At 41.0% G+C, this 81121-nt stretch carries 67 protein-coding genes, 1 other RNA gene and 1 pseudogene; 26 read left to right on the forward strand and 43 right to left on the reverse strand.

Annotated features, from left to right (window positions below):
- Positions 1-224 precede the first annotated feature (224 nt).
- The 3 genes from GNF10_RS00275 to GNF10_RS00285 are packed head-to-tail and all read right to left on the reverse strand — an operon-like array spanning position 225 to position 2951.
- Positions 225-971 (reverse strand): NUDIX domain-containing protein, encoded by a 747-nt coding sequence (locus GNF10_RS00275; protein WP_012411955.1) that lies wholly within the window; start codon positions 969-971, stop codon positions 225-227.
- Positions 932-1531, reverse strand: coding sequence for a nicotinate-nucleotide adenylyltransferase (locus tag GNF10_RS00280; protein ID WP_185579958.1), 600 nt, complete (start codon positions 1529-1531; stop codon positions 932-934). The genes GNF10_RS00275 and GNF10_RS00280 overlap by 40 nt, the downstream gene beginning before the upstream one ends.
- A 4-nt stretch (positions 1532-1535) precedes the next feature.
- On the reverse strand, positions 1536-2951 hold the full coding sequence (locus tag GNF10_RS00285; protein ID WP_185579951.1) for a nicotinate phosphoribosyltransferase: 1416 nt from the start codon (positions 2949-2951) through the stop codon (positions 1536-1538).
- A 448-nt stretch (positions 2952-3399) separates the two neighbouring features.
- Between GNF10_RS00285 and GNF10_RS00290 the strand changes: the two genes are divergently transcribed.
- On the forward strand, positions 3400-3552 hold the full coding sequence (locus tag GNF10_RS00290; RefSeq protein WP_185587929.1) for a hypothetical protein: 153 nt from the start codon (positions 3400-3402) through the stop codon (positions 3550-3552).
- A 613-nt stretch (positions 3553-4165) separates the two neighbouring features.
- Positions 4166-4840, forward strand: a complete 675-nt coding sequence (locus tag GNF10_RS00295) for a PEP-CTERM sorting domain-containing protein (RefSeq protein WP_185584401.1) — start codon at positions 4166-4168, stop codon at positions 4838-4840.
- An 81-nt stretch (positions 4841-4921) separates the two neighbouring features.
- Here GNF10_RS00295 and GNF10_RS00300 read toward each other — a convergent pair whose 3' ends face one another.
- From GNF10_RS00300 to GNF10_RS00330, 7 genes are all read right to left on the reverse strand, one after another.
- Positions 4922-6439, reverse strand: a complete 1518-nt coding sequence (locus GNF10_RS00300) for a trehalase family glycosidase (RefSeq protein ID WP_185584399.1) — start codon at positions 6437-6439, stop codon at positions 4922-4924.
- Positions 6440-6842: 403 nt separating this feature from the next.
- The gene (treY, locus tag GNF10_RS00305) at positions 6843-9641 is read right to left on the reverse strand and encodes a malto-oligosyltrehalose synthase (protein WP_185584397.1); all 2799 of its coding nucleotides are present in this window, start codon (positions 9639-9641) and stop codon (positions 6843-6845) included.
- A 487-nt stretch (positions 9642-10128) separates the two neighbouring features.
- Positions 10129-11976, reverse strand: a complete 1848-nt coding sequence (gene treZ / locus GNF10_RS00310; RefSeq protein WP_185584404.1) for a malto-oligosyltrehalose trehalohydrolase — start codon at positions 11974-11976, stop codon at positions 10129-10131.
- A gap of 250 nt (positions 11977-12226) precedes the next feature.
- Positions 12227-12421, reverse strand: a complete 195-nt coding sequence (locus GNF10_RS00315) for a hypothetical protein (protein WP_185584395.1) — start codon at positions 12419-12421, stop codon at positions 12227-12229.
- Positions 12399-12806, reverse strand: a complete 408-nt coding sequence (locus GNF10_RS00320; RefSeq protein ID WP_185584403.1) for a thiol-disulfide oxidoreductase DCC family protein — start codon at positions 12804-12806, stop codon at positions 12399-12401. Before GNF10_RS00320 ends, GNF10_RS00315 begins: the two co-directional genes overlap by 23 nt.
- Positions 12807-12882: 76 nt before the next feature.
- Complete coding sequence (locus tag GNF10_RS00325; protein WP_185584393.1) at positions 12883-13488, reverse strand: Uma2 family endonuclease; 606 nt, start codon at positions 13486-13488, stop codon at positions 12883-12885.
- A complete protein-coding gene (locus GNF10_RS00330) occupies positions 13469-13756 on the reverse strand; it encodes a hypothetical protein (RefSeq protein ID WP_185584391.1) in 288 nt (95 codons plus the stop codon). The genes GNF10_RS00325 and GNF10_RS00330 overlap by 20 nt, the downstream gene beginning before the upstream one ends.
- Positions 13757-13885: 129 nt before the next feature.
- Between GNF10_RS00330 and GNF10_RS00335 the strand changes: the two genes are divergently transcribed.
- The 5 genes from GNF10_RS00335 (at position 13886) to GNF10_RS00355 (ending at position 18748) form a co-directional block, all read left to right on the forward strand.
- Complete coding sequence (locus tag GNF10_RS00335; protein WP_185584390.1) at positions 13886-14938, forward strand: aldo/keto reductase; 1053 nt, start codon at positions 13886-13888, stop codon at positions 14936-14938.
- A 183-nt stretch (positions 14939-15121) separates the two neighbouring features.
- Complete coding sequence (dps, locus tag GNF10_RS00340; RefSeq protein WP_185584388.1) at positions 15122-15694, forward strand: DNA starvation/stationary phase protection protein Dps; 573 nt, start codon at positions 15122-15124, stop codon at positions 15692-15694.
- Positions 15695-16064: 370 nt separating this feature from the next.
- Complete coding sequence (locus GNF10_RS00345; protein ID WP_012411944.1) at positions 16065-16781, forward strand: pirin family protein; 717 nt, start codon at positions 16065-16067, stop codon at positions 16779-16781.
- Positions 16782-17166: 385 nt separating this feature from the next.
- Positions 17167-17871 carry a mobilization protein gene (locus GNF10_RS00350; RefSeq protein ID WP_185584386.1) on the forward strand — a complete coding sequence of 235 codons (705 nt, stop codon included), beginning with the start codon at positions 17167-17169 and terminating at the stop codon, positions 17869-17871.
- A 154-nt stretch (positions 17872-18025) separates the two neighbouring features.
- Positions 18026-18748 carry a class I SAM-dependent methyltransferase gene (locus GNF10_RS00355; RefSeq protein WP_185584384.1) on the forward strand — a complete coding sequence of 241 codons (723 nt, stop codon included), beginning with the start codon at positions 18026-18028 and terminating at the stop codon, positions 18746-18748.
- Positions 18749-18829: 81 nt separating this feature from the next.
- Here the strand turns inward: GNF10_RS00355 and GNF10_RS00360 are convergent, their stop codons facing one another.
- From GNF10_RS00360 to GNF10_RS00370, 3 genes are all read right to left on the reverse strand, one after another.
- Positions 18830-19387 (reverse strand): DUF202 domain-containing protein, encoded by a 558-nt coding sequence (locus GNF10_RS00360; protein WP_311774091.1) that lies wholly within the window; start codon positions 19385-19387, stop codon positions 18830-18832.
- Positions 19388-19621: 234 nt separating this feature from the next.
- A complete protein-coding gene (locus GNF10_RS00365; RefSeq protein ID WP_185581803.1) occupies positions 19622-20284 on the reverse strand; it encodes a hypothetical protein in 663 nt (220 codons plus the stop codon).
- Between the two features lie 79 nt (positions 20285-20363).
- On the reverse strand, positions 20364-21074 hold the full coding sequence (locus GNF10_RS00370; protein WP_185581802.1) for a cadmium resistance transporter: 711 nt from the start codon (positions 21072-21074) through the stop codon (positions 20364-20366).
- Positions 21075-21281: 207 nt separating this feature from the next.
- On the opposite strand from GNF10_RS00370, the gene GNF10_RS00375 reads away from it, so the two are divergent.
- Positions 21282-22274 carry a LysR substrate-binding domain-containing protein gene (locus GNF10_RS00375; protein ID WP_185607099.1) on the forward strand — a complete coding sequence of 331 codons (993 nt, stop codon included), beginning with the start codon at positions 21282-21284 and terminating at the stop codon, positions 22272-22274.
- A gap of 352 nt (positions 22275-22626) precedes the next feature.
- Positions 22627-22761 carry a hypothetical protein gene (locus GNF10_RS38235; protein ID WP_260446269.1) on the forward strand — a complete coding sequence of 45 codons (135 nt, stop codon included), beginning with the start codon at positions 22627-22629 and terminating at the stop codon, positions 22759-22761.
- Between the two features lie 34 nt (positions 22762-22795).
- Here the strand turns inward: GNF10_RS38235 and GNF10_RS00380 are convergent, their stop codons facing one another.
- The 4 genes from GNF10_RS00380 to GNF10_RS00395 all read right to left on the reverse strand — a co-directional run bounded on the left by GNF10_RS00380 (position 22796) and on the right by GNF10_RS00395 (position 26733).
- On the reverse strand, positions 22796-23164 hold the full coding sequence (locus GNF10_RS00380) for a pentapeptide repeat-containing protein (protein ID WP_185581800.1): 369 nt from the start codon (positions 23162-23164) through the stop codon (positions 22796-22798).
- Positions 23165-23761: 597 nt separating this feature from the next.
- Positions 23762-24292, reverse strand: coding sequence for a hypothetical protein (locus GNF10_RS00385; RefSeq protein ID WP_185581630.1), 531 nt, complete (start codon positions 24290-24292; stop codon positions 23762-23764).
- 290 nt (positions 24293-24582) lie between these two features.
- Positions 24583-25179, reverse strand: a complete 597-nt coding sequence (locus GNF10_RS00390; protein ID WP_185581629.1) for a hypothetical protein — start codon at positions 25177-25179, stop codon at positions 24583-24585.
- 201 nt (positions 25180-25380) lie between these two features.
- Positions 25381-26733: an OB-fold nucleic acid binding domain-containing protein gene (locus tag GNF10_RS00395; protein WP_185581628.1), complete on the reverse strand. Its 1353-nt coding sequence runs from the start codon at positions 26731-26733 to the stop codon at positions 25381-25383.
- Positions 26734-27151: 418 nt separating this feature from the next.
- Between GNF10_RS00395 and GNF10_RS00400 the strand changes: the two genes are divergently transcribed.
- Positions 27152-28075 carry an SGNH/GDSL hydrolase family protein gene (locus GNF10_RS00400; protein ID WP_221643704.1) on the forward strand — a complete coding sequence of 308 codons (924 nt, stop codon included), beginning with the start codon at positions 27152-27154 and terminating at the stop codon, positions 28073-28075.
- A 244-nt stretch (positions 28076-28319) separates the two neighbouring features.
- Here GNF10_RS00400 and GNF10_RS00405 read toward each other — a convergent pair whose 3' ends face one another.
- From GNF10_RS00405 to GNF10_RS00420, 4 genes are all read right to left on the reverse strand, one after another.
- On the reverse strand, positions 28320-29423 hold the full coding sequence (locus GNF10_RS00405) for a response regulator (RefSeq protein ID WP_185607100.1): 1104 nt from the start codon (positions 29421-29423) through the stop codon (positions 28320-28322).
- A 1382-nt stretch (positions 29424-30805) separates the two neighbouring features.
- A complete protein-coding gene (locus tag GNF10_RS00410; protein WP_185580409.1) occupies positions 30806-31297 on the reverse strand; it encodes a hypothetical protein in 492 nt (163 codons plus the stop codon).
- Between the two features lie 270 nt (positions 31298-31567).
- The gene (locus GNF10_RS00415; protein ID WP_185580410.1) at positions 31568-34153 is read right to left on the reverse strand and encodes an adenylate/guanylate cyclase domain-containing protein; all 2586 of its coding nucleotides are present in this window, start codon (positions 34151-34153) and stop codon (positions 31568-31570) included.
- Between the two features lie 327 nt (positions 34154-34480).
- Positions 34481-41566 (reverse strand): AAA family ATPase, encoded by a 7086-nt coding sequence (locus tag GNF10_RS00420; RefSeq protein ID WP_185592178.1) that lies wholly within the window; start codon positions 41564-41566, stop codon positions 34481-34483.
- A 181-nt stretch (positions 41567-41747) separates the two neighbouring features.
- Here GNF10_RS00420 and GNF10_RS00425 point away from each other — a divergent pair, with 181 nt between their 5' ends.
- The 3 genes from GNF10_RS00425 to pstS all read left to right on the forward strand — a co-directional run bounded on the left by GNF10_RS00425 (position 41748) and on the right by pstS (position 45128).
- A complete protein-coding gene (locus GNF10_RS00425) occupies positions 41748-42488 on the forward strand; it encodes a cytochrome c biogenesis protein CcdA (protein WP_185586639.1) in 741 nt (246 codons plus the stop codon).
- 29 nt (positions 42489-42517) lie between these two features.
- Positions 42518-43915, forward strand: coding sequence for a cytochrome c biogenesis protein (locus GNF10_RS00430; RefSeq protein WP_185586640.1), 1398 nt, complete (start codon positions 42518-42520; stop codon positions 43913-43915).
- 118 nt (positions 43916-44033) lie between these two features.
- A complete protein-coding gene (gene pstS, locus GNF10_RS00435) occupies positions 44034-45128 on the forward strand; it encodes a phosphate ABC transporter substrate-binding protein PstS (RefSeq protein WP_185586641.1) in 1095 nt (364 codons plus the stop codon).
- 171 nt (positions 45129-45299) lie between these two features.
- Here pstS and queF read toward each other — a convergent pair whose 3' ends face one another.
- The 5 genes from queF to GNF10_RS00460 all read right to left on the reverse strand — a co-directional run bounded on the left by queF (position 45300) and on the right by GNF10_RS00460 (position 47156).
- Positions 45300-45698, reverse strand: a complete 399-nt coding sequence (queF, locus tag GNF10_RS00440; protein ID WP_185586642.1) for a preQ(1) synthase — start codon at positions 45696-45698, stop codon at positions 45300-45302.
- 89 nt (positions 45699-45787) lie between these two features.
- Positions 45788-46186 carry a hypothetical protein gene (locus GNF10_RS00445; RefSeq protein WP_094330725.1) on the reverse strand — a complete coding sequence of 133 codons (399 nt, stop codon included), beginning with the start codon at positions 46184-46186 and terminating at the stop codon, positions 45788-45790.
- A gap of 160 nt (positions 46187-46346) precedes the next feature.
- The gene (locus tag GNF10_RS00450; protein WP_114085360.1) at positions 46347-46730 is read right to left on the reverse strand and encodes a phasin family protein; all 384 of its coding nucleotides are present in this window, start codon (positions 46728-46730) and stop codon (positions 46347-46349) included.
- Between the two features lie 25 nt (positions 46731-46755).
- An RNA gene (ffs, locus tag GNF10_RS00455) (signal recognition particle sRNA small type) lies at positions 46756-46852 on the reverse strand.
- A 37-nt stretch (positions 46853-46889) separates the two neighbouring features.
- Positions 46890-47156 carry a YciI family protein gene (locus tag GNF10_RS00460; RefSeq protein WP_012412163.1) on the reverse strand — a complete coding sequence of 89 codons (267 nt, stop codon included), beginning with the start codon at positions 47154-47156 and terminating at the stop codon, positions 46890-46892.
- Positions 47157-47393: 237 nt separating this feature from the next.
- Between GNF10_RS00460 and pip the strand changes: the two genes are divergently transcribed.
- The gene (gene pip, locus GNF10_RS00465; RefSeq protein ID WP_185586643.1) at positions 47394-48332 is read left to right on the forward strand and encodes a prolyl aminopeptidase; all 939 of its coding nucleotides are present in this window, start codon (positions 47394-47396) and stop codon (positions 48330-48332) included.
- A 180-nt stretch (positions 48333-48512) separates the two neighbouring features.
- Here pip and GNF10_RS00470 read toward each other — a convergent pair whose 3' ends face one another.
- Together GNF10_RS00470 and GNF10_RS00475 are read right to left on the reverse strand one after the other, a co-directional pair.
- Positions 48513-48962: an NUDIX hydrolase gene (locus tag GNF10_RS00470; RefSeq protein WP_185586644.1), complete on the reverse strand. Its 450-nt coding sequence runs from the start codon at positions 48960-48962 to the stop codon at positions 48513-48515.
- Between the two features lie 687 nt (positions 48963-49649).
- Positions 49650-50615: an RsmB/NOP family class I SAM-dependent RNA methyltransferase gene (locus tag GNF10_RS00475; protein WP_185586645.1), complete on the reverse strand. Its 966-nt coding sequence runs from the start codon at positions 50613-50615 to the stop codon at positions 49650-49652.
- 228 nt (positions 50616-50843) lie between these two features.
- Between GNF10_RS00475 and GNF10_RS00480 the strand changes: the two genes are divergently transcribed.
- The 3 genes from GNF10_RS00480 to GNF10_RS00490 all read left to right on the forward strand — a co-directional run bounded on the left by GNF10_RS00480 (position 50844) and on the right by GNF10_RS00490 (position 54989).
- Positions 50844-52262 carry a DUF2157 domain-containing protein gene (locus tag GNF10_RS00480; protein WP_185586646.1) on the forward strand — a complete coding sequence of 473 codons (1419 nt, stop codon included), beginning with the start codon at positions 50844-50846 and terminating at the stop codon, positions 52260-52262.
- A gap of 157 nt (positions 52263-52419) precedes the next feature.
- A complete protein-coding gene (locus GNF10_RS00485; RefSeq protein WP_185586647.1) occupies positions 52420-53142 on the forward strand; it encodes a GDYXXLXY domain-containing protein in 723 nt (240 codons plus the stop codon).
- 497 nt (positions 53143-53639) lie between these two features.
- Complete coding sequence (locus GNF10_RS00490) at positions 53640-54989, forward strand: calcium-binding protein (protein ID WP_185586079.1); 1350 nt, start codon at positions 53640-53642, stop codon at positions 54987-54989.
- A 289-nt stretch (positions 54990-55278) separates the two neighbouring features.
- On the opposite strand, the gene GNF10_RS00495 is transcribed toward GNF10_RS00490, so the two are convergent.
- The gene (locus tag GNF10_RS00495; protein ID WP_041566493.1) at positions 55279-55695 is read right to left on the reverse strand and encodes a universal stress protein; all 417 of its coding nucleotides are present in this window, start codon (positions 55693-55695) and stop codon (positions 55279-55281) included.
- A gap of 89 nt (positions 55696-55784) precedes the next feature.
- Between GNF10_RS00495 and pgk the strand changes: the two genes are divergently transcribed.
- The gene (gene pgk, locus GNF10_RS00500) at positions 55785-56987 is read left to right on the forward strand and encodes a phosphoglycerate kinase (protein WP_185586080.1); all 1203 of its coding nucleotides are present in this window, start codon (positions 55785-55787) and stop codon (positions 56985-56987) included.
- A gap of 126 nt (positions 56988-57113) precedes the next feature.
- Positions 57114-57731: an NUDIX hydrolase gene (locus tag GNF10_RS00505; RefSeq protein ID WP_185586093.1), complete on the forward strand. Its 618-nt coding sequence runs from the start codon at positions 57114-57116 to the stop codon at positions 57729-57731.
- 19 nt (positions 57732-57750) lie between these two features.
- Here the strand turns inward: GNF10_RS00505 and GNF10_RS00510 are convergent, their stop codons facing one another.
- On the reverse strand, positions 57751-59064 hold the full coding sequence (locus GNF10_RS00510) for an ABC transporter ATP-binding protein (RefSeq protein ID WP_185586081.1): 1314 nt from the start codon (positions 59062-59064) through the stop codon (positions 57751-57753).
- A 167-nt stretch (positions 59065-59231) separates the two neighbouring features.
- Here GNF10_RS00510 and GNF10_RS00515 point away from each other — a divergent pair, with 167 nt between their 5' ends.
- The 4 genes from GNF10_RS00515 (at position 59232) to GNF10_RS00535 (ending at position 62903) form a co-directional block, all read left to right on the forward strand.
- On the forward strand, positions 59232-60488 hold the full coding sequence (locus tag GNF10_RS00515; protein ID WP_185586082.1) for an FAD-dependent oxidoreductase: 1257 nt from the start codon (positions 59232-59234) through the stop codon (positions 60486-60488).
- A 272-nt stretch (positions 60489-60760) separates the two neighbouring features.
- Positions 60761-61333, forward strand: coding sequence for a single-stranded DNA-binding protein (locus GNF10_RS00525; RefSeq protein WP_185586083.1), 573 nt, complete (start codon positions 60761-60763; stop codon positions 61331-61333).
- A gap of 354 nt (positions 61334-61687) precedes the next feature.
- On the forward strand, positions 61688-61990 hold the full coding sequence (locus tag GNF10_RS00530; RefSeq protein ID WP_185586084.1) for a hypothetical protein: 303 nt from the start codon (positions 61688-61690) through the stop codon (positions 61988-61990).
- Positions 61944-62903, forward strand: a complete 960-nt coding sequence (locus GNF10_RS00535; protein WP_185586085.1) for a formylglycine-generating enzyme family protein — start codon at positions 61944-61946, stop codon at positions 62901-62903. The genes GNF10_RS00530 and GNF10_RS00535 overlap by 47 nt, the downstream gene beginning before the upstream one ends.
- A gap of 9 nt (positions 62904-62912) precedes the next feature.
- On the opposite strand, the gene GNF10_RS00540 is transcribed toward GNF10_RS00535, so the two are convergent.
- The 3 genes from GNF10_RS00540 to GNF10_RS00550 form a co-directional block, all read right to left on the reverse strand.
- Positions 62913-65486: an AAA domain-containing protein gene (locus GNF10_RS00540; RefSeq protein ID WP_185586086.1), complete on the reverse strand. Its 2574-nt coding sequence runs from the start codon at positions 65484-65486 to the stop codon at positions 62913-62915.
- A gap of 102 nt (positions 65487-65588) precedes the next feature.
- On the reverse strand, positions 65589-66554 hold the full coding sequence (locus GNF10_RS00545; protein WP_185586087.1) for a caspase family protein: 966 nt from the start codon (positions 66552-66554) through the stop codon (positions 65589-65591).
- Between the two features lie 58 nt (positions 66555-66612).
- A complete protein-coding gene (locus GNF10_RS00550) occupies positions 66613-67269 on the reverse strand; it encodes a nuclease-related domain-containing protein (RefSeq protein ID WP_185586088.1) in 657 nt (218 codons plus the stop codon).
- A gap of 247 nt (positions 67270-67516) precedes the next feature.
- Here GNF10_RS00550 and GNF10_RS00555 point away from each other — a divergent pair, with 247 nt between their 5' ends.
- Complete coding sequence (locus GNF10_RS00555; RefSeq protein WP_185586089.1) at positions 67517-69403, forward strand: ABC transporter ATP-binding protein; 1887 nt, start codon at positions 67517-67519, stop codon at positions 69401-69403.
- A gap of 63 nt (positions 69404-69466) precedes the next feature.
- Here the strand turns inward: GNF10_RS00555 and ureG are convergent, their stop codons facing one another.
- From ureG to ureE, 3 genes are all read right to left on the reverse strand, one after another.
- A complete protein-coding gene (gene ureG, locus GNF10_RS00560; protein WP_185586090.1) occupies positions 69467-70063 on the reverse strand; it encodes an urease accessory protein UreG in 597 nt (198 codons plus the stop codon).
- A 100-nt stretch (positions 70064-70163) separates the two neighbouring features.
- Positions 70164-70856: an urease accessory protein UreF gene (locus GNF10_RS00565; protein WP_185586091.1), complete on the reverse strand. Its 693-nt coding sequence runs from the start codon at positions 70854-70856 to the stop codon at positions 70164-70166.
- Complete coding sequence (gene ureE / locus GNF10_RS00570) at positions 70831-71277, reverse strand: urease accessory protein UreE (protein WP_185586092.1); 447 nt, start codon at positions 71275-71277, stop codon at positions 70831-70833. The genes GNF10_RS00565 and ureE overlap by 26 nt, the downstream gene beginning before the upstream one ends.
- 116 nt (positions 71278-71393) lie before the next feature.
- On the opposite strand from ureE, the pseudogene GNF10_RS00575 reads away from it, so the two are divergent.
- Positions 71394-71743: pseudogene (locus GNF10_RS00575) on the forward strand (Uma2 family endonuclease).
- A 28-nt stretch (positions 71744-71771) separates the two neighbouring features.
- Here the strand turns inward: GNF10_RS00575 and GNF10_RS00580 are convergent.
- From GNF10_RS00580 to GNF10_RS00600, 5 genes are all read right to left on the reverse strand, one after another.
- The gene (locus GNF10_RS00580; RefSeq protein WP_012412370.1) at positions 71772-72275 is read right to left on the reverse strand and encodes a hypothetical protein; all 504 of its coding nucleotides are present in this window, start codon (positions 72273-72275) and stop codon (positions 71772-71774) included.
- Positions 72276-72368: 93 nt separating this feature from the next.
- Complete coding sequence (locus GNF10_RS00585) at positions 72369-72749, reverse strand: DUF1304 domain-containing protein (protein ID WP_185585680.1); 381 nt, start codon at positions 72747-72749, stop codon at positions 72369-72371.
- Between the two features lie 75 nt (positions 72750-72824).
- Positions 72825-73229, reverse strand: a complete 405-nt coding sequence (locus tag GNF10_RS00590) for a hypothetical protein (protein ID WP_185585681.1) — start codon at positions 73227-73229, stop codon at positions 72825-72827.
- A 133-nt stretch (positions 73230-73362) separates the two neighbouring features.
- Positions 73363-73743, reverse strand: a complete 381-nt coding sequence (locus GNF10_RS00595) for a hypothetical protein (RefSeq protein ID WP_185585682.1) — start codon at positions 73741-73743, stop codon at positions 73363-73365.
- Between the two features lie 25 nt (positions 73744-73768).
- Positions 73769-74641 (reverse strand): hypothetical protein, encoded by an 873-nt coding sequence (locus GNF10_RS00600; RefSeq protein ID WP_185585683.1) that lies wholly within the window; start codon positions 74639-74641, stop codon positions 73769-73771.
- A 227-nt stretch (positions 74642-74868) separates the two neighbouring features.
- Here GNF10_RS00600 and GNF10_RS00605 point away from each other — a divergent pair, with 227 nt between their 5' ends.
- Positions 74869-78393 (forward strand): NB-ARC domain-containing protein, encoded by a 3525-nt coding sequence (locus tag GNF10_RS00605; RefSeq protein WP_185585684.1) that lies wholly within the window; start codon positions 74869-74871, stop codon positions 78391-78393.
- 237 nt (positions 78394-78630) lie between these two features.
- On the opposite strand, the gene GNF10_RS00610 is transcribed toward GNF10_RS00605, so the two are convergent.
- Positions 78631-80424 (reverse strand): ATP-binding protein, encoded by a 1794-nt coding sequence (locus GNF10_RS00610; RefSeq protein ID WP_260445829.1) that lies wholly within the window; start codon positions 80422-80424, stop codon positions 78631-78633.
- Between the two features lie 34 nt (positions 80425-80458).
- Positions 80459-81121: sensor histidine kinase KdpD (locus GNF10_RS00615; protein WP_260446270.1), on the reverse strand; the 663-nt coding region annotated here is incomplete at its 5' end.

Raw genomic sequence — 81121 nt, forward strand, 5'->3', positions numbered from 1 at the left:
ACCCCACCCTAACCCTTCCCTTTCCAAGGGGAGGGAACTAGATTTTCTTGTTTCCCCCCTTGGAAAGGGGGGATTAAGGGGGGTAATTAGACTTGTGTATACACCGTAGCCGACGCAAAGAGACGAGCAAAAAGCTGAATTAATTTTTCGTTGCTCCTCCCTTTCCGTTTCGGAAAGGGAGGCTGGGAGGGAGAGGTTCATCGAACTTACGTTCAAGTGATTGGTTAAATAAACACCAAGGGTTTATCTTTTAAGGGAGCAAAAGCTTCCGCGTCAAACTTATACAAACTAGCCGGACGACCAGCACCCCGTGATACCTTAATTCCGGTATCGCATAAAAAACCTAACTTGAGTAGACGCGCCCGGAAATTAGAATAATCGGAAAAGTTATCACCTAAAACTGTGGCGTATAACTGATATAAATCATTCAAGGTGAACATTTCTGGCAAGACTTCAAAAGCAACTGGGCTATACTCTAATTTATTTCGCAATCGCCTGTGTCCATAAGCCAAAATTTCATTATGGTCAAAAGCTAATTGCGGCACTTGTTTTACTGGATACCAAGCTATGCCAGTCATGCGATCGGCAATCAATTCGGCTTCTTCAAATCGCACTAGGGCAAAGTAACTAACTGATAGATAACGCACACCATAACTATCAGTTGCTTCCCGTGGATCGCGATTCGGCCCGCCAAATGTATAGAGTTGTTCTAAATAGAGATTGTTGACCTTAATTTTCTCCGCCATAATGCGATAGGCGGCATCTTCTAAAGACTCTCCGGGACGCACTAAAGTACCGGGAAGACTCCAATGATTTAGAAATGGTTCTTGCTGTCGCATTACTAGTAGAACTAACAGCCGATTTTGTACAGTATCTACAGAAAAAATTACATTATCAACACCAACCTTGAAATCGGCCAAAGGTTGTTGGTTTAACGGAGTTGGTATCTTTTTTTGTGAACGTCCTGGCATTCGTACAAATGCTCTCGATTAATATAGGCAACTACAGGGGCTGTGAGGGCTTGAGAATCTCCATGTTCGCGGTACGCTGTTGAGGAAACATCTAGACCGATCAGACTAGCGATCGCAATTTTCCCTCCCAGCTTTTGTACTACCTCTGAACTAGACTCATCTATTACATATCCGGGTCGCGGTACAATAAGCAGTTGCACTTGCTGTAACAAATCTTCAATGCGATACCAACGTGGTAGCTGACTCAGTAAATCTGAACCAATAATCAACGTCAATTCAGCGTCTTCACCCCAAGTAAGCTTGGCTTTTTCTACTGTTTCCAGCGTTCTGAAGCTACTTAATTCTTGTTCCAAAGCAATATTATGCCTTGGCGCGTCTATATCCGCAATCAACAGTCGCAACATTGCCGCCCGATGTTCTAAGGGTGTTTGATGAGACTTAAAAGGATTATCCGCCGCCCAAACCGCTACCCAATCATAACGCTCAGACAACCAACTCAGAATTTTTTGATGTCCCGCAGTTGGCGGATCGGCACTAGTACCAAACAAAGCAACTCTCATCATCTTACTTTGCGTCCTTTGCGTCCTTGGCGGTTCGTTTCTTAGTTTCTTCAGTCAACACCCGTAACCCTTCAGAAATCTCCACTTCTACAGCCACCGGACGATCCAAAAGCCGTGTCTGTTGTGGCAAACTAGCAACTGAGGCGGCGGTACGTTGACGAATTATTGCCAAAGACTCTAACGGTTGCACCCGTTGACCCTCCTGCACTACCAATTGCAACAAAGGTTCTTCATCCAGAAGACTTTCACCTAAGAGTCCCAACCTATCTGCTTTTACCTTACCTCCTGTATACGAGCGAAAAATCTGCTTGCGCCCTGGATAAGTAACTTTACCACTTGACTGCTTCATCACTGGGATGCCATCAATTTCTACAAGTTTATAGACTCCATTTACAGGCGAACCTGTAACTAGTCGCGTTCCCAGTCCGTAACCATCAATTTGCGCCCCAGCAGCTTTTAATCTGGCAATTTCCCACTCATCCAAGTCGCCACTGGCAAAAATTGGCACACCGGGAAGGAGCGATCGCACCTGTTTTGATAAGGTAACTAAATCTCCTGAGTCCAATCTCACTCCTGTCAATTGCATTTCCCCAGAATTTACCTTTTCGGCCAAGCGCTGGGCAGCAGCAACGGTATCGTAAGTATCAATCAACAAGGGCGCACCCGGAAAATATCGATGAAATGCACTAAAGGCTTGTTCTTCAGTGCCTTCTATTGCTGACAATGCCATCACCAGGGCGTGCGCCATCGTACCACTTGGCTGTTGTCCCAGTTGTAGCGCTGCTAACACATTGGAGGTGGAATCTAACCCACCCGCCAAAGCCGCCCGCGCCGCCCACAAAGACCCTTGCGGGCTAAATGCTCGTCTTGTGCCAAATTCTAAAAGTGTTGCTGATTCCCCCGCTATATCCCGCAACCTTGCTGCTTTTGTGGCAATTAAAGTTTGGTAATTAATCGTATTCAGCAGGTAAGTTTCTACTAGTTGCGCTTGCCAAAGTGGTGCTTCCACCCGTAACAATGGTTGATTGGCAAATACAGCCGTCCCTTCTGGTACTGCCCAAACATCACCAGTAAATTTTCCCTCGGCTAAAAGTGACCAAAAGCGATCGTTTGCATGAGCAAAAATTCCCGTTGCCTGTAATGCCGCAATTTGCGCGGAACTAAAGCGAATTTTGGCTAAATATTCTAATGCCTGCGTTAGCCCCATTGCAATTAAATAACCAAAACCCTCTGGCAATCGTCTGACTGACAACTCAAAGCTGGCCCGTCGTTGTTCTATACCTTCGCCTGTGTAACAAGCTGCCATCGTCAATTGATAAAGATCGGTCAGCAAGCTATAGTCATCAGCCGAGAGGTTTAGTTCCTGGTTCTGCTGGCTTTGCTGTTTATATACATAGTCCAAATCTGGCAAAGTTGTCATGCAAGAGATTCCTTACAAGCTGCTTCTTTTATTTATGGTAATATTTACCATAAATAATGTCAACTACCATTAAGGATATTTCAGGCATTGCCCTGTAACAGTAGGTTTGCAGGTAAGTTTATACTAGCTTTATAGAATACTTAATATTTTTTAATAGTAAAATCTAGCAATAATGTTTATTTGACGGGTGGCTAATGAAAGATAATAATATCCTTCTAAGGCAAGTTTGTTTGCTAACCTCTTTCCCAGAGTGGATTTAAAGAAATAGATAAGTTTCAATTACAATAAAAGAGAAACCTTTGGCTTTTTCACAAGCTAAAGTATTGCGAAGTTATCTGAATAAAGATTGCAAATATTCTCAATATATTGAGAATGGAACCGATTAAAAATATTAGGATTAAAGTATAAGTAGCACAATTAAAGCAACTCGAAAGAGAAGTCAAATATTATGGCTATTTCCCAAATCATTGCGAACATAACTCAGTATATCTCTGAAGCTGCGATGCGGATTTTTGGCCCTACAGATGATGCTTATCCTGTTATTGGCATACAACCTTTTACAGGTGAGCCTTATGATAAAGGTACAGCCGATACTTGGTAGGTGCTATACGACGAGTCAAAGTTTAGTATTTAGAATACAGATAAAAGCAATTATCGAGGGATGTAGAACACCAGTTAGTAACCTGCAATAGTTGAGATTGAGGGTTTAAAACAAAGTTAGCAAATCTCAAGCTGTATCAACTTTTTTGCCTCCGTATTACGCACAGATATTGGTTAGGAGATTGCGTACCTTTGCTGAATCCTTATAACGTTTATTTGTGAAGTTGCAATAATATATAAAACCCCTTGTAGTTTCTCCTGATTAAAGGCAAACTACAGGGGGTTTTATAACGTGCATCTCCATACATAATTAGTATTACGTAGAAAAATTACAATTACAACGTCTCTAATTATTGAATTGCAAGAAAAATGATCAAGAAAGTCTTCCGCCAACGATTGCTGCGTTACTCTTTTTTTAAAGAAATGATGAAATGAGATTTTAATTTGTCAGTATATTTTCTAAGAATTCTATCGTTATTTTTTACTCGTCATGGCTACTTTATATAGCAAGAGTAATCAATAAAATTTTGATAAAGACTAGTCAATAAATCTACCTTTTTATAAAAAAAAGAATTAGTTTAGTGTTCGCACCGGCACAAAGTTATTTATTTGACATGAAAGCTACTACCATTATTTCTCTGTTTTTAACTGGGATTGGAGCTACTGTTATTGCAACCTCTGCACCAGCTTCGGCTACCACTTTTGGTTTTAACAATATTACAGGTGGAGATACTGTTGGTGATGCTTTTGCTCCCAATTTCTCATTTAATGTAACTGACTATGGAAGTGGTAAAGTTTTATTCAAATTTTTAAATAATGCATCTTCAGAGCAAGCTTTGAAACAGGTTGCTTTTAGCGTTGATAGTTCTGTATCGGGTATTTTGTCTAACATAGCGGTAAATGTAGGCAATTCCGGTACAGTTGACTTTGAATTAAGTAGTCAAAATTTGTCGCAAAGTAACAATATTTCTGGATGGGATGGTACAACCTTCGGTGCAGATACAAAAGGTGGTAACGGCAACGCAGTTCAATCTAGAGAATCTTTAGGTATTACATTCACTGGTAACTATAATGCTGTTCTTGCAGCCATAAATGCTGGTACGTTGCAGGTAGGTATCCATGTGGGCAGTCTTCCAAGGGGTGCTAGTGACAGCTATGTTAGTACCCCTCCCAGCCAATCAGTTCCTGAACCATCTACTTTGTTTGGAGTAGGTTTGGTTTTTGGACTTGCTAGTTTGTCAAAAGCCAATAATGGTAAAAAGTGGAAACAAAAGCAATTCAATGCTTAATTATCAGTTTTGTTTTGTCTTTTATTAGTTTCTGAAAAGTGAGTCAGAACGGGGCGTGAGATTTTTCTCACGCCTTTTTCTTTAAACTTTTTTCCCACGGGCTGCTAAGAGTTCTAAAATAACTCCGTTTGTCCAGCCGAAGCCAACTTCATTAGAACTATATCCAAAGGAGATTTCGTCGGAGACGTTGGCAGAACAGCGTTCAACATCATATTTTTCAACGAGGGTGTTGTGACGCTCGAATTCTTTAATTACCATTGCTAAAAATTTGTTGGCAATCCGATCGCCTTCTGTATGAAACCCATAGCGGTGAAGTCCTTGCACAGCAATTAATGTCAGTGGTGCCCAACCAAAAGGTGCATCCCACTGGTTTCCGGTGACATGAGTACTGGTAAGAATTCCGCCTGGGGCTTCAAACAAAGACAGATTTTCTACGACGCGCTGGGCTTGGGCTTGAGAAGCAATTCCCAGCCATAGGGGATAAAATGTGGTGGCAAATTCGTAGCAGCGGCGTTTTCCACTCTGGAAGTGATAGTCGCAATAGAGTCCTCGTTCTTCATTCCAGAGAAATTGATCGATCCGATCACGCCGATATTCGCCGCGATCGCGCCATTGTTTTTCTAGTTGTTCGTTCCCCAAAATAGCGTTAATTTGCGCCAAATCTTGTTCTACTTGATACAGCAAACTGTTGAGGCACACAGGAGCGTAGTGGAGGATATCAGCACTGAAGGGGCCAAATCGGTTGGTGATATCAAAACCGGACTCGCGCATGGTGCGATCGGCCTTGTAAAATAGGTGGGTCAGTTTATCATTTTCGCGATCGTAGTAAAGATTAACGTCGTAATCTTCAATCTCAAAAGTTTGGTAATATTCTTTGACGCGATCGTAGTGGCTTTTTCCTTCCTCATCTCGCTCGGAAAACACGACTTCTGGCGCGGGGCCTTCGCCAAAGGCATAAAATCTGGATAAGCCGGTTCCGGGATTCAAGTGGGGCGGTACTACCCAGTAATAGTAAAATTGTTCTAAAAGCGGTACGGTTGTCCTCAACCACTCTTCATCCTGGGTGTGCTGGAATAGTGCCAAAACCATCATGCTGAGGACAGGGGGTTGCGATCGCGAGAGCATATAAGTCCGGTTGGCATTGAGGATAGTGCCGTAATGCTTTACCTGGTACAATAATTGGTCTACCTGGCTTTGCGCTAGATCCCATTCTTCATCGTGCAAAAGTCCCAGTAATATAAAGTAGCTGTCCCAGCCATACATTTCGTTAAATCGACCACCTGGTACGACATAAGGCCCTGGTAGGTATAGTAAGCCATGCTCTTTAATCGCTTCCACTTCTGACGGCAAAGTGCGAATTTGTAGCTGTTGCATATCTTTGGGATATAGCGATCGCTCTAACACACGCTGAATGGTGGGACAATCTTCTAAGGGGGAAATGTAGACGATCCAGGGAGTATCGGTTTTATGGTCTAATTTGGTATCTTTGGCGGATTGTAATAAGTGTTCGTGCGATCGCGTTAAGGTTTTCCACGTTTTTTTGATATGGAAGCGCACTTTGTTTATCTGCGTGGTACTAAGTTGTGGGGGAGTGGTCATAATTTAATTTGGCGGGGTGTTGAGGAGTTTTGGAGGAATTTTTTTAACGCAGAGGGACGCGGAGTTTTTACGGTATCTGGAAAACGTCTCTCCTAGAAGCAGAGAGACTTTGAATTTTCCCCCTTCCCGTGTCCTACGGTGTAAACACAAGTCTTTTAAAGTTGTCCCACAAGCTTTTGATCCCCCCAACCCCCCTTAAAAAGGGGGGCAAAAACCTCTTTCAAAGTCCTCCTTTTTAAGGAGGATTTAGGAGGATCTAGGACAAAAACCTCTTTCTTTCAAAGTCCTCCTTTTTAAGGAGGATCTACATTTTGTAGAAAATGTGTCTACACCTTAGCTTCCCTTGTCGGGAAGGGAGTTAGGGAGTTAGATTTTTTATGGGCCTGTCAAGCGTAAAACAGATTCACTCAGCAGTACTAGCTAACAAAGCAACTGGAAAATGGGCAAAGGCAGATCCGATAGATAGGGTTTCTGTAGCCTGTAAAGGTTGCTGAGTGAGAACGTTTGTCCAAGTGAGAGGAGTTCCAGGGGGTAATAACAGGTGCGTATCTTGCCAAACTGACTCGCCCAGGGGGTTGTTTCCTGGCTGGATGAGGCTGGTTAAAAAGCGAGGTGCGATCGCGATCGCTGTTTGATTTCCTTCTCGTCGTGCAAAGGCGATAATGTGATTGGCGTAGGTTCCCTGAACTTCTAAGGGCAGATAGTCGCCATCCTGGAATAATGAGACATAGTTTGTTCTGGCTTTGAGTAATTGAGCCGTTAAAAACAGTTTGATTCTGCCGTCGGTTTTGTCGTTTAGCAACTCCTGAATTAGTCCGAGAATATCTGTTTTGGCTTGCTCACGGATGGCGTTTAAGTAAGTACGCCGTTGTTCAAAATCCACGGGACGGCGATTATCTGGATCGACTAGGCTGAGTTCCCAAAGTTCTGTTCCTTGGTATAAATCGGGTACGCCGGGTGCGGTAATCTTCAGCAGAGTTTGGGAAAGGGAATTGAAGATACCATACTCTGCAATTCGGTGCTGAAAGGGACGAAAGGCTTCTAGAAATTCTTTCGAGATGGAAGGGTCTAGTACCTTTTCAATGAAGGAAGTACAGGCTTCTTCATACTCGCTATCAGGTCGCAACCATGCTGTATGCACTTTCGCTTCTCTAATTGCCTTAATTATATAGTCTTTCACCCGTTCCACGAAGGATGCGTGTTCCTGTTCCGCAAAGGGAAACGCCCCTACAAGGGTTTGATAGAGAAAATACTCATCGTTGCGATCGGGCATAGCAAACCCGTGGCGATGACTGCGACTTCCTCGATTAATAGCACTCCAGGTATTTACCTGCTGATCCCATTCATCAGGGATTTCTGACAATACATTCAATCTAGCCCTCACATCTTCGCCGCGTTTGGTGTCGTGGGTGGCTGTGGTGTTCATTGTGTGAGGCCAAGTTGCTTGGTGCTGTTTGTTAAAGGCATGAAATTTGGCTAAATCGATACCGAAATGACCCGGATTTCCCCCGACTTCATTTAGCGACAGCAAGCGATTGTAAACATATAATGTGGTGTCTTCTACACCTTTGGCCATTAGTGGCCCACTGTATTGCTGCATCCGCAAGACAAAATATATCCACTGTTCGCGTTCTGTTTGAGTCAGAGAATTATCAAAATCTAGCACCATTAACTTTTCAATAAAGGTCAGTTCATGCTGCAATAGGGGCGTTTGTTCTTTGGCTTGGCGAATTACTTCTTGAATGGTAGTGCGATCGCTATCCCCAATTCCATCTGGTGTAATATATGTACGGTAAATCGGGAACAGGGTTAAAACTTCTGCGATCGCTCTTTTCAAGCCATTCAGTGTAAAGTCATTGCCATAGCGGTATTTGCTGGAAATGTTTTTTAACAAAAGAGCCAAATTGTCAATATCACCCGCTAAATTCTTTTCTAATATCAGATGCTTTTTATCCTTCACTACCGATGAATAATCTACTCTGGAACCAATAAAGTTTTGATAAATTTTATCGAAGGATGATTCATTTTCAGTTTGACAAAATACGCCATTTACATAGTTAAGGAAGTCATATCCTGATGTACCTTCAATTTCCCAGTTTTCCGGCAGGTCTTCTGTGAGTTCTAAAATCTTCTCGACCGTAATATAAACATCTCCCGTCTTTTCTCGGAGCCTTTGTAGATACTGGATTGGGTTATAGAGTCCATCAATATGATCGATGCGTAAACCTGTAAACTTGCCCTCTTCAACTAGCTTGTTAATTAGGCTATGAGTATTATTAAAAACTCGCACTTCTTCAACTTTAACGGAAATCAGTTCGTTGACAGTGAAGAAACGGCGGTAGTTCATTTCTTCCGCCCCAACTTTCCAGAAGGCGAGACGGTAAAATTGGTCATTTAGTAATTCATCTAGCAAGTTAAAGCTTTCTGAATTCCCTGGTTCTCCGTTGAAGGTTTGGATATTTTCGTCAATGAACTCGCGGATGGCATCGTTTGTGGTGTAGAGTTCCCAAACTAATCCTTTAATAAATGCAATTTGGTCTTGTCGCTGTTTTCCTGCAACTTCTGAGGGCACACTTTTGAGAATATACAAAATACCCAATAGCTTAATAAAATCGGGGTGATTGCGTCCGAGTGTGCGTGTGAGTTTGCCCAGATTATGGGTGATAAATTTTGTGTAAGATTCTAATCTTAACGGCAGTTTTAAGCTGTAATAGTTTACGGTTAAACCGTTTTGCTCGTATTGTAGTTGAATGTGTCCGTTTTCTAGGGATGCACCGTAGAAATCTCCCAGTAGAGGAGCAAGAATTCGCTCTTGGCGATCGCCAAAGGGAGCATTCCAAGAAAGGTCGAAGTAGTCTGTATAGCTAGAATCTGGGCCATGTTCCAATACATCCATCAAGTAATCGTTTTCGCTGCTATAGGCCATGTGGTTGGGCACTATATCTTGTAACCAACCCATACCAAGGGATTGGACTTCGCTAACTAAGGCATCAAAGGATTCATTAGTTCCCAGTTCTGGGTTAAGTTGAGTGGCATCGACTATATCGTAACCGTGGGTACTCCCGGAGCGGGCTTTGAAAATGGGGGAGGCATATAAATCAGAAATACCCAAATCTGCTAGATAAGCTGCGATCGCTTTAGCGTTGTCAAAGCCAAACTGGGGTGTAAACTGAATTCGATAAGTTGCGGTAGGAATTCGCATGAGTTTGTTGTAATAAAAGATGGGGGATATGGTTCGGTTAACGTGTTTGTCTCTGGAAGATCCCCCCAACCCCCCTTAAAAAGGGGGGCTTCTTCTAATCTTTACCCCCTTTTTAAGGGGGTCGCCGCAGGCGGGGGGATCTTATCTGAAATTTATTGACAGGTGGGGGAATTTGAACCTTTTTGCTTGAACGTTGAGCCTTTTTACTCGGACGTTGAACCTTTTTGCTTGAACGTTGAGCCTTTTTACTTGAACGTTGAGCCTTTTTACTCGGACGTTGAACCTTTTTGCTTGAACGTTGAACCTTTTTACTCGAACGTTGAACCTTTTTACTCGAACGTTGAACCTTTTTACTCGAACGTTGAACCTTTTTACTCGAACGTTGAACTTTTTTACTCAAAGGTTGAGCCTTTTTACTCGAACGTTGAACCTTTTTACTCAAACGTTGAGGTTATGAGGCTGAAACTTGAAGTTTTAACGCTCCCCGTCATCCTTTTTCATACAGTACTAAACTCGTAGGTTGTAATTTCACTTCTTTTCCCGCAGACAGATGTTCATCTGCTTCAGAACCAGGCCCAGACCATGAGGTATCAGCAGAGTCTAACAATTTATTAACATTATGCTGAATTGGTAGAGCCGCTGTGACTGGAGACGAATTAAAATTCATCACAAATATTAGTTCACTTGATTCGCACCAACGACGCACAATAACTAACTGCTTGTCTTCATCGCTAGTCGCTTCGATGGAATTGCGGTCTTGATTTAAAAGTGCTGAATGCGTCTTGCGTAAATTAATTAACTGACGATACCAATCCCACAGAACTTTGTGATTACCTTCATGACGTAATTGCCAATTGAGTTTAGACTTTAGGAAAGTTTCTGCCGATTCGGGATCTGGGGGATCATCTGCGAAGTGAAATGCTTCAAATTCTTCTTTGCGTCCGGCTCGAACTGCTTGAATTAAATCGGGATCGGAGTGACTGACAAAATAAATGAAGGGTGCAGTTTCGCCGTATTCTTCTCCCATGAACAACAAGGGTAAATTAGGCGATAGCAACACAGCGCCAGCAGCTAATTTTAATCCCTCAAAAGAGATCCTCTGGGTGAGGCGTTCTCCTTTCATTTGGTTGCCGATTTGATCGTGATTCTGAATACAAATTGTAAATTGTGATAGGGGGCGATCGCGGCAAGATACGCCATGAAATCGCTTGCGGTGTGGTGCGTACTTCCAATCGTAGACAAAAGTATCTTCATAAGCTTTTGCCAACTGAGCAGTTTGCCCAAAATCTTGATAATATCCTTGGCGATCGCCTGTCAAGAGTGCGTGCAATGAATGGTGAAAATCATCACTCCATTGGGCATCGATTCCATATCCACCCAATTCTCGCGGACGAATGATTTGCGGATTATTCAAGTCACTTTCGGCAATTAAATGGCGTTTCCATTTTTGTCCTTGTTGTGAAAAATGATGAACTGCTTCCGCCAGTTCCCAAAGAAAATGCTTCGCCCCCAAGTCGTAAATTGCTTGAATGGCATCCAGGCGTAATGCATCAATGTGGAACTCGCGCAACCAGTACAGGGCATTTTCAATAAAATAATTTCGCACACCCTGACTATGGGCATCATCGAAATTCAGCGCTTCGCCCCAAGGTGTTTTATAGGTTTTAGTAAAGTAGGGCGCGAACTGACTCATATAGTTGCCTTCTGGCCCAAAGTGGTTATAGACCACATCCAACACCACAGCGATATTATGTTGGTGGCAAGCATTTACGAGTTGCTTTAGTTCGGCTGGGCTACCATAAGAATTTTGAACTGCATAAGGGTAAACGCCATCATAGCCCCAGTTGCGATATGCCAGAGACGCTTCAACATGGGTGTCTCCCGGAAACTGGGAAATGGGCATGATTTCAATAACATTAATTCCCAGTTCCCTGAGTTCTGGTAGACGAGAAATAATCGCGGTGAAAGTTCCTTCAGGTGTGAAAGTACCAACATGGAGTTCGTAAAAAATCATCGACTCCACAGGAATACCAGTCCACCCTTCATCAGTCCACTCAAACTGATGATCGACAATTTGAGACGGGCCATGCACTCCTTCCGGTTGATACTGCGACGCGGGATCGGCAAAAGCGTCTTGACCATTCAAAACATACCGATAAAGCGTGCCTGGATACACATCATTTACTTTCGCGTGCCAGTACCCCTCAGACTGAGGCTTGAGGGGAATAACCTGCTCCTGTGGTGTCAAAGTTTTTACAGTGACGCTATCTAATAGCGGCGACCAAACTGTAAATTCACATTCTCCATTACCCAAGTAGTTAGCACCAATTCTCACGCAGTATCCCTCCCGACAGTATGTTGTGCCAAATTGTGGTGTGATGGCGTACCCGCTCGCTGTAGGCGATCGCATGTCATTGATTGCACAATGTTTACAAACACGCCAGATAGCATAATGGTTCGTCTACCAGACTTTTTGCTAGCACCTGGAGGCGGATTTTTTACAGAATGAATTCTGTCCAATGATAAATTTAGTTGCGAAGGAGGCAGGGCAATTACGGTTCAGTTAAGGTTTTTTGATGAAAATTTTAGATTGCAAAACCGCGATGAATTATCACAAAACCGAGATGAATCATCACAAAGACGCGATAAATCATCACAAAACCGAGATGAATCATCACAAAACCGAGATGAATCATCACAAAACCGAGATGAATCATCACAAAGACGCGATAAATCGCGTCTTTTGCTTGCCGTGGTTTAAATTGGTTTGCAGCTACCATCAACACAGTATGCCGACTCATAAGTATTAGAACGCTTACCAAATATGGTGTAGCGATTATCGCGGATTTGTTCGTAAAAGCGATCGCCTGCCCATTTCATCCCCGGTAAGGCTCGATAAGCGTCTACAAATACACTTCCTGCTGGCAATAACCGCCCAATTTCTTCTGCGGCGTTGCTACCTTGCCAACGTCTCTGAGGATCGTTAGCATCAATTAAAATCACCCCCTGTTCACAGTCTTGGGCTGTGATTCCCCACTGTAAAAGTGTCTGCTCATCTTGCATAGGACTGTAGCGAAATAGCTTTCCCTTGTCTAAGGTTTCTAGCGATCGCACTAAAGTAACGCAGAGATTACAATTTCCGTCGTAGATTACGTAGTAGTTCATAAAAATCATTATTCTAGCGTAGAAAACTGTAGCGATCGCTCTAGCCTCAGTAAGAGCCAAAACAAAATTTAAGTTGTTAAATAGGCATGATATCGTCAAGTTTAAGTTGTAAATTTGGCAATAGTTCAGAATAAATAGTATCTCCTAAATGATATTGTTGTTGCAGGTAAACACCGTTAACTAACTGACAAACGGTAAAGGTGGGTTGTTTAGGATTGCCGATGAATTGCAAGCCACCCAAGCCACGAAAGTCAACAATCCAGTATTCTGGGATATTAAGAAAAGCGTATTCTTCAACTTTTCTGGCATAATCATCTTGCCAATTAGTACTAACAACTTCAGCAACAAGTTTGATTGTGCTGCCGTTACAAATAATAGGTTCTTTTGACCATAGCGGTTCTTTACTAAGTTCAGCTTTATCTAAAACAATTACATCAGGACGCAGTGCTGTGGCTTCAGCAGCAGGTGGTTTAATCAGACAGGTTTTTGGGATTAGCCAGTTAAAATTAGAATTAAAAATTTCGACATAGATTCTACCAGCAATACTACCTGCAACAGCTTCGTGTAGTCCTGTCGGTTCCATATCTCTTAGTTGTCCATCAATTAGTTCGTAGCGTGTATTATCACCATATTGGGCTATAAATTCTTCAAAAGTCAGTAGTTTAGGTGAAGTGTAGGTCATTATGTCTTATTTTGACTTGACTTAGGCTTATTGTAGCGGCCACCGTTGCAAAGTACATCGCATTCACAATGCAGGCTAGCGCATTCATAATGCAAGCAATCGCATTCACAAGGCAGGCTAGTGCATTCATAATGTAAGCGATCGCATTCACAAAGCGGGCTAGTGCATTCACAATGCAAGCGATCGCATTCACAAGGCAGGCTAGCGCATTCATAATGCAAGCGATCGCTCTTGCTTCGCTAAAGTAAGTTAGCGCAAAAAAACCCAAGTATATTATGAAACGTAAAGAGGCTTAAAGCCCTTACTAATGACCAATGACAAAGGACAAATGATAACCTTTGTTATCATGCTTTTGGAATGGTATTCGCATTGTTTTTTCGTTAAAGAGAAAATATTCATGAGATACAAACTCTTAGGCAAAAGCGGATTAAGAGTCTCTGAACTCTCCTTGGGAACCATGACCTTTGGTGAAGATTGGGGTTGGGGTGCATCTGCTGACGAAAGTCGTAAAATCTTTGACACTTATGTAGAAGCAGGGGGAAATTTCATTGACACCGCCAACGGTTATACCGATGGTAGCAGTGAAAAAATTGTCGGTGAGTTAATCGCAAAAGAACGGGAACGCTTTGTAGTGGCGACAAAATATTCCTTTCCCTTGCAGATGAATAACAAAAAGGGCGACCCTAACGCCAGTGGAAACCATCGCAAGAACTTAATCCAGTCTTTGGAAGGTAGTCTGAAACGGCTGAATACCGATTACATTGATTTATTTTGGTTGCACGCTTGGGATTTCACAACACCGATTGAAGAAGTATTGCGATCGCTTGATGATGTAGTTCGTCAAGGTAAAGTACTTTACATTGGCATTTCTGATACACCCGCTTGGATCGTTTCTCAAGCAAATACCATTGCCCAGTTCCAAGGATGGACGCAGTTTGTGGCGCTGCAAATTGAGTATAGTTTAATTCAGCGAACACCAGAGCGTGATTTGCTACCGATGGCTAAAGCTTTTGATTTGGCGGTGACACCTTGGTCGCCCTTGGGTGGTGGTGTGCTAACAGGTAAGTATAATCAGCCTCCTCAAGCAGGCGATGAACAAGGGCGACTAACAAATCCAGGCTTAGGAAGTATTTCAGAACGGAATTTAGCGATCGCTCAAGTTGTTAGTGAAGTTGCAGCAGAAATTGGCCACACACCCTCACAAGTAGCATTAGCTTGGTTACTAGCTCAAAGTGGTGTGATTATTCCCATAATTGGGGCACGTAAATTAACGCAGTTTCAAGATAACTTAGCTTCTTTAGATGTCAGTCTTTCGCCACAACATCTGCAACGCTTAGATGAAGTTAGCAAAATTGAACTGGGTTTTCCCCATGACTTTTTGCAAAATGATGTAATTCGCGATCGGCTTTTCGGTGGCACATTTAATACCATAGAAAACCATCGCATCTAAATGTCATTTTTAACTTCACTTTTTCCCAGTTAAAATTCTCAATCCAAAATCTAAAATTTCAAATTGTATAAGCTATAAACAGTAACACATTCAGGCATTAATACAATCCATCGTCAGAGAGTTTCGCACAGCCAGCCAGTATCTGTAAAGTTAGATTTAAAAGGCATTAACAACGTAAGACCCATGAGCGACAACAGTATTGCATCACGTTTGTACCCTACCCGGATTGACATTCCCGCAAAAGCGAGAGTTCAAATAGTGGTACTTCTCAACCAAACCTTAGCAGCTACTTCGGATTTAAAAACCCAAGCAAAGCAAGCGCATTGGAATGTTAAAGGAACTGACTTCTATCAGCTACATCTATTATTTGATGAACTTGCTGGGGAATTGGAAGGATACATCGATTTAGTAGCTGAACGCGTCACAGCTTTAGGCGGATACGCTTTCGGAACAGCCCGCGCCGCAGCTAGTAATTCAATTCTGCCAGAATATCCCTTAGATATTTTGGATGGTAAAGATCATGTGACAGCCTTAGCAGATCGCTTTGCACTCTACGCGAAACATATTAGAGAAGCGATCGCAAAAACTGATGAATTAGGTGATGCTGATACCGCCGATCTTTACACCGAAATTTCTCGTACCATTGACAAACGACTCTGGTTCTTAGAAGCTCATCTACAAATAGCAGAAATCAAAGAAGAGAATGGTAACGCTGGTACTACTAAAACTCAAAAGATTCCTGCTGCTGTAAAATAAGCACTTCTGAGAAAAGTAGTCTTTCTTAAATCTAATAGTATCCTTTTGGTAAGTACGTCACTTTTAAGTGCGTACTTTTCATTTATATGTATTTACCTTACTATTGAAATAGTTCAAAACGAAGTCAAGAAATTCACCAATATCTTCAACAAGCGATCTATCAAAATTCATACTTAAACTGGAAGAAGTTATTAGGTGATTGAAAAAGTATGCTAATTTCATTTTGATTTCAAATGCCAATTTTAGATTTTTCCTGCAATCTAAAATCGTTCACTGAGCGATCGCGTAGCGTTCTGCAAGAAAGTCTAAAATCTAAAATCCAAAATTGAGTCGTTCCTAACTAAATACTCATTTACAAAGAGGTAAATTTATGTCTCAAAATACAATTACCCACTTAATTCACGATCGCAATGCCCGTGGTCATGCGAAAATGGGCTGGCTCGATAGCTATCACACATTTTCCTTCGGTAGTTTTTACGATCCCAACCGTATGGGATTTCGCTCTCTGCGCGTGATTAACGACGATCGCATCGCCCCCGGTGCAGGATTCCCTACCCATAGTCATCGTGACATGGAAATCCTCACTTATGTCTTAGAAGGTGCTGTAGAGCATAAAGACAGCTTGGGGACTGGCTCGGTAATTCGCCCCGGTGATGCCCAAATTATGAGCGCTGGAACTGGAATCAGCCACAGTGAATTTAATCCTTCACCAACTGAACCACTACACTTACTGCAAATCTGGATTCTTCCCGATCGAGAAGGAATAACGCCAAGATATGAACAAAAAGCTTTTCCTTTGGAAGAAAAGCGCGGTAAACTCCGCTTAATTGCCTCTAAAGATGGACGCGATGGTGCTGTGACAATTCACCAAGATGTTGAGTTGTACACATCTGTTTTAGAGTCAGGCGATGTTGTTAATTATCAAGTCAAAAGCGATCGCTATGCCTGGTTACAAGTAGCCCAAGGTATAGTCGATTTAAATGGAGAAGAACTCAGAGCCGGCGATGGTGTGCAAATCAATGGCGAAGAACAGCTAGAAATTAGCACCAACATCGGTGGCGAAATCTTGCTTTTCGATTTGGGTTAATCTTAAATCTGTTTGCTGAAAAGCTAGCTTGTAGGGTGGGCATTGCAATGCTCACCCTACTATGATTTGTTAGAGAAAAATTTGTCGATTGAGGCGCGGATTTGCCATTGCATTGGGAATCCTTAATTAGGGATAGGTCAAAACTATTGTGAAAGTTTTGACCTACCCCTTTTATAGTAAAAATGTACTATTATTTTTAGTGTTACAGCAATGCAATCTCTTCAGATGGTTAGTGTATCAGATTTGCAAGCATTATTAAAACTATATCCAAATCACGGTTATACTTTCTCATAAAACCACCAAAACAACTAGGCGGCAACGGCCAAAAAGTTCTTATTTTGGGAAAGATGTATCAGGCTTTAATAAGTTATTAGAGGTGGCTGTAATGCCGACGATTCATTTTGTGGATGGTGAAAAAGGCGGGGTAGGAAAATCTCTCTTTGCCAGGACAATGATTCAGTATTGTCTGGATAAGAGAATCCCATTTGTACCAGTGGAGACAGATAGATCAAATCCAGATGTGGCAGGGGTGTATAAGGAAATATGTAAGTATGCCGTGTTTAGTGAGAACGAACGACAGGCAAATAAGGCAGATAGAATATTTGAGTGGGCCATAGAGAGACCAGTAATTGTGAATTTAGCCGCACAATCGCATAGAGCAGTGCAAGGGTGGGTTGAATCTAATCAATTACTTGAACTAGGAAGTTCGCAGGGCGTGATGTTTTGTAAATGGTTTGTATCGACAGGAGGATACGACAGCATCAACCTGTTTACTCAGTCAGTGAATACTTACGGCGAAAAAATCCCTCATATTCTGGTGAGGAATTTGGGGCTGTGTGATGATTGGGAGCATCTAGAGTCAGACTCCAACTTTCAGAACACAGTAAATAAATATCAGATAAAAGTTATAGATTTTCCGAAGTTAGCATACAGAGAAAGAAACATAATTGACCAAAATCGCCTGACTTTTGCAGAGGCTAGAGAGTATAAAGAATTTGGAGTAATTGGAAAACAGAGAGTAGTGAATTTTCTGAAGCTTGCTTATGGCGCTTTTGAGAAAGTAGGTATCTGGTATGAAAAAGTTGAATAGGAGTCATTGGTCATTACTCATTGGTACTAATGACCAATGACTTAGGACAAACCCCAGCAGGAGATTCGATGGGTATGCGATGGCGTACCCGCCCACCGGAGGCGATCGCAAAGTGAATTTGACTACAATTCTTAGAAAGAGTAGCAAAAATCTAATGTCCAAAAAGTCTGATTCGCAGTTCCAAAATCTCTTTACTTCAGCCAAATCAAGCAACTGGGACGAAAGATTAGGCCAAATAGCCTATCGTTTTAACCGAGAGTATCAACGTGAAACCTTTGAACTTCCAACCGAAGTCCAGGCGATGCCGATATTCCGTGAGTGGATTGGAGGTAGTTTTGCCGGGAGAATTGCTTCCCCTTTTTGGGAAATTGCTCAACCTCAAAAAAACCAGCACTGTTTAGATATTGGCTGTGGTATCAGCTTTTTAATCTATCCTTGGCGGGATTGGCAAGCATTTTTTCATGGGCAAGAAATTAGTAATGTGGCACGCGATACCCTTAACTCTCGTGGGCCGCAGTTGAATTCTAAGCTGTTCAAAGGTGTTGAGTTGGGAGCAGCCCATCAGTTAAACTATTCACCAGAGCAGTTTGACCTAGCGATCGCAACAGGATTTAGCTGCTATTTTCCACTCGAATACTGGAATGCAGTACTCGCAGAAGTTAAGCGAGTGTTAAAACCAGGTGGACATTTTGTGTTTGACATCCTTAACCCAGAACAGCCTTTAGCAGAAGATTGGGCAGTTTTAGAAACCTATTTGGGGGCTGAGGTGTTTTTAGAGCCTCTAGCTGAGTGGGAAAAAACCATTAAGGCCGCTGGTGCTAAAGTAGTAACCAAAAAATTAGGAGAATTATTCCAATTGTATAAGGTGCGATTTTGAAAAAACTGAGTGCGAAAGTACTAAGTACTCTTCTTTTTACTCAGCACGGGCTAAACGCCCCGCTACCGCTAACAGCACTCATCACTCAGGGATAACTGGACTCATTGGATCTAAAGAAGTTGTAAAAACAAAATAGATTACTCCAGTGCCGAGAATCATTACAGCGAGACTGAACAGCAATACCCATCTGTCTGTCGGTTCATAAGTATCTTCTTCGATATCACGACGGACAGCGAAATAGTGACTGGTTGAGAGCCACACTGTAATCAAACCCACCAGCGAAAAGACTAAACCTAACTTCCAGCCGTTGCCGGGACGGGGTACTAAAGGTACATGGAAGGCACGCAAACGCACAATTACAACACCAAAACCTAAAAGAGCAATCCCTGTCCGCATCCAAGCCAGGTAGGTACGCTCATTTGCCAAGTGATCTCGGATTCGAGAAGGATTGAGTCGTCCTGGCTTTTTTTTATCTTTATCTTCTTCTGTGGATTTCAATTTTAACTGCATCAATAACACCCTTATCCCCAAAGCGGCTCTTATCAAAAAAATGCGGAGGTAGTAGGAAATCTCTTTCCAGATGACTTGCAGCCAGCACAATAGTTGCGCTACTGAAATATATCTATTGTGATTGTACATATTTTTTCAAAATATATTTTAATGCAGATATAAAAATAAAACAAGCCTGACTGAATAATTTAGAATTCGTAATTGATGGTGCAGAGTAGTTATAAGTAATAAGATGTTATAAAAAACAGCCAAGAATCAGAGAGATTTTTTAACCAGTCTTAAGTCAGGTTTTTTCTCTAATTTTGGCTGTCACCCTGTTGAAATTGAGAACAATGATTCAAAAATAGACTATGCAGTTAGATTTCAAGACTTCTTAATAGGTGCATTAGGAACTCGTGTATCTATGATAGCCTGCGATATATCTGGGATAAACCAGTTAGCCTTATTGCTGTTAAGAACTTTCACAGTCGGAACATTTAATTCAATCGCACCAGTATCTGGATTGCTCTTAATCACCAACTGAGTTCCATCAAGGATTTTCAGAGCCGCAGGCCCTGTCAATTCTTCACCTTGCCCATTCGGACTAGAAGTGAAGTTTGCTACCTTGATATCATTCGGTAGATAGATGCCATCACAATCCCAGTTATCTCTAGTGGACTGACCATTAGCTAGAAAATACAAACCATTGTCGTATATGGCATCTTCATTGTCATCATCATTTGGTCTTTTACCGTATACTGCTATGGTATTACCTGTTTGGTTTTCGCATTTACCCCAGTTAATTCCCGTCTCTAAAGCATATTTTTGCAGTGTTAATTCCTCAGTTCTCTTTTGAATTTCTTCTGGTGTCAGACCTTCAACTTGAGTTTGGGCATCTTTTGTTTGAGACAGTTCGTTAAGAGCTTTAGTGACTTCGATATAATCAGGGTTTTTGCTAAATTTTGGTCTATCAGCAAAAGAAGGTTGAGCGAAGGCTAGATTAGCGAAAATAATTAAGGCAATTAGCAGAGATTTCCAGACTTTCATGTTTTGATTCCTGTTGATGGGGAAGATATTTTGTAGTTTTAAATTAATTTTCGTAAGAAAATTCATGATGCACATCTTTCTAGATACTTAACTTTTCTTGTTCTTCACTCGAAGATTGAGTATTGAAACCTAAGATTAATGAGAATATATAACTAGAAACTACAGATAAAAGAGTCCAGGTAACGTTTTCTGTGACAATAAACACGCCCAAACCAATTAAGATACAAGGTACAAAAGTGTTGCCATTTTCAGTTAAAAAATGTGCGATCGCAGGCAAGTAGGTCAACTTGTAAGCGGTATAACACCATACACCTACTAGCGAAAAGAATACACTGAGTATAATTAACAGACTATCTAATTCCGAATTGGCAAACAGAGGCACATAGACGCTGATATTATCACTACCATTGGCAAAGGCGATCGCAGCAACGTTGCAAGTTTGGGGAGAGAAAAAGCTCCTAACTATAGAGGGACAAGATGGCTCGGTTTCTTCTGCACCTTGCTCTGGTGAATCCTCTTCGCGTTTTAGTAAACCACTCACACCAATGATTATTGGCATTAAACCAAGTAGTCTAATCCAGTCCTGCGGTATAATTAGTCCACCGAAAAACCCAGGAAGGCTAGCAACTATCAATGCAGCAAAGCCAAGATACTGACCAGCAAGGATGTGACGACTGCGGAACGTTTTATTTATTTGTGAAAAAAGCAACGTCAGAATCACAATATCATCGATGTTGGTTGCAGTGAATGCCGTGATCCCTGTGGTAATTGCAGTTACTAAACCGCTCATTTTTGGAAGTCCTTATTTTGATGCTTGGCAATTGGGCATTAATCATTGGGCATTTACAAAGGACAAATGACTAATGACAAATGACTAAGTAAAAAGCTTTGATTTATACTTTAGTGAAACTAACCGATAGAATCAAATGCTTTTGTTTGTCAAAATGATAAATGAAAGTGATTAAATCTTTGACACCAAGTTGTAGGGATACCATAAATGGCAGGAATGACCCTTGAGCAGCTAAAAATCTTTCTGGCTGTGGCGCAGCACTTACACTTTACTCGCGCAGCAGAAGAGCTTTATATTACACAACCTGCCGTCAGTGCAGCAATCCACAACTTAGAGCAAGAATATGGTGTGAAACTATTCCATCGGATTGGTCGCCATATCGAGATTGCTGAGGCGGGTAAATTACTGCAAGTGGAAGCGCAAAAAATTCTCGATCAAGTTTCCTTGACTGAAAGAGGATTGCGAGAATTGAACAATCTGCAACGGGGTGAATTGAAATTAGGGTCAAGTCTGACAATTGGTAACTACTGGCTACCAAGTAAGATTAGTGAGTTTAAGAGCCGATATCCCGGTATTCAGATTAACTGTAGCCTTGCCAATACAGAAGAGATTTGTTTAGGAACAGCCACAGGACAGTTTGATTTAGGTTTGGTAGAAGGAGATGTGAAGCCAGCGCTCCAGAGTACTCTAGAGTATGAAATAGTGGGGAGCGATCGCTTACAAATAGTCGTAGGTCAAAAACACCCTTGGTTTGAGTGGGGAGAAATTGACTTAAGCCAGTTGACTAAAACCCCTTGGGTGATGCGCGAACCAGGTTCTGGAACCCAGCAAAGGTTTGAGGAAGCCTTAAAAAATTGGGAAATCAATCTCAGTGAACTGGATGTAATTTTAGTATTCAACAGTGGAGAGATGACAAAAGCAGCGATCGAAGATGGTGTCGGTGCGATCGGAATTTCTGAGTTGATGGTAAAAAAAGAAATACAACTGGGAACTCTACGAGCAATTCGAGTCATTGATAATAGAGACGTTAACGTTGCGATGCCTACGGCTGGCTACACCTACGCAGAAATAGTTCGACCTTTTTTCAAACTCAAGCATCGTCAGCGTTTTCAAACTGCTCTTTCCAAAGTCTTTGAACAAATGTTGATCTCATCCATGTCAGATGGCTCACATCAACATATATCAACATCACTTATTTGAAATAACATCATTTCCACTGCTCATCTAGTAATATCAAATCCTTTTGTATCGCAATTATTCCTCTTTCCTTTCCCTCTGCGCTCTCAGCGTCTCTGCGGTTTTTAAGCATTCAGATGCTAATTGCTTTACAAAACTGTCCCTCTCTGAGCCGGAGCTACGGTGTACACACATCTCTCTACAAAACCAAAATGTAATAGATCCTCCTAAATCCTCCGAGAAATTGGAGGACTCTTCTTTTTTAAGGGAGTTGGGAGGAGCAAAAGCTTGTGGGGCAAATATTAAAGACTTTAAAACCTCATCTATGTTGAAATCGAGAGTTTTTTAAAAGATATATTTATGTAGGTTGGGTGGAGTGAAACGCAACCCAACATTACCACCAAATTTTATGTTGGGTTACGCTAAAGCTTCACCCAACCTACAAAACTACGCTTCTCAAGGTAGGCGAAGTTTATGTCACCGTAGCCGACGCAGAGAGGGACAGACTTGAACGAAAGTTCAGAGCAGGGAGAGGTTGACAGAACTCATACCTTCCGCATATTTCTACTAACGGGGTCAAAACCTCTAGAAAACCGAGTGCTTTCATCGTAGTAAGCGCCAGTCAGATTCGCTCCATATAACTTGGCATAGTTGAGTTTGGCTCCCCGCAGATTGGCTTCATTCAGTTTGACACCGCTCAAATTAGCTCTAGTCAAATTCGCTTTTGCTAAGTTAGCTCTACTCAAATCTGCTCCCCAGAGTTTAGCTTTAGCTAGGTTAGCTCCACTCAAGTCAGATCCCCATAGATTTATTCCAGGCAAATAGGCTCCAATCAGCCTGTTCCTACTCAAGTTGACGGCTGGAAAATATCTTTCCCCTGCGGCAAAACGCCTTTTTAATTCCTCTATATTCACGATCGCCACCCAACAAGAATCAAATTTATATCTCTAATATATAAGGTGCTTCTATTGTAACGGCCATAATAGAGGTTGTTTATTTAATATCTGCAATTCCTCCGATTTACTCGAATGCACATATCTAATATGGCAATCCGCTTTGATTTCTATTCGCGCAGCGTGGCGTAGCCATAATTATTTGTGTAGGAGGAAATAGGCAATAGGCAAGAAGCATCTTTCAGTTTTACTAAATGTTTCCAGAAATCAAATATGAGTTCTATAGAACAATTTATAGTAATTTATTCCTTTTAATATTCGGCTATGCGATTATTATATTGCTGCAATTAATAGATTTATCGTAATAAGTTAAAAAGAGGGATTTAGAGAGATATAGGACTTTTGATACCGATAAGAGGATGTTTTAAAAATCCTCTCAGAGCAAGCCTCTCTTTTTAGCTGAAAAACACTTAATTCACATAATCGAATTAAATCAAACTCTGTGGGATTGGCAACATGAGCGCCCCAATTATGCAAGTTACATACAGCAGTTTTCATATATTTGAACCACACCCGTCGTAGGGGCGCAAGTCCTTGCGCCCCTACCGCGTGGTCTATTTACTTAACTGGGATAATTTCAAACTCGAAAGTACTTATCAAACGATCATCAATATAAACTTCTATCCTATGCTTACCAACCGGATCGCCAGGAGTAATCGTCCAAAAATTCTCAATTACACCCTCTGGAGCCGACTGTGTACGCCGTGTCACAGATGTCATTCCGTCTGGTGACATTGAGAAGTCTTCACCGCTATCTGTACCCCAAGTTTCTGGAGGTTTTGGTAAACGCAATACTTCGCGCCATTTTACTTCACCTTGGTAGTCTTTGAGTTTAATCCGCCATCCGTAGGCGTTTCCCGGCTGAAGTGGTACTCTTGTTGTCTGAAAAATGGTAACGTTACCTTTGGAGTCAACTCTCTTCAGCCCAAACTCAGTGTTACTGACAGTAATCTTTTTCAGACTTGTTGGTGTAGGAAATAGTTTGGCATCTTGTGCTACACCAGAGGTAGCGGCGATTGGCTCAGAATATATAACCCCAGATATTAGCCAAGAGGAAGCTAGCACAGCAGTAGCAGCCCAAATTCTCATTAGTATGGTTTTCCTGTCAGACTTTTGGTACTTATTCAAGTAATCTGACACGTTTTCCGGGCTATGGTTGCTGATGATTGGACAAAGGTGAAATTGCTCTTAGCTATCTGGCAAATTGAATCGATAAGTAGTCGGACAAAAATATTTATAGTCATTGTGAGCCTTCGCTTCTCTTTGCAATTACATTGGGGAATTAATTCTGTCTGACTACTTAGCTTATGCGATTTAACACTTATACAGCTAAAATCCAATGGGATTCTTGTTTTACATCTTGCCTCTTCAGTCAAGACTTAACCTTTTAAATTAACCTTCCCCTCAAATTTTGGCGCATCTTGATGAGATAAAAATCTTTCACTAGTGTGATAACTTCTTCGCCATTTTTCGAGCTGATCTATAGATATTGATTTAGATGTGACGTTCACACCATTTCCTCGCCAAGCAACTTCTGGATCTGTTGTGAAAACCCCACACTCTAATTGTTCTAGCCTCATATTCCAATATTCACTAAACCTACCTTTTAAAGTAATAACTTGCTCAAATACCTTATTTCTGTGTTTATTTCTTCTTTTTCTTTCTGTAGCTCCTGTTGCTTCCGTATCAATAAACTTAGTTTCAATTAAATACAGACTACCTTTAAAAGTTAGGTAGACAAAATCACACTTTCCTAAATCTGTATAATCTGAAATTGGAGATTTTTCAAATAGCAGCAATTCAGCGCATGAGGGAAACAACTCTTTAATATTCAGAAATAAATAAGCTTGCAGTAGAAGTTCCTTATCATAAGGAAATAAGATCACTCCTTCAAAAAACTTTTGAATGTCCTCGTGAGTTTGGGGTTGAATCCTTTTACAGTATGAAACAAATTTATGTAGCTCATTTACGCTCATCAAGTTTTAACTCCTTCCCCCGGTCGCAGCCTTAAGGGTATTAGCATAAAAAGATACCACTCCCTCAAGGAAATTATCATCCGCATAAGTAACTAAAAAAACGCTTTTAACCCTGAATACTTAAGGCAATTTACTGTTGACAGTTCATAAAACTAATTTTTCAGGTGCTTTTCAGTATTAGTAGATTTTTCACTTCTGGTATTAGCTACCAGTGAGCGATTTGATATGAGCAGGAAAACTAGCATTTTGCAAAGCTTGGACGGTTATTCTTGAATCTTGTACGGAAAATTGCCAACCCAAGCGAACAAGTTTCCGAGAATTTTCAGTTTGGATAATTCCAATCACTGGCATTTTTGCCTTTTCTTTATCTACTGAATGTTCTTGCAAAATCGTTTTCAAGAGATGTAGTTTTTCCATATCACCTGCTTGCTGGGGATTTAACTCTACCATTACCATTTGTACTGTTTCCACTGGCTCTGCATCTTCAAGAATAAATTGAGTTTGCTCGTCGCGTCGGTCTACTTTCCCCCAAATAATCAATCTTGTGTCAACTTGAAGTAAGGAACTAATGCGTTCATAAGTTTTAGGAAAAACTACAGCTTCTGATTGTGTGGTTAGGTCTTCTATTTGCAAAATGGCCATCTGATCGCCTTTTTTTGTAACCACTTTTTTGACGTTATTTAACATCACAACTGCACAAAGCCTTGTGTCTTCCCTTTGCTCTCCTAATTGCGAAAGGTTAATTGGAGTTAAAAGTGGTGCTATTTGCCTTAAGGATTTCAGTGGATGGTCTGATACATAAAAACCTAATAATTCTTTCTCCATCTGCAACTTTTTCTGTGGGGGTAAATCTGTCACAGGTTTAGATTTAGGAGCAGTTTCAAAGGCATTATTTGCTCTTTTATTCTGAGTAGAAGAAAATCCATCGCCTAATAAGTCAAAGAGATTCCCTTGTCCACTGGCTCTGTCTTTAGCGCGAGATTGTGCCCAATCATACACTAATTCTGAGTCGTTAATTAACTGTTGGCGGTTGGATTCAATTTTGTCAAAGGCTCCACAGTAAATCAGCGATTCCAGAGTCCGACGGTTAACAGCACGTAAATCCACGCGATCGCAAAAATCAGCGAGAGATTTAAACTCTCCTGTCTCATTTCTCGCCTCTAAAATACAGGCGATCGCATTCTGTCCCACGTTACGCACCGCCGAAAAGCCAAACAGAATCTTTCCCAATGTCGGCGTAAAATCAACGCCAGAACGATTAATATCTGGCGGATCTATGGAAATCCCCATATTTGTACAGTTAGTAATATATCTCTGTACCTTATCGGTATCGCCACTGTTAGCCGTTAACAGGGCTGCCATATATTCCAATGGATAATTAGCTTTTAAATATGCTGTCTGATAAGTTACATAAGCATAGGCGGTCGAATGGGATTTATTGAAACAATTAGAAGCTATGAAGCCATTTTTGAGTGCAAAATTATGGTCACGCTCAACTCCAATGTCATAGACATTTTGTTTGCCTAAATATTTACGTGTGGCTATTTTGATCATCCTACCTTACCCCCGAAAAAAAATTTGCGAAATTAATTAATTGATAAAATGATAAAGATTGTAGTCATAGTAATACTGGTAATATAAAATTATATCACTAGAAAACACTGCTATACTCTTACACAAAAGTAGACAAAGTTTGACAAACTATTAGGTAAACAGTTAATAGCCATGTAATTGCTGTTTTTAAAGCTTATAAACAGATTCCAATACATATTAATCCCCTTAATTCAGATGCTAGGAGAGTGCATGAAATCAGGGGAGCAAAGAAAGTTTTGCCTTCTATACCTCACCCCTGTGCCTCTTTCCAATGCCGAATGTGTCAGTTAGTATCGTTGAGAAGCAACACGGTATTAAAGGGTGTGGGTAGGTGAAAGTGGCGCTGATCGTAATTTTGGCGGTGGTTCTAGGATTGTTTATGATAGTCGAGATCGGACTGCGATCGCTCTTTGGCTTTGGTAATCCCCTAACTTACATTGGTGATGAGCAGATTGGCTATTTATTGGCTCCTAACCAGCGTACCCGTCGTTTTGGTAATCGCATTGAAATTAATGAGTATTCTATGCGAGGTAGTGCGATCAATAAAACACCCGCGCCTTCTACGCTGCGAGTTTTACTGTTAGGGGATTCTATTGCGAATGGTGGTTGGTGGACAGATCAGACTAATACAATATCGGCGATCATGATGCGTTCTTTAGCTTCATCCACTCATCGTAATTATCAGGAAGTGGAGGTGCTGAATGCTTCAGCTAACTCTTGGGGGCCAAGGAACGAGTTAGCTTATTTAGAGAAATTTAGCAATTTCAACGCCCAAGCAGTAGTGTTATTAATTAATACCGATGATTTGTTTGCTACTCCTCCCACTTCTTTACCGGTAGGACGCGATCGCAACTATCCCGATAGTAAGCCTCCACTAGCGTTAGCGGAAGTGTGGCAACGTTATATCGTCAAGCAGAAGCCAATTCCTGAAATGAAAGCGGTGCAAAATGAAGCAGGCGATCGCGTGGGGATTAATTTGGAAGCGATCGGCAAAATTCAAGCCCTGACTCGCCAAAGCAACAGCCAATTTTTACTAGTTATGACTCCCTTACTGCGAGAAATTGCTGAACCAGGCCCCCGCGATTACGAAATTAAAGCCCGCCAACGCTTGAGCGATTATACTAAAGCCCAACAAATTAACTATATAGACTTTTTACCGATATTCAATTCAATTACCAGCCCGCAAGCTTTGTATCACGACCACATTCACCTCAACTTACAAGGTAATAAAATTGTCAGTGAAGTTATGGAGCGATCGCTTTTAGAAATACTAAGGCAGATACCAATTACTCAGACCTCCTAAAGTCGTCAATTCTACCAGAAAATATTCGTATTGAGTGATTTCCCACTCATGAAAATTAATTTATATAGCTTGTTTAGTACTCATTATCTTAATAGAGTGGTAATTCTTATAGTTGAAATAATTATTAATTTAAATTAAATCAGACAATCTTCTACAACTTGAACACTAGCCATCCAAATAATACTTAACCTTAAATCTCAAAAAAATATATTGATTAAGTGCAGTTATTTATTATATTAAAAAATTAAATAATATGTTTAAAGATTACTTTTAGTAAATCTCCTTGTGTAAAAGGTTTAGTTAAATAGCCTGATGCTTTGACCATCTTAGCTTTAGCTCTATCTATAAATCCTACTTTTTCTGACACCATAATCACAGGTGTATTTTTAAAATGTGAGTGTTTACGCAGCAAAGAGCAGAGTTCATATCCGTCTACATTAGGCATCGAAATATCCAACAAAATGATGTCGGGTTTTGTGTGAACAATCTGCATTAAAGCTTTTAAAGAATCAGTGACTCCCACAACACAAAAGGTTTGCTCATCTAAATAACTTTGAATAGTATTCAATACCGTAGGGCTGTCATCAATACAAAAGATGGTGTAAATTTTTTTGTCAACCGGAGGTTCGGTAATTCGCTGACCCCTATGTTCATTAGTATTAATAGAGTAAACTGGTGGTCTATAGCCGTTTGTTCTAAAAGAGTTTGGTCTACTTTTGTTCTTAGATTTTAGCTCATTGATTTTGAACAATTCTGAGGGGTGTGATTGAGAAGTTGGCGAAGTTTGACGATTGGCTGCTTCTCTAGGAGAGGCTACGCCAACGCTTTGGGGCGTTTGACATCGTTCAACCAGTAAGCGGAGATTCAGATGACAAAACTTTGGCATGTCATCTAGAAAGCTTTCAGGAATAAATTCATAACTCCCCTCTTCTAAGTTCAGAAATGACTCCAGAACTTCTAGCGCCAATTGCTCTATCAGTATCGCCGCTTGAAAGGGACTGATATATTTCTGATTAACTAACCAACAAATAGCCAAATAATCTGGGTTTGGTATTGCCTGATTTTCAATTCCAGTTTCAAATATCGCCCGTAACTGCTCGTGAATTTCACGAGGGAGAGTAGAAATTTGCTGACTCAAGCGTTGCAAATTTCTGTAAAGTGGCTCAAACATTTTCTCTGAGTAGCAGGCATAAATTAGTTTACCTTCATCTACATATATTGACCAAGAGCCTGATGCGCTAAACACCTGCAAACAACCAGTAACAGACTTACCAGTGATTTTTTTCAACAAAGATAAAGGCTGGAGCTTTTGAAAAAATCTGTATCTATTAATCGGAAGTGTCTTCATTGGGATAGCTCTGGAATAAAATTAACATTGCAGGCGAAATTAGTGAATTACCTTTTCGGAATTCACTGCGACTTGGTTGGAAGCACTATCAGATAAATATAGCGGTCACATTTGAGTTAGTACAGAGATTCCACACCCCCCAACTCTTAATTAACCAATCTCTGTTAAGCTAGAAAGCACGAATTACAACTAAACCAATCCATATTATTGCCCAATAGCAAAATGGCCCGACTGGTTGCCAGGATATAGTATTTCAAAAACTAGATTGGTTTTCTGTATCTTTTGCTAATCTAGCCAATCTAACAGTAACTCAAGTGCAACAGATAGACTATTGGCTCTCGCCCATCAGTCACAAAAGTATCATTGTTATCCGTATTTAGTAACCTAAAATTGCAGATACTTTAGTTCTCTTAGAAAAGTTTTTTTTGCTCCTCATACTTAAGTCTCAAGCAATCAAAATCTCCAGTGCTGTAGACGAAAAAGCTCCTCTAGCAAGCCTTTTATGGATTTAATAGCAATGTTTTGGTTGCCATAACTAAAGTTTTCAGGTACTTTTGCTAGAAGTTTATTCTTGAGGGAAACTTCATCAAGAGAAAAAGTATTATTAAAAACTAAGCATTCAAAAAGCCCAATATCTTACTTAGGTCTTGAGCTTGTAGAGCAACTCTTAGTGTTGGGACTGGGCAAAACTATCAATTGCACAACAAGAATGGGAAACCTCCGACCAAGGATGAGTTAGCTGGCAATTGTCGCCCTAATGGTGTGTGGTGAGATGCACAGGCGACCAAACCAGCAGAAGGGAATCTCTTCATAAGTACTGGAAACGGGTTCTAATGTTGTTTGGGGCGAAATATTCACCCGGCACAATTTGAAGTGACAAATTCAAGAACTTACAGCGAAATTCTTGATTAGTAGTACATACCTGCAAAATAGCTATTTCCTAGCTAGATGGTAGATAACAAGTAACGTACTCACTAAAATTTAGATTACTATAATTTTCAAAAAAAGTTAGAAGAAATATCTAAACTTTATGATCAATCACTAAAGTAACCATGAAAACTAATTAATATTATCTTTCAGTATTTTTTTGATCTAATATCCGGGAAGGTTGAAAATGTACAGTAAAAGATACTTTTGCCTGCTTATTTAATTACACTTAATAGATAAATGAATCATTTTATAATAGCAATTTAACTGAAGAATCTCAAGCTTTAAAAGTCACAAATATAAATACAAAATTGCTTGCGTAGGCGTAGCCCGTCTTAAATATTGCATTCATTAACCCATAAAGTATATGTAGCAAAAAGACGCAAAGAATTTCTTTGCGTCTTTAGTGTGAGATTTATAAGTAGATATTCTCACCGTTATAATTCTCCATCTACTTAAACTTGCTCCCGCCAGCACCAGCTTAAAAGCGTGCCACCAGCCACCAACTTAACTACTTCCAGTACCCAATAACTACCGTGTAGTAAATTCATTGTCGATGGAATAGCAGATGCTGCTTCAAATAGGTTTAGCTGAACTCCTATGGCGCACATTTGTGGAGTCAAGAAATAGGTGTCAAGCACAGCTATAGTTAGCAGCAGCCCAGATAAAATAATACTGCCAATGCGCCAGTGATATTGGGTTTTACCCAAAGCTAATGCCCCTGTCAATACTACAGCAGCAGATAATAATTCCATCCGATTGAAGTTCCAAAAAATCGTATAGCCCGCTGTTGTAAAACCAGCTTGACTCATCATGCCAGAAAGATAAAGGCTAGGCATAATTACCCAGTCTAAAACTAAACTAGCACTGAGCCAAAAGCCCAAAGTCAATATTATAGCGGTTTGCCAAATTGGTCGTTTGAATTCAAGGCTAGAAATAGCAGTCATAAAATAATTGCGTGTGTTGTATTTCTTAGTTTCTAACTTCACCAGCAGTTTGACAAGAAATATCAACTAACCTTTACAAAGTGACTTATCTTAATTGATTCTTAATCCAACCCCAAGATTTTTTAAACTTAATTGAGAAATATTAAGATATTTTAAAAAATAATTTAAGTAGATTTTGCTTCTTAATAAATACTCAATTTTTCTTGAGTTTCCAGCCTCTGGCTGGAAATGAGAAAGATGATAATTAGTGGTTCGATTTAGCAATGTCACTTATTTCTCTTGAAATGTCCAGACACCTTCATCCCAATCTGACTCTGTTGGAGGTGATTGTAACCAATGCTGACAACGTAGAAGATGCAACATAGCAGCTTTGTCTTGGTTGTCTGCTGCTAAGACTAGGGCAAATTCAGCCCTAGCACGGTTAAAATCGCGTTTGAGATAATACTCGCGTCCTTTGTGATAATGCTCAATCACTTGCAATTTTTCGCTTTCAATCGGGTTGGAACGTAAACCCAGTAATTCATATATAGCTACTGGCTCATTTCTGCCTTTGACACGAATGTAATCTAGTTCCCTAGCCCAAATATTATCTTGGCAGGGTTTAAAAGTGTTATGGCTAATAATAATGTCGCAACCATATTGTTTGCTGACACTTTCTAATCGAGAGCCAAGATTAACGCCATCACCAATGGCGGTAAATTCCATCCGTTTACTAGAGCCAATATTCCCACTAATTACGGTATCTGAGTTGATACCAATGCCGATTTTAATTCTGGGCTTATCATCTACATAGCGACGTTGATTAAATTCGTGCAGGCGAACGCGCATTTCTAAAGATGTTTGCACTGCCATCCAAGCGTGTTCTTCTAATGCCAGAGGAGAACCAAACACAGCCATGATTGCATCGCCGATGTATTTGTCAAGCGTGCCTTTATGTTTAAAGACTGCCTCCACCATTGATTCAAAATATTCATTGAGCATACTTACCACTTCTTCTGCTTCCAAGTTTTCTGTCAAAGTGGTGTAGCCGCGAATATCGGAAAATAAAATCGAAACTTCTTTGCGATCGCCTCCAAGTTTAGCATCATCTAATTTCAGCAGTTCTTCCGCTAATTCCTGGGTCATGTAGCGGTACATCGTACTCTTGAGCCGCTTTTCATCACTGATGTCTTCCATCACCACTAACGCCCCCCGGACTTGCTCGTTGTCGCTGGCATCGGCAATTGTGTTAATGGATAAATTAATACTGTGCTGTTGTGTACCAGTTGTTATGAGTGTGCGATCGGGGTAATATTGCTGACGACCTTTTAAGTCAACCGCATGTAAAGCATCTTGGTACCACTTGCTAAAGTCACCTTCTTTGATACCAATGACATCATTAACTAATTTACCTTCTAAACGTTCATCTACTCCCAGCCCTAGCAAACGTTGGGCGCTTTCATTAGCGGCGATAATTAAGCCAGTTTTATCAGTGGAAACCACTCCATTGGAAAGACTACGCAGAATATCTCGTTGCATTTGTTCTTGTTGCTTGACTGTGGCAAACAACTGGGCATTTTGCAGCGCTACTCCGGCTTGAATATTAAAAGCTTCCATAAATTCTTCATCGTTGCGGTCAAAGCTAGCTTGGAAGCAGTCGGGAGCTTTGGGCCAATCAGCTGGATTATAAGCGGGAAAATCACCAGTTTTCTTCTTATTTACGAGCTGGGTAACACCAATCAGTTGTTGATCGGCGTTAAATACTGGCATACAAAGTAAGCTACAAGTGCGATAGCCATTTTGCTGATCGAGTTGTTTGGCTGTATCAGAGTCAGGATGGTGGTACAAATCAAAGGCAATATTCAGTTTCTTGCCAGAAACCGCTACTATACCCGCAAAGCCTTTGCCTACAGGGACTCGCAACTCTTTAGTTGAACCATCATCTTGGGTAATTTTCGTCCATAATTGATGGCGATCATGGTCTATTAACCATAGTGTACTGCGATCGGCATTCATCAGTTCCTTGGCTTCGTCCATCACCCGCTTCAGGGTGTCTTCTAAGTCGAGACTGCTTTGAGAGAGGGACTTGATCGCCTTCATTAGAGCCGCCACTGCTCTTTGTTTTTGGGTAGCGACATAAAAAGAGCGGGAGGATTCTAAAATTAGGCGAATTGAAGGGGCAAATTCTTGAAATAATTGTTCGTCACAAGAGAGAAAACCTTTGGTATCAACGCGCTCGGCAAGGGGAGCGGCGTGATTATTGCCAGATTTTAATTTATTCAGTAATTGTACTACTGCAACTAACTGCCCATGTTCATTTAACAGTGGCAAAGCCAACATGGTGTAGGTGCGGTAGCCAGTTCTTTTTTCTTGTTCTTGGGCAAAATGCGATCGCGGATCGTTATAAAAATCAAAGGGAATATTGATAACTTGTTTGAAAGTAGCGACTTCCCCAGCAATGCCTTTATTGGCGGGGATACGAATTTCTAAAGAGCGATCGCCTTCCCCCTCAGCTAAAATCGACCAGAGTTCTTGTTTTTCTTCATCCAATAAAAATATCGTTGTCCGGTCTGCTCCCAGTAATTCCCCGGTTTTCAGGGTAATCGAATGCAACATTTCTTGCAGAAGAGTTTCAAACCCCTGAGAATCCAGCATTGATAGGGTTTGATGGACAATCTGTAATTTTTGCTCGACATCCTGAACGACCTGCTTAAAAGTATCCTGAGTCAGGGGAGCAAGAAACGTAGAAAAATTTCCTTTCCTTGTGGCAAGAGCGCCCACAGGAGCAGAATTTGTTTGTAATTCGAGGTTTTCTTGGTTGTGAACACCAATAATCAAATCGGTGGTTTCCCCATAACTTCCTTGATACACTGACATAACTGGTATTTTATATAGCAGGATGAGATTTTAGATTTAAGAATGCGATGAAATTTATGTAAGTTGTGCTAAAAACAACAATGCCTTGATATTATCCATAGTTTAATCGCTTGTTTAGCTAGCGTCATCCTGTGAATAAGGGTGGAAATTGATTACTAACAGCCATATCTGACCAAAACCCTTTCCCACTGACGGATAGAGATGATAAATAGAGGGTCAGACCCCTCTGATTTAACCGATAAAACAATGCTATCCGTATCTCTTAGTGAGCAGATCCAGTCTTCTCTCCGAGATGCTACGCAAACAAAGTAGGGCTAGTACCGATGACTACAAACTTTTAATTAATGATCCGATCGCCTTTACCAATTCTTCTGGATCTACAGGTTTGGAAATATGTTGTTGAAATCCAGCAGTGATCGCTTGCTGATAATCCATCTCTCCAGCATAGGCAGTTAAAGCGATCGCGGGAATTGTCCCACCTTTCTCTGGTTTTAGACTCCTGATCTGTCGCATCAGCATATAACCATCCATTTCTGGCATCCCAATATCGCTAATAATCAAATTTGGCTGGGATTGACTCAGTGCAGTTAAAGCTGCAATGCCTGAGGCTACAGCTGTCACCGTTGCCCCATATTGCTCCAGCATGAAAGGTAAGAATTCTCGCATATCTGCATCATCATCGACCACAAGAATCTTTAAGTCAGATAAAGGTAAGGACTGATCTGGCAGCAGTGAGGAGGTATTTATTTTATCTTTGATTCCTTTACTTTCATCCTGTAAACATGGAAGTCTAACAGTGAAAGTTGCTCCTTTTTCTTCGCCCAGGCTTTCTACTTGCACAGTTCCCCCATGAAGTTCAACAAGATGCCGGACGATCGCTAATCCTAAACCTAAACCGCCAAATTTCCGGGTTGTGGCCCCATCTGCTTGACGGAAATAATCAAAGACGAATGGTAAGAACTCAGGTGCAATCCCTTTCCCTGTGTCAGTTACGCAGATTTGTACCTGTGAGCCAACCTGCCCTAATTTAATTTTTACCTGTCCTCCACTAGGAGTAAACTTAATGGCATTGGAAAGAATATTCCAAATGACTTGTTGTAATCGATTGCCATCACCTAGAACTGTACCGGCACCAGATTCAAAAATTGTCTGAATCTCAATGGATTTAGCCTGTGCTGATAAACGCACTGTTTCGATCGCAGCTTCAATGACTGATATCAAATTAATCGGGCCGAAGTTGAGGTTAAGTTTACCCTGAAGGATGCGGGAAACATCAAGCAAATCTTCAATTAATTGGGTTTGTAATTTGGCATTGCGCTCAATAGTTTCGAGGGCGCGATCGCTTGTTGCTTGGTCAAGTTTGCGACTCCGCATCAGCTTTGTCCAACCCAGAATCGGGTTAAGCGGGGTTCTTAATTCATGGGATAGCACAGCTAAAAATTCATCTTTGATGCGGTTTGCTGATTCTGCGGCGTTTCGCGCCGTTCGTTCGGCTTCGTAAAGGTGGGCGCGAGCGATCGCTTGGGCGCATTGTTGAGCAACAGCCAAGAGAAAGGCTTGATCTTCTCCACTAAGTTCTTGAAGTTGAATAAATCCTAAAGTGATACCTCCAACTGCCGAACCCTCTACCATTAATGGAATAGAAATCCAGGCATCAATGTCATATTGGTCATAAGCTTCAGCTAGATGAGGGTAACGAGCTATTCTATTTTGTCTTGATTCAGCCCAAGCAGGTTGTCCAGTCCGCACAGCTTCGGCTAAAGGCGAAGGTGAATCAATAGGAAAATACCGCCAAGCGTCTACCAAATCTTGCTTATAGCCAACCGCCCGCACAATTTCTAGTTCAGTCTTGTTTTCATTCAGCAAGGCGACGAGGGCTGAACTGGCTTTTAAGGCAGCCATGCTTTGCTCTACAATGACTTCAGATACTTGGGCTGGTGTCAGCGATTCTGAAAGGGCAGCCGTGATGGATTGGAGACGGGCAATGCGCTCTAGGGCTTGCTCTGCGGTTTTTTGTGCTTGCTGTGCTTCTTGGTAAAGGCGGGCATTATCAATGGCGATCGCTGCTCGATGGGCAATATCTTCAGCTAGTGACAAGTCAGATGTGCTGTAACGACGTTCTGATTCTGCTGTAAAAAAGGAAATTGCACCAAAAATTCTTTCACGTGCCATCAAGGGCAATATTATACAGGACTTTAAACCAATTTCACGTATAATTCTTAGATGTTCTGCATCTTGGATGCCTTTTGCTAATAGTGCATCTGAGATTTCAGTTACCATTTCAGCAATTCCTGTACGCAGTACTTTTGGCACGCCTCCCGGTTCATCCAACTTTCTCGGATAACGCTGATGAAGTTCCCAACCGAGTTTAACTTTCTCTGGATCTCGGTGAGCAACTGCTACCCGATTGATTGATTGGTTCTCTTGCAGCAGATCAACACTGCACCAATCGGCGAAGTAAGGCACAACTAAGTTTGCCACACTTGCTAGCGTGCTTTCGTAATCGAGGGAAGAAGCGAGGGTTGCACTGACTTGAGCCAAAAATGCTGCTCGTTGCTGATCTGCTTCTGCTTCTAAACGGGCGGTTTGCTCTTGAATTAGTTGGATACGTTCGGCTTCAGCTTGTTTGCTATCTGTGATATCAAGCACAACACCACTCATGTGTATGGCTTTACCTGCTTCGTTGAAAAAGGCTTTTCCCCGGCAGGCTAGGTAGCGGATACTGCCGTCATCCCAAATAATTCGATATTCTAAATTATGCTCTACGCCCTCATTAATTGCTCGACTCAACGATTGAGCCAGCAATGGGCTATCATCTGGATGCAGACGAGCTAAAATTGCTTCAGAAGTTGCAACAAAAGTTTTAGGTGTTAACCCAAATAATTGATAAATTTGCTCATCCCAGTCAAACAAATCATTGACGATATCCCAACACCAAACACCAATTTTGCCAGATTTCAATGCCAGGTTAAGCTGTTCTTGGCTTTTTTCTAGACCTTGATAAAGACGAGCATTTTCTAGAGAAATAGCAATTTGAACTGTCAAAATATCTAGTACGGAAAGCTTTTCCTGTGTAAAGGCGCTGGGGATAAGATTATTTTCTAAATATAAAATACCAAGTAATTTTGACTGACGCGCGATCGGTAAACAAAGTACTGATTTGGGTTGTTTTTGGATTACATACTCATCTCCAGAAAACATATTTTGCTCAGTAGCATTCTGCAAAATCACTGTTTCTTGAGTTCGCTGAACATAATTGAGCATTGATTGTGGAATAACTTGTGAAATTTCGCCATCAAATACGGGTCGAGAAACATTGAGTTTTTCAGCCTGAAAATTAACCTTAGCTTCTACTTCTATGACCAATTTTTGCTCATTTTCAAGCAATAAATAACCGATTTCTGCTCCTGCTTGCTCGATGACAATTTGCATTAATGTCTTCAACAACCGCGAAAAAATAATTTCACTAGATATGCTTTGAGAGGCTTTAACTACTGATAAAAAGTCTAAATTCTCGCCTGTGGTAATAAATGTTCCGTTAGAAGTAAGCTGTGGTTGTGGCAATAACTGAGGATAGAATTCTTCTAAGTGCTTAACTTTAGCAGATGCCTCCCAGCGCAGATATGAATTTTTCGCTTCTTGCAAGTAGGTTTTGGCAATTAAATCAAACTCTCGCTCCAAGTAAAACTTAGCGCCTAGCTCATTAGCCAAAGCTTCATATTGCACAAATGCCTGCTCACGAGCTGAAGCAATTGATTGATCATACAAGCGCATTGCTTCTAAGTCTCTACCTTGAATTCTAGCTATTTCAGCAGCTACTAATTGAGACTTGTGTAAGAAGTTTTCAGGGCAGTGGTAAGCCCAGTATTGCAATTGTTGCTGATGGGATTCTAGAGTTAGCAAAAACTGTTCTTGCTCTATAAAAGATACTGTTGGATAAAGAGCCGTTAAAGTCAGTGAGTAATATAAAATATAATCTGTTTCAATGGGTAATGCCAGTGTTATAACGGGAAGTTGGGATAATTTTAATACATAATTTAGTGCTTCTGCATACTGTCTATATGTAAAAAAGATAATTAATTTGATAATGTGATAAAAAATAATTCCACTAACAAAACCTGCATCGGTAATAATAGATAAAGCGTAGGATTCATCAAATTCATCATTACTTAGAGTCAAAGTGTGGTGAGTCAGTCCGCGCAGATTCATCAGCAACATCTGCTGTAGTCTGATTGTCTGATAGACAGCCTCATGTTTAGACTGGCGGGCGAATACAATGTATTTATCTAAAGATTTATATGTATCTGAAAGCGGAGAGCCTAATTGGATAATTTGCCACGAGCCTTGATAACCGTTGTAGTTTGCCATTGTCACATCGCCTGCTTCCACACAGCCAATAAATCCCCGTTCTAAAAAGGGAATATCGGTAGCAATATGATTACGCCAAACGTTAATATGACTTCCATGAATGTGTAGAACAACTCCTCTAAGTTTCAAGTCGTGAAACTTTTCATTCAATTGAATTGTCATTTCAGAAAATGCGTAGCCTGTAGGAATATCATGGAAGATAGAAACCAATAACATGGCATACATACTGTAAGCGAAACAGGAATCTTCCGTATTCCCAAACTTGAGTGAGTAGTTAACTGCTTTCAGTACGACTAAAGGAAAGAGATGAGGTCTACCAAGATAAGTAGGTGGGCCCAAAGTCGTCAACAGACTAATTACTGTTTTAATATTGGGGTCTTCGATTACTAAAGCATTAATTAAATCAGAGACTTGTCTGTTATCTAGATTAGTTGATATCTGGTTTCTTTCAATTGCGATCGCAGCTTGCACTTCCTCGTTTGAATCAGGGAATTTCACCCCAAAAAGTTTTAAAGCTTCTAATCCCAATGTCAGCGCCTCTTCATATCTACCCGCAACTTGATAGAGTCTGATTTGCAGCATGTAAATATTAGATTTTTCTACATGAGATTCTGCTTTGAGCAATAGTAACTCAAATAATTGTTCTGCTTGTTCTAAATTTCCGGTTAAAAATTCACACTCAGCTAGTTCTCTAAATAAAGTAAATGTTTGTTCATATTGTTCTATCCAGGCATTTTCAGCTAAAAGATTCATAGCAACGCTAAATAGTCTTTTAGCAGGAGTGTAAGCTGTAGATGCTTTTGCTTTCTTCGCAGCGATTAAATTCAATCTTACCAATTCATCTTTTTCTGTCTGGTCAATAATTAGATTAACCGCGAGATTTAGTTGATTGACTAAATCAAAAATTTGCTCGTTTACTTGTTCATGACTAGAATTTTTCAGCAAAAGTCGCCCAATCGTCAGATGAACTACCGACTTTGATTCATCAGCAATTAAGGAGTATGCAGCTTGTTGAACTCGGTCATGATAAAAACGATAGTTTCTACCAGTAGTTTCATCTGACTCTATGGGGATAATTAATCCTCTTAAAATTGCTTCAACAAGGGCATTTGCTGTTTCTTGAATAGATTGTTCACCAACGATCGCTAAAACTTCTAGATCAAAGCGATTACCAATACAGGAGGCTAATTTAAGCACTTCTTGAGTTGCGGCTGGTAGCTTTTGCATCCGCCCAATCATCAAGCTGACAATATTATCTGTAATACCTAGGGCTTCAATCTGAGCTAGATCCCATTGCCAAATCCGATATTGGGGGTCGAAATTTAGCAGATTTTCTTGATGCAGTGTTTTCAGAAATTCATTGACAAAGAAAGGATTACCATCAGTTTTTTGGATAATCAATTGAGCAAGAGGTTCTACTCGTTCTGCTGAACTATACAATGTATCAGCAATCAATTGATTTACATAAACAAGATTTAAGGGAGTAAGAATAATTTCAGTTTTTCTTACTCCCTGCTGGCAAATCTTCTCAATCATTAAACTAAAGGGATGCACAACATCTACTTCATTATCTCGATAGGCTAAAATAAAGCAGAGATAATGGATACTAGACCCAGTAATGACGGTTTGAATTAAATTTAAAGTAGCACTGTCTGCCCACTGCATATCATCTAAAAAAACAGTGAGGGGATGCTCCTTTTGCGAAAATACGCTGATAAAATTCTGAAACACTAAATTAAATCGATTTTGAGATTCAGCAGGCCCCAACTCTGGTATAGGTGGCTGTTCGCCAACGATTAATTCAACTTCTGGAATTACATCGGCGATTAATCTACCATTGTTCCCTAATGCTGCTTGTATTCGCTTTTTCCAATTGGCAAGTTGATCTTCAGGCTCCGTTAAAATTTGTCTAACAAGTGTTTGAAAAGCTTGAATAATAGTGGAATAAGGAATATCTCGTTTATACTGATCGAATTTACCAGAAATAAAAACTCCACGTTCTCGTACAATCGGCTTATGAATCTCCTTAACTAAAGAAGATTTACCAATTCCAGCATAGCCAGAGACGAGGACAATTTCTGGTTTTCCTTGGCTAACAACTCGCTCAAATACTTGTAGAAGCTTGGCAATTTCTTGTTCTCTCCCATACAATTTCTGGGGAATTTGAAAGCGTTCTGAGATATCTTGCTCACCCAAAGAAAAGGATTGAATTTCTCCGGTCGTCTCCAATTGTTTTAAGCATTGTTCCAGATCAAATTGCAAACCTAAAGCGCTTTGATATCTCTGTTCTGCAACCTTTGACAACAATTTGATAATGATGTCACAGAGCATAAGGGGAATATCAGAATTGAGCTTTTTTGGAGATGGGGGAGATTTGGCAATATGACAATGCACCCACTCTAATGGGTCTTTGCCTTGAAATGGTAGCTGACCTGTGAGCATCTCATAAAAGGTGACTCCCAGTGAATACAAATCGCTACGATGGTCAATTCCTCGATTCATCCGCCCGGTTTGTTCAGGTGACAAATAAGGTAAACTGCCTTCAATGCGACTGGAACTGCTAACTATTTGCTGCTGATATGGAATAAAAGTAGCAATTCCAAAATCGGCAATTTTAACCTGACTGGTTTCGAGGTTAACTAAGATATTTTGTGGCTTAATATCCTTGTGGACAATGTTATGAGTGTGAATTTGTGCGAGTTTGCTGGTGATTTCAATCGCAATTTTTAAGAACGAAACAGGTTCTTGAAATTGGTCTAGTAACTGATCGAGCGATCGCGCCTCAAAATCCTCCATAATCAAATAAGGGATTCCCTGGTGTATCTCTAAGGCGTATACCTTGACTGCAGCGGCGATATTTAACCTTTGAGCGATCGCATACTCATGTTTGAGTTGTTCAATATTATTGGGTGTACACTGTTCTTTCCGTAGCCCTTTGATAATTACCGGACACTGGTCTTTAACCTTGATTCCACGGTATATGACTGCTTTTACCCCTGCTTTTAACAAAGTGACAATTTTAAATCCGGGTAATGCAATCATCATGCTAAATGCTCCAGCCGTGCTTCTTCCGAGATAATTCGAGCTTAATTGTATTTTAGATACATTTCTTTGGGCAGATGAAATTTAGATGATATCAGGTTCAGACAATCACTTCTGCTGACTCTATAGACAAAAATAAGCTACAATTCAAGCAGAGTAAGCATTTCCCGCCCAGAAACTCCCCATGTTTGATAACCTGCAAACCCAAATTTACCAATTAGAACAATTTGCCAACAGCCTCGTTTCTAACCAACTGGCACACCTTAGCGTGGTCAGTGTTGGTATCATCTTTGCGGCTGGCTTGCTCACCAGTCTTACACCCTGTATGCTTTCTATGCTGCCAATTACCATTGGTTACATCGGCGGTTATGAAGCCAAAAACCGCTTGCAAGCAGCTGCCCAATCAACTTGGTTTGCTTTAGGATTAGCAACTACATTAGCAGGGATGGGTATAATAGCAGCTTTGGTAGGAAAAGTCTATGGACAAGTGGGAATTGGTTTGCCGATTATCGTCAGCATTATCGCCATTCTCATGGGGCTGAACTTACTAGAAGCCCTACCTCTACAATTTCCATCTTTGGGCGAAACGAATTGGATTTCGCAAGATTTACCTATAGGATTGCGTTCTTATTTACTGGGGCTGACTTTTGGCTTAGTTGCATCTCCTTGTAGCACGCCTGTTTTAGCCAGTTTACTGGGTTGGATTGCCAATACTCAAGATTTAATTTTAGGCGCTGTTTTGCTACTTTCTTACACAGCTGGTTATGTAGCACCATTGATTTTGGCGGGTACTTTTACAGCTTCAATTAAAAAATTACTAGAATTGCGTCGCTGGTCTGGTTGGATTAACCCAGTTAGCGGGGCGCTATTGGTAGGATTCGGTGTGTTTTCCTTAATTTCTCGGATTCCCCTTGGCAGTTTTTAATATCAATACTTTGTTAGATTTTACACGTAATGACTTTAGAAGATTCAGCGTCCAAAGAATTAAAATGGTGGGCAATACCTGGCAAGTTCTTACGGCAAGAGCTTTTGCCCGTACTGACTAACTTACGACTAGCGATCGCACTACTACTATTGATTGCAATCTTTAGTTCCACCGGTACTGTAATTGAGCAAGGTCAGTCACCCGCATTTTATCAGAGTAACTACCCAGAACATCCAGCTTTATTTGGTTTCTTAACTTGGAAGGTAATTCAGGTAGTTGGGTTAGACCATGTATATCGTACCTGGTGGTTTCTGGCATTATTGATTTTATTTGGCACTAGCTTAACTGCTTGTTCTTTTACCCGTCAGTTACCAGCTTTAAAAGCTGCCCAGCGCTGGAAATATTACGAAGAACCACGGCAATTTCAAAAACTAGCTTTAAGTGCAGAACTAGATAATGGTTCTCTAAATTCTCTCAGCCAACTATTACAGAAACGCCGCTATAAAATTTTTCCAGATCAAGAAAAAGAAAATATCCTCTATGCCCGTAAGGGAATAGTCGGACGCATTGGCCCAATTATTGTTCATATTGGCATCGTAGCTATTCTAATAGGGGGAATTTGGGGGGCGATGACTGGATTTATGGCACAGGAAATGATTGCCAGTGGCGATACATTTCAAGTCACAAATATTGTCGATGCTGGCCCATTAGCAGCCCAAGTCTCGAAAGATTGGTCTGTGCGCGTCAATCGTTTTTGGATTGACTACACTCCATCTGGCGGCATCGATCAATTTTATTCCGATATGTCTGTCTTAAATAAGCAGGGAGAGGAAGTTGACCATAAGAAGATTTTTGTCAACGAGCCTCTGCGCTATCGGGGTATAACCTTCTACCAAACTGATTGGGGAATTGCAGGTGTTCGCGTCCAATTTAACAACAGCCCGATTTTTCAATTACCAATGGCGCTATTGAACACTAAAGGACAAGGGCGTATTTGGGGTACGTGGGTTCCTACTAAACCTGATTTGAGTGAGGGTGTTTCTTTACTAGCCAAAGACTTGCAAGGGATGGTATTAATTTATGATCCCAAGGGTAAATTAGTTGATACTGTCCGCGCTGGGATGTCAACCGAAGTCAATGGCGTGAAGTTGAAAATTCTGGATGTTATTGGCAGCACTGGCTTACAAATTAAAGCCGATCCAGGTATACCAATTGTTTACTCAGGATTTGGTTTACTAATGTTGGGTGTGGTGATGAGTTACTTTTCTCATTCACAAATATGGGCATTACAAAAAGGCGATCTCTTATATGTTGGTGGCAAAACTAACCGCGCCCAAGTTGCTTTTGAACAAGAGGTTTTAGAAATTTTAGATCGGCTTAGTTCAGAGCCAAAAATTGAGGAAAAAGAGACGGCTATTGAAGTTTAAATGCAAAGGTACGCATAGCATAACTGAAAACTTTGCGTACCTTTGTATTTCAAATGTATTTTCCTCGTTTTACAATTAATTACACCTACACAGCTACAGATTGGAAAATTATTAAGCATTGGAACTAAAGTTTTGTATATCTGCTCAACTTCAATCTAAACGACGGGTTTGCCTACTACCTGTAATCGCTATATTGTTGAGTATCGCTTCTTGTACTACCGATAATAAAAAAATCAAGCACGTTTCTCTCGTTGGTGCTGGGGCAAGTTTTCCTGCGCCTTTGTATGAACGCTGGCTTTCAGATTACAACCAGCAAAATCCCAATGTGGAAATTAACTATCAAGCTATAGGAAGCAGCGCTGGAGTGCAACAGCTGGTTGAAGGTACTGTAGACTTTGCAGCTAGTGATGTGGGAATTACAAATGAACAAGCAGCTAAGATAAAAAGGGGAGTGATTGCTTTACCCATGACTGCTGGTTCCATAGTGCTAGCTTACAATCTCGCGCCCGCCCCCCAGTCACCTCCAGTCAATCTGCCAAATGGTTTAAAGCTATCACGCCAAGTTTATGTAGATATCTTTCTCGGAAAAATTACGAATTGGAATCATCCGAGAATAGCTGTAGCTAACCCAGGCGTAAATTTGCCCAATCTACCGATTCAGGTTGTACACCGCACTGATGGTAGTGGAACTACAAGTGTATTGACGCAACATCTAAGTGCTATAAGTCCAGAATGGAACAGCAAAGTTGCAGCAGGTAAAGCTGTGGCATGGCCAGTGGGAATTGGTGGAAAGGGTAACGAAGGTGTTACTGCCTTAGTTCAACAGATCCCAGGAGCTATTGGCTATGTAGAATACGTCTACGCCAAACAAAATAAACTTCCTGTGGCTGCTTTGGAAAATAAATTTGGTAACTATATTACGCCGACACCAGAATCTGTAGCTCAAACCTTAGAGTCAGTGAAGTTACCCGCCGATAACTTGATTGCTTTTATCAACGATCCTACAGGTTCCCGGTCTTATCCCATCGTTACTTACAGCTGGTTCTTAACTTATCAGCAATATCCAAACCGAGTCAAAGGTGAAGCGCTAAAAAAATTTATTGATTGGGCTTTGATTGAGGGGCAAAAATCCAGTTTGGAACTCGGATATATTCCTTTATCTAAAAAAGTTGTGCTTCAAGTACAATCTGCTGCAAACAGAATTGCAAAATAACTGCTTAATCAACCTGAGTAAAAATGTTCGTGTTCACTACAAACCAAAATTTGCGTTGCTGATTGTGGTATGAAAAATAATTTTGCGTAATTTCAGAATCCTTGTAGAGCTGTTGCATTGCAACGTCTCTACATTCAGATTCATATCCCCATTCAGCAATACCCAAAGTTTTTATGATGGGTATTTGTGATGACGCACTTCAATCACAGTATGTACATTCCCACGAGGCGTAAAATCTGCTTTCACAGTGGCTTCTAACGGCTCACAAGCAGCTACAAAATCATCCAAAATTTGGTTGGCGGATTCTTCGTGGGAAATATAGCGATCGCGGTAACTGTTAATGTAAAGTTTAAGCGCCTTCAATTCTACTACCCGTTCATCAGGTATATATGTGACGTAAATTGTCGCAAAGTCAGGATAGCCGGAAAACGGACATTTACAAGTAAATTCCGGCAAAGTAATATTAATGTCATATCGTCTCCCCACACGCGGGTTTGGAAAGGTAATTAATTTACCTTCCGCAATATCGCGTTCACCATACTTCATTTCAGGGAATTTGTCAGTTGTCATTTGTCATTTGTCATTGGTTATTTTACTTATCTTTACGTCTTTTAATTAATTTTGTACAGACAAAGATTTTTCGCGTATCTACTCCCCCCTCAATACTCTTCCTTCTCCCAGTCTGGACAATTCTCATCTTCACAACCGTGGGGATGCATGGCACAAACTAATAAATTACCACTATAAACTTGACCGTGGTAATGAGTACAACCGATGCAGGCAGGATTTTTTTCGGCCGTAGGTTCAACTGAATAAGGAAAACCTGGATCTACATCTGCTACCATGTCTTCCAGTTCCCAGTAAGCCTCCAACATTGGTTCAGCTAAATCCTGTAAATACTGATCGACTTCAGTAACAATATTAGGGACTTGCTCAGTAATTTCTTCCGTTAACTCAAAAAAAGCGTCAACCATTTCACTCATTCCCAGGAAGAAACGCTCTACTTCATCAGCCACTGTTTCAACGATTTCTGCTAAATCCTTTTGCCACTGTTCCATAAACTTGACACCTTTGCAGGCTATAAACAGGACGCTTTGTGTTATCTGGGTGGAAGCACTAGAATATACACTAGGCAATGTATCTTATCAAGTTTCTATATCAAGTGCCATGTCAAAGTGCCACTTATTACCAGTTATATCGACTAAAAAATACTTTTTATTAATCGCGTTGCAATCGTTTTAACTCGTTTTGCAGGTCTAGCACTTCTTGACGCAATTTATCCACATTCTCATCACTTGATCCCTCTTTCACCGTTGGTTCTTCATCTTCCTCTAAAATTTCAATCCGGCGAGGTTCCGAAGGAGGTGTTTTCTCGGAGGTTTCAGCAGATGGTTGGGCTTGTTGGGCTTGCTTCATCATTTCTTCAACAAAGCGGCGGGCTTCTTCTGTGTTCATTTCGCCCTTTGCCACCATTTCATCTGCCAGTTTTTGGACTTGCGATCGCACTTGGGCTAATTTCCCCCCTGCTTTCTCACCTGCGTAAGAAGCTAATCCAACACCGAGGTAAAAAGCTTTTTGAACAATATCTCCAAAACCAGCCATTGTTGCTGACCGCTCCTAAAAATAGGGCGACCCGGAGACTACGCCTATTACAAGCCTCCCGTGTTGCTGCTACCTTCCGGTTCTGACAAGATTTGGGTGTTGCAATCGCATAGATCCAGGTCTTCTAAAAGCATAACATGAAAAACAAGTAAGTGTGTGTTATTCCATAACAATTCGCCATTCGTAAAGTTGATAGTTGACGCAGCCGTGTTTTACCAACGGGTCATCAGCGACAATTGCTTCTGCTTCCTCCTTAGAGGCTGCCTCAAACAGCAACATTCCGCCTCTTTGTTCTGCCCAATAGCCTGTTCGTGCTTTGTGTCCTTTAGCAATCAGGTCTTGGATGTAGGCTTTGTGAGCAGGTACATATTGGTCAAAGGTAGGTTTATCGACTTTCCCTTCTTCAATTTTGACAAACCACGGCATTTACTTGCGACCTCTCATAATAATTTTGGATTTTGGATTGGGAATAATCAAAGCTCCTGAGCAAATCAAGATATTTTTAGGAGTAGCCCTTTCAAGGTGACTCGTAAAATATCTTAATTTTTCTCAGCGCTGCGCCAGTTGCTACCCCGTAGGGGTACAAGTCGGAGAACCGCAAGGGCGCACTGGCTTCTCTGTAACTCTGCGGTTTATGACAACATTACTGATAAAATTTCTAAAATGCGAGAACTTTACCCAGCGATCGAGCCTTACCGAGAAGGTAGTTTACAGGTTTCCGGCTTACATACCATTCATTTTGAAGAGTCAGGAAACCCCCAAGGTCAACCCATCGTTTTACTGCATGGTGGGCCTGGTGGTGGATGTCCACCTTTTTATCGGCAATATTTCCACCCAGAAAAATGGCGGATAGTGATGTTTGACCAGCGTGGTTGTGGTCAAAGTACGCCCCATGCTGAATTACGAGAAAATACCACTTGGGATTTAGTCAGTGATATCGAAAAACTACGCCAACATTTAGGTATAGAAAAGTGGGCGGTTTTCGGTGGTAGCTGGGGTAGTACTTTATCATTAGCCTACAGCCAAACCCATCCTTCTCGCTGCACGGCATTAATTCTCCGTGGTATTTTCATGCTGAGGCAAAAAGAGTTGCGATGGTTTTACCAAGAGGGTGCTAGCTATATTTTTCCTGATGCTTGGGAAGCTTATGTCGAACCAATTGCGATCGCAGAACGTGATGATATGATCGCAGCATATTACAAACGCTTGACTAGTCCCGATTTAGAAATTCAATTAGCAGCGGCGCGTGCTTGGTCAATTTGGGAAGCTAGTACAAGTAGACTTTTTTTAGACCCAGAACTCATGCAAAAGTTTGGCGAGAGCGAATTTGCTTCAGCTTTCGCACGTATTGAATGCCATTACTTTATGAATAAGGGCTTTCTTGAAACAGAAGATCAATTACTCTTAAATGTAGACCGTATCCGCCATATTCCGGCTGTAATTGTTCAGGGACGCTATGATGTAGTCTGTCCAATGATATCAGCTTGGGAATTACATCGAGCTTGGTCAGAAGCAGAATTTATAGTGGTTCCTGATGCTGGGCATTCGATGAGTGAACCAGGAATTTGTAGTGCTTTGATTGAAGCAACAGATAATATTTAATTCGGTTGAATACTGAGCTTGTGGAACGGGGAAGTTTGCCAATAAAGGTAGCTAGGCATAAATAAATTAAAGTTTGTAGTAAGGACTTTAGTCCTAGTAAAGCTTGCTATTAACGATGAATTGCTGACTACGAACTAGGCTTTTTTTGACGTATTTAATTATACTTATTTAGTAAGTATTTTATATATTACTAGTGTCTTGAAATGCACAAAAGTGAGATTTAACCTGGAAAAAACCTTTAAGAATTCTTTTGAGCGAACTAAACTTAACCCACCTGATAGCTGTAGTCACTTCTACCCACTGCCGTTTTCTTTTACTTGCTTCTGGATAATCTTCACTCAGCATTTCAACTGGTAACAAATACATCTTGACACGATAACTTTTTCCTCCTTTGCGGTACTTGTAAGTGCCCAGTTCATTGGTGTCTACCTGCCCAATTACCCCTGCTTCTTCCCAAGCTTCTTTGGCTGCTGAAGCGGGCGGACTCATACCATTAGGAATATCTCCTTTTGGAATCACCCAGTGTTGAAAGTTACGGGTTGTGATTAGCAAGATTTCAACTTTGCCATTGTTCACTCTATAAGGAATCACCCCAGACTGTTTAAACACTTTGCTAACTTTTCTACTCATGTAATTTGCATCCTGTACGGTTTAGCTTTTTTGTATAATGGTTATTTCAAAAAGTCTAACGCTGATACCGGATAAGTTTTGGTTAAATTTAGGTTAGGATGAGGTTAAAAAAATTTTATTATCCATAAGAGTTAATTATTGAAAGTTTTTTATTAATCTCGTCATCTTGTTTGTGGGCAAGAATACATCCAACTATGTTAAGGAATATAAAATCAATTAAATTGGCTCGTAGTAAGCAGCTCTAGCCCTGACTACAAACCTTTAATTATTCATGCCCACTTATTTAACTCTGCCGCTTAGACCAGAGGCGGAGCCTTCTAGTTGCATTCGCAGTTAGAACTGGGAAGGAGATTATGAAGTTTTTAAAGGGTTGGGTTGAAGTTGAGCTAGATGAAAAATGTTTTGTACACACCACGTTTTGCATCTATATAAGAATTGCAATATCAATGGTCTTAATATAAAGTCAACTCACGTAAAAAGTGTACTCCCGATGGCTGATTGACAAATGCAGCCCTCTTATAAACATCACATCTTCTGGTTTAATGCCAGAAGATATATAGCAATCTGATTTGATTTATAAACTTATTTGTGTAGGAGGCAATAGGCAACAGTCAAGAAGGCTCTTTAAGTTGTACTAAATTTTTTCAGAAATCAAATATGAGTCCTATACCACCAATGTAATTAACTTTACTTTTTCAGATTTTGGTAGATATAGAGCGAAGATATTGCATTTAAATCTACTTCCTTATGCTCATCTTCATTTTCATTAGTATTTTTAAATAGAACTGTAAATGCACCAGCACCTAACCTATCTTGAGGAAACATCCGATAACAAGGTATTGTAGTTAAATGTGACTGATATTTAGTTAAATTACTAATTTCCATCGCCTGAAACTGGGGAAAGCGTTCCAAAAACCATTCGCAAACTTGCTCATTTTCTTCGGGTGAATATGTGCAAGTCATATAAGCTAAATAACCTTGTGTTGAAACAAGTTTAGCAGAGTTAGCTATAATTCGCTTTTGCCGATTTGCACTCTTGTTAATAGCAGTTGGGTGAAAACATCCGGGTGCTTTTTCACCTTTAGCCAGTAAAGATTGCCCAGTACAAGGAGCATCTACTATTACTAAGTTGCTAGAGTAGGAAAATATCTCGGCAAATATGCTCGAATCTCTATTAACTATTGCACTAGGGCTAATCTGGCAACGTTTCAAATTAGAAATTAGCATCCCTAGACGTTTACCAATTACTTCATTACTGATGAGTAATTCAGGTTGCAAAGCTTTCCAAGCAAAGATACTTTTACCTCCTGGTGCAGCACACATATCAAAAACTAAATGCACTGGCTGAGGAATTGCTAACAAAGTAGTAGCTGCAAATATTGAAGAGAAATCTAAACAATAGAAATACCCTTGTTGATGTAAGGGATGCTGACCGGGTTTTTCTCCCAAGCATAAACGGTCAGTAAATTGTGGTTGCCAATAGGTTGGTGTTTCCACTGCTAAAGGTGAAATATCTGGCTTTTCTTTACACCAAAGAATACTGGGTGAAAAAGGCTGAGGATTCATTAAAGCCTCAATAAATTTTTCTTGTTCATCTAGATTAGTGAACAAACGCCGTGAGACTTTAAGTAATAAATTAGAAGGTTTTTCCATCTGGATATATAAATAATAAAATTTTTCACAAATCAGAGTAGAGATGCAATTGTGTGGAAATCAATATGAAAGATGACGCTTCTTAATTACGAATTACGTTGTATCAAAATCCAAATCAAACTGTTACACAAGAACAATGTAATCAAGCCTTTTGGCTTCATACTCAAAATATAATGACCGCCATTGGGAACGCAATGGCCAAGCTACCCCACTGCACCGGAGAAGGTCATGTTCTTAGATAGTTTTCCGCAAAAGTTACGCAAAGAAGCACAACTATGGAGGGATGAAGGATTAATTAGTTCTTCGCTGTATGAGCAAATAGCAGAACGTTATCAATTTAAAAACCTGGAAGCTGCTGTACGCGATCGCAATAAAGCGATCGCGATCGCTGTAGGCAGCATCCTTTTATGCTTGGGCATAATTACCTTTGTATCAGGAAATTGGCAGGGAGGTTCGCGGGAAGTCAAATTTATTCTCATGATGAGTTTGTTTTTTGCGATCGCTATTACCGGTTTTTACAATTGGATAACACCTGAAGGAAAGAAGCCGCAAAAAAGTAAACGCTTACTGGGAGAAGGGTTGCTCATTTTAAGCGCCTTCATTTTCGGCGCAAATATACTGCTGATGGCCCAGATGTTCAATATCGCCGGTTCAACTTCCCAACTTTTTCTCGCCTGGGGGTTGGGTGTTGTGGTGATGGCCTTCAGCTTGTCCATAAATTCTTTAGGAATTCTGTCAATTGTCCTCGTGGAAATAGGGTATTGGACGGGATTAGAAGACTTATGGTACGCTTCAGGTGAGTTAACTTGGTCGCGGTTAGTGGTGCAGCATTTGCCTTTGTTGGCATGGCTGGTATTTGTCCCCTTAGCCTACTTCTGCCGATCGCGCTGGATTTTTGGTCTAGCAGCCTTTGTTTTCGCCAGTTCATTACAAGCTAACCTTAATCCTCTGCCACTGCTGAATTATGCTGATATAGCGCCTTGGGTGGCATCTTTTGCTTTTGCACTCCCACCTGCATTATTCTGGAGTTATGATGATCTGCTGTTTCCAACCATAAATTACAGATTGTTTCAATCTCTGGCCCGTAATTTGGCGTTGGTTAGCTTTGGTGGTGTGTTTTATGTTCTGTCTTTTCGTTGGGTTTGGGAATCTCCAAATTATGGTTATAATCAGCCAACGAACTTGACAAACTTGTTCCAGTCTCTGCCGATCATCGATTTGGGAATTCTCAGTGGCTTGGCGGTATTGCAATGGTTATTTCTACTGCGTCAAAGAAATAATCCTCCGCGCCGCGAAGTTATTTTCACAACTGCTGTTATTGGTACTTTTCTCGCCTTTATTGCCATAGTACCTTTTTGGCATCAAACTATCAGTCGGATTGATGAACTTGGTGTTTTTATTTTCAATGTACTTCTAGCAACATTAGCATGGGGACTAATTCAAGAAGGATTGAAATTAAGCAACAGAAGTTCCTTTTGGGGCGGTATGCTGTTAGTGACACTGCAAATTATCAGTCGCGTGCAAGAGTACGACACCGACTTACTTTTCAAGTCTCTAGTCTTTATCTTGTGCGGTTCCGCTTTAATTAGCGCTGGACTCTGGTTTGAACGGCGTTTACCTGGTGGTAGCTCTGCAAGTAAAAAGTAGTGTAAATTCAGAATGGGCTAAACCTTCGCTATCCGCTAACAAAATTCTGCCCATCATCTAAATCTCTGTGCGTCAAAATTTTTAAAGTTTCTCTGCGTTAGTCCTAATCTCGTTACTTTTGACCTCCTCAATTCTTCTGCTTTTTAGGACTACGCTCATGACTAATAGTTCTTCTGAATCTAAATCTGAATCTAAAAATAAAACCTTGTCTCCCGAAGCCGAGTTTTCCAGTAAGGTGACTTTTCGGGATTACTTGATTGCTACTGAACAAAAATCGAATAAGCCCTTACCTTTTTGGCGGTTACTAGCTCCCCTGGCGCTGCAAACAGGGTTAATTATGGCAGTACCAGCCCAAGCCGTTTACACAGATGTGACAGGTAAGACGGTGATTTTGCAAACCGTACCTGTAAACCCGAATAATGTACTAGACGGTAATACCTTAGCGCTAGATTACAACATATCCCGTACCGCAAATTTGAGTAGATTACCTGGTTGGCAAACATTAGTCAGCAAAGGTCGGGGAAGCGGCAGAAGATTGCCTGAAGGAACCAATATTTACGTAACTTTGCAAGAGCAACTATCCACTGGTCGCGGTGTTCCTAGAGCTTGGAGACCGTTACGAGTCAGTAGCGATCGCCCCACAACTCTTAGAGCCAATCAGGTGGCCTTAAAAGGTGTTTATCAGGATGGTTCCGTTAACTACGGCTTGGAAACCTATTACATCCCAGAGAACCAACGCCAGCAGATTACCAACGATTTGCGAACCCAACGCGCCCGCAGAGGACAAGTACCCCCCATTGTGGTGAAGGCGAAAGTAGATCCACAGGGTAAGGCAGTTCCAGTTAGTATGTGGGTGCGCGATCGCAACTATCGCTTTTAAGCTGTTAGGCCTGTAAACATGCAAGATTTGTCTCCAAAGTTCTGAGCGCCGACTGCCGACGCTCAGAATTTTCTGTTTGTCATTTGTAAATAAATGAGATCAAAATATAAAAAACACATAAAGTACAGTACTTTTATATACATTTTTTCACAAAAAATATGAAGATTATACAAAGATTCTTATTGAATTATAGAAATCTCAGTAAATTTTCGCTATGTAAGTACTATCAGGCTATCATCTGGTTTCTATTTTCAAGTATTAAATCACAGATTATTTTTTGTCATTAACACCTTACAGGTCGTTGCGATCGCGACAAAGAATTCATTAATCAATACTTGTCAAGTCTGAAACTTTCTAGTTCTGGCTCCGTGAACTTCTGATCGAAAAATACCTGATTTTAGAGTTCTCTGTGAATTCTGATTTAAAAGTTTTTATTGAGAGAGTAAAACATTTAGGGGTTAAACCTCTATCACACTCAATTGAGGAAAGTTAATATTATGCCGAGACTAATTGTTTCTTCTTCCTCGCTCATAGGCACCTCTGGTTCCGATCTAGTGGTGGGAGAAGAGGATAATACATTATTGCCAAAAATTCCAGCAATTGGAATTGAGGTTCTAAAAAATGGAGTCATTGATACTCAAGCAGGCAAGGACACTATCAAGGGTACTGGCACTGGTGGCGGCAACGGCTATGACATTGCAAGCACAGGCACAGGCATTGCTAACAGTGGCATCATCAATGCAGGGACGGGAGATGATACGATCTTTGGCACAGGCACTGGTGGTTACGCGTATCGATCCTATGTAGCTGGTATAGGTATCTCCAATACTCAGCGTGGCTATATCAATGGAGGAGATGGAAAAGATTTGATCTCCGGTTTGGCATCCGGTGGTATAGGCATCCAAAACACTAAGGATAGCCGTATTGATGGAGGAAAGGGAGATGACTCTATCTTTGGAACTGAAATTGGAAAATTTAGCGGGTTTGCTATAGGAATCTCTAACACTGAGAGCAGCGATATTAATGGAGGAGAAGGGAACGATTCTATCAAGGGAACTGGAAATGGTGGAATTGCTTTCAATGGAGAAGATGGTACAGGCATCTTCAACAGTGGTGGCAGCGACATTAACGGAGGAGACGGAAACGATTTTATTACTGGTATCGGCAACGGCAGTCCTGCAGAAGCAGATCAGTCCAGAAGTTACTATCCGGGTAAGGGTACAGGCATCTCCAACGGTCAGGGTAGCACGATCAGTGGAGGCAAGGGAAACGACTTCCTCTCTGGCACAGGCACAGGCGGTGCAGGACTGTCCGATAACCCTTTTGACACGATTGCACCTAGTATAGGTATAGGTATTGTTAACAGTGGCACGATTAGTTTAGGCGATGGCAACGATAGCATCATCGGTACTGGCATTAGTAAAGGTATAGGTATTCTTAATACTAATGGCATTATCTGTGGAGGAGCAGGAAATGATACCCTTACTGGGTATGGCGCTAACACTGGCATCAAAGGTGGCACAATTGATGGCGGGAACGGTAATGATTACTTCAAAGCCCGTCGAATTGATGATAGCGGTAATCCCGTTTCAAACCAAGGGGGCGCGATCGCTGATGTCTTGATTAAGGGTGGACGTGGAGCCGACACATTTGATGTTGGTTACGGTAATGCCACGATTGATGGTGGCAGGGGATGGGACAAGCTAATTCTGTCTGATTTAAAAAGTGATTACACTATTCTAGGCAGCTCTAACAATTACACCATTCAACGTGATGAGTTCACTCTGAATGTGTTGAATATTGAGGAAATCGTCTTTTCTGGCGCTTCCTCTATTTTGGGTGCCTAATCGTATCAGGGAGAGTCATCTATAACAAAAAACCTTTAACAGGTATAAGACGAATGGCACTAAGAAAAGCGTGAACTACTTACATCGACCTGACGGTAGGATGTAGGCTTCCCAATTCATTTGGAACTGCCTCGGACTTGGTGGATTTTTTACAAATGAACTACTTCCTCTACATCCCCACAGCCAGAAGAAGCAAGGGTTTCACTTTTTCTTCGTGACATTCGTCCCTTTGTCCTCTTTTTTAATGAGCGATCGCGCCACAAATTTACTAGTATTTCAAAATACACTACTAAGGCACAATCAGCACTGGACAAGGGGAAAGATTAATAACGCGAGTTGTCACACTATCATCCGCTCCCTCTTCAGTCAAGCCTAGCCCCCGGCAGCCCATAATAATTAAATCAGCCCCAATTTCATCAGCGACATCGCAGATAGTAAAAGCTGGTTTACCTTGTCTTTCCAGAATTTCGGATTGAATTCCTTGCCCAGAAAATAAAGATTGGGCATTTTCTAGCAGTTTTGCAACTACTTCTGGTGACACCATCGGATCTGCACTAGGCGCATCTGGAGCGTCTGGAGGTGGTTCTTCTACCACAGACAGCAGCACCAAGCGACTGCTGTACTTTTTGACTACGTTGGTAACAACATCAGCAGCTTCCCGTGTTTCCCGGCTTTGATCGATAGGAAATAGTACTGTCTTAAATATCTCTGTCACTTGGGTACCCCTGACTCCGGTAAAATCTTGATGGTTCTACTTTCAAAACAATAACAAAAAGGCAATCAGGAGAGTTTGGTGTGTCCAAAAAAAGTTTAGCAAGTTTATCTTCAGCTGATATATCTGGGAAACGTGCATTAGTGCGGGTTGACTTTAATGTGCCTGTGGACGATCAAGGCAAGATTACCGACGATACTCGCATTCGTGCCGCTCTACCAACCATCCAAGATTTAACGCAGAAGGGTGCTAAAGTCATTCTCGCAAGTCATTTTGGCCGTCCCAAGGGTGTGGATGACAAATTACGCCTAACTCCCGTTGCCAAGCGTCTCTCTGAGTTACTAGGGCAAGAAGTCATTAAAACTGATGACTCCATCGGCGATGAAGTTGCAGCGAAAGTTGCCGCTTTGCAAAATGGCCAAGTGCTATTACTAGAAAATGTCCGTTTTTACAAAGAAGAAGAGAAAAACGACCCAGAATTTGCCAAAAAATTGGCAGCTAATGCTGATTTTTATGTAAATGATGCTTTTGGTACTGCACACCGTGCCCATGCTTCTACTGAAGGTGTGACTAAATTCCTCAGCCCTTCTGTGGCTGGATATTTGGTTGAGAAGGAATTGCAATATCTGCAAAACGCTATTGAAAATCCCCAACGTCCTTTGGCGGCAATTATTGGCGGTTCCAAAGTTTCCAGCAAAATTGGTGTAATTGAAACCTTGCTGGAGAAGTGCGACAAGTTGATCATTGGCGGTGGGATGATTTTCACCTTCTACAAAGCCCGTGGTTTGAATGTTGGTAAGTCGTTGGTAGAAGAAGACAAGCTAGAACTAGCGAAGTCTTTAGAAGCTAAGGCTAAGGAACGTGGCGTTGCTTTATTGCTGCCTACAGATGTGGTATTGGCAGATAACTTTGCCCCCGATGCCAATTCTCAAACCGTTAGCATTGAGAATATCCCCGATGGTTGGATGGGTTTGGATATTGGGCCAGACTCGGTGAAATTTTTCCAAGAAGCCCTTGCAGATACCAAAACGGTTATTTGGAACGGGCCAATGGGTGTATTTGAGTTTGATAAGTTTGCGGCAGGTACGGAAGCGATCGCTCATACTCTCGCCGAAATCGGTAAAACTGGTACAACAACCATCATTGGCGGTGGTGACTCAGTAGCGGCTGTAGAAAAGGTTGGTTTAGCAGACCAAATGAGCCATATTTCCACTGGCGGCGGCGCTAGCTTGGAGTTGCTTGAAGGCAAAGTATTGCCTGGAATTGCAGCTTTAGATGATGCGTAAGTAAAGAATGGGGAATGGGGAATGGGTAATGGGGAATGGGGGAATGGGAAATAAGATTAAAAATACTATTTTCCAATCCCAATGCCCAGTACCCAGTACCCAATCCCCAATCCCCAATCCCTAAATATGGAAACTAAATGGCTGGAATGGGCGCAAAAGTTACAAGCAATCGCTCAAAATGGTCTAACCTATTCTGAAGGGCCTTTTGATATTGAACGTTATAAACAATTACGAGCGATCGCTACAGAAATTATGGCGACTTACTCGAACGTAGAACACAGCTATGTCCTCGATTTATTTGGCCGTGAAGTCGGATATGCAACTCCCAAAGTTGACGTGCGGGCAGCGATTTTTCATGAAAATACTATATTGTTAGTCAAAGAAAAAGCTGACGGTTGCTGGAGTTTACCTGGTGGATGGGCTGATGTTGGCGAGTCGCCCAGTGAAGTAGTTGTGAAAGAAGTATATGAAGAATCTGGATATCAAGCACGCGCTATTAAATTACTAGCAGTTTATGACAGAAACAAACAGGGACATCCACCATTGCCTTTTTATGTCTATAAGCTGTTTTTTAAATGTGAACTTATTGGTGGTTCTCCATCATCAAGTATTGAAACTGAAGATGTAGGTTTTTTCTCTGAAAATGCGTTACCAGAACTTTCTCTGGGACGGGTGACACCAGCGCAAATTACGCGGCTTTTTCAACATTATCGCCAACCAGACTTACCGACAGATTTTGATTAACAATTAGACACGGTTACTTTTAAGGAAATATTGCTAACTGGGTTTCCGGATCAAAAAAGTGAATTTTCTCTGGAGTTAGCGATAACCATAGTTGCTCACCAGGTTGTACAAGACGATCTGGTGGGATTCGCACTTGCAGGGAATTGGCTGTAGTGGCAGGCTGAGAACCCGGTTCGGCAATCTTAACAGCGAGAAAGGAATCGTTGCCAAGATTCTCTACCAAATCTACTTGCACTGGTAGATTTTTGGTAGCAGGCATACTCAAGTTCAAGTGTTCTGGGCGAATGCCTAAAATTAGAGTTTTCCGATCATATTTTTGCAATGCTTTTCCCCAAAGTTCTGGGAGAGTAAAACGAAACTGGGAACAATTAATCAACAGAGGGGCATGAAATTCTACAGGAATAAAATTCATCGGTGGTGAACCAATGAACTCTGCGACAAAAAGATTGGCAGGGCGGTTGTAAAGTTCTAAAGGAGAAGCAACTTGCTGAATTTTACCCTCAGACATAATCGCAATGCGATCGCCCATTGTCATCGCTTCTGTTTGATCGTGGGTGACGTAAATTGTCGTTGTCCCCAGTTGACGCTGCAATTTGACTATTTGGGCGCGGGTTTCTGCCCGCAGTTTGGCATCTAAGTTAGAAAGCGGCTCATCCATTAAAAACACTTGGGGGTCACGCGCGATCGCTCTTCCCAATGCAACCCGTTGTCTTTGCCCCCCAGATAGCTGTTTAGGTAAGCGATTCAGCAATGTTTCGATTTGTAACAGTTGGGCAACACTACGCACCTGCTGATCCACCGCCCGTTCTTTGTCAGAGATGTAGCGCAGTCCTTTAGGTAACTTTCTTGTCGCCCCCACGAAGAGATTTTCTGCCCATGTCCGAAGATAGGGAGTATTTTCTCCTTTGCTCCCCTGCTCCTCGGCTCCCCTGCTTCCCCTACGCCGTAATCCAAAAGCGATGTTGTCATACACCGTCATGTGCGGATAAAGGGCGTAATTTTGAAACACCATTGCGATGTCGCGTTCCTTGGGCGGTAGGTCATTGATCAAGCGATCGCCTACCCAGATATTACCGCCAGTCATCGTTTCTAACCCAGCGATTAACCGCAGCAAGGTACTTTTCCCACAACCAGAAGGGCCTACCAGCACCATAAACTCGCCATCTGCGATCGTCAGGTTAATCCGCCGCAAAACGTTGACACTTCCTGCACGTTCTTGCGCTGCATCAGTTTTCTCCCCAAGTGTGGGGGAAGATTGCTTTTGTGAGGTAACATCTTCGCCTTTACGTGAGGAAAAACTTTTATAAACGTTTTCTAAAATAACTTGGGACACAACTAATTATTTGATTGGGAATTGGGAATTGGAGGATAATTACGACTGACTAATGACAGTTTAGCGCCCATAATACACGTTCTCTGTAAATACGAAAAGTTAACAAAATAGTTTGCACCATCAAAAGCAAACTACGCTAGATTTTAGGGCTGTCAGGAGGTGTTGTTATGACTACCGATCTACCTCAAAATCTTTCCTCAGATCCAAATATTAACCCTGTCCATGACATTGTAGACGTACAAACCACAGATTGTTGCATTGTGGGTGGGGGCCCAGGCGGAGCAGTTTTGGCGCTGTTGTTAGCGCGTCAAGGCATTTCGGTGATGCTGCTGGAAGCACACAAAGACTTCGATCGCGACTTTCGCGGCGATACGATTCATCCATCGGTGATGGAAATTATGGAAGAATTGGGACTTAGCGATCGCTTGCTAGAACTCCCCCATGCGAAAATGCGCCAAATTAGGTTTAAAACTCCTGAAGATACTGTCACTTTGGCAGATTTTAGTCACCTAAAAACCCGCTACCCCTACATTACGATGCTTCCCCAGGTGAAATTTCTGGAGTTCATCACCCAAGAAGCACAAAAATATCCTAGTTTCCATCTGGTAATGGGTGCGAATGTGCAAGAATTAATTGCCGAAAATGGCGTAATTCAAGGTGTCCGCTATCGGGGAGGCGGTGGTTGGCATGAAATCCGAGCAATACTGACGGTGGGTGCAGACGGTCGTCACTCACGTTTACGCCACCTAGGTGAGTTTGAGTCCATCGAAACCTCGCCGCCAATGGATATTCTTTGGTTTCGCCTACCCCGTCAGCCAGAAGACCCTGAAGGGGGAATGGGGCGCTTTGGTAAAGGTAAAATCATCGCCATGCTTGACCGTGGTGATGAGTGGCAAGTTGCCTATATCATCACCAAGGGAGGCTATCAAAAATTGCGGGCTGAGGGTTTGGAGGAATTAAAAAAATCTGTTGTGGAAGTAGTGCCAGAATTCCAGCAACGCATCCAAAATTTACATGACTGGTCACAAATAGCTTTTCTTTCAGTCGAATCCAGTCGCGTGAAACGCTGGTATCATCCGGGACTGTTACTCATTGGTGATGCTGCTCATATCATGTCCCCCGTGGGTGGAGTTGGGATTAACTACGCAATTCAAGATGCTGTCGTCGCTGCGAATGTACTCAGCAAACCGCTCAAAAACCGACAAGTACAACTTAGCGACCTAGCAAAAGTACAACGTCAACGCGAGTTGCCCACACGCATCATTCAGGCGTTTCAAACTTTTATCCAAAAGCGGGTATTTGTCCCAGTTCTCACCTCAAAGAACACCTTTGTACCACCTGCGTTTTTGCGCTTACCCATCTTGCGCGACCTTCCAGGTAGATTGATTGCCTTGGGTGTTTTTCCAGTTCACGTCAAGACTTAATTTTTGCCAAGAATTTTTTCTCTTTCTGAAAATAGTGGTACAATTATACTACTCAATGCAGAATTGAATGCTCAATTTAGTCAAGCGAGAGTGGCAGACGGCATACTTAATGCTGTTCAAAGCGCTCGCTTGGCTTTTATGCTAGAAAGGACTAAAAACTCAGGCATTATTAAAAAATGCAAACAATTAAACATATCTAGATATTAATTGGCGCTACATAGAAAAACCCCAACTTTTTCAATCAGTACTTTTTGCAGTCAGGAGTAATTTTAATGAACAGCTGCGTTTTGATGGCGGAAATTATTAACGAGCCGCAACTCCGCTATACAGCCGATAATTTGGGAGTTACGGAAATGCTGGTGCAGTTTCCCAATTCCCTGAAACCAGAAGACCCGCCAGCCACCCTGAAAGTTGTCGGCTGGGGTAATTTAGCGACAGAAATCCAGCAAAACTACCACCAAGGCGATCGCGTCATCTTGGTAGGGCGTTTAGGCATGAATACTGTTCCGATGGAAGGTTTTAAAGAAAAACGCGCTGAATTGACAGTACAACAAATTCAACCTGTTGGAAATAGTTTTAATACCGATCCATTGCCTTCAGCAACCGTAACTCCATCATTCGCTGAAACTGCTCCACGACAAGCATCTTCAGCATCTCGTCCTCCCCAGAAAGAAGTTAACACTTACGAGTCACCACGTCCAGCGCCTACTCCGGCTGCAAATTCTGTTGGCGTTGCTCCCCAAGCGACAAGCTACGAACCCGTACCCCAATCTACAAATTATGAGCGAACCACTTATCCAGCAGTGAAAGCGGAAGAACCAGATCCAGATGATATTCCGTTCTAAAGTTGGTAGTTGAGTGTGTATTCAATTTGCTAACTAATATTACGATTAGACAATTTCTACAAATAGCCATCCTTGAGGATGTGCTATTTTTTTGTCTGTGTTGACGCTTTACATTTTGTAGTGAAACATCGCTTAGTTTAGCTATCGAGTAAGTTAGAGATCAATACGGTTCAGTTAAGGCTAAAAACTAAAACTGGCGTAGGTTGGGTTGAGGAACGAAACCCAACATTATCAAGGTTTGATTGGGTTGAGCGGCAGCGAAACTCAACCTACTATTCTTTTTAACTGAACTAGAGATAGAGAAAGTTATACTATTTTTAATAAATGTTTGTTTGCAACACTTGATGGTATTGAATGACTACACCTGACGAGTTAATCACGATACTTGACCGCATCATAGATGGTAAAAAAGATAAACAGGATATTACTCTACTGCGACAATGGCTAGAAAATAGTAGTAATCAGAATTGTGTGCAGTCAGCTAAATATATAGTTAATACCTCTGATAGCAACAATATTCATATTGGCGATCGCATCATCAACGAAGGTATTAATGAAGAAACGATCGCAATTCTTCGACAGATACAAGAAATAGTCCAGAAAATCAGCATTGAAACAGCTTCACAGGCAATATTCCCAGATTTCTCTTATATCTAATATTTCTCCTCCAGATACAAATGAAAAGTTTGTAGTTCTAACTAATTCACAAACGCCACTGCTTCCTCCTCCAACAATACCAAATATCACAAAGTTCGAGTTTGAAGTTATAACTATAGACACTGAAGGAATAGAAATTAAGCGTTGTCTTAAACAAGCTGAGTATTTTAGAGAAAATTTAGCAGATACTATTGTATTGGAAATGGTTTTTATTGCTGGTGGTAAATTTAAAATGGGCGCACCTCAAGATGAATCTGAATCAGTTGAAGATGAACGTCCCCAGCACATAGTAACTCTAAATTCCTTTTACATTGGGAAATATCCTATTACCCAAGCACAGTGGAGAGTTATTGCAAAGCTTCCAAAAATTAGACGCTCTCTTGAACTAGAACCATCTTGTTTTAAAGGAGATAACTTACCTGTAGAAAGAGTTTCTTGGTATGATGCACAAGAGTTTTGTGAGCGAATTTCACGAGAAACAGGAAGAAAATACCGCTTACCTAGCGAAGCTGAATGGGAATACGCTTGTCGCGCTCAAACATCAACTCCATTTCATTTTGGCAGAACAATTACGCCAAAATTAGCAAAATATTTTGCTCAAAGTGAAAATATTAATAGTACTTTTCACCAAAAGACAACACAAGTTGGCAATTTTCTACCCAATGCCTTTGGAATATATGATATGCATGGATTAGTTTGGGAGTGGTGTGAAGATTATGAACACGACGACTATCAAGACGCACCATCAGACGGTAGTTCTTGGGTGAATAAGGGAAATTCCGAATATCGAATTTTGCGGGGAGGTTCCTGGGATTCTCCTGCTCATTTGTGTCGTTCTGCATCTCGGTTTTCAGAAATGGCAAGTGCTACCGATCCTAAATTTGGTTTTCGGGTTGTCTGTTCTTCAACATAAATGGGTGAATTATGGTGTCATTAATTGTATAATTCTTGTTTTTATATCTTCAATAGATAATGAATCAGAAATTTGTATGCTTGTCTCTCGACGGATTTGAACTTTAGAATTCAACGATCTACTACACTGCTTTCTATAAGGATGAGAAAGCCAATTCCAACTTCCAACAACAGCAAATTTAGTATCGCAGACCAATATTTTTTCATTTGTTCCTCTACTATCTATATATATTTTTTTACCTAAGCAACTTAAATGCGAACCAGGGTACTGAGAAAATAATTCCTCCAACTTCTTCTCAAGCTCCGGGTCGTTGCCATCGTTCTCTTCACTACTTTTATTACCATAAATAAGCCTAACTTTAACTCCTTTTTCTAAAGCTGAAACAATATCATTTACAAACCGTTTTGATTCATTACCGCGAATCCAAGGTGTGACAATTGCTAACTCTTGTTCAGCTTGTTCAATAGCATCTCTAAAAACTTTTAAATGGTCACAATCATAAACTACAATACCTCCTGGCTGCGGTTTTGGAATTTCAGCTTCAGATTTGTAATCTAAAATATCTCCATACTCCCGAATGTGTTCAACGAGCTGACGGGTAAGCTTACCTTTTTCTAATCTATAAAGGTTCCCAACTAAAATAAATAGTTCTTTTGCTCTCGATACGGCAACGTTAAGTAGGTTTGGGCGCTTGTTAATCCAGTTAATATTATCTTGTGTTCCACATACTTTTGTAGATAAGATAATCACTTTTTTCTCAGAACCTTGGAAAGTGTGAATTGTCCCAACAGATTTTTTATCTAACCCAGAGAATTTTTGAGTTAGATTTTCTCTCAAAGCCATAGCATGAACGTTAAATGGCGAAATAACACCGATATCTTGTAATGAATAACCTTGCTTTTGTAAGTGCTGGATTACATCACTCACAGCGAGAATTTCTTCTTCATTAACATTACGACTAATACTTCCCTCAACATGGTAAGCAACTAAGTGTGAGTTTAATAAAGAAGTAACTGGTTCTGTTTTTACTTCTAATCCATATTGAGCAATGGTATTGCAGTATTCAATTATGCTAGGTTGGCAACGGTAATGCTCAATCAAACAAATTCCTTGACCTTTATCATTGTCTTCTCCAGTTGCTCCAGCAGCGCGATGATAGCTAGTAGCGCTATGTTCTTCCTCTGGACTGTAACGATGGTAATCAATTTCAGTTAATTCTCTGCCAATAAACGCTGTTTGGCGATAATCATCGCGTCTTTGGTTACTGAGAGTGATTACAGGCTCTATTTGTAGAGGATCGCCTACAATAATAGCTTTACGCGATCGCACTAATAACGGAAAAGTCTTATGCAAGTCAATCATTCCTGCTTCATCTACAATTGTGCGATCAACACATTCCTCAACCCAAGGAAGTATATTTTTGATGGAAAGCAATGTACTTGTAATCACGGGAAAAAATAAACTCACATTTTTAATATGCTCATTCAGATTTTCTGCCATCTTCTTTTTATCTTTCCAATTTCCTCCAGCAAGAACATTTGAATATAGTTCCAAAGAACCTTTGACGCGCTCTTTATTACAGAGTGCTTGCTGAGTCATAAATTTCCGCGACAACTTAAATAGCTCTTTGTGCTGGTAATGAAAATTTTGGTAAAAAGAAGCATAATTATTGGTACTACTAATAACAGTTAAGTTATTAATGTCGCGCTTACTTTCAATTAGGCCAAGTACCCGTTGGACTACCTGTTGAGCGATGAGGTGAAGAATAAGGGTAGTTTTTCCAGAACCTGGCGGCCCTTGGACAGCAGTCATCGGTTCGGTTTGGGCGTGTTTTAACGCTGTAGATTGGGAGTTAGTCGGTGCATGGGTTGGGAAAGCACCCATGTAAGTAATTTCGTGTTGTGGAAGTTGAGGTACACCGAACAAATATTCATAAGCTGGATGTTTTGGTTTCAACCACTTTTTTGAGCCTGACTTGATTTCTTTTAAGTCTTGCTTGAGATTCCAAGAATATGTTGCTCCTGTAAAGGCAAACAAGTATGGCTGTCGTTGAATTTGGTGGCGAGATCGAGGTATGGGAACATTTCGCATCCACTCTTCATAAGTTTGAAATTCTTGCCCAAATGTGGTTTCGAGAAATTGTCGCAGTCCATCTTGTGTAATCAACTGCTCCCGTTGTTGATCATCTAATCCCAGGAAGGTAGCTAAGTTATCTCCTGCTTCCATCAGTTTTAATTCGTCAAGACTCCACCCTGTTTGTCGGTACTCTCCTTTGAAGATAGATGTAACATCCAAACTAAATAGAGGACAAAAATAAGATTTTCCTTTATCTACATCAATAAATTGGGGAAAAGACAATGCCCACACTGTTTCCTGTTGACCTTGTTGCACTTTGGAAACTTTTTGTTGCAGTTCTAAAAAAATGGTTGACTCAATCAATACATGGTCGTTCGCTAGCTTGACACCACGCTGTTTTACCGTATCCTGATTAGCTGCTTCAATCCTAGCGTTGCTATAATCATCCAAAGCAATGTAATCAAACCACGCATTGAGAATTGCATCTACCTTGTTAGCTGCGTTCAAAATTACCTCCAGATTGTGGTACTGATTTTAGTTTCCTATGTATTATTACTAATTAACTGAGATACTAATTAAAATTACGCAAATATATACTTTACGCAGCAGTTATTTGTTGTAAACATCACCAATATGCAGATCGCTAGCTTTATTAATATTCGTGATAAACTTTCCATACTGGTTTATCGTCTCGGCAATTTTATTAATCTTTTGTGTAGCTTGGGGCTTGACTTCATCCCATCCCTTATCAGGTAAACCTTTACCACCCTGAAGTTTGGCAATTACAAAATCTCCTGCATCCACATCAAAATGCGGAATTTGTTCTGCTTTGTACAACTGACGCGCACTCTCAGGCACAGTTTTACCCAGATAATTCATTAAATTAGAAACCCGAACTTCTGTATCACCGGGCTGATTACCAGCACCATGCAAAGCTTCCAGAAAATGATAAGTATAGATGCTGCTTGATTCATCTTTTATCCAAGATTGTTGCTCACCTTCAGAAGAAGTAAAAACTACTCTACCTTTGCCTTGTTTCAAATCATCAATCAAACCTTTAGATGGAGCAACTCGAATAAAATCTTCAAATTCTTCTTCTAGTTCTAAATCAGCCTCTTTAGAAGTTGCCATTCCTGCTGCATGGCAGCTATCAATCACAACTAATAAACGTTCTGCTTTTATTTGCCTTAATGCATCTGTGAAAGTTTCGGCTGCAAGTGCGGAACTAGCAAGCTTAGTTGGCTTAATATCATGTTGTAGTAAATAATAATTTTGTGTATTTTTATCTATCCAGCCATGTCCTGAATAATAAACAAATATGGTTGCCTTAGTATCTGCGGCTGATTTCTCTTTTAACCAATTTAATCCATCTAGAATAGCGGCTTTATTTGCTTCTTGATTATTAAGCACCCGAATATGATTTTTATCATCGTTATAAGCACATAGTTGCGGGTCAATTAAAGCAGCATAAATTGCTTGAGTATCTTTTACTGTTACTGGTAGCGAAAGCTTACTATATTTAGACTCTCCTACACCAATTAATAGTGCATAACCGTGAGTAAATTTATCGCTCACTTCCATCTAACTCCATGTATATAAGTGATGCTTAAGTGATTTTACAGAGAATATTCTGTTATTTATCTAAATGTAACAAAGTATTAACTAAATTATTGGCATTTACAACATAAACACCAGCAACCTCATTATTAGAAATATCGACATTACCTTTTGTAAAACAAAGCAGTGCAGTCACCCAACGCGCACTTTTTAAGTGTTTTACTTCTGTCGCTTGGCCTTTAACTTTGCCTATCAAATCACCTTCGTCAAAATCAAAGGTATTTCTGCCGTAGCGTTTACGCAGACGACCACTTTCATAAACTTTAGTACCGCTATGCGACTTAACATCGACCACGTACCAGTTATTTTGAGGAGAATGCAGCACCACATCTGCATCTCCCCATCTCCTAATTCGGAGGTTGTATTCTACTTGCCATCCTCGATGTTCCAAAGGACGCAATAATCTAGCTACTTCAGTTTCGGCTGTAGCACCACGTTGAGCATCACCCGCTCTTTTCATTAAGTGTTGCCCATTCCGAAACAGGTAGTATGAGCCTACTAATGCACCCAGTGAGAGCAACATCCCCACAAAAGAAGTTCTGAAGATACTGAATAACAGTAGTGTTCCCATTAGAACAAGTACTGCAAAAGCATAACTCAGCATTGCAGACTGGCGACGCTCCTTAAGCAATTTACGGATTTGTTCTCCTGGCTGTTTTGTTCGTGGTGGCAATTTTCTGTAGTTAATGCTGTTATGTAAAGACTGGAACTGTGAAAACAGAGGATACTATGAGCCGATGACGATTTACAGAAATCACAAGCAGTTGGACATCGCAAATGTGTGTATATTGTGGAAGTATATGATGTCAGTTGTAGAGGAAAAACTGCTAAAGAGCTTAAAAACCAAATTTACCGACATAATAGATCAAAACTATTGTTAAAATCAAATAATTTTAAGTTAATATTTCTACCCAACTCCTATGAGAGAAACTGTCCTAGAGGTTCGCAATCTCCAAGTTGAATTTCCCGGTGATGGCAATACTGTCAGAGCTTTGGATGGTATTTCCTTTGGGCTGCATCGAGGTGAAACTCTAGGAATAGTAGGAGAATCGGGGAGTGGTAAATCAGTGACAGCCCTAGCTGTGATGGGTTTGTTGCAAAGTCCCGGTATAGTTACTGGCGGTGAAATCTGGTTTCGTCCTCAAGAGAATGCCAACGCCATTGATTTGGTAAAATTGCCTCCTGAGCAAATGCAGTTACACCGGGGTGGCGACATCGCCATGATTTTTCAAGAACCGATGAGTTCGCTGAATCCGGTTTATGACATTGGGTTTCAGCTAACAGAAGCGATTATGCGGCATCAAAAGGTGTCAGCAGCCCAAGCACGACAAATTGCGATCGCAGGTCTACAAGAGGTTAAACTTCTACCTAGCGATGAGGAAATCCAGCAACAGTATATCGAAACTTGGCATCAAACTAACGTCAATTCACCGAAACCAGAACCAGCAAAGTTGGCTCAGTTGGTTAAAGAACTCAAAGAAGCCATGCTGAAACGCTACCCTCATGAACTTTCTGGGGGTCAGTTGCAACGGGTGATGATTGCAATGGCAATTTCTTGCAACCCATTAATCTTAATTGCTGATGAACCAACTACAGCCTTGGATGTGACGGTGCAAGCGACGATTTTGGACTTGTTGCGAGAATTGCAGCAAAGTCGTGATATGGCAATGATTTTCATCACCCACGATTTGGGGCTAATTTCAGAAATTGCTGATCAAGTAGCGGTGATGTATAAAGGCAAAGTTGTCGAATCTGGTACTGCGGAGCAAATTTTCAGCAGTCCCAAGCATCCATATACTAAAGGTTTGATAGCTTGTCGCCCCACACTCAACCGTCGTCCTCAAAAATTACTTACCGTTTCTGACTACATGAGTGCAGAGGAGACAGCAACGGGACAAGTAGTAATTCAGGCGAAAGAACCCGCACAACCTATAGAAGTTACCACCGAAGAGATTGCTGCAAGATTGGCAAACTTCAGTGAATTGGAACCCCTGCTGCAAATCCGCAACCTGAAAGTTGGTTTTCCAGTGCGCGGGGTATTTGGTGGGACAAAACGCTACAATATGGCGGTCAATGGAGTTTCCTTTGATGTCAAGCCAGGAGAAACACTAGGTTTGGTGGGAGAATCTGGTTGTGGTAAAACCACCCTTGGTAGAACCTTGCTGCGCTTAATTGAACCGATGAGTGGTCAGATTATCTTTGAGAAACAAGATATTACTAGCCTCAAAGGAGAACCGTTGCAAAAATTGCGGCGGGAAATGCAAATAGTCTTCCAAAATCCTTTTAGTTCCCTCGATCCACGGATGAAGATTGGGGATGCGGTGATGGAACCTTTGTTAATTCACGCCGTTGGTAAGACAAAGCAACAACGACGGCAGCGAGTAGCCGAACTCTTAGAACGGGTAGGGTTGAGCGCTGATGCGATTAACCGCTATCCTCATCAATTTTCTGGTGGTCAACGTCAACGGATTTGCATAGCCCGTTCTTTGGCATTGAATCCTAAGTTTATCATCTGCGATGAATCAGTTTCAGCGCTGGATGTTTCCGTACAGGCGCAGGTATTAAATCTTCTCAAAGAATTACAGTCAGATTTTCAGCTTACTTATATCTTTATTTCTCACGATTTAAGTGTGGTGAAATTTATGAGCGATCGCATTTTAGTCATGAATCGCGGTCAAATTGTTGAAGAAGGCACAGCCGAAAGCATCTACCTAGAACCCAAAGAGGAATACACGCAAAAATTAATTGCTGCAATTCCTACTGGTAGTGCTGAACGGGTTCGAAGTCGTCATCTACGGGCTTTGTAGTTAAAATTGTAGGGGCAATTCATGAATTGCCCCTACCTGAACATAGGGCTTCGTATTTTGTTTTCAACAAATATTTGTGCAAACAAAGTTAATTACATCTGCAAGTCCGGAATGACTTTTTAAATTAGTAAAAATAAAAGGTTTATCGCCGCGCATTTTTTTAGCATCTCGTTCCATCACATTTAAATCTGCACCAACATAAGGTGCTAAATCAGTTTTGTTAATCACCAACAAATCAGACTTGGTAATGCCCGGCCCGCCTTTGCGGGGAATTTTATCGCCAGCCGCAACATCGATGACGTAAATCGTTAAATCCACCAATTCTGGACTAAAGGTAGCAGCTAAATTATCACCACCACTTTCCAAAAATACCAAATCTAAATCGAGAAAACGTTCTTCTAATTGTTCAATTGCTGCCAAATTCATCGAAGCATCTTCACGGATGGCAGTGTGAGGACAACCGCCAGTCTCTACACCCAAAATGCGATCGCTAGCCAACGCCTGAGAACGCACTAAAAACTGAGCATCCTCCTGAGTATAAATATCATTCGTCACCACAGCAATCTGATATTGCTCACGCAATCCCTTGCACAAAGCATCTACTAAAGCTGTCTTCCCCGAACCCACTGGCCCAGCAACCCCTACTCGAAATGCATTCATTGTCATTTGTCCTTTGTCATTGGTACATAGTTATTAGTCCTTAGTTTTTGCCTAGTTCCCAATTCCCAGTTCCCAATTCCCAATTCCCAGTTCTCCATGACTAACTCCTAAACAACCTTGTATACTGTGTTTCATGCTGCATACTCGCTAGCGACAAACCCCAACTACAACAAGCGAGTTCATCATCCTCTAAGGCTAGAATTTCTAACGCAGCAGTGCTAAATAATGGTTGCAAATCTAGCAATAACTGCTGTCCTGCTGTTTGTCCAAGGGGGATAAGTTTCACGCCCGCAGTAATCAAATTACTTGCCCAACTATGCAGATATCCGAGTAATGCGGCTTTGATGCTAATTTGCCAATGGGCAACGGCAATACCAAAAGCGATCGCATAATTGCAAGGATTACCCACAGCATTGGCAATAGGTATAATCTGCGGTTCTAGTTTACCAAGTAATTGGATGAGCGATCGCCCCATCTGCCAACTAGAGGCGCGTAATTCTTCTGTTTCTCTAGCAGCCGATAACCAGAGATTCCAACGGCATAGTGACTCTAAATCATTCATTTTTGCGGCTTGTTGCGATCGTACCATCACCGCCGCCTCTAACCGAATTGCCCCGTAGAGCAACTCTGCTTTTAACCAATCTTTGAGATGTGTGTGGTTAGCGATCGTACCATTTTCCACCAGCATTTCTAAGCCTTCAGAATAACTATATGCTCCCACAGGCAAAGCGGGGCTAGCCAGTTGCAAAATACTCAAAAGATGGCTATCAGTGAGCATGATGGTGTTGTCCATAAGCTCCTAATTCTGGTTGAAACGGTAAAATTTCCTCTTTAACTTCTAACCCCAGTTGTTCTAACATCACACGTAAGACTGAATCTGAGGACAAGCGTAAATAAGTTGGGGTAATTTCTACAGGTACATGGCGATTTCCTAAATGATATGCCGCCCGTAATAACAAAAGTGATGTTTGGGCAAAGGCAGTCACTACTAGTTCTGGTTTGGCAATAATTCTGATTAAACTGTTATGGGTTTGTTCTAGCAGAATATCACCATCGTGTAAAACAGTTCCTCTGGGTAAATGTAAAAACACAACCTTACCATCTTCAGTTTCAAAGCGATGACGGCTGCGGGTACGTTCTTCTGCTGTCAGCGCCAGAGTAAAAGTAACTGCTACATCAAGATTAGGTGGTTGAAGTTTGGTAAATGTCAGCATACAGAGTTTTGCTTTAACTTTTGCTTTTCATTATGGTTCTAATTTAAATACCATAACTGCCTTGCCCAAAGGAAAGATAAAATTAAACAAATAAAGGCAACAAAACGGGGACAATCATGAACCAAGCCGTTGAGGGAGTACGCTGGACAATTCACGATTTAGAGGTTCTACCCGAAAATGAGTGGACGCGCTATGAAATTATTAATGGAGAACTCTTTGTGACTCGTACTCCTCACCGCCGTCATCAATAAGTTTGTGTCAAAACAAGGAAGCAAAACTGAAACTTTATTCAGTTCAAGGCGTGCGTGAGTATTGGATTGTCGATCGCTTTACTAAACAAGTTGAAGTTTATCGGCGGGAAAAAGCACAGTTGGTTTTAGTTGCTACTTTGTTAGGCGATGATAAAATCACATCGCCACTTTTACCGAAATTTTGTTGTTCTATCAGTTTATTTTTTCCTGAATAATAGCAAATTCGATAATATTTATGGAAACCTAACCGCTAGATACAGATGCCAATATTGATTCCAAAATTGATGATATTGAACCTGAAAGTTTACAGAAAAAGTTGATAGCTGCAACGACAAATGCAAAAAATACAATAATCATAGCAGCGATTCTTGCTGCATATAAAAGAGGAAACTGAAAGGTCAGAAGCAATAATCCTACTGATAAAAGCAGATTGGATAAGTGAAATAACACAAGTGCAGATTTAAAAACTTTCTGTTTGACCTTCTCATCTTTATAACTAATCGAGTTAGCGAAAATACCGGATGAGTAGATGTAAAGTCCTGCTGATAAAAGAACTAAAGCAACAATCCAGTCTTTGCCACTATTACTTGCAATTGTACCAGGAGTTAATGCTAGTACTACAAGCGTTATGCTGAAGCCACCCAAGACACCTGAAACCGACGAGAATGCGCCAGCAGTTGGAGATGTGTCGTTTTCACGAGCAAGAAGTTGCAATATTGCTTCATTTAGTGAGGATGATGGTTCCATTTTGAAGTTTCTATCTATTTTCTTGATTGAGGAAGTTTAAATAATTATTTAAACTCATACCATACACAAAATAGCCATATTAGTAATAAAATTTTAAAAATGAGGATACCACAGCAAGAATAAAGCCAATATTGCAGGTATTGATTGGATTAAAAATGCTGTTGGGCGTTTCAAAGTAATGCTACCAAAAATACCTGCGATCGCTACACAAATTAAAAAGAAAATCACAATCGATGAAGGCTCCACTTGTGGAACCTTTTGTGAGATAAACAATCCCCAGATTAAGCCAGCAGCAAGAAATCCATTATACAACCCTTGATTTTTAGCAAGAATTTCAGAAATTTGCTTTGGTGTGAAATTTTCCATTATTTTTTCTTGAACAACTTTTGTCTTCCAGAAAAACATCTGCACAACTAGAAAAAGGATATGTATGAATGCAATAATGCCTATGAGTACCTTGACAAATATTTCCACGGTTACTGGTCTCCTAGAATTTAACTTTTAACACACTATACTAGTAAATGAAACCTTGTTATCTTGAAAATACAATTATTGAATTTCAACTTTTGCAGATTCAATATTCAGATGACTATACTGAGATGAGAGATTTTTTAATTCTTCCATATTTTCTACATATTGAGCATCTATCAGTAAATTACTAGCTTGGGCTTGTAGTAGGCGATAACTCCCAGCTTTTTGTTTGACTGGAAAGGCATTACCAATGGCTTGAATAGTTATGATTACTGCCCCTAAAACACTAGTGGTGACTTTTTTATTTTGCTCATCTATTTGGTTTAGAGAAGCCAAAATAGTAATCATTAAAGTGAGAATGATAGTGGTAATTGTTAAACTTGCATCCCAACTTCCATTGATGCGTCTGAGTCTGCTAGTATGGTGAGTTAGTTTCTCAATGTCATCCTGCAATTTTGTTCTTTGGTCTTGAAAATCTTGCACTTCAGCCTTCTCCTATATATGAAAATACTTGGGTTAATTCGATGATTTGCGACTCTATTGAGAATAGAGTTTTATGAATTACAAAGACAAGATTTGCCCCATGTTATCTCGATAAAATATGGGGTAAAAATAATTAAAGGATTACAAGGATTCTTGCAATTATGCCAGTAACATTTTTGATTGTAGTTAAAATATCTACAGTCTTGTTCACAGACTTTATTGATTCTCTTAAGTCATTTATTCCTTCATTAAGATCATCTTCAAAACACTTGAGTCGGGCAGCAACTTTTTCTAAGACTACACTTTCTAGTTTTAGACGCAATACAGATAAATCTGTGCGATCGTCAATAAATTTCCGTTTTTTAGCAATGTCTATTTCGGCTTCAAAGATATTTTGTATCTTTGATGAATTGAGTTCAAGTTCGCATTCACGGAGTCGGTCTAAAAATTGTGCACGAACTCTATCCATTGCTGGTAGTTGGTCACTTGTAAAAATTGTAGGGCTGTATGTCATGATATCTCTCCTATTATATGAATAGTTAACTTTGTTTTTTGTCTGCTTCAACGATTTGCAGGAAATCATCAACTTCTTGTAAAAAGTTATTAACTCTTGCTAAAGTTAATTTCCCTTCATAAAACGCTTGAAAAACTTCTTGATATTTTCCCAATGTTTGACTAGCAAATTGAAGCTCTTGTCCTCGTTTTTCCATTTTTACTAAATTTCGCCGTGTTTCAATCCATGTATCTTCTTCGGAAATTGTTGTGTCCTGAATCAATGGACGGATAACAAAACGTTCTTCTCTTGCTATCCGAATAAGTTTGACATCTTGGGCAATTGAATCACCTAAAACTTTTAACATCTCTTTTTGAATTGTCAGTTCAAGCAAAATTGTCCGATGGCGTTTTTCTAGCTCGTCACGCAATGCACCACGAATTTGTGATGAAACTACAACGTTACCTATACCTTGAAAAAGTCCCGCATTGGTAATCAAATCACTTCTTTGGAGTTCCTTCCCAATAGTATTAAGATTATCTACAACTCCGGCAATTTCTCCTTGGGCGCGTGTGGGGGCATCAGAACTAGCAAGTTCGTTCAGCAGTTGAAAATAATTGCCTAATAATTTATTATGCTTGCGTAATTTTCTGATAACTTCTAGACGTTCATCATCACGGTCGGCGAGCTTTTTATAGTCGTCAACTGTGAGATTGAGAATTCGGTCGTTGCGTAATAATTGCTCGGAAGTAGTATCAATGCGGATGTCACCAGCCGCATCAAGTAGTTTGTCAACAGCATTTGCATACCCACTTCCTGCATTTGCAAATTTTTTGTACTCATCAGTTGAGCGACATCCTGTTGTTAGCGTAGCAATCATTACAAACAAAAATACAGTTTTATGAAGTGTTTTCTTCATAATTATTGAAAAATCCTATAAATCATAACTGCTTGATAAGAGAGAACTCGAAATAGACGCTAGCAAGTTGTGCTTTGCCTTAACTTAATCAAACCTGAAAGCCGATCGCCCTGCCGGTGAGAAAAGTTGACTAGTTAGTGTAAACAATTGTAAAGTTTGCCATAATCTTCCCAGCAAGAACAGACAAGTTAAATAATACTTAAACGATACGTGGATCTTATTGAGCGATGACGGCAGAAGAGGCACTCAAAATAGTCAATGCTCTTTTACACTCTACCTTTGGGCAAAGGCTCAATGATGTTAAATCTGTGGTCTTTCTGGAAACTTGGAAAGGACAAACCTATGAGGTTATTGCGGAGAAACTAGGTTATCAAAACGACTATATTAAACAGGTCGGTTCGCAATTGTGGCGATCGCTCTCCCAAGTGACTGGTGAAGATGTCACTAAAAAAAATATCCAAGCGGTTCTGCATCGCTATCAGCAATCCCAAAACACTACACAAGATTGGGGAGAAGCCATAGATGTTTCTCGATTTTACGGTCGTCAAGCAGAATTGCAAACTTTAGCAACATGGATTGGGAATGAACATTGTCGTTTCGTCGGAATTTTCGGACTCGGTGGGATTGGCAAAACTACTCTCTCGGTGAAACTTGCAGGGCAAATTCAGTCTCAGTTTGAATATGTGATTTGGCGTAGTTTACGGCAAGCACTGCCACTAAATACTTTATTGGGCGAGATTTTGCCGATTTTGATGGGTTCAGAGGCAACAATCAATAGTTCAATTAGTATTTTGATGCAACAGTTGCAGCAAAAGCGTTGTTTATTGGTTTTTGATAACGTCGAGTCAATTTTACAAAGTGGAAACCGGGGTGGACAGTACCAACAAGGGTTTGAAGGATACCAACAGCTATTTGAGCGGATCTGCGATGAACTGCACCAAAGTTGTTTGATTGTCACCGGACGAGAAAAACCGGGCGGAATTGCGGTGCGGTCAGGAAAAAATTTACCTGTGCGATCGCTCTCTCTATCAGGACTCTCAGTAATAGATGGTCAGCAAATACTTATTGCCAAAGGGTTAGATACAACACCTCAGCATCAAACCTTGGTTAATTACTTTGGTGGTAATCCACTCGCCCTCAAAATTGCCGCAACCGCTATTCAAGATATATTTTGTGGTGACACACAAGCATTTTTAACACAAGGTAATAGCCTTTTTAGCGATTTGTGGGACTTATTAAAGCAACAATTCGAGCGTTTATCGCCTCTGCAACAGCAGATTATGTATTGGCTAGCGATTAACCGAGAAGGAGTAACACCAACGAAGTTACAAACAGAAATATTGCCACAAGTACCTTGGCGAGAACTCTTAGAAGCTTTGGAGTCACTCAAGGGACGCTCACTTGTAGAAATAGTAACGACAGGGTTAACGCAACAACCCGTAATTATGGAATATGTTACAGAACAATTTATCCAGACTATTGAGCGGGAGATTATTACAGGCGAACTCAACTTATTTAAAAACCACGCCTTAATTGAAGCTCAAACTCAAGACTACGTGCGTGAAGCCCAAATTCAATTTATTCTGCATCCATTAGTCGAGCGACTTTTCACCCACTTCGACACACAAGCCCAACTTGAAGAGCAGCTTTGCAAGATTTTAGTCCAACTGCGACATCAAACAGTAGTGCAAACAGGCTATGCAGGGGGCAATCTGCTGAATCTATTCTCTTACTTGCAAACCGACCTGAATAGCTTTGACTTTTCTCATCTGGCTATTCGCCAAGCTTACTTAGCCAACACTACATTACACAACACTAATTTTACTCATGTCAAAATTAAAGAAACTGTCTTTGCTGAAACCTTTGGAGGTGTACTCAGTGTTGCTTTTAGTTCAGATGGACAGTATTTAGCTACTAGCGACACCAAAGGCGACATTCAAATTTGGGATGTTAGCACAGTCAAACAACTAGTGCGTTGTCGAGGACATCAACATTGGGCGTGGAGTGTAGCTTTTAGTCCAGATGGACGGTATCTGGCCAGCGCTAGTGATGATTATCTAGTGAAGTTATGGGATGTGGAAACTGGGCAATGTCTGCACACATACCAAGGACATACTTACTCAGTTAACGCCGTTGCATTTAGTCCTAAAGGTAATATTGTTGCAAGTTGCGGTCAAGATTTAACTATTCGTTTGTGGGAGGTTGCACCAGAAAAGCTTAAGCCAGAAGTTCAGACTTTAGTTGGTCATGAAGGTCGAGTCTGGGCGATCGCTTTTCACCCTAATGGTAAAATTCTCGCCAGTTGTAGCGAAGATTATACAATTCGCTTGTGGGATGTTGCTACCGGAAATTGCTTTTGTGTTTGGCAAGGACACGATTCCTGGTTACGCTCAATAACATTTAGTCCAGATGGTAAGTTACTCGCCAGTGGCAGCTATGACAACACTATCAAACTCTGGGATGTTAAAAGCCAAAAATGTCTGCAAACCCTACGCGGACATCGACAGACAGTAACTGCGATCGCATTTAGTCCTAATGGTCAGCAGTTGGCTAGCAGCAGTTTTGACCGCACAGTTAAATTATGGGATGTCAGTGGGAATTGCCTAAAAACCTTTCTTGGTCATAGCAGCCGCCTTTGGTCGGTTGCTTATCATCCCAACGAGCAACAATTGGTCAGTGGTGGTGATGACCACGCCACTAAATTATGGAATCTTCAAATAGGACGCTGTACGAAAACCCTCAAAGGACATACCAATAGCGTATTATCCCTGGCTCCCAGTCCAGACGGCAACTATCTGGCAAGTGGACACGAAGACCAAACAATTAAGCTCTGGGATATCAAAAACGGTACTCTAGTCCAAACATTACGGGAACATACTAACCGCGTGTGGTCAGTGGCATTTCAACCCGCTAACCAGCATCCTTTACTTGCCAGTGGCAGTGCAGACTACAGTATCAAATTATGGGACTGGAAGTTAGGAACTTGTCTACAAAGCTTGCATGGTCACACTAGTTGGGTTTGGACAGTCGTTTTTAGTCCAGATGGCAGACAATTAGCCAGTAGCAGCTATGACCAAACCGTGAAACTTTGGGATATTAGCACAGGACAATGCTTGAAAACCTTCAAAGGACATAATAGTCCAGTTGTTTCAGTCGCCTTTAGTCCAGATGGTCAACTGCTTGCAAGTAGTGAATTTGATGGGATGATTAAGTTGTGGAACATTGACACTGGAGAATGCCGCCAAACTCTAACAGGACACACCAACAGCGTGTGGTCAGTTACCTTCAGCCCTAACGGTCAGTGGTTATTAAGTACAAGTTTTGACCGAACTTTGAAACTGTGGTTAGTTTCCACAGGAAAATGTCTCCAAACTTTTGTAGGACATCAAGACCCCGTTATGGTGGCACAGTTTAGTCCAGATGCTCAGTTTATTGTTAGCGGTAGTGTTGATCGCAATCTGAAACTTTGGCGTATTTCTACAGGAGAATGTTATCAAACTTTGGTGGGTCACTCAGAGCTTGTTTATAGTTTAGTAGTAGCTTCTATCTCAATTGGAGACGCAACTTCTGCCAGATTAACTGCTTTTAGTGGTAGCTTAGACGAAACCATCAAAGTCTGGGATTTGCAAACTGGTAAATATGAGCAAACTTGGAGAACGCCTCGCCCTTATGAAGGTATGAAGCTGGAAGAAATTCAAGGGTTAACAGAAGCTCAATTGGCAACTTTACAGGCTTTAGGCGCTGCTCCCTAGCAAATATACCAGGCGATTAGAAATCGCGGCTACACAAACGTTCGCGTAGCGTCTCGCAGAGAAGTCCGCCTACGCGGACTCAAAGAATTTGAAACCCGGAGGTGTGTTTTTATTTACAAAAGTGAGATAGCTTCCATGAAATACTTCTTAAACATCTCTTTGTTCTCTGACTCTGTGCCCTCTGCGCCTCTGTGGTTCGTTCCTTTTCCTTTCAAACTTCGTTTAACAGACCACTAGTCAGCTAATAGGTAATGTAAACCAGAATGTTGAACCTGCATCCAATGCACTGTTAACACCTATTTGGCCACCGTGAGCATTGATGATTTGCTTACATAAATATAAGCCCAATCCCAAACTTACAGAATTGCGGATATTTGCACCCCGAAAGTAAAGGTCAAAAAGCCGATCGCTTTGTTGTTGACTTATGCCTTCCCCGTTATCATTAACAGTACAATAAATCATCTCACCTTCACGGGTAGCGTTAATTGTCAATAGCAATCCAGGAGGATTGTGTTTGAGAGCATTGACAATCAAATTAGAAAAAACTCGCCATAGTTGCGTGGGATCTGCATTCACTAATGGCAAATCTGCGGATACCAGATTAGTCAGCTTGGCTTGATTTTGCTCTAGCAATGGTTCCAAATCGGCGATCGCAGCTTCGACAACTGCCAATAATTGTACAGGCTGACGTTGCAAAACAACACCTTGCACCTCACTGATATGAGCTTCCATCAACGAATTAATTAAGTTCAGTTGGCGATCGCTACTTTGAATCATCCGCTCTAAAATTGAGCGGGAAATCGAAATATTTTCCTCTGGACGTGCAAGCAAGTTTCTCAGCACCATTAAAGTACCCAGTACTGGGTTACGTAAGTCATGGGAAACTGCATGGAAAAATACTCGTAGTTCTTCTTCTGTTTGTTTGCGCTGGGTAATGTCTTCAATCAAACCTTCGTAGTAAAGCAGTTTTCCCTGTTCGTCACGCACTGCGTAGGCTTTTTCTGAAATCCAGACAATACTCCCGTCTCGGCGATAAATTTGAGACTCAAACTCGGAAACGCTACCATACTTTTCCATCAGCCGCACAAATTCGGCGCGGCGGTTCGGATCAACGTACAATTGTTGAATATCAGTGGAATTTGCTGTCACTTCTTCCGCTAAAGAGTAGCCATAAATATTTGCTAAAGCAGGGTTAGCCGTAATGTAACGTCCATCGGGACTGCTTTGAAAAATTCCTTCAACGGCGTTTTCAAAAATGGTGCGATATTTAGTTTCTGCAACCTTGAGTTTTTGATATGCAGATTCCAGTTCTTGACGAGCGTAAAATTCAGAGCGTTGCAGGCGATCGTATAGATAAACACCAATGTCACATATAGCACAGAACCAAAAAATATATAAAAGAAATGTCACACTATATATTTCTGGGTGTTCAGGGACTGGTGTTTTTAGTCCAAGTGCCGTGTTTACACCAAAATAGTAAACTAGCACACCCACTTGAGACAGCAAGTGAACAATCCAGCAGACAGGCATTAATATAGCTTGGCTCAAGAAGAGCAGTGACCAACCGATGGCATCGGGTAGTGCGAAGCCTCTCAGGGTGGCAAACAACTGTGATGCGAGACTAATTGCCCAAGAAGACCCCAAAAATAATAAATCTGGACGATTGCGGCCTAATTTAGTTTTATGTAAGGCAAAGCAGATCAGTATACTCAGGAGCATTGCAATATTGATTACAAGGCGTTGAGTTCTAAGTATTTCTGGCAGACTTTCCAACTCTTTTAAAGAGAATAAAAAGCCGTAAATGTCTCGCAAAGTAAAAGACAACAAACAAATCAGCGCCAGCCATAACCATAAACGCAATCTCTGCCACAAAAAACGGTTACGCCAAGCTCTGTAAAGAGTAGTAGTTTCATCTGTTGTTGGTGCAGAAAAGGTTTTTCTCCACCAGCTTTGCACTGTTGTAAATGGAGTAGCTATTAGCATCCAAGCAACTTTGCCCATACTGTCGAGGGTGTTTCCTTTACTCAACATTGCTATAAATAACACCCTCTCATTTTTTGGTGATTTATGGGCGATTTGTTGCGGATGAAGTGAAGAGAGGTAATGTAAACCAGAAAGTTAACCCGCGCTTGCGGTTACTAATAACACCGATTTTACCGCCATGTGCTTTAATAACTTTCCGACAAAGATACATTTTTAAGCCAATGCTGGTAGAACAACAATCTTGAGGATCGCGGACATGGAGATCGAAAAGGCGATCGCACTCTAGTTTACTCATTACTACACCATCATCTTGAATCTGAGTGCGAATCATTCCCCCCTCAATGCTGGCACTAAGAATAAAATTTAATCCTGGTGGATTATTTTGCAAGCTATGTGTGATTAAAGTTACCAAAACTTTCTGCAACAGAGTCCCATCTGCCATTACTAACGGTAAATCTGTGGGAACCAAGTTTTTCAGAGTCGCTTGATTTTGTGTCAATACAGGTTCCAGGTGGGTAACTGTTCCTCCCAGCACGGTGCTAAGTTGCACAGGTTCATGTTTGATATCAATACCCTGTTGTTCGCAGGAATTAATTTCTAGCAATGAGTTAATCATCGCTAGTTGGCGATCGTTGCCTTGAATCATCCGCTCGATTATTGAGCGAGATACTGGGATTGGGGATTGGGCAGAAGAGGCAGAGGGGCAGGGTGCAGGGGGCAGAGGAGAGGGATTTTCCCCCTGCAC

The organism is Nostoc sp. UCD121, assembly GCF_014222285.1.
Taxonomy (GTDB): domain Bacteria; phylum Cyanobacteriota; class Cyanobacteriia; order Cyanobacteriales; family Nostocaceae; genus Nostoc.

Coding starts and splice junctions, on each gene's coding strand:
- GNF10_RS00390 (WP_185581629.1), bottom strand. CDS start 25,179: ATGAGCGTAAATGAGCTACATAAATTTGTTTCATACTGTAAAAGGATT.
- GNF10_RS00360 (WP_311774091.1), bottom strand. CDS start 19,387: ATGTACAATCACAATAGATATATTTCAGTAGCGCAACTATTGTGCTGG.
- GNF10_RS00365 (WP_185581803.1), bottom strand. CDS start 20,284: ATGAAAGTCTGGAAATCTCTGCTAATTGCCTTAATTATTTTCGCTAAT.
- GNF10_RS00525 (WP_185586083.1), top strand. CDS start 60,761: ATGAACAGCTGCGTTTTGATGGCGGAAATTATTAACGAGCCGCAACTC.
- GNF10_RS00335 (WP_185584390.1), top strand. CDS start 13,886: ATGAGATACAAACTCTTAGGCAAAAGCGGATTAAGAGTCTCTGAACTC.
- GNF10_RS00375 (WP_185607099.1), top strand. CDS start 21,282: ATGGCAGGAATGACCCTTGAGCAGCTAAAAATCTTTCTGGCTGTGGCG.
- GNF10_RS00300 (WP_185584399.1), bottom strand. CDS start 6,439: ATGACCACTCCCCCACAACTTAGTACCACGCAGATAAACAAAGTGCGC.
- GNF10_RS00425 (WP_185586639.1), top strand. CDS start 41,748: ATGTTTGATAACCTGCAAACCCAAATTTACCAATTAGAACAATTTGCC.
- GNF10_RS00515 (WP_185586082.1), top strand. CDS start 59,232: ATGACTACCGATCTACCTCAAAATCTTTCCTCAGATCCAAATATTAAC.
- queF (WP_185586642.1), bottom strand. CDS start 45,698: ATGACAACTGACAAATTCCCTGAAATGAAGTATGGTGAACGCGATATT.
- GNF10_RS00385 (WP_185581630.1), bottom strand. CDS start 24,292: ATGAGAATTTGGGCTGCTACTGCTGTGCTAGCTTCCTCTTGGCTAATA.
- GNF10_RS00325 (WP_185584393.1), bottom strand. CDS start 13,488: ATGACCTACACTTCACCTAAACTACTGACTTTTGAAGAATTTATAGCC.
- GNF10_RS00555 (WP_185586089.1), top strand. CDS start 67,517: ATGAGAGAAACTGTCCTAGAGGTTCGCAATCTCCAAGTTGAATTTCCC.
- GNF10_RS00485 (WP_185586647.1), top strand. CDS start 52,420: ATGACTAATAGTTCTTCTGAATCTAAATCTGAATCTAAAAATAAAACC.
- GNF10_RS00445 (WP_094330725.1), bottom strand. CDS start 46,186: ATGGAACAGTGGCAAAAGGATTTAGCAGAAATCGTTGAAACAGTGGCT.
- GNF10_RS00595 (WP_185585682.1), bottom strand. CDS start 73,743: ATGACATACAGCCCTACAATTTTTACAAGTGACCAACTACCAGCAATG.
- GNF10_RS00475 (WP_185586645.1), bottom strand. CDS start 50,615: ATGGAAAAACCTTCTAATTTATTACTTAAAGTCTCACGGCGTTTGTTC.
- GNF10_RS00490 (WP_185586079.1), top strand. CDS start 53,640: ATGCCGAGACTAATTGTTTCTTCTTCCTCGCTCATAGGCACCTCTGGT.
- GNF10_RS00405 (WP_185607100.1), bottom strand. CDS start 29,423: ATGAAGACACTTCCGATTAATAGATACAGATTTTTTCAAAAGCTCCAG.
- GNF10_RS00530 (WP_185586084.1), top strand. CDS start 61,688: ATGACTACACCTGACGAGTTAATCACGATACTTGACCGCATCATAGAT.
- GNF10_RS00605 (WP_185585684.1), top strand. CDS start 74,869: ATGACGGCAGAAGAGGCACTCAAAATAGTCAATGCTCTTTTACACTCT.
- GNF10_RS00610 (WP_260445829.1), bottom strand. CDS start 80,424: ATGTTGAGTAAAGGAAACACCCTCGACAGTATGGGCAAAGTTGCTTGG.
- GNF10_RS00275 (WP_012411955.1), bottom strand. CDS start 971: ATGCCAGGACGTTCACAAAAAAAGATACCAACTCCGTTAAACCAACAA.
- treY (WP_185584397.1), bottom strand. CDS start 9,641: ATGCGAATTCCTACCGCAACTTATCGAATTCAGTTTACACCCCAGTTT.
- GNF10_RS00420 (WP_185592178.1), bottom strand. CDS start 41,566: ATGATGATTGCATTACCCGGATTTAAAATTGTCACTTTGTTAAAAGCA.
- GNF10_RS00290 (WP_185587929.1), top strand. CDS start 3,400: ATGGCTATTTCCCAAATCATTGCGAACATAACTCAGTATATCTCTGAA.
- ureG (WP_185586090.1), bottom strand. CDS start 70,063: ATGAATGCATTTCGAGTAGGGGTTGCTGGGCCAGTGGGTTCGGGGAAG.
- GNF10_RS00480 (WP_185586646.1), top strand. CDS start 50,844: ATGTTCTTAGATAGTTTTCCGCAAAAGTTACGCAAAGAAGCACAACTA.
- GNF10_RS00600 (WP_185585683.1), bottom strand. CDS start 74,641: ATGAAGAAAACACTTCATAAAACTGTATTTTTGTTTGTAATGATTGCT.
- GNF10_RS00430 (WP_185586640.1), top strand. CDS start 42,518: ATGACTTTAGAAGATTCAGCGTCCAAAGAATTAAAATGGTGGGCAATA.
- GNF10_RS00460 (WP_012412163.1), bottom strand. CDS start 47,156: ATGCCGTGGTTTGTCAAAATTGAAGAAGGGAAAGTCGATAAACCTACC.
- GNF10_RS00470 (WP_185586644.1), bottom strand. CDS start 48,962: ATGAGTAGAAAAGTTAGCAAAGTGTTTAAACAGTCTGGGGTGATTCCT.
- dps (WP_185584388.1), top strand. CDS start 15,122: ATGAGCGACAACAGTATTGCATCACGTTTGTACCCTACCCGGATTGAC.
- GNF10_RS00400 (WP_221643704.1), top strand. CDS start 27,152: ATGATAGTCGAGATCGGACTGCGATCGCTCTTTGGCTTTGGTAATCCC.
- GNF10_RS00450 (WP_114085360.1), bottom strand. CDS start 46,730: ATGGCTGGTTTTGGAGATATTGTTCAAAAAGCTTTTTACCTCGGTGTT.
- pip (WP_185586643.1), top strand. CDS start 47,394: ATGCGAGAACTTTACCCAGCGATCGAGCCTTACCGAGAAGGTAGTTTA.
- GNF10_RS00505 (WP_185586093.1), top strand. CDS start 57,114: ATGGAAACTAAATGGCTGGAATGGGCGCAAAAGTTACAAGCAATCGCT.
- GNF10_RS00370 (WP_185581802.1), bottom strand. CDS start 21,074: ATGAGCGGTTTAGTAACTGCAATTACCACAGGGATCACGGCATTCACT.
- GNF10_RS00410 (WP_185580409.1), bottom strand. CDS start 31,297: ATGACTGCTATTTCTAGCCTTGAATTCAAACGACCAATTTGGCAAACC.
- GNF10_RS00395 (WP_185581628.1), bottom strand. CDS start 26,733: ATGATCAAAATAGCCACACGTAAATATTTAGGCAAACAAAATGTCTAT.
- GNF10_RS00350 (WP_185584386.1), top strand. CDS start 17,167: ATGCCGACGATTCATTTTGTGGATGGTGAAAAAGGCGGGGTAGGAAAA.
- GNF10_RS00320 (WP_185584403.1), bottom strand. CDS start 12,806: ATGAACTACTACGTAATCTACGACGGAAATTGTAATCTCTGCGTTACT.
- GNF10_RS00285 (WP_185579951.1), bottom strand. CDS start 2,951: ATGACAACTTTGCCAGATTTGGACTATGTATATAAACAGCAAAGCCAG.
- GNF10_RS00580 (WP_012412370.1), bottom strand. CDS start 72,275: ATGGAACCATCATCCTCACTAAATGAAGCAATATTGCAACTTCTTGCT.
- GNF10_RS00415 (WP_185580410.1), bottom strand. CDS start 34,153: ATGTCAGTGTATCAAGGAAGTTATGGGGAAACCACCGATTTGATTATT.
- GNF10_RS00315 (WP_185584395.1), bottom strand. CDS start 12,421: ATGGTAGCTGCAAACCAATTTAAACCACGGCAAGCAAAAGACGCGATT.
- GNF10_RS00295 (WP_185584401.1), top strand. CDS start 4,166: ATGAAAGCTACTACCATTATTTCTCTGTTTTTAACTGGGATTGGAGCT.
- GNF10_RS00565 (WP_185586091.1), bottom strand. CDS start 70,856: ATGGACAACACCATCATGCTCACTGATAGCCATCTTTTGAGTATTTTG.
- GNF10_RS00280 (WP_185579958.1), bottom strand. CDS start 1,531: ATGAGAGTTGCTTTGTTTGGTACTAGTGCCGATCCGCCAACTGCGGGA.
- GNF10_RS00345 (WP_012411944.1), top strand. CDS start 16,065: ATGTCTCAAAATACAATTACCCACTTAATTCACGATCGCAATGCCCGT.
- GNF10_RS00355 (WP_185584384.1), top strand. CDS start 18,026: ATGTCCAAAAAGTCTGATTCGCAGTTCCAAAATCTCTTTACTTCAGCC.
- ureE (WP_185586092.1), bottom strand. CDS start 71,277: ATGCTGACATTTACCAAACTTCAACCACCTAATCTTGATGTAGCAGTT.